This is a genomic window from Streptomyces sp. NPDC002564 (genome assembly GCF_042889645.1).
Lineage (GTDB): Bacteria > Actinomycetota > Actinomycetes > Streptomycetales > Streptomycetaceae > Streptomyces.
Genome location: NZ_JBIARE010000003.1, coordinates 229,951 through 343,495, shown reverse-complemented (window position 1 = coordinate 343,495; position 113,545 = coordinate 229,951). Strand labels below are relative to the sequence as shown.

General features: G+C 72.4%; 95 protein-coding genes, 1 other RNA gene and 2 pseudogenes (2 of these 98 running past the window's edge). 53 read left to right on the top strand and 45 right to left on the bottom strand.

Annotated features, from left to right (window positions below; genetic code table 11):
- Positions 1-1,029, bottom strand: the 5' portion of a protein-coding gene (locus ACFYXE_RS13080) for an MFS transporter (RefSeq protein ID WP_389311902.1). Its footprint begins 720 nt before the window's first position; only the first 1,029 of its 1,749 coding nucleotides appear in the window; it begins with the start codon at positions 1,027-1,029; its stop codon lies off the left edge, out of view.
- Positions 1,030-1,698: 669 nt separating this feature from the next.
- Here ACFYXE_RS13080 and ACFYXE_RS13075 point away from each other — a divergent pair.
- Genes ACFYXE_RS13075 through ACFYXE_RS13065 form a run of 3 tightly spaced genes read left to right on the top strand, consistent with a single transcriptional unit; the run spans position 1,699 to position 5,928 of the window.
- Positions 1,699-2,427 (top strand): SAVMC3_10250 family protein, encoded by a 729-nt coding sequence (locus ACFYXE_RS13075; protein ID WP_389311900.1) that lies wholly within the window; start codon positions 1,699-1,701, stop codon positions 2,425-2,427.
- 41 nt (positions 2,428-2,468) lie between these two features.
- Positions 2,469-4,580, top strand: a complete 2,112-nt coding sequence (locus ACFYXE_RS13070; RefSeq protein WP_389311898.1) for an AIPR family protein — start codon at positions 2,469-2,471, stop codon at positions 4,578-4,580.
- Positions 4,570-5,928 carry a protein kinase gene (locus ACFYXE_RS13065; protein ID WP_389311896.1) on the top strand — a complete coding sequence of 453 codons (1,359 nt, stop codon included), beginning with the start codon at positions 4,570-4,572 and terminating at the stop codon, positions 5,926-5,928. Before ACFYXE_RS13070 ends, ACFYXE_RS13065 begins: the two co-directional genes overlap by 11 nt.
- Before the next feature lie 97 nt (positions 5,929-6,025).
- On the opposite strand, the pseudogene ACFYXE_RS13060 reads toward ACFYXE_RS13065, so the two are convergent.
- Positions 6,026-6,541: pseudogene (locus ACFYXE_RS13060) on the bottom strand (IS3 family transposase); the annotation flags it as partial.
- A gap of 23 nt (positions 6,542-6,564) precedes the next feature.
- Here ACFYXE_RS13060 and ACFYXE_RS13055 point away from each other — a divergent pair.
- Positions 6,565-7,107: an SLATT domain-containing protein gene (locus ACFYXE_RS13055; protein WP_389311894.1), complete on the top strand. Its 543-nt coding sequence runs from the start codon at positions 6,565-6,567 to the stop codon at positions 7,105-7,107.
- Between the two features lie 7 nt (positions 7,108-7,114).
- Entirely contained in the window at positions 7,115-7,987 is an 873-nt protein-coding gene (locus ACFYXE_RS13050; protein ID WP_389311892.1) for a nucleotidyltransferase, read from the top strand.
- A 13-nt stretch (positions 7,988-8,000) separates the two neighbouring features.
- On the opposite strand, the gene ACFYXE_RS13045 is transcribed toward ACFYXE_RS13050, so the two are convergent.
- From ACFYXE_RS13045 to ACFYXE_RS13025, 5 genes are all read right to left on the bottom strand, one after another.
- The gene (locus ACFYXE_RS13045) at positions 8,001-8,174 is read right to left on the bottom strand and encodes a hypothetical protein (RefSeq protein WP_389311890.1); all 174 of its coding nucleotides are present in this window, start codon (positions 8,172-8,174) and stop codon (positions 8,001-8,003) included.
- Between the two features lie 185 nt (positions 8,175-8,359).
- Positions 8,360-9,448, bottom strand: coding sequence for a hypothetical protein (locus ACFYXE_RS13040; protein WP_389311888.1), 1,089 nt, complete (start codon positions 9,446-9,448; stop codon positions 8,360-8,362).
- The gene (locus tag ACFYXE_RS13035; RefSeq protein ID WP_389311886.1) at positions 9,448-10,530 is read right to left on the bottom strand and encodes a TniB family NTP-binding protein; all 1,083 of its coding nucleotides are present in this window, start codon (positions 10,528-10,530) and stop codon (positions 9,448-9,450) included. The genes ACFYXE_RS13040 and ACFYXE_RS13035 overlap by 1 nt, the downstream gene beginning before the upstream one ends.
- Positions 10,531-10,532: 2 nt before the next feature.
- The gene (locus ACFYXE_RS13030) at positions 10,533-12,548 is read right to left on the bottom strand and encodes a Mu transposase C-terminal domain-containing protein (RefSeq protein WP_389311884.1); all 2,016 of its coding nucleotides are present in this window, start codon (positions 12,546-12,548) and stop codon (positions 10,533-10,535) included.
- On the bottom strand, positions 12,548-13,099 hold the full coding sequence (locus tag ACFYXE_RS13025) for a TnsA-like heteromeric transposase endonuclease subunit (protein ID WP_389311882.1): 552 nt from the start codon (positions 13,097-13,099) through the stop codon (positions 12,548-12,550). Before ACFYXE_RS13025 ends, ACFYXE_RS13030 begins: the two co-directional genes overlap by 1 nt.
- 422 nt (positions 13,100-13,521) lie before the next feature.
- Here ACFYXE_RS13025 and ACFYXE_RS13020 point away from each other — a divergent pair, with 422 nt between their 5' ends.
- The 5 genes from ACFYXE_RS13020 (at position 13,522) to ACFYXE_RS13000 (ending at position 20,114) form a co-directional block, all read left to right on the top strand.
- A complete protein-coding gene (locus ACFYXE_RS13020) occupies positions 13,522-15,801 on the top strand; it encodes an acyl-CoA dehydrogenase (protein WP_389311880.1) in 2,280 nt (759 codons plus the stop codon).
- Between the two features lie 40 nt (positions 15,802-15,841).
- Positions 15,842-17,026, top strand: coding sequence for a lipid-transfer protein (locus tag ACFYXE_RS13015; RefSeq protein WP_389311878.1), 1,185 nt, complete (start codon positions 15,842-15,844; stop codon positions 17,024-17,026).
- Positions 17,027-17,271: 245 nt separating this feature from the next.
- A complete protein-coding gene (locus tag ACFYXE_RS13010; protein ID WP_389311876.1) occupies positions 17,272-18,654 on the top strand; it encodes an MFS transporter in 1,383 nt (460 codons plus the stop codon).
- A gap of 126 nt (positions 18,655-18,780) precedes the next feature.
- A complete protein-coding gene (locus tag ACFYXE_RS13005; protein WP_361177918.1) occupies positions 18,781-19,320 on the top strand; it encodes a SigE family RNA polymerase sigma factor in 540 nt (179 codons plus the stop codon).
- Complete coding sequence (locus ACFYXE_RS13000) at positions 19,317-20,114, top strand: hypothetical protein (protein ID WP_389311873.1); 798 nt, start codon at positions 19,317-19,319, stop codon at positions 20,112-20,114. Before ACFYXE_RS13005 ends, ACFYXE_RS13000 begins: the two co-directional genes overlap by 4 nt.
- Before the next feature lie 183 nt (positions 20,115-20,297).
- Here the strand turns inward: ACFYXE_RS13000 and ACFYXE_RS12995 are convergent, their stop codons facing one another.
- From ACFYXE_RS12995 to thpR, 3 genes are all read right to left on the bottom strand, one after another.
- A complete protein-coding gene (locus tag ACFYXE_RS12995; protein ID WP_389311871.1) occupies positions 20,298-20,957 on the bottom strand; it encodes an MSMEG_1061 family FMN-dependent PPOX-type flavoprotein in 660 nt (219 codons plus the stop codon).
- An 82-nt stretch (positions 20,958-21,039) separates the two neighbouring features.
- Positions 21,040-21,867 (bottom strand): DNA-formamidopyrimidine glycosylase family protein, encoded by an 828-nt coding sequence (locus tag ACFYXE_RS12990; RefSeq protein WP_389311869.1) that lies wholly within the window; start codon positions 21,865-21,867, stop codon positions 21,040-21,042.
- A gap of 232 nt (positions 21,868-22,099) precedes the next feature.
- On the bottom strand, positions 22,100-22,741 hold the full coding sequence (thpR, locus tag ACFYXE_RS12985; RefSeq protein ID WP_389311867.1) for an RNA 2',3'-cyclic phosphodiesterase: 642 nt from the start codon (positions 22,739-22,741) through the stop codon (positions 22,100-22,102).
- A 183-nt stretch (positions 22,742-22,924) separates the two neighbouring features.
- Here thpR and ACFYXE_RS12980 point away from each other — a divergent pair, with 183 nt between their 5' ends.
- From ACFYXE_RS12980 to ACFYXE_RS12955, 6 genes are all read left to right on the top strand, one after another.
- Positions 22,925-23,833, top strand: coding sequence for a CPBP family intramembrane glutamic endopeptidase (locus ACFYXE_RS12980; RefSeq protein WP_389311865.1), 909 nt, complete (start codon positions 22,925-22,927; stop codon positions 23,831-23,833).
- Between the two features lie 41 nt (positions 23,834-23,874).
- A complete protein-coding gene (locus tag ACFYXE_RS12975) occupies positions 23,875-25,095 on the top strand; it encodes a sensor histidine kinase (protein WP_389311863.1) in 1,221 nt (406 codons plus the stop codon).
- Positions 25,092-25,775 (top strand): response regulator transcription factor, encoded by a 684-nt coding sequence (locus tag ACFYXE_RS12970; RefSeq protein WP_361177906.1) that lies wholly within the window; start codon positions 25,092-25,094, stop codon positions 25,773-25,775. Before ACFYXE_RS12975 ends, ACFYXE_RS12970 begins: the two co-directional genes overlap by 4 nt.
- 234 nt (positions 25,776-26,009) lie before the next feature.
- The gene (locus ACFYXE_RS12965) at positions 26,010-27,755 is read left to right on the top strand and encodes a prenyltransferase/squalene oxidase repeat-containing protein (protein ID WP_389311860.1); all 1,746 of its coding nucleotides are present in this window, start codon (positions 26,010-26,012) and stop codon (positions 27,753-27,755) included.
- Between the two features lie 11 nt (positions 27,756-27,766).
- Complete coding sequence (locus ACFYXE_RS12960; RefSeq protein ID WP_361177902.1) at positions 27,767-28,570, top strand: inositol monophosphatase; 804 nt, start codon at positions 27,767-27,769, stop codon at positions 28,568-28,570.
- Positions 28,571-28,573: 3 nt separating this feature from the next.
- The gene (locus tag ACFYXE_RS12955; protein ID WP_389311858.1) at positions 28,574-29,479 is read left to right on the top strand and encodes a viperin family antiviral radical SAM protein; all 906 of its coding nucleotides are present in this window, start codon (positions 28,574-28,576) and stop codon (positions 29,477-29,479) included.
- A 10-nt stretch (positions 29,480-29,489) separates the two neighbouring features.
- On the opposite strand, the gene ACFYXE_RS12950 is transcribed toward ACFYXE_RS12955, so the two are convergent.
- Positions 29,490-31,421: a BTAD domain-containing putative transcriptional regulator gene (locus ACFYXE_RS12950; RefSeq protein ID WP_389311856.1), complete on the bottom strand. Its 1,932-nt coding sequence runs from the start codon at positions 31,419-31,421 to the stop codon at positions 29,490-29,492.
- A 115-nt stretch (positions 31,422-31,536) separates the two neighbouring features.
- Here ACFYXE_RS12950 and ACFYXE_RS12945 point away from each other — a divergent pair, with 115 nt between their 5' ends.
- Positions 31,537-32,415 (top strand): alpha/beta fold hydrolase, encoded by an 879-nt coding sequence (locus ACFYXE_RS12945; protein ID WP_389311854.1) that lies wholly within the window; start codon positions 31,537-31,539, stop codon positions 32,413-32,415.
- A 97-nt stretch (positions 32,416-32,512) separates the two neighbouring features.
- Here the strand turns inward: ACFYXE_RS12945 and ACFYXE_RS12940 are convergent, their stop codons facing one another.
- Entirely contained in the window at positions 32,513-33,145 is a 633-nt protein-coding gene (locus ACFYXE_RS12940) for a response regulator transcription factor (RefSeq protein ID WP_361177928.1), read from the bottom strand.
- 73 nt (positions 33,146-33,218) lie between these two features.
- The gene (locus tag ACFYXE_RS12935) at positions 33,219-34,553 is read right to left on the bottom strand and encodes a sensor histidine kinase (RefSeq protein WP_389311852.1); all 1,335 of its coding nucleotides are present in this window, start codon (positions 34,551-34,553) and stop codon (positions 33,219-33,221) included.
- Positions 34,554-34,992: 439 nt separating this feature from the next.
- On the opposite strand from ACFYXE_RS12935, the gene ACFYXE_RS12930 reads away from it, so the two are divergent.
- The 3 genes from ACFYXE_RS12930 (at position 34,993) to ACFYXE_RS12920 (ending at position 38,022) form a co-directional block, all read left to right on the top strand.
- Positions 34,993-35,847 carry a MaoC/PaaZ C-terminal domain-containing protein gene (locus ACFYXE_RS12930; RefSeq protein WP_389311850.1) on the top strand — a complete coding sequence of 285 codons (855 nt, stop codon included), beginning with the start codon at positions 34,993-34,995 and terminating at the stop codon, positions 35,845-35,847.
- A gap of 130 nt (positions 35,848-35,977) precedes the next feature.
- On the top strand, positions 35,978-37,054 hold the full coding sequence (locus ACFYXE_RS12925) for a Zn-dependent alcohol dehydrogenase (protein ID WP_389311848.1): 1,077 nt from the start codon (positions 35,978-35,980) through the stop codon (positions 37,052-37,054).
- A 26-nt stretch (positions 37,055-37,080) separates the two neighbouring features.
- The gene (locus tag ACFYXE_RS12920) at positions 37,081-38,022 is read left to right on the top strand and encodes a 3-oxoacyl-ACP reductase (protein ID WP_361181327.1); all 942 of its coding nucleotides are present in this window, start codon (positions 37,081-37,083) and stop codon (positions 38,020-38,022) included.
- Positions 38,023-38,134: 112 nt separating this feature from the next.
- On the opposite strand, the gene ACFYXE_RS12915 is transcribed toward ACFYXE_RS12920, so the two are convergent.
- A complete protein-coding gene (locus tag ACFYXE_RS12915; protein ID WP_389311846.1) occupies positions 38,135-38,296 on the bottom strand; it encodes a hypothetical protein in 162 nt (53 codons plus the stop codon).
- Between the two features lie 44 nt (positions 38,297-38,340).
- Entirely contained in the window at positions 38,341-39,531 is a 1,191-nt protein-coding gene (locus tag ACFYXE_RS12910; protein ID WP_389311844.1) for a hypothetical protein, read from the bottom strand.
- Positions 39,532-39,854: 323 nt separating this feature from the next.
- On the opposite strand from ACFYXE_RS12910, the gene ACFYXE_RS12905 reads away from it, so the two are divergent.
- The 3 genes from ACFYXE_RS12905 to ACFYXE_RS12895 are packed head-to-tail and all read left to right on the top strand — an operon-like array spanning position 39,855 to position 42,799.
- Complete coding sequence (locus ACFYXE_RS12905; RefSeq protein ID WP_389311842.1) at positions 39,855-40,706, top strand: Nif3-like dinuclear metal center hexameric protein; 852 nt, start codon at positions 39,855-39,857, stop codon at positions 40,704-40,706.
- Positions 40,703-41,446, top strand: coding sequence for a C4-type zinc ribbon domain-containing protein (locus tag ACFYXE_RS12900; protein ID WP_361181171.1), 744 nt, complete (start codon positions 40,703-40,705; stop codon positions 41,444-41,446). Before ACFYXE_RS12905 ends, ACFYXE_RS12900 begins: the two co-directional genes overlap by 4 nt.
- Positions 41,447-41,458: 12 nt before the next feature.
- Positions 41,459-42,799, top strand: a complete 1,341-nt coding sequence (locus ACFYXE_RS12895) for a bifunctional RNase H/acid phosphatase (RefSeq protein WP_389311840.1) — start codon at positions 41,459-41,461, stop codon at positions 42,797-42,799.
- Here ACFYXE_RS12895 and eda read toward each other — a convergent pair.
- Positions 42,796-43,467, bottom strand: coding sequence for a bifunctional 4-hydroxy-2-oxoglutarate aldolase/2-dehydro-3-deoxy-phosphogluconate aldolase (gene eda, locus ACFYXE_RS12890; RefSeq protein WP_361181167.1), 672 nt, complete (start codon positions 43,465-43,467; stop codon positions 42,796-42,798). The genes ACFYXE_RS12895 and eda overlap by 4 nt on opposite strands.
- Positions 43,468-43,548: 81 nt before the next feature.
- Positions 43,549-44,355: a peroxide stress protein YaaA gene (gene yaaA, locus ACFYXE_RS12885; RefSeq protein ID WP_361181166.1), complete on the bottom strand. Its 807-nt coding sequence runs from the start codon at positions 44,353-44,355 to the stop codon at positions 43,549-43,551.
- Between the two features lie 476 nt (positions 44,356-44,831).
- Here yaaA and ACFYXE_RS12880 point away from each other — a divergent pair, with 476 nt between their 5' ends.
- Positions 44,832-46,274, top strand: a complete 1,443-nt coding sequence (locus ACFYXE_RS12880; protein ID WP_389311838.1) for an RNB domain-containing ribonuclease — start codon at positions 44,832-44,834, stop codon at positions 46,272-46,274.
- On the opposite strand, the gene ACFYXE_RS12875 is transcribed toward ACFYXE_RS12880, so the two are convergent.
- Together ACFYXE_RS12875 and ACFYXE_RS12870 are read right to left on the bottom strand one after the other, a co-directional pair.
- Positions 46,256-46,891 carry a hypothetical protein gene (locus ACFYXE_RS12875; RefSeq protein ID WP_389311836.1) on the bottom strand — a complete coding sequence of 212 codons (636 nt, stop codon included), beginning with the start codon at positions 46,889-46,891 and terminating at the stop codon, positions 46,256-46,258. The genes ACFYXE_RS12880 and ACFYXE_RS12875 overlap by 19 nt on opposite strands.
- A complete protein-coding gene (locus ACFYXE_RS12870) occupies positions 46,888-47,733 on the bottom strand; it encodes a MerR family transcriptional regulator (protein ID WP_389311834.1) in 846 nt (281 codons plus the stop codon). The genes ACFYXE_RS12875 and ACFYXE_RS12870 overlap by 4 nt, the downstream gene beginning before the upstream one ends.
- Positions 47,734-47,915: 182 nt before the next feature.
- Here ACFYXE_RS12870 and ACFYXE_RS12865 point away from each other — a divergent pair, with 182 nt between their 5' ends.
- The 6 genes and pseudogenes from ACFYXE_RS12865 (at position 47,916) to ACFYXE_RS12840 (ending at position 53,210) form a co-directional block, all read left to right on the top strand.
- Positions 47,916-48,473, top strand: a complete 558-nt coding sequence (locus ACFYXE_RS12865) for a TetR/AcrR family transcriptional regulator (protein WP_389311832.1) — start codon at positions 47,916-47,918, stop codon at positions 48,471-48,473.
- Between the two features lie 41 nt (positions 48,474-48,514).
- Positions 48,515-49,354, top strand: a complete 840-nt coding sequence (locus ACFYXE_RS12860) for an AraC family transcriptional regulator (protein ID WP_389311830.1) — start codon at positions 48,515-48,517, stop codon at positions 49,352-49,354.
- Between the two features lie 91 nt (positions 49,355-49,445).
- Positions 49,446-50,228: pseudogene (locus ACFYXE_RS12855) on the top strand (DMT family transporter); the annotation flags it as partial.
- 118 nt (positions 50,229-50,346) lie between these two features.
- An RNA gene (gene rnpB / locus ACFYXE_RS12850) (RNase P RNA component class A) lies at positions 50,347-50,769 on the top strand.
- A gap of 164 nt (positions 50,770-50,933) precedes the next feature.
- Positions 50,934-51,584 (top strand): deoxynucleoside kinase, encoded by a 651-nt coding sequence (locus tag ACFYXE_RS12845; protein WP_389311828.1) that lies wholly within the window; start codon positions 50,934-50,936, stop codon positions 51,582-51,584.
- Between the two features lie 216 nt (positions 51,585-51,800).
- Positions 51,801-53,210: a DEAD/DEAH box helicase gene (locus tag ACFYXE_RS12840; RefSeq protein WP_389311826.1), complete on the top strand. Its 1,410-nt coding sequence runs from the start codon at positions 51,801-51,803 to the stop codon at positions 53,208-53,210.
- 65 nt (positions 53,211-53,275) lie between these two features.
- Here the strand turns inward: ACFYXE_RS12840 and ACFYXE_RS12835 are convergent, their stop codons facing one another.
- A complete protein-coding gene (locus tag ACFYXE_RS12835; RefSeq protein WP_389311824.1) occupies positions 53,276-53,437 on the bottom strand; it encodes a LuxR C-terminal-related transcriptional regulator in 162 nt (53 codons plus the stop codon).
- 314 nt (positions 53,438-53,751) lie between these two features.
- Here ACFYXE_RS12835 and ACFYXE_RS12830 point away from each other — a divergent pair, with 314 nt between their 5' ends.
- The 3 genes from ACFYXE_RS12830 to ACFYXE_RS12820 are packed head-to-tail and all read left to right on the top strand — an operon-like array spanning position 53,752 to position 65,998.
- A complete protein-coding gene (locus tag ACFYXE_RS12830; RefSeq protein WP_389311822.1) occupies positions 53,752-55,137 on the top strand; it encodes an MFS transporter in 1,386 nt (461 codons plus the stop codon).
- Positions 55,134-58,529: a type I polyketide synthase gene (locus tag ACFYXE_RS12825; protein WP_389311820.1), complete on the top strand. Its 3,396-nt coding sequence runs from the start codon at positions 55,134-55,136 to the stop codon at positions 58,527-58,529. Before ACFYXE_RS12830 ends, ACFYXE_RS12825 begins: the two co-directional genes overlap by 4 nt.
- Positions 58,526-65,998 carry a MupA/Atu3671 family FMN-dependent luciferase-like monooxygenase gene (locus ACFYXE_RS12820; protein WP_389311818.1) on the top strand — a complete coding sequence of 2,491 codons (7,473 nt, stop codon included), beginning with the start codon at positions 58,526-58,528 and terminating at the stop codon, positions 65,996-65,998. Before ACFYXE_RS12825 ends, ACFYXE_RS12820 begins: the two co-directional genes overlap by 4 nt.
- 289 nt (positions 65,999-66,287) lie before the next feature.
- Here ACFYXE_RS12820 and ACFYXE_RS12815 read toward each other — a convergent pair whose 3' ends face one another.
- Positions 66,288-66,659: a MazG-like family protein gene (locus ACFYXE_RS12815; protein ID WP_389311816.1), complete on the bottom strand. Its 372-nt coding sequence runs from the start codon at positions 66,657-66,659 to the stop codon at positions 66,288-66,290.
- A 22-nt stretch (positions 66,660-66,681) separates the two neighbouring features.
- The gene (locus ACFYXE_RS12810; protein WP_389311814.1) at positions 66,682-67,233 is read right to left on the bottom strand and encodes a DoxX family protein; all 552 of its coding nucleotides are present in this window, start codon (positions 67,231-67,233) and stop codon (positions 66,682-66,684) included.
- A gap of 158 nt (positions 67,234-67,391) precedes the next feature.
- On the opposite strand from ACFYXE_RS12810, the gene ACFYXE_RS12805 reads away from it, so the two are divergent.
- The gene (locus ACFYXE_RS12805; protein WP_361179948.1) at positions 67,392-67,718 is read left to right on the top strand and encodes a nuclear transport factor 2 family protein; all 327 of its coding nucleotides are present in this window, start codon (positions 67,392-67,394) and stop codon (positions 67,716-67,718) included.
- Between the two features lie 259 nt (positions 67,719-67,977).
- On the opposite strand, the gene ACFYXE_RS12800 is transcribed toward ACFYXE_RS12805, so the two are convergent.
- The 3 genes from ACFYXE_RS12800 to ACFYXE_RS12790 form a co-directional block, all read right to left on the bottom strand.
- Positions 67,978-68,892: a PhzF family phenazine biosynthesis protein gene (locus ACFYXE_RS12800; protein ID WP_389311812.1), complete on the bottom strand. Its 915-nt coding sequence runs from the start codon at positions 68,890-68,892 to the stop codon at positions 67,978-67,980.
- 142 nt (positions 68,893-69,034) lie between these two features.
- Entirely contained in the window at positions 69,035-69,505 is a 471-nt protein-coding gene (locus ACFYXE_RS12795; protein WP_361179944.1) for a lamin tail domain-containing protein, read from the bottom strand.
- A 149-nt stretch (positions 69,506-69,654) separates the two neighbouring features.
- On the bottom strand, positions 69,655-70,461 hold the full coding sequence (locus ACFYXE_RS12790; RefSeq protein WP_389311810.1) for an SDR family oxidoreductase: 807 nt from the start codon (positions 70,459-70,461) through the stop codon (positions 69,655-69,657).
- A 132-nt stretch (positions 70,462-70,593) separates the two neighbouring features.
- Between ACFYXE_RS12790 and ACFYXE_RS12785 the strand changes: the two genes are divergently transcribed.
- The 4 genes from ACFYXE_RS12785 (at position 70,594) to ACFYXE_RS12770 (ending at position 75,787) form a co-directional block, all read left to right on the top strand.
- The gene (locus tag ACFYXE_RS12785) at positions 70,594-72,228 is read left to right on the top strand and encodes an alkaline phosphatase D family protein (RefSeq protein ID WP_389311808.1); all 1,635 of its coding nucleotides are present in this window, start codon (positions 70,594-70,596) and stop codon (positions 72,226-72,228) included.
- A gap of 73 nt (positions 72,229-72,301) precedes the next feature.
- On the top strand, positions 72,302-73,591 hold the full coding sequence (locus ACFYXE_RS12780; protein WP_361179936.1) for a multidrug effflux MFS transporter: 1,290 nt from the start codon (positions 72,302-72,304) through the stop codon (positions 73,589-73,591).
- Positions 73,546-74,721, top strand: a complete 1,176-nt coding sequence (locus tag ACFYXE_RS12775) for a serine hydrolase domain-containing protein (protein ID WP_389311805.1) — start codon at positions 73,546-73,548, stop codon at positions 74,719-74,721. The genes ACFYXE_RS12780 and ACFYXE_RS12775 overlap by 46 nt, the downstream gene beginning before the upstream one ends.
- Before the next feature lie 49 nt (positions 74,722-74,770).
- Complete coding sequence (locus ACFYXE_RS12770) at positions 74,771-75,787, top strand: small ribosomal subunit Rsm22 family protein (protein WP_361179932.1); 1,017 nt, start codon at positions 74,771-74,773, stop codon at positions 75,785-75,787.
- Between the two features lie 17 nt (positions 75,788-75,804).
- Here the strand turns inward: ACFYXE_RS12770 and ACFYXE_RS12765 are convergent, their stop codons facing one another.
- Positions 75,805-76,290 carry a hypothetical protein gene (locus ACFYXE_RS12765; RefSeq protein WP_361179930.1) on the bottom strand — a complete coding sequence of 162 codons (486 nt, stop codon included), beginning with the start codon at positions 76,288-76,290 and terminating at the stop codon, positions 75,805-75,807.
- 187 nt (positions 76,291-76,477) lie between these two features.
- Between ACFYXE_RS12765 and ACFYXE_RS12760 the strand changes: the two genes are divergently transcribed.
- The gene (locus ACFYXE_RS12760; RefSeq protein ID WP_389311802.1) at positions 76,478-78,514 is read left to right on the top strand and encodes a glycoside hydrolase; all 2,037 of its coding nucleotides are present in this window, start codon (positions 76,478-76,480) and stop codon (positions 78,512-78,514) included.
- A 7-nt stretch (positions 78,515-78,521) separates the two neighbouring features.
- Here the strand turns inward: ACFYXE_RS12760 and ddaH are convergent, their stop codons facing one another.
- Together ddaH and ACFYXE_RS12750 are read right to left on the bottom strand one after the other, a co-directional pair.
- Positions 78,522-79,355, bottom strand: a complete 834-nt coding sequence (gene ddaH, locus ACFYXE_RS12755; RefSeq protein ID WP_389311800.1) for a dimethylargininase — start codon at positions 79,353-79,355, stop codon at positions 78,522-78,524.
- Positions 79,356-79,495: 140 nt separating this feature from the next.
- A complete protein-coding gene (locus ACFYXE_RS12750; RefSeq protein ID WP_389311798.1) occupies positions 79,496-79,678 on the bottom strand; it encodes a DUF6243 family protein in 183 nt (60 codons plus the stop codon).
- A 125-nt stretch (positions 79,679-79,803) separates the two neighbouring features.
- On the opposite strand from ACFYXE_RS12750, the gene ACFYXE_RS12745 reads away from it, so the two are divergent.
- Entirely contained in the window at positions 79,804-80,457 is a 654-nt protein-coding gene (locus ACFYXE_RS12745; RefSeq protein WP_389311796.1) for a TetR/AcrR family transcriptional regulator, read from the top strand.
- Between the two features lie 45 nt (positions 80,458-80,502).
- On the opposite strand, the gene ACFYXE_RS12740 is transcribed toward ACFYXE_RS12745, so the two are convergent.
- On the bottom strand, positions 80,503-81,402 hold the full coding sequence (locus tag ACFYXE_RS12740; RefSeq protein ID WP_389311794.1) for a glycerophosphodiester phosphodiesterase: 900 nt from the start codon (positions 81,400-81,402) through the stop codon (positions 80,503-80,505).
- A 168-nt stretch (positions 81,403-81,570) separates the two neighbouring features.
- Here ACFYXE_RS12740 and ACFYXE_RS12735 point away from each other — a divergent pair, with 168 nt between their 5' ends.
- Positions 81,571-82,296, top strand: coding sequence for a bifunctional DNA primase/polymerase (locus ACFYXE_RS12735; RefSeq protein ID WP_361178220.1), 726 nt, complete (start codon positions 81,571-81,573; stop codon positions 82,294-82,296).
- 31 nt (positions 82,297-82,327) lie between these two features.
- Here the strand turns inward: ACFYXE_RS12735 and ACFYXE_RS12730 are convergent, their stop codons facing one another.
- The 6 genes from ACFYXE_RS12730 to ACFYXE_RS12705 all read right to left on the bottom strand — a co-directional run bounded on the left by ACFYXE_RS12730 (position 82,328) and on the right by ACFYXE_RS12705 (position 87,748).
- Positions 82,328-83,314 carry a hypothetical protein gene (locus tag ACFYXE_RS12730; protein ID WP_361178218.1) on the bottom strand — a complete coding sequence of 329 codons (987 nt, stop codon included), beginning with the start codon at positions 83,312-83,314 and terminating at the stop codon, positions 82,328-82,330.
- 76 nt (positions 83,315-83,390) lie between these two features.
- Positions 83,391-83,732 carry a hypothetical protein gene (locus tag ACFYXE_RS12725; protein ID WP_389311792.1) on the bottom strand — a complete coding sequence of 114 codons (342 nt, stop codon included), beginning with the start codon at positions 83,730-83,732 and terminating at the stop codon, positions 83,391-83,393.
- A gap of 78 nt (positions 83,733-83,810) precedes the next feature.
- Positions 83,811-84,668, bottom strand: coding sequence for an FTR1 family protein (locus ACFYXE_RS12720; protein ID WP_389311790.1), 858 nt, complete (start codon positions 84,666-84,668; stop codon positions 83,811-83,813).
- 109 nt (positions 84,669-84,777) lie between these two features.
- Positions 84,778-85,638: a heme ABC transporter ATP-binding protein gene (locus ACFYXE_RS12715; protein WP_389311788.1), complete on the bottom strand. Its 861-nt coding sequence runs from the start codon at positions 85,636-85,638 to the stop codon at positions 84,778-84,780.
- Positions 85,635-86,726 (bottom strand): FecCD family ABC transporter permease, encoded by a 1,092-nt coding sequence (locus ACFYXE_RS12710; RefSeq protein WP_389312548.1) that lies wholly within the window; start codon positions 86,724-86,726, stop codon positions 85,635-85,637. The genes ACFYXE_RS12715 and ACFYXE_RS12710 overlap by 4 nt, the downstream gene beginning before the upstream one ends.
- Positions 86,727-86,728: 2 nt before the next feature.
- Entirely contained in the window at positions 86,729-87,748 is a 1,020-nt protein-coding gene (locus ACFYXE_RS12705) for a hemin ABC transporter substrate-binding protein (protein ID WP_389311786.1), read from the bottom strand.
- Between the two features lie 160 nt (positions 87,749-87,908).
- On the opposite strand from ACFYXE_RS12705, the gene ACFYXE_RS12700 reads away from it, so the two are divergent.
- The 3 genes from ACFYXE_RS12700 (at position 87,909) to ACFYXE_RS12690 (ending at position 91,638) form a co-directional block, all read left to right on the top strand.
- On the top strand, positions 87,909-89,390 hold the full coding sequence (locus ACFYXE_RS12700; protein WP_389311784.1) for an HtaA domain-containing protein: 1,482 nt from the start codon (positions 87,909-87,911) through the stop codon (positions 89,388-89,390).
- Positions 89,391-89,451: 61 nt separating this feature from the next.
- Complete coding sequence (locus ACFYXE_RS12695; protein WP_389311782.1) at positions 89,452-90,951, top strand: HtaA domain-containing protein; 1,500 nt, start codon at positions 89,452-89,454, stop codon at positions 90,949-90,951.
- A 15-nt stretch (positions 90,952-90,966) separates the two neighbouring features.
- Positions 90,967-91,638, top strand: coding sequence for a PhzF family phenazine biosynthesis protein (locus tag ACFYXE_RS12690; protein WP_389311780.1), 672 nt, complete (start codon positions 90,967-90,969; stop codon positions 91,636-91,638).
- A 68-nt stretch (positions 91,639-91,706) separates the two neighbouring features.
- Here the strand turns inward: ACFYXE_RS12690 and ACFYXE_RS12685 are convergent, their stop codons facing one another.
- Both ACFYXE_RS12685 and map read right to left on the bottom strand, forming a co-directional pair.
- Complete coding sequence (locus ACFYXE_RS12685) at positions 91,707-92,375, bottom strand: biliverdin-producing heme oxygenase (RefSeq protein WP_361178197.1); 669 nt, start codon at positions 92,373-92,375, stop codon at positions 91,707-91,709.
- A gap of 215 nt (positions 92,376-92,590) precedes the next feature.
- Positions 92,591-93,448, bottom strand: coding sequence for a type I methionyl aminopeptidase (map, locus tag ACFYXE_RS12680; protein ID WP_361178194.1), 858 nt, complete (start codon positions 93,446-93,448; stop codon positions 92,591-92,593).
- 92 nt (positions 93,449-93,540) lie between these two features.
- Here map and ACFYXE_RS12675 point away from each other — a divergent pair, with 92 nt between their 5' ends.
- On the top strand, positions 93,541-93,786 hold the full coding sequence (locus ACFYXE_RS12675; RefSeq protein ID WP_389311778.1) for a hypothetical protein: 246 nt from the start codon (positions 93,541-93,543) through the stop codon (positions 93,784-93,786).
- A 40-nt stretch (positions 93,787-93,826) separates the two neighbouring features.
- On the opposite strand, the gene ACFYXE_RS12670 is transcribed toward ACFYXE_RS12675, so the two are convergent.
- Together ACFYXE_RS12670 and ACFYXE_RS12665 are read right to left on the bottom strand one after the other, a co-directional pair.
- The gene (locus ACFYXE_RS12670) at positions 93,827-95,128 is read right to left on the bottom strand and encodes an MFS transporter (protein WP_389311776.1); all 1,302 of its coding nucleotides are present in this window, start codon (positions 95,126-95,128) and stop codon (positions 93,827-93,829) included.
- 98 nt (positions 95,129-95,226) lie between these two features.
- Positions 95,227-95,829, bottom strand: coding sequence for a hypothetical protein (locus tag ACFYXE_RS12665; RefSeq protein ID WP_389311774.1), 603 nt, complete (start codon positions 95,827-95,829; stop codon positions 95,227-95,229).
- A 79-nt stretch (positions 95,830-95,908) separates the two neighbouring features.
- On the opposite strand from ACFYXE_RS12665, the gene ACFYXE_RS12660 reads away from it, so the two are divergent.
- From ACFYXE_RS12660 to ACFYXE_RS12650, 3 genes are all read left to right on the top strand, one after another.
- The gene (locus ACFYXE_RS12660) at positions 95,909-97,000 is read left to right on the top strand and encodes an exo-alpha-sialidase (RefSeq protein ID WP_389311772.1); all 1,092 of its coding nucleotides are present in this window, start codon (positions 95,909-95,911) and stop codon (positions 96,998-97,000) included.
- A 29-nt stretch (positions 97,001-97,029) separates the two neighbouring features.
- On the top strand, positions 97,030-97,734 hold the full coding sequence (gene npdG, locus ACFYXE_RS12655) for an NADPH-dependent F420 reductase (protein ID WP_389311770.1): 705 nt from the start codon (positions 97,030-97,032) through the stop codon (positions 97,732-97,734).
- Positions 97,735-97,928: 194 nt separating this feature from the next.
- On the top strand, positions 97,929-98,153 hold the full coding sequence (locus ACFYXE_RS12650; protein ID WP_361178179.1) for a hypothetical protein: 225 nt from the start codon (positions 97,929-97,931) through the stop codon (positions 98,151-98,153).
- Between the two features lie 24 nt (positions 98,154-98,177).
- On the opposite strand, the gene ACFYXE_RS12645 is transcribed toward ACFYXE_RS12650, so the two are convergent.
- On the bottom strand, positions 98,178-98,987 hold the full coding sequence (locus ACFYXE_RS12645) for a site-2 protease family protein (RefSeq protein ID WP_361178176.1): 810 nt from the start codon (positions 98,985-98,987) through the stop codon (positions 98,178-98,180).
- A 702-nt stretch (positions 98,988-99,689) separates the two neighbouring features.
- Here ACFYXE_RS12645 and ACFYXE_RS12640 point away from each other — a divergent pair.
- Positions 99,690-102,971: a BTAD domain-containing putative transcriptional regulator gene (locus tag ACFYXE_RS12640; protein ID WP_389311767.1), complete on the top strand. Its 3,282-nt coding sequence runs from the start codon at positions 99,690-99,692 to the stop codon at positions 102,969-102,971.
- 18 nt (positions 102,972-102,989) lie between these two features.
- On the opposite strand, the gene ACFYXE_RS12635 is transcribed toward ACFYXE_RS12640, so the two are convergent.
- The 3 genes from ACFYXE_RS12635 to panB all read right to left on the bottom strand — a co-directional run bounded on the left by ACFYXE_RS12635 (position 102,990) and on the right by panB (position 105,898).
- On the bottom strand, positions 102,990-103,817 hold the full coding sequence (locus tag ACFYXE_RS12635; RefSeq protein WP_389311764.1) for an ABC transporter permease: 828 nt from the start codon (positions 103,815-103,817) through the stop codon (positions 102,990-102,992).
- Positions 103,814-104,842: an ATP-binding cassette domain-containing protein gene (locus tag ACFYXE_RS12630; protein ID WP_389311762.1), complete on the bottom strand. Its 1,029-nt coding sequence runs from the start codon at positions 104,840-104,842 to the stop codon at positions 103,814-103,816. The genes ACFYXE_RS12635 and ACFYXE_RS12630 overlap by 4 nt, the downstream gene beginning before the upstream one ends.
- A 174-nt stretch (positions 104,843-105,016) precedes the next feature.
- Positions 105,017-105,898, bottom strand: a complete 882-nt coding sequence (gene panB, locus ACFYXE_RS12625) for a 3-methyl-2-oxobutanoate hydroxymethyltransferase (RefSeq protein ID WP_361178238.1) — start codon at positions 105,896-105,898, stop codon at positions 105,017-105,019.
- Between the two features lie 244 nt (positions 105,899-106,142).
- Between panB and ACFYXE_RS12620 the strand changes: the two genes are divergently transcribed.
- From ACFYXE_RS12620 to ACFYXE_RS12605, 4 genes are all read left to right on the top strand, one after another.
- Entirely contained in the window at positions 106,143-107,741 is a 1,599-nt protein-coding gene (locus ACFYXE_RS12620) for an MFS transporter (RefSeq protein ID WP_389311759.1), read from the top strand.
- A 101-nt stretch (positions 107,742-107,842) separates the two neighbouring features.
- Complete coding sequence (locus tag ACFYXE_RS12615) at positions 107,843-108,439, top strand: TetR/AcrR family transcriptional regulator (RefSeq protein WP_361178260.1); 597 nt, start codon at positions 107,843-107,845, stop codon at positions 108,437-108,439.
- 203 nt (positions 108,440-108,642) lie between these two features.
- Positions 108,643-109,674 carry an endonuclease/exonuclease/phosphatase family protein gene (locus tag ACFYXE_RS12610; protein WP_389311757.1) on the top strand — a complete coding sequence of 344 codons (1,032 nt, stop codon included), beginning with the start codon at positions 108,643-108,645 and terminating at the stop codon, positions 109,672-109,674.
- Between the two features lie 235 nt (positions 109,675-109,909).
- A complete protein-coding gene (locus ACFYXE_RS12605) occupies positions 109,910-111,124 on the top strand; it encodes an MFS transporter (protein WP_389311755.1) in 1,215 nt (404 codons plus the stop codon).
- A gap of 172 nt (positions 111,125-111,296) precedes the next feature.
- Here the strand turns inward: ACFYXE_RS12605 and ACFYXE_RS12600 are convergent, their stop codons facing one another.
- The gene (locus tag ACFYXE_RS12600) at positions 111,297-113,063 is read right to left on the bottom strand and encodes an NAD+ synthase (protein ID WP_389311753.1); all 1,767 of its coding nucleotides are present in this window, start codon (positions 113,061-113,063) and stop codon (positions 111,297-111,299) included.
- A gap of 83 nt (positions 113,064-113,146) precedes the next feature.
- Positions 113,147-113,545, bottom strand: partial view of a hypothetical protein gene (locus tag ACFYXE_RS12595; protein WP_389311751.1) — the 3' portion only. 456 nt of this gene lie beyond the right edge of the window; 399 of the gene's 855 nt are visible here — the last part of the coding sequence; the start codon falls outside the window, past its right edge; it ends in the stop codon at positions 113,147-113,149.

Here is a 113,545-nt window from a genome sequence, read left to right as displayed (position 1 = left end):
CATGCCGAGGATGAGGGTGACCTTGGGGCCGTACTTCGCCGACAGACGGGCGTAGACGGGGGCGGTGAACATCATCGTCAGGCCGAGCGGCATCACGCACAGGCCGGCCACGACCATCGACTGGCCCAGGCCGTAGCCGGTCGCCTTCGGCAGCTGCAGCAGCTGGGGCAGCACCAGCGAGACGGCGTAGAACGCGACGCCGACCATGATCGAGGCGAGGTTGGTGAAGAGGACCGAGCGGCGGGCCGTGGTGCGCAGGTCCACCAGCGGGGCCTTCATGCGCAGCTCCATCACGCCCCACAGGAGCAGGACGAGCGCGGCGGCGGCGAACAGGCCGAGCGTGAGCGGCGAGCTCCAGCCCCAGTCGCTGCCCTTGGTGATCGGCAGCAGGAAGAGGACCAGGCCCGCGGAGAGGCCGAGGGCGCCGAGCACGTCGAAGGTGCCCTCGGCGCGGACCGGGCTCTCGGGCACGAAGACGAGCGTGAGCAGGATCGAGACGACGCCGAGGCCCGCCGCGCCGAAGAAGAGGGCGTGCCAGTCGGCGTGCTGCGCGGTGAGCGCGGCGACGGGCAGGGCGAGGCCGCCGCCGACGCCGATGGAGGAGCTCATCAGGGCCATCGCGGAGGCCAGCTTCTCGCGGGGCAGCTCGTCGCGCATCAGGCCGATGCCGAGCGGGATGGCGCCCATGGCGAAGCCCTGCAGCGCGCGGCCCACGATCATCACGATCAGGTTGTCGGTGAAGCCGCAGACCAGCGAGCCGACGACCATCACGGCAAGGCTGCTGAGCAGCATCTTCCGCTTGCCGTAGAGGTCGCCGAGCCGACCCATGATCGGGGTGGAGACGGCGCCCGCGAGCAGGGTCGAGGTCATGACCCAGGTGGCGTTCGACGGCGAGGTGCTCAGCAGCTCGGGCAGGTCCTTGATGACCGGGACGAGCAGGGTCTGCATCACCGCGACGACGATGCCGGAGAAGGCGAGTACGGGGACGACTCCGCGTATGTCGCGAGGTTGGGTCGTCGACATCGACATTGCTTGGGGCCTCCGGGGAGGGGGAGAGAGTGCACGGCAGGGGTACGTGTAGCTCGAACCTGTTTCCCCGGGCGACTATTCCGACGGATGTCGTACCAGGGGAAGTCTTGACCTTCTGTTAACCGATTCGTCGATCGGGGTGCGGGGGTGCCGCCCCCTCCGGTCGGCGGTCCGGGGTGCTTCGGCCGGGCGGGCCGGGGTTGTCGTGTCCGACTGAAGATTGCGAGAGGTGAGCCGGCTGACCTGCGATTCGCAATCTTGGGCTGGACTGGCGAGTGCTGGGCTGTCTTGACATAGGTTGCATAATCGGCGGCCCGTTCACTCCGATGCGATGCGAGGCGGCTCTCGCGCTCGGTGCTCTGGCGAGACCGAGTTGCTCTCTGGGAGCCCACGGCAACTCGATACGCTGTGCATGCGTCGACCGCGCGTTCAGCACGGCCTCGATCACCCGCGCCGGAGCAACCTGGCGGTCCCCCGTGATGATGGACAGCTCGACCGACTTCGGGAATCACGCTTGACCAACGCACTCCATAAGAGAGACTGATCAGCTGAAGCGCAGGGCTGGGCGCTCGATCCAGCGCTCCAAGCTCAAGGAAGGTACGCGGCGGGCGAACCACGTGGAGCGTGGTTGCAGGATAGGTGTGTCCGGGATGATATCGGGGGGCAGAATTGCGTGAGTTTTTGTATCTGTCAGATGGAAAGCTGCGTCAGTTCCTTCCGGAGCCGCGGCGTTTCTCCCGGACCGGTGCCATCCGCCTGAACACTCCGGTGGGAGGCGTGGACGTCGAGGCGCCTGCGGCTGATGGCGAACGCGCCCGGCTGCAGCATCTGCAGCAGGTAGACAAGCACTTGGACAAGCAGGCGCTGTGGTTTACACAGCCGAATCTGCGTCCTGGGCAGTGGGTGTGGTTCGAGGCACCGTTGCGCTGCGTCACCCTGCGAGGCGAGTATCAGCACATGGTGCTCTTCGCCGATCCCGTACCGGGGGAAGAGCCAGAGTACGAACGTGCAACAGGCTGTCGGCTGCTGCTCCATGGTTCCGCCCGACATCTGATGGGATACACCCCAGTAACTGTCGAGGGGCTGCCGCTTGAGGGGATCGACGGCGGTTCCAGCATTGGGACAACCTTCCTTACTACTGCTGGACAGGTCGTGAGGGCATTGTCTCTCCAGCATGATTCTACGGAGACTGGCGTTCCCGCGCCGAGCACCGATCTGAGCGGCACAGGTGTCCGGGATTTGATAGCCGCCCTGGATGCCCGGCATGGTCCGGCGGGCAGTGCTGCGTGGATGTGTGGGTACGCACGTATGACGGTCGATCTGCCGGCGACCAGCGCCGTCACGCGATGTGTCGTAGCGAGTCCTCTGACTGTGGAGTACGCATACGAACAGCCGTAACGGGTTGCGGATGAAGGCATTGCTGGAGAGAAAGGGCCTACATGGAGAACGCTGCTGGAGCGATGCCGGTCCAGATGCGGTTCCTGCGTGACTACCTCACGCGTACATTCGCTTCCCTGATCGACATGGGCGACGTTGCACATGTCTCTGCGCACGCGCTGAGTACAGTGCTCCTTTCGCGTGCTCTGGCGGCTCAAGCGGTCGTCATCCTCACCGGCTGCAGTCCTGAGGCGGCTGCAGCCACTGTGACGGACGGCGCCGACGACCACGGAATCGACGCCGTCGCCTTCTCTGCAAACGGCTCCGACATCTGGTTCGTCCAGGCGAAATGGAGTGACAAAGGCAAGGTGATCCTGACAGAGCAGAATGCCCTCCAACTGGTCGCGGCACTAGGACGCCTAGCAGACCACCGTTACAGCGGAGCCAACCCCAGCATCCGTCGTCTGCTCAGCCGGATCGATGACGCCTTGAGCTCACCGCACTGCACGGTGCATCTGGCAGCGGCGTTGGCTGGGGACGGCCATCTCGCCAGGCAGGCTGAAGAGCGCCTGGCCCGGGTAGGGGAGGAGTTTGGCTTCGACGGCCGCACCCGGGTCAAGGTACACACGCTGGGCCTGGCCGACTTCTATTCCGCAGCCCGCCTCCACACCGCCCCGGTCCCGGTGAAGGTCACAGCGACTTTGACGGAAGGTTGGCACGCGATCCACACGCCATATCCGGCGTACATTGGAAGCGTTACTGCAGGTGAAGTCGCCGCATGGTACGAAAGCCACGGCGCTCGCCTTCTGGCTCCGCCTCTACGTCAGCGCGGCGCGGACCAGATCAACCAAGCGGAAATGACGCAACTGGTCACCGCACCTGACCTCTTCTGGTACTTCAACAATGGTGTCACTCTGCTGTGTGACTCAGTTGAAGCGCAGTACTTCGCCCGGCGGATGGAAGGGCAACCCGTTCGACTGGACTTGATCAACGCCCGCGTCATCAACGGAGCACAGACCGTCGCATCCGTAGCTCATGCGGTAACGCAGAACCCCGAAACTGCAAAGGATGCGCTTGTCTCATTGCGCGTCATTTGTGTGGACGACGCTCCAGAAAGCCTGGTCTCCCGGCTCACCCAAGTCTCCGAGGACGAGAAGCAGTCAGACCCGCTGGACAGGGTCGCGCTCGACCGGCAGCAGCGGCTTATTCGGGATGACTTCGCCGTCCAACTGAACAAGAACTACGTCTACAAGAAGGGTGCTGCAGCCCCCGTACCGAGCGTCGGCTGCTCCGTACAGGAAGCGGCCCTTGCTCTCGTCTGCGCCCACCCAGACACCTCGTTGGTTGCGCGGACGAGTGCCGACCCCGAGTACATTTGGCGTCCTTCCCCAGACGGTGCGTATACCCGCCTGTTCGGCAGGCCCCCCAGTGTTCAGCAGATATGGCAATCGGTGCTGCTGCGGCGGCAGGTGCAGAATGTACTCGCCAGTGTCGCCTTCACGGCGTCTGTGTCGCCGTGGGTGCGTGAGGTAGTCGAGCACGGCGACCTTCTGGTCGCCCACCTTGTCTTTCAAACCATAGGCTTGGAGACCCTTGAGGAGTGGGATCCGACTTCGGGCGAGCGCGAGGCGTGGGTCGAGGAATGGACCAAGGAGACCGTTATCCTCCTGGCCTCATCGGTGGAGCAGCTATTCGGACGGCAACTGTTCTTGGCTAGTGTGTTCACGGACGCATACAAGTGCCGAGCCCTCGCGGAATCAGTCACGCGAGCGCTCACCGGCGCACAACACCTGACCATTCGACCCACCCGCTCAAGGCGTCCCAACAGCGTCTCGGTCCTCGTCGAGCACGGCCGTATCGCAGACGGAACTCGCCTCGTCTACCGTCCCGGCAATCCAGTGGAAGAGCAAGCCATTGGTGAATGGCTGAGCGAAGATCCCGCCCGTTACCTCGCTACGTGGATCAACGACCGAAAGCGCCCCCTGATCTGGGAAGTGGACCAACAGGCCTATTCACCCAGCGGACTGGTCATGCATATCTGGCGCGAAGCCGAGTGGACCGATTCCCCCGTCGCGGTCCAAGGCCCCGCCCGTTGGGCTGTGCCTGGTGAGGGGACACTCGCCGACATTGCAGCACGCCTCATGCCCCAAGTAGGACATGACGGTGGCGCCTGACGTGGGGCCCATCGACGACCGCTATGAGCTACGCAACCTCATCGGACAGGGGACCATGGGACAGGTCTACCAAGCCTGGGACCTGCAGCTGAAACGCGCCGTAGCCATAAAGGTGATTAACCCAGAGCGGCTCACCGGGTCCGCCAATGGCCTCAAGCCTGACGACATCGCCGCCCGATTCTGCCGAGAGGCAGAACTGGGCGCCCGCTTCAGCCACCCCAACATCCCTGTACTCCTCGACGCGCAACTGCGCGGTAGCCCGAAAGACCTGTACATGGTCTGGGAACTGGTACTAGGCCAAGACCTGGGCCGGGTCCTGCACGAAGACGGGCGCCTGCCCGTGGCGAGGGCTCATTCGGTAGCGCTTCAGATCGCTGAGGTTTTCGACTGTCTGCACGCGGACCCCGTCATCCACCGAGACCTGAAACCAGCCAACATCATGCTGACCGATGCCTTAAAGGTGAAAGTTCTCGACCTCGGTGTGGCAGCGGTCTTTGGTGCCGCAAACCCTCGCCTAACCCAAGCCGGCCAACTGATGGGAACGGTCGCCTATATGGCACCAGAGCAATTTGGAGGCATCATCGTTCCCCAAACCGATCTCTACGCCCTGGGCTGCGTCCTATATGAAATGCTCACCGGGGAGCCCCCTTTCACGGGTGACTATGCGATCGTCATGGACGGGCACCGCTACCGCAGGCCTGTACCGATCCGGGATTTAAGACCAGACATTCCACTGGAAGTTGCCGAACTGGTCATGAATCTGCTCGCTAAGGACGTTTCCGACCGCCCCGCTACTGCCCGTGTCGTCCTCGACCAACTCGCATCATATTGTCCTTCCCCAGCGGCTGCTACGCAGCCGGAGCCACAGCGGCAACTCCTGGGCGGAGCAACCAGCCAGGGCCCCTCCAATCAAGGGGTGTCGGCGAAGACGCGCATGGGTCAAGCCCTTGCCCTCTTCGATAGCGGATTCTTCGGGCAAGCTCTACCTCTGTACAAGGAGCTCACCTCAGAACTGGCCGCTGCTGGGCCTGAACATGCACACGACGCGGTGGAATGCCGGGCTCAAGCCGCCTATTGCGACATGCGCCTTGGGAACCAGGAACAAGCCATCGCCGCCTACAGGGATCTCGCCTTAGAGCTCGACCAGTACGATTTTTCTGAGGTGTTGCGACTCCAAGTGCACGCGTACCTCGGCCTACTGCAAGAGTCATTGGGGCAAGCGGAAGACGCACTCAATACGCTAGCAAACCTCTATCCGCTTCTCTCGGCACGTCTGGGAAAAGATGCATCACAGACGTGCGATGTGCGCGCGGCACTCAACCGGCTCAGAAGCGTTTCCCACTCCTAGCGGAAGTAGTGACATCGGCCAAGATCGGGCCCATCCGCTCCACAGGTCAAGCCAGTTCAGATGACCTGCCCCACGGTTTGGGTTCCAGCTGCGATGGCTAACTGGCGGCGTGGATGGTGTCTTGTGCGGAGAGTAGTTCGTACTCGATGGGGGTGCGGTAGCCCAGTGCTGAATGTCGTCTATGGCGGTTATAGAAGATCTCGATGAACTCGAAGATCGCGTTGGTCAGTTCGACCCGGGTCTTCCAGCGCTTGCGGTTGAGCAGCTCGGTCTGAATGGAGGACCAGAACGACTCCATCATCGCGTTGTCCAGGCCGTCGCCGACGGTGCCGAACGACGGCAGGAGGCCGGCGGAGCGGATCCGTTCCCCGAAGACCCAGGAGGTGAACTGGGTTCCGTGATCGGCGTGAACGATCCTGCCCGGCTCGGGGCGGCGGTTGTGGATGGCCATGTCCAGCGCGTTGACCACGAGGGGGGAGTCCTGCCGTGAGCCGATAAACCAGCCCACGATCCTGCGGCTGAACGCGTCCAGGACCGCCGCGCAGTAGACTCATCCTTCCCTGGTGCGGTGCTGCGTGATGTCGGTGACCCACAACTCGTCGGGACGCAACCGACCCTTCCGACTAGCGTGTGCCCATGGAAGCGGATGGTGAGACCGACGACACCAGGCGTCGAAAGGCGATCGAGGCTGAGTTCAAGCGACTCGAAGAGAGTGCCATGTACAGCGCCCAGATGCAGTTCGAACAGACAAAGCAGTGGCGGGGTGTCAACCTCGGACTGGGCTTGCCCGCCAGCCTCCTTGCTGCAGTGGCTGGGACGACCGCATTGGTCGAGTCAACTGGCCGTGTAGCTGCTGGCATCCTGGCTCTTGCGTCAGCGGGCTTCGGGACCATCCTGACAACAGTGAACGCGTCCCATCGCATGAATCAAGCTGCAGCAGCGGCGAACGCGTACTTGGAGATCCAAACCGCCGCCCGACAGGCGCGGGAGATCGATCTCCCTACCTGGCCTCTCGACGAGGCTCGCAACGCTCTGGCCGAACTGACTGCGCGGCGAGATGAGCAGAACAAGACGGCCGAACCGCCGAATCGGCGGTCGTACCGGAGGGCAAAAGCCAACATCGACGCCGGTGGTCAGTCATACGTAGCGGACGAGAGCACACCCACGACAGGACAGTAGGCAGCTCATGGCACTTTCCGTAGACGCAGGATTTGACACCTTCTTCACGCGCCTGGTCCCCCTGGCTTCGCAGCGCGAGGCCGCAGCGAAACACAGGGCCAGCGTCGAGACTTCACTTAGCCAAGCGTTCGGTGTTCACCTCTTCCGTGAAATCGGCTCATCCTTCGGCCACGGAACCGGGGTACGTGGCTACTGCGACGTGGACCTACTCGTCAGCATCAAGGGGCCTCGGCCCAACAGTTCTGATACGGCGTTGGGTTGGGTGAAGTCAGCTCTTCAATCCAGCTTCCCGTACACCGAGGTTGTGGTTCGCAGGCCAACTGTGGTGGTCAAGTTCAAGCAAGGGACGGAGACCTGGGAGGTGCTACCTGGATTCATCACGACCCGTGGGGACCAGAAGACACCCGTGTACGACATCCCCGGGGCCGCGAGCGGGTGGATGGACACCGCCCCGACAGCGCACCTTGCTTACGTCAACGAGATCAACAAGTTGGACCATGTCGCGGGAGGTGCGAAGAAGCTGGCCCGATTGGCCAAGGCGTGGAAGTACTACAACAACGTCCCCGTCTCCTCTTTCTACTTGGAGATGCGGGCAGCGCAGTACGTATCGACGTTGTCATCTTTCGTCCCTGTCTGGGATATGTGTGGCTTGCTGGAGTATCTCCACAAGATCCAACTTGCGGCCATGAACGACCCCAGAGGGGCCGCCGGTAGATTCAGCGCCTATTCGACGCCAGCCAACGGGGTGATCGCCCTCTCCAAGCTGAGCACAGGTGCAGTACGCGCCCGTAAAGCCCTCGATGCTCATAAGAACAACGACCCAGCCACGGCCTTCTACTACCTCGATCTTCTTTTTGGCGGCAGGTTCCCGGCTCGCTGACAAGGCCTCGGTCCTACCGTCCAGCCACGATTAGCAGGACCGATGTGCAGTGGGTCTTGACCGACTCGCGGACGTTCCGGATCATGTCGCGGAGGTTCTTGCCCTGCGGGGTGCCGTAGTAGCCCAGGCGGTCCTCCTTCAGGCTCTCCAAGCCGTGCAGGCGCCGGGCTCTTACCAAGTACTCCACTCCCGGTCGGTGACGTTGATCGCAACGCCTTGAGAACCCCGCATCGGGTCCTGTTCCTCCGCTGGATAATCGAGACGACCTGACAGCTGGCGTCGCCGACTCTTCCGCCAAGCCTCCACCACCAGCTGCATGACGGCCAGGACACGGAGCTCCCGGCAGTAGCCGCAGTGTGCTGTGTGCGGAGGTCAGACGCCGAAGTAGTGCGGGTGGGGCGGCCGATGTGGATAGGTGGACACCCGGACGGGGTTCCAAGCGCGCCGGTAAACGGATGCGACATGGCGGTGCATGACGAGTGCGTCGACGGCCCGGCTGGTCGGGTCGAACTCGCGGGCGTGGCGTTGCTGAGTTCGGCGCGTGGCGGCGTGCAGAGATAGCTTGTAGAGGTGTGGGGTGCGGGTCGGTTTCCTGTCGGTGAAGAGACGGATGGGAGCGACGGGCGGGCGGCGGGAATTGGCGTCGGCCCAGTGGCTGATCGGGTCGTGCAGACGGTCCCGCTCGTAGGTGGGGTGGGCCAGGAGCTGCGCGATCTCCATGTCGAACTGGGTGCGGTCGGTCCACGTGCCTTGGGCTTGTAGGCGCCAGTGCGGGGAGGCCAGACGTGTTGCGAGGGAGATGGCCTCGGGATAGACGGCAGCGCAGAGCCTGGCGGTGGAGAAGGACGACTCTGATGTCCCCGGCGGGATGAGGATGTTGGCGCGCCGTACCCACTCATACCAGGCGCCGGAAGGTTCCTTAGAGGGGCGGGACCAGAGTTGCCCGCACATGAGGATCGCGGTGAGGACGGCGTCGTAGGTGACAGCCCAGCCAGCACGCTGGAGCAGCCGCAGGTGACGTCGTTGGGCGTGGGCGACTTCGGGTAGTTCGGTCAGCGACGTGGTGAGGTGGTCGACATCTGGTGGGCCGATCCAGATTTGGTGGCGGACACAGACGTAGCGGTGGTGTGGCAGTAGCTGAAGGACGGGTCCGCCGGGATGGCGCGCTGTGCAGATGTGGCAGGCGGGTTGCGGTTCATGCCGAAAGGCGTGCCAATCGGGTGCTGGTGTCCGAAGCTCGGGAAGGGCGCCAGCGAGCTGATGGAGGGAGCGCCCCGTGAGCATCACGAGCTGTGCTGGGATCAGTCGGCGGACGCTGCTTTGGGGCTTGATCGGTTGCGAGATCTGATCCCACAGCGTCCCGAAATCCATGCCGTGGATCCGTGCCAGCCGGGCGACGTAGGAGCCTGTGATCTCGTGGCGGACGGGCGGGACCGGGTCAGGCAGGCGGCGGATGACCATCAGGCCGCGCGCCTGCGTCGGATTGCGGGTTTGGCCGGTGCAGTGAGCTTCTCGGACTGTTCGGCGGCGTAGTCGATCGGGACGATGTTCAGGAAGTCTTCGGTGATGCGCTCGCTTCCGTCCTCGATGGCGAGGACGGAAGCGCCGCGGATGAGCTGGGAGAGGCTGCCGATCATTCCGCCGGTGCGGTGGAAGAGGTACTTGCTCAGGCTGGGGAGGGTTCCAGGCGGATGGTGGTGCAGCCTGAGCATGGATTCCAAGGTCTGGACCAACGCCTTCCAGGTGTCGCGGTCCTCGTTGGCGGCGTAGGAGAACGGGGACGCTGGGATGACTGTGAAGCGTCCGGCGATCTGTCGTCCTCGGGTGCCGGCGAACAGCCCTTGGGCCTCGACGTCGATGCCTACGTAGATGAAAGTGGCGGGCAGCCGCTCGGCGAAGTACTTGAGCTGGTCGGAGGCTTCGGCGCCGGTCCGACTGGCCAGGTTGAGGTTGTGTAGTTCGTCGATCAACACCAGGTCGACGTGGACGTGGGCGGCGGTCGCGCAGACTGCGTCGACGACGTCGGTGATGTTGGACCGTGCGGGGAAGGATAGGCCGAAGAACCGGGCGAACTCCACCGCGAGCAGTCGCGGGGTGGCCGCCGGCGGGACCGTTGCGTAGAGAACTGGCAGCCGGTTGCGGTCGCGAGGATGACGCCTGCGGACGGCGAGTTCATGGGCCCGCCCCAATTGGGACAGCGCGGTGGTCTTTCCGGTGCCCGAAGCGCCGCTGAGGATGACGCCACGGCGGGCAGAGATCTGCTGGCGGTTGAGCTGCACCAGCAGGCGGGAGGTGACGACGACCTTGCGGATGGTCGGGGTGTTCACCAGCGGGAGGTCGGCATGATACTCGCGGCGCAGGTCGTCCACACGCATCCGTTGCCGCTCGCTCAACGCTGCCCGCTCATCGGCCGATAAGAGAGCAGGAGGTATCGGTTCGTGTTCAACGAACTGTCGCCAGCCCTCCTTGGTAGTCAGCGGGCTGTCCGGCGGCAACCCCTGCTGTGCTTCTTCTCTGACCGGAGTCGTGGGAGGGACAGCCATGCTCAGAGCCACCTTTCGGCTTCCGCATGAGCGTCGAAGACACCGAAAGAGGCCACGGGGGCGAGCGGCTCGATCGTTGGGGGCATGTCGGGCTCAGGCTCGTTGGCAAGTGCGGGGATGGCGACCGCCGCTCGGGTTCGGTCCAACACGCGGACCGCGCGCTTGTCGGGGCCGTGCTCAGCCCGGCTCAGCAGCTCGTCCAGCACGCGGGCGACCACTTCTTCGTTGGTGTCGTCCAATCCGGCTTCGACGGCCAGGCGGCGTGCGTGCTGCCAGGTGAAGTCCGCGAACGGAGCGTTGATTAGCGGTAGTTGGATCCAGGGGGCGGTGATCCATCCGTGCTTGGTGCGTACGAACACTCGGGACAGGTCGTAGGGGTCGTAGTGCACCTCCCAGAGTCCGCGCTTGGCGACAATCCCGGAGGGCTGGCGCCGCCACGGCCCCAGGTCTGCGCAGTCGTAGGTGCGGTGGTCGATTCGGATTCCGTAGTCGTTGACCGCCCGCCAGGCAACCGGCAGCAGTTCCAGGTAGTCCTCACCATGCAAGACCAACGGCAGGTAGCCGCTGGCTGCCACCAGAGACGTATATTTGTCGTTCGGTGACATCGCTGCTTTGGGTCGGTAAGGATCGCGGAGGCTGTCATGAGGCCGCATCTGCCACCCGACGAGAAGCCACTCGTCCAGCAAGTCCTGGAGTTCGGGAATCGTCCAAGCCGCGTGCGCTTCCACCCGCTCGCCCCGGCGGGAGACGTTGGGGCCCGTGTAAGCGGCGACGTGCTGGCAGAACATGGTGTTGATCGCTGAGAAAGTCGCCTCCACGATGGCTTTGTCTGTAGGTGTGCGAGGACGTGCTCTTTGGACTGAGACGCCGAGTCGGTTGCAGGCACGGATGAAGGTTTCCGAGATGAAGACCTTCCCGCCATCGATGACGACAGTGTCCGGCACGATCACCGGTTTCGCGGCGGCCTGTTCCATCCGCGCGTCCACGTCCAGCAAGCGCCGGTGCGGCATCCTCGAAGCCGCCATCCGAAGCGACTTCGACCAGCCCGGCCGCATCGGTTCCGGCACCAGCATCCGGGCCAGCAGCAGCGAGGCGTCCACCGCCTTCGTGCCCATCGGCCGCAGCACGGCGGCGCAGATCGTGCGGGTGGCAACATCGACAGCGATCGTCAAATCCGCGCGGGCCGTCAGCCCAGAATCGAGCACCACCATCACGTCCAGCGGGGTGGAATCGATCTGCATCTGTTCCCCGGGACGGTCCGCGAACGTCGGAGTGAACGGGCCTTCAGGCCGGTTGGCCATCTGGCGGCGGGTGACGGCAGAACCGAAGGTGTGCCGGCCGATGGAAAGGACATCGACAAGCCGGTAGAACGTGCTCCTGCTGGGCAGCGGCACGGTACCTGGCCCGTGCACGTCCTCCAACATTTTGATCACTCGGCGTATCAGCCGTGACCGGGTGCCGGTCGAGGCAGCTGTCTCGTTGTCCATCACGTGGCGGATTGCATCGATCAGTCGTGCATCCGCTCGGCCCGTGGCCTCCCACTCACGAACCGTGCGTTGATCGACCAGCCCCCACAGTCCTTGACGTGCATAGCGAGCCCGCCTGCTCTGGACAGTACGGACGCCGATCCCCAACTCGTCTGCCTTCGCCGCATCACGCTCGGTCAGAGTCCGCTCCGCCGGGTCGTACTCCCGTCGCGGCCTTGTTCCCGGATCGGTCGCGGGCGGCAACCCAGTCTCGACCTCCACGACGTGACGTTCCCATTCCCGCGCGGCCGCCAGCACCGACTCCGGAAGGCTGTCCAACAGGCCGAACGGCTCGACAGCTGCCGGGGGTTCTGTTCCTGTGACCGCGAAGCCGGGGGAGGCCATCAGATACGAGGCCAGAACCACCGACTCCACCCCGTCCTGAGAGCGCAGCCGCACTGAAGTTCCAGCCAAGGCCACCACCTGGTGGTCGCCGTCTGCGTAGATGACCCAGTCACCGGGGCGCAGTACCGAAGCCCTCCCGCCAGCCATCACTGCACCGTTCCTGGTGACACCATCGCCGCGGCATGCAGCGGAGCCCTCACATCCACCGACAGGTCGTGGAGCCACAACAAGTGGAACAGCACCGGCAGCACGGTGATGAGATCTCCCGCCATCATGGCGCCGTCCATCAACGGGCGTGGTGCGGCGAATACCTTCCGCAACCCGGATGCGATCGGCTCCACCAGATGGCGCGGATGCCGATAGCCTGCCAGCCACTTCACATTCCTCACCAGGATCTCGTCCGGCGCCCCCACCAGGCGGAACTCCCACCCCACCTGATCGCAGGCCGCCCGCGTCGCCTCGAACTTCTCCAAGTCTCGAGGCTGGCGTCGCTCTGCCGGGCGGCAGTCGAGCACCACTGCGGAGCCGTCGTCCCGCCGTGCGAAGTAGTCCGGCACGTGCGAGAGGCCCTTGCCGTTTCCCGACATCCAGAACAGCCAGAACGGCTGTGACGACACCCCCACCACGGACGGGTCAAAGTCCAGCAGCATCACGTGATCACGCTCCAGCCAGGACTCGTACCCGATGTGTCCGCCCACCGTCGATGACCACCACAGCCCTGGTAGATGCCGCTGCCCTTTTTATGACTTGAACGCGCGTACCGGCGCGACGCCCTCGAACTGCACTGACCACACATCGGCCAGCGGTCGCTGGAACTCCGACCCGTCCGGCTCGATGTACCCGACCTCGAATCCGCCAGAAGGCGGCCCTTCTGCGCCGTCGGCCAGCACGCGTAACTCAGCTTCCACGGGTGGTCTAACGCCAGGTCCGCTCGCAAGGTAACGCGGGACCTCGCAAGATCCCTCGAAACCTGTGCCCGGACTTCGCAGAGTTCAGCGAGACAAGACAGGGGTGCTCCGCTGAGCCGGACCGGGAGCCCGGCGCGTATCTGACCTTCCGTCAGATTGAAACGTGTTCTACTCTGGCGCCGTCCCGGCAGCTGCTACCGGCAAGGATGCGCATGGGGATCGGAATCACGCGGGAACAGCGGGAGTTGGCGTCGGCGGTGCGCGGCTGGATCGCCCGCGCGGTGCCGCCCGACGAGATACGCGCACTGCTCGACGCCGCCCCGGACCCGGGCGGCGGGGCCCTCCCCGGTGGCCGTCCCGCCCACTGGGACGGGCTCGCCGCACAGGGCCTCCTCGGCGTCCACCTGCCCGAGGAGCACGGCGGCGGGGGCGGCGACCTCCTCGACCTGGCCGTCGTCCTGGAGGAGGCGGCCGCCGCCGCGCTCCCCGGACCGCTCCTGGCGAGCTCCCTGGCCACCCTGGTGCTGCACCGCGCGGGCGCCCACGCCCTGCTCGCCGACCTGGCGTGCGGCACCCGGATCGGTGCGGTCGCCCTGGACCCGGGCACCCTCACCGCCGTCCCCGGGCCCGACGGCTACGTCCTGGACGGCACCGCGCCCCCCGTCCTCTCCGGCGCCGACGCGGACCTGCTCCTCCTCGCCGCCGCCTCCGCGACGGGCCCGGTGTGGCTGGCCGTCGACGCCGCCGCGCTGACCGTGCGCCCGCACGAGAGCGCCGACCCGACCCGGCCCACCGCCGAGGTGAGCGCCCGGTCCGCGCACGTCCCGGCCGACCGGGTGCTCGCCGTCGACGGGGCGGCCGTCCGCGACCTGGCCGCCACCGTGCTGGCCGCCGACGCGTGCGGCACCGCCGCCCGGTCACTGCACATCGCCGCCGAACACGCCAAGGTGCGCGAGCAGTTCGGCCGCCCCATCGGACAGTTCCAGGGCGTCAAGCACCTCTGCGCCGACATGCTGGTCCGCGTCGAGCAGGCCCGCGCCCTGACCTGGGACGCGGCCCGCGCGGCCGACGACCCCGCGCTGCCCGGCGAGGTGCGCGGCCTGGTCGCCGCGCTCGCCGCGGGCACCGCCCTGGACGCCGCCCACACCTGCGCCAAGGACTGCGTGCAGATCCTCGGCGGCATCGGCTTCACCTGGGAACACGACGCCCACCTCTACCTGCGCCGGGCGGTCGTCGCCCGCCAGCTCCTCGGCGCGGGCGACGCGCACCGGCTGCGCGCCGTGCGCCTCGCGGAGGGCGGCGCCCGGCGCGAACTGCGCCTGGAACTCCCGGCCGAGGCCGAGGCCTACCGCGCCGACGCGCGCGCCGCGATCGCCCCGGCCCGAGGTCTCGATCCCGCCGCCGCCCGCAAGGCCCTCGCCCCCACCGGCTACGCGGCCCCGCACCTGCCCGCCCCCTACGGCCTGGGCGCGGGTCCCGTCCAACAACTCGTCGTACAGGAGGAGTTGAAGGAGGCCGGTGTCAAGATCGGCGACCTGGGCATCGCCACCTGGGTGATCCCCTCGCTGCTCGCGTACGGCACCCCGGAGCAGCAGGAGCGCTACCTCGCGCCCACCCTGCGCGGCGAACTCCTCTGGTGCCAGCTCTTCAGCGAACCCGAGGCGGGCTCCGACCTCGCGTCCCTGCGCACCAGGGCCGAGCGCGTCGAGGGCGGCTGGCGCGTCAACGGCCAGAAGGTGTGGACGAGCGCGGCCCAGTGGGCGGACCACGGCATCCTCCTGGCCCGCACGAACCCGGACGCCCCCAAGCACAAGGGGCTCACGTACTTCCTGGTGGACATGAAGGCGGCGGTTTCCGGCGGTGCGGATTCCGCTGTCTCCGGTTCCGGTGGCGCACCGGGCCGCGAGGGGCCTGCAGGCTCTGGCGGCTCCGGCGGCGGGACCGGCATCGACATCCGCCCCCTGAAGGAGATCACCGGCGACTCCCTCTTCAACGAGGTGTACTTCGACGACGTGTTCCTGCCCGAGGACGCCGTCGTCGGACAGGTCGACGACGGCTGGCGGGTGGCACGCGACACGCTCGGCAACGAACGCGTCCACATGGCCGACCAGTTGACGTTCGACACCGGCCTGGAGGCCCTCATCGCGCGCGCGGGCGAGCTCGACGGCGCCGTGCGCGCCCGCATCGGCGCGCTCGCCGCGGAGGCGCACGCCCTCGCCTGCATCGGTCTGCGCACCACGACCCGGCAGGTGGCGGGCGCGGAGCCGGGCGCGGGCGCCTCCGTACGCAAACTCGTCCAGACCCCGCACCAGCAGAAGGTCGCCGAGCTGGCCCTGGAACTCCTCGGCCCGGCGGGCGCCCTGCGCGAGGGGCCGGGCGAGCGGGCGCTGCACGGCTTCCTGATGTCCCGCTGCCTGACGATCGCGGGCGGCACCACCCAGGTCCAGCTCAACGTCGTCGCCGAGCGGCTCCTCGGCCTGCCGCGCGACTGACGTGACGGCGAGCAACGGAATCGGAGAGGAACGGGAGAAGATGAAGGCGTACATCGTCGGTGTCGGGATGACCAGGTTCGAGAAGCCCGAGACGCGCGACTGGCAGTACTGGGACATGGCGAAGGAGGCGGGCGGCAAGGCGCTCGCGGACGCCGGTATCGCGTACGACGAGGTCGAACAGGTCCCCGTCGGCTACTGCTTCCAGGCCTCCACGGCCGGCCAGCGCGCCGTCTACGAACTGGGCCTGACCGGCGTCCCCGTCTACAACGTCAACAACAACTGCGCGACCGCGGCCACCGCGCTGATGATGGCGCGCCAGTTCGTCGAGGGCGGCCTGAACGACTGCGTGCTCGCGCTCGGCTTCGAGAAGATGGCGCGCGGCTCGCTGGGCGGCGGGGGCGAGGGCGACTTCAAGACGTCTCCGGTCGCCCGCCACTACGGGATCATGGCCGAGCGGCACGGCTTCGAGATGACCCCGCCCACCGCGCAGATCTTCGGCAACGCGGCCCGCGAACACATGGAGAGGTACGGCACGACCGAGGCGCAGCTCGCCGCGGTCGGCGCCAAGAACCACCGGCACTCCACGAACAACCCGTACGCGCAGTTCCGGGACGCCTACACCGTCGAAGAGGTGCTCGCCGCCAAGACGATCCACCGCCCGCTGACCCGGCTCCAGTGCTCCCCGACCTCCGACGGCTCGGCGGCGGCGGTCGTCGTCTCCGAGCGGTTCGTGGACCGGCACGGCCTCGCGGACCGCGCGGTCGAGATCGCCGCCCAGGCCATGACCACCGACACCGGCGAGTCCTTCGCGTCCGGCTCGTGCATCGACGCCGTCGGCCTGCCGATGTCACGGGAGGCGGCCCGCCGGGTGTACGAGGAGTCGGGACTCGGCATCGAGGACGTGGACGTCGTCGAGCTGCACGACTGCTTCTCCGTCAACGAGCTCCTGACGTACGAGGCGCTCGGCATGTGCGCGCCCGGCGAGTCCGGGAAGCTCGTCGAGAGCGGCGCGACGACGTACGGCGGCCGGTGGGTGGTGAACCCCTCCGGCGGCCTCATCTCCAAGGGCCACCCGCTCGGCGCGACGGGCCTCGCCCAGGTCGCCGAGCTGACCTGGCAACTGCGCGGCGAGGCGCAGGCCCGTCAGGTCGAGGGCGCGCGGGTGGGCCTCGCGCACAACATCGGCCTGGGCGGGGCGGCGGTGGTGACGGTGTTGCGGAAGTAGAGGGAGGGGCGGGAGTGGGGGAAGGGAGGTCCTAGGCCTGTCGGCCGAGGTCTTGTCCAGCGAATTCCCGATGCATCGCTCGAGTCTCGCTTGAGAGGATGGCTGTCATGGTCCAGACGCCCTCCACCTCTTACCCGGCCGCCCCAGGCTCCGCCCCCGCCACCTCCACCCGCTCTTCCGGTACCGACCCCTCCGGTCCCGGCTCCTCCGGCTCCCCGGCCCCCTCCCGTACGCCGAGGAGATCCGTGCCGGTGTGGGCGGTCCTGCTCACCGCCTGCGCGGGGCAGTTCCTGGTCGTCCTCGACGTGTCCGTGGTGAACACCGCGCTGCCGTCGATGCGGGCCGACCTCGGCATGAGCGCCGTCGGCCTGCAATGGGTGGTCAACGCGTACTCCATAGCCTTCGCGGGGTTCATGCTGCTCGGCGGCCGGGCCGGGGACCTCTTCGGGCGCAAGCGCATGTTCCTCGTCGGGCTCGGCCTCTTCACCGCCGCCTCGCTCGGCGGCGGCTTCGCGCAGGCCGAGTGGCAGCTCCTCGCGGCACGGGCCCTGCAGGGCCTCGGCGCGGCGGTCCTCGCCCCCTCCACCCTGACGCTCCTCACCTCCGCGGTGCCCGAGGGCCCGGCGCGGGCACGGGCGATCGGCGTCTGGTCCGCGGTCGGCGCGGGCGGCGGCGCGGCGGGCGGACTGGTCGGCGGCGTCCTGACCGACCTCCTCTCCTGGCGCTGGGTGCTCCTGATCAACGTGCCGATCGGCGCCCTGGTGATCGTCGCGGGCATGGCCTGGCTGACCGAGAGCAAGGCCGACCGGACGCGCCGCCTGGACGTGCCGGGCGCGGTCCTGGTGACGGCGGGCCTCGCCACCCTCGCGTACGGCATCGTGCAGACCGAGGAGAAGGGCTGGACGGCGGCCGCGACGCTGGTGCCGCTGACGGCGGGCCTCGCGCTCCTCGCGGCCTTCCTTGTCGTCGAGTCGCGCACGAAGATGCCGCTGATGCCGCTGAAGTTGTTCCGGGTGCGCACGGTGTCGGCCGCGAACGCCGCGATGTTCGTGTGCGGGGCCGGCATGTTCGCCATGTGGATGTTCATGACGCTCTACTCCCAGAACGTCCTCGGCTACTCCCCGCTGAAGGCGGGCCTCGCCCTCATGCCGTCCTCGTTCACCGTGGTGCTCGGCTCGATGCTCGCGCCGCGCCTGATGCCGGTGCTCGGCGCGAAGACCGTCTCCGCGCTCGGCATCCTGGTGGCCGCCGCGGGCTTCGGCTGGCAGTCGACGATGACGGTCGACGGCGCCTACGTCACCGCCATCCTGCTGCCCGGCATCGTGATGATGTTCGGCGCGGGCCTCGCCACCACGCCGCTCGCCTCGCTCGCCACGTCGGGCGCCAGGCCGGGCGACGCGGGACTCGTCTCCGGTCTGGTCAACACCTCGCGGACCATGGGCGGCGCGCTCGGCCTCGCGGTGCTGTCCACGGTGGCGGCCGCGCAGATGCACGGCTCGACGTCGCGCCAGGCGCTCACCGACGGGTACGCGATGGCGTTCCGCACGAGCGGGCTGATCCTGCTGGCGGGCGTCGTGGTGCTGCTCGTGTGGATGCCGGGCAGGCGCCGGGCGCCGGCGGACGACTGAGGGAGCGGCTCCGCGGTCGGTTCGGTGACGTGAAGCGGAGGGGAACGGCGGGCAGCGGCCGGGAGAGGTACGGGGAGAGGCAACGGTTCGGGCACCTCATGGACTCCACTGTGCAAGGAGGCATTCATGGGGGAGCCGAAGCAGGCCGTGGACGGAGAGTTCCAGGGTTTCGTCACCAACCGCTGGTCGCAGTTGATGCGCACCGCGTATCTCCTGACGGGGGAACGGCACGCGGCGGAGGACCTGGTGCAGTCGTCCCTGGAGCGGACGTACGTGTCCTGGCGCAGGGTGAGCACCGCGGGTGATCCGGACGCGTATGTGCGCCGGATCATGATCAACACGCATGCGCGCAGACACCGCAAGAAGCTCAAGGAGTTCCTGACACCGCAGGACGCGGCGCCGGTGTTCGACCGACCGGAGCACGGCGACCGCATGGCACAGGCGGACGACCGGGCCGCGCTGCTGCGCGCCCTGGCCCTGCTGCCCGTCCGCCAGCGCGAAGCGGTCGTCCTGCGGTACTGGGAAGACCTGAGCGAGACCCAGACCGCCGAGGCCATGGGCTGTTCCGTCGGCGCCGTGAAGAGCAATGCCGCCAAGGGGATCGCGAAGCTCCGTGCCATACCCGCACTGGCCGAGAAGGTCGGCAGCCGAGGGGAGACGTCATGACCAGGGACCAGGACACGGTGGGGTACGACACGGCGCGGGACGACATCGCCCCGCGGCTCGCGGACGCGGCGGCGGCGATCGAGATCGGCGCCGTGCCGTACGAGGCGGTGCTGCGCGGCGGCCGGCGCAGGAAGGCGCGCCGCTGGGTGATCGGTGCGCTCGCGGCCGTCACGATCGCCGGGTCCACCGGTTCGCTGGCGCTGGCCGTGGTGGACGGCGGGGACGGGGAGACACCCCCGTCGCAGGGCGGCACGGCCCGGGAGCGGCATGTCTACGCCCCGCAGTTCACGCCCCTGACGGAGCTCCGCGACGACACCGGGAAGGTGCTCCGGATCGAGCTGCAGATGTGGGGCGCCCCGCGGGACGACGCGGAGGCACGCGCGCAGAAGAAGGCGATGACGGAGGCGGGCGTCTGGGACGAGCGGACGACGGACCCCGTGCCGGACTTCGACCAGCCCTGGTACGCGATCGTGGTGCGCGGCGACGGCAAGCAGAAGGTGCCGTCCTTCGGCCTCCAGGACGAGGACCCGGGCGGCGACGACGGACTGAGCTTCGCCTCGGTGGAGTTCGAGCTGCAGGGCAGGGAGATCACCGTCGGCCACGTCGGCCCCAGGACGGACCGCGTGGCCTACGAGTACGGCGGCGGCACGACCGAGCCGGACCTCCACAAGGCGGCCGGCTCCGACCACCTCTGGTTCACCCGCACGTCGACGGACCCCGGCCCCTCGGGAGAGCTGCGCTCCATCCGGATCTACGACGGGAAGGGCAAGGTGGAGGTGGTGCAGCAGGACTAGCGTGGCCTTGTGGCCTTGTGGCCTTGTGGCCTTGTGGCCTTGTGGCCTTGTGGCCTTGTGGTCCTGACTGGTGTCTTGGGCAGCGTGTCTGTCCCACGCCTCCTCCGGGCTCGCGGCCGCCACGGGCATGTCGCTGCCGACCGTCGGCCGGCAGCCGACCGTCCTGCGGGACGGCGGACTCCTTTACTCGTACCGGTACTTCAGTGAGTCCGCTTCTGCCTGCTCGATGTCGGCGATCGTGAGGTCCGGCATCCGCAGCTGGGCCAGGGTCACCTCGGCCGACGTCGGCTGGGCGTCGGCCGGCAGCCACTGTTCCGGCTTCCACGCGCCGCTGCGCAGAAGTGACTTGGGGCAGTGCGGGTAGACCTCCTCGATCCCCAGCACGAGCGCACTGGCGGGCGGTTTGCCCACCGCGGTCAGCTGCGCCAGCAACTCCGGGCGGGTGGAGACGCAGGCCCGCCCGTTCACCCTGAGCGTCGTGGTGCGCCCCGGGATGAAGAACAGCAGTCCGGCCCGGCCGGTGGCGATCACGTTCTGCAGGGTGTCCAGGCGCTTGTTGCCGGTCGCGTCCGGTATCGCCACCGTGCGTGCGTCCAGGACGGAGACGAACCCGGCGGGGCCGCCGCGCGGGGACACGTCGCAGTTGCCCTCGGCGTCCGCGCTGGCGACGAAGACCAGTGACGAGCAGCCGATCAACCGCCGTGTCTGGTCGGTCAGTTCGGTCATCTGCTTGCGCAAGGCCGCGTCCTTGGGGAACTCGTAGGCCCGGCGCAACCCCTCCTGGTCGGACACGGCGTCCAGGCGGAGCGAGTCGAAGGCACTGCCCGTATGGAGTGTTGTCATGATCCGGACCCTAATGGGCCGGGGAATGGGCCGGGGCGCACCGGAGCGTGCGGGTGGCGGAGCAGCGTCGTCGACGTATGGGTCAGTCGGGTGGGGGCGGGCCGGTCTGGCACGAGGGGCACCAGTACGAGACGCGGTCCTGTTGTCCCTGCGGTTCGGCCCGTCGGATTCGGTTGCCGCAGCGGGGGCACGGACGCCGCTCCCGCCCGTACACGTACAGCCGTTCCTGGCCCGGTGTGTTCAGGGCGGCTCCGGTCGCGCGTGCCGTGGTGGTGCGGCGGTCCGGACGGTGTTTGTTGGCTTCCAGGAGGCGATGCGCGGTGGATACGAGCCGGAGCGGTACCTCGTCCGGCAGTTCGCCGACGGGGAGCCAGGGGGTGGCACGGGCCAGGAAGCACAGCTCTGCTTTGTACACGTTTCCGATGCCTGCCAGGTTGCGCTGGTCCAGGAGTGCTTCGCCGAGCGGCCGCGACGGGTCGGACGTCAGTCGCCGTACCGCCTCTTGCGGATCCCAGTCAGGGCCCAGGAGGTCGGGGCCCAGGTGGCCCACGACACTCGACTCGTCCGCGGTGCGGATGAGTTCGAGCACCGGGAGGCGGTAGCCGACGGCGGTGTGCTCGCTGTTGCCCAGGATGGCCCGGATCTGGTGATCGGGGCCCCCGGTCCAGCGTTGGCCGGGAGCGAAGATGCGCCAGGATCCCTCCATGCGCAGATGCGAGTGGAGGGTGAGCCCGCCCTCGATCCGCGCCAGGAAGTGCTTGCCTCGCGGGGCGACTTCGAGGACCGTCCGGCCGGTGAGATCCGCGGTGGCGAACCGGGGGACTCGTAGGTCGGACCGGGTCAGCACACGTGCGGCGAGGGCCGCGTGCAAGCGGTGGGCGCTGTGCCAGACCGTGTCTCCTTCGGGCATGCACCCATGGTGCCCGAGCGCGTCCGATACGGGGGGCGCGCCACCCGGCCACGCGCTCGGAGTCCCCGGGCCGGGCCCGGGTGGGTGACCGGCGTACCGGCCCAGACGCTTACGGCGTCCGGACGGGTGGCCGCCCAACCGGATTCAGGGCGCCTGAGGGCTGAGTCGGCATCGTCACGAGCCCGCATCGTCAGGAGCCCGCATCATCACGGAGCCCGCACCGTCCGGGCCCTCATGACCGTCCTTGCGCTCCTGTGCGAGGAGCCCGAGGCGGTAGCGGGTCGCTATGCCTGTGCCCGGTCACCAGGGTCCATGCGTCGACGTCCTGATAGCGCCGCGGGCCCTCGTGGCCGCTCACCGTGCTGCCGACCAGGTGGAGGCGTTCGGTCCGCCAAGGACGTCCGGTGAAGCCGTCGAGGCAGGCGGCCGCCGCCGGCACGGACGTGGTGTCGTACCGGCGAGCGCGGGCCAGCGTGAGGTGGGGGAACAGCGGACGCTCCGCGAAGGCGATGCCGCAGTCCCTGACCTGCGCTCGCACCGCTCCGGCCAGCTCGTGGAGCTGGTCGAGATCGCCCTCGATGCCGCTCCACAGCACTCGCTCGTCGAAGTGTCCGCCACCGAGCAGCGCCAGTTCCAGGGAGGAGTGGGCGGCCGCCAGGTCGGCGAGGGGCGAGCGAAGCCGCTGGACGGTCCGTACTGGCAGTTCGCCCAGGAAAGCCAGGGTGATGTGCCAGTCCTCGATGCGGTTCCAGCGCAGGTCGGGGTAGGCGGTGCAGGCCGGGCTCAGCGCGTGCGCCAGCTCGTTCTTCGCGTCGTCGGGGGGCGCGAGGGCGATGAACGCGTGCTGGGACGCGGTCCGAGGCGTTTCGGTCACGGGTGTCTTCCTACCTCATGGGTCCGCGGGGCCGAGGCCCGAGTGCCGACCCTCGCTCCGGCCGCATCCCCCGTGCGAGCTACACGGGCTGTCCCGTGGAGGGGGATTCGCCTTCGTCGACGCTTTCCTAGCGTGTCCGTCAGGCCGCGGGACGCGGTCACCGCTGCCAGGAAGGTATCAACCATGAGTTCGTCGTCGGCCGATCCGCACGGCACGCCGCCCGGGCCGGCAGAGGCGTCGGCGGAGGCGTCGGCGAAGGCGAAGGGCGGACCGAGAGGCCGACTCGGCCGGATCGCACACGCGCAGTTGGGCTGGGTCGTGTGCGGGCTGCTGGGGATCGGCCTCGTCGCGGGCCTGACCGCCACCGCCCCCGGGCCGGTGCCGGCCCTGGGCGCGATCGGGGCGGTGGCCGTGTACGCGTGGGTGATGCGCCGGCTGGCGCTGCGCGCCACGCCGGAGATCGCCCGGGCCGGTGCCCTCCGGGAGGCCCTGTTCGGTGGCGGAGTCGGGCTGGCGTTCATTCTGATCGTCCTCGGCCTGGTCACCGTCCTCGGCGGCTACTCGTTCAGTTGGGCCGGTCACAGCGTCGTACCGCTGGTGTGGTCGGCGGTCATGACGCAGATCAATGCCGCGGTCTGCGAGGAGCTGATGTTCCGGGGGCTGGCCCTGCAGGCACTGGAACAGCGGTGGGGCAGCGCGGTGGCGATCGCTGTCACCGCGGTCTTCTTCGGCGCCGCCCACCTGGGCGGGGAGGACGCCGGCCTGTGGGGGGCGGTGGCGATCGCCGTGGAGGCAGGGGTGCTGCTGGGCGTCGCGTTCCTGTGGCGGCGCAGCATCTGGTTCGTCGCGGGCCTGCACTTCACCTGGAACACCGTGCAGCAACTGGCCGGAGTGCCGCTGTCGGGGCACACCCCCGACGGCCTCTTCAACGTGCAGACCCACGGCTCCTCGGCGCTGACCGGCGGCGACTTCGGGCTGGAAGCGTCCGCCGTGCCCGTCCTGCTCAGCATCCTGATCATCGTCCCGATGCTCGTCCAGGCCCGCCGACGGGGCACAATATGGCCCCGGCTCACCCGCACCGCCCCCCGCTGAACACCGAGCAGACCGGACGACCGGACGTGCAGGAGTGCGACATGACCACTGCTCGGACCGTGTGGACGGGTATGCCGGGTATGCCGGGTGCGCGGTATCGCTGGACCAGGGGTCACGACGCCCTCGTACGCGACGGCCTGCTCGCGCTGCTCCTCACTCTGACCGCCTTCATCCCCACCCTGTCGACCATCGGCGCACAGATCGGGGACCTGCCCGAACGCCCGGCGGGAGCAACGAGTGTCGCGCTCACCCTGGCGCAGACGCTGCCGCTGGTCGGCCGCCGACACCGTCCCGCGGCCTGCCTCGCCGCCATCGCCGGCGCGTTCGCCGTCCATCAGGCGCTGGGCTACGCGACGACGTTCGGCAGCCTGGGCCTGTACGCGGCGCTGTACTCGGCAGGCGCCCATCAGGCCGACCACCGACGCGTCCTGCCTGCCGCGGCGAGCGCGGGTTACGCCGCGTTGGCCGTACTGCTGCACCACCTGGGATCCCCGCAGGGGGCGATGGACTTCCTCGCCTTCCACCTTGCGCTCGCCGGATTCTGGCTCCTCGGCCGAGCCGTACGAGCGCGCCGGGCGCACGAGGCGGAACGCCGTCGGCTGGTGGCCGAGGTCGCCACCGCGACCGAGCGGGCGCGCATCGCCCGCGAACTCCACGACGTCGTCACCCACCATGTGACCGCCATGGTCATCCAGACGGACGCGGCGCAGTTCCTGATACCCGGCGCGCCCGGCCGAGCGGCGGAGGCGCTCATCGCCGTCAGTGACACCGGCCGCCGCGCGCTGACCGAACTGCGCAGCATGCTGGACGTCCTCGAAGCGACGGGCGACGGGGCGGCGGCGCCGAGGGGAGACGAACGGGCGCCCGCGACGGGGGAGTTGGCCGAACTCGTCGCACAGGCCCGCAGGTCCGGCCAGCCCGTCGAGTTCACCGAGCACGGAGCTTCCTCACCGCACCCGGTCGACATCGAACTGACGGCCTACCGAACCGTCCAAGAGGCGCTCACCAACGCGATGAAGTACGCCCCGGGACAGCCCACTTCGGTATCCGTCCGGCACACCGCCACGCAGATCGAGGTCACCGTGATCACCGATGGCCCGCAGGTCCCTCCCACCGAAGCCCTCCCAGGGGGCGGACGCGGGCTTTCCGGGCTGCGCGCACGCGTACAGGCGCTGCACGGCGAACTGCACGCCGGCCCCCGGCCCACGGGTGGTTTCGAAGTCCGCGCCACCCTCCCCACTCGGCCAGGAGCATCCCTGTGAACCAGGCATCGCAGCCCCTCCACGTCCTCGTCTGCGACGACCAGGCCCTGGTCCGTGCCGGCTACGCCACGATCTTCTCCGCGCAGCCCGACATGGTGGTCGTCGGCGAGGCCGAGAACGGGCACGAAGCCGTCCAGCTCGCGCGGCTGCTGCGGCCCGATGTCGTCGTGATGGACATCCGCATGCCCCTCCTCGACGGCATCGCCGCGACCCGGCAGCTGGCCGGTCCCGAAGCGGACGACCCGCCCAAGATCCTTGTCGTGACGACCTTCAACGTCGACGCGTACGTCTACGAGGCGCTGAAGGCCGGAGCCAGCGGCTTCCTCCTCAAGGACTCCGCGCCCGCCGAACTGGTCAACGGAATCCGGACCGTGGCGGGCGGCGACGCACTCCTCGCGCCCGCCGTCACGCGCCACCTCATCGGCCACCACGCCGACCGTCTCCGGCCCGGCAACGCCGAACGCGACACCGTGATCGAGGCGCTGGCCCCGCGTGAGCTCGAGGTGTTCCGACGGGTCGCGCTCGGTCTGACGAACAACGAGGTCGCCGCCGAACTCTCCCTGTCCCCCGAGACCGTCAAGACCTACGTGTCACGCATCCTCGCGAAACTCGCCCTGCGCGACCGCGTCCAGGCCGTGGTCCTGGCCCACCGCACCGGCCTCGCACCCCCGACTCCCTGACCGAGCCGAGCTGGAACAGTCGCGGTGGCAGCCTTTCTCGCGTTTGGCGCTTATATGGAGCGGCGTTGGGAGACGATGTCTGTGCGGTGGTTTCTTCGGGCTCGACCGAGACGCGAAGCGTTCTGGTGGATGACGTCGGGCCACTGCTGACGTCGATTGACGTCGTCCGAAGTTGCTTCGGCGCACTGCGCTATCCGGGGGGAGAACGCATTGACGCGAACCGACCATGGTCAAGTGCAGCAGGACACCGAAGTCGTCGTATCGCTCCTCCTCATGGACAGCGGCGCAGACGTCTTCTACATACTTGGCGGCAACGACGCGAAACGTTGCCTGGAACTACGCCTCGAGGCACAGAGGATCCATCGCGATGGCTTGGCCGCAACCCTGGTCGCGAGTGCTCAGCACCGCTTCGGCATCGATCTGAGGTACGTCGGGATAATCCGCATCGACGACTCGGATCCCGGCCCCACCGTGCATGTCGCAACGGCCGTGAACAACCTTGAGCACGCCACGACGGGCAGGGAACCGCTCTCCCGATACCAACTGGCGGATCTCAGCCACCTCACCGGCAACCTGCCTCCCCAGGAGGTCTTCGCCTATGCGCTGGAGTACCGGGCGGCGAGTGTCGCCGCACACAGCCTGCAAACGGACATCGACGTCTCTTTCGAGAAGTCGATCGCTTTCCTGAACGACAGAGCGTGCGCCGAAGCCGGGATGCGCGGCTGGAACCAGTACCAGGACGACAGCCGTGTCGGCGTCATATCCACTGCCCAGGCCCTCCTGTGCCACAGCTACGCACGCACCGGCGACCCATTGGTCCAGGGGGCGGCCCAGACCCTCGCCGACCTGCAGAATCCCGACGGCGGCTGGCAGGTGCGACGGGCCCTGGTGGGCGCGCCCAGCAGTGTGTCGATCACAGAGAGCACGGCGCTGTGTCTCACCGCTTTGAAGGCCGCGGGCCGGTCCGCCGCGGACCCCACCGTGCAGAAGGGGCTGGCCTGGCTGGAGGGCCGGCAGACCGAGGACGGCGGATGGAAGACCTCCGCCAGCGTCGAGGTCGCCGGGGTGTTCCCCACCGCATGGGCCACCCGGGTCGCCGTGTCCTTCCAACGCGGCGAATGCGCCCGCAGAGGTGCGGGCTGGTTGCGCGGCACCCAGAACAACGACGGCGGTTGGGGTCCTGTCGGGCAGGGCAGAAATACGAACGACACCGAGAGCAACTCCTCGCCCGCATATACCGCACACGCTGTTCTCGCACTGATCGCTCAAGGAGTGACGGTGACTGATGCGTGCATTGCGAAGGCCGGTGACTATCTGCGTGCCGCTTTCGATTTCACACGCGAAGAACCCTGGGTCCCGACGTCCTTCACCGCGTTGATCGACGCCGACACCCACGCACGTCTCGACTTCCGCCACTTCGCCACCCCATGGGTGCTGGCCGCCCTTGCCGAGGCGGGCCATGACCTGAGCGACCGTATGCTCCGCGACGGAACCCGCAGCCTGCTGCGCATGCAGACCGACCGCGGCGCCTGGCGCAACGGGCTCACCGCACCGGGCGACTATCCGGTCTGGGCCTGCCACGATGCCCTCTTCGCCCTGCGGAACGTCAGCGACGTCGGCGCCCGCCGCATGGACGCTCTGATCGAGACCACTTACGTGCAGAGGGAGAGGCGGGTGTTGGAGGAGTCCTTCTTTCGAGCGATCTCCACAGGCCCCTCCCAGCCGCCGCAACCGCGCAGCAGTTATCTGGCCACGGCCTGGATGTCGCTGCTCACCGTCGCCGTAGCGCTGTTGATCCTTCTTCAGCTCGGCATCCTGGAGCCGCCCTCAGGAGGTTCCAGATTGGTACAAGCTCTCAAATGGCTGGGAGCAGCCGTCGGAGCGGCTCTGGCCGCCCTAGCACCTCCAATTCTGGTAGAGGAATACAAGATGAGGCGACAGAGGCGTGACGCGCATCCTCAGGGGAGTGATCATCAGTGAGGACAGCGGAGGTGATCACGAAGCGTTGGCAGCGTGAGATGGATGTCGCCGTCACCGCAGCCAGAGCCGCCGCATCGGCGATCGAAGGCGACTTCGGCTCCCGGCGCATCACCAAGAAGAAGGGGCCCTACGACATCCAGTTGAGGGCGGACCTGGTGGCCCAGCAGGTGATCGTCGACCACCTTTCGGCGGAGTTCCCCGATCACGCGATCGTCTCCGAGGAAGGCATGCAGCGCGGTTGGGACGATCACCGCCTCACCTGGGTGGTCGACCCCCTCGACGGCACCAACAACTTCGGTTTCGGAATCGCCCACTGTGCCGTGGCCATCACTCTCTTCGAGCGTGATCGGGCCGTGCTCTGCGTCGTGCACGACCCCATTGTCGGACGGGAGTTCACGGCCCATGCGGACACCTTGCGCACCGCGGTGAGCGACTTACGCATTCCTCTGCCCGAAGCCACTGTCTCCCTGGTCACCGACTACTCGGCCGAAGGCCGCGACACCGGGCGGAATATCGAGGTCTCCATCAGCAGGCGATGCAAGCGCGTCACCACCATGTGGGCCCCCGCCCTCGACCTGGCTCTGGTCAGCACGGGAGCGCTGGAAGCGATGGTCAGCCGCAACGCGGCCCTGCTCGACGTGTGCGCCGGGATCCTCTTGGTCCAGGCCGCCGGCGGCTGTGTGCTCGACGCGACCGGACAGCCGCTGCAACTGCGCAAGTCGCAGCACCGCAGCGCCGTCTCTTTCGTCGCCTCCAGCAGCCCCGCGCTGGCCCACGACCTGGTCGCGCTCGCATTCCCCGACGGAGGCAGGTGAGCGATGCAGGACGGTTTATCCCCACGGCCACCCGTTCAATCCGTCAACTTCCACCTCTGGCAGCCGTGCAACATGCACTGCCACTTCTGCTTCGCCCGCTTCAAGGACGTCCGCGCGGACGTCCTGCCCGCCGGACATCTGCCCGAGGCGAAGGCGCTACGGGTAGTCACTCTGCTGGCGGAGGCCGGGTTCCAGAAGCTGACGTTCGCGGGCGGTGAGCCGTTTCTGTGCCCGTGGCTCGACCGCCTCATCGCCCGTGCGCATGAGCACGGCATGGTGACGTCCGTGGTCAGCAACGGCAGCCTCATCGGCGACGTCGGCGTGCTCGCCCCCGTCCTCGACTGGCTCGTGCTGAGCATCGACAGCGTTTCGGCGTCCACTCTGCATGCGGTCGGCCGTACCACCGCCGGGCGACCGCTCTCTGCTCACGACTACCGCTCGTTGTGCCGCACGATCACCGCTTCCGGTATTCAGCTGAAGACCAACACGGTCGTGACGCGTGCGAACAAGGACGAGCACCTCGCGCCCTTCATTCACGAAGTCGGCCCCCGGCGCTGGAAGATCCTGCAGATGCTGCCCATCGCGGGCCAGAACGGAGGCGTCGCGAATCCACTCACCGTAACCAAACGAGAGTTCGACGCCTACGTCGAGAGGAACGCGTGGGTGGAGCGGCACGACATCACCGTCGTGCCGGAGGACAACGCCTCCATGACCGCGAGCTACGCCATGATCGACCCTGCGGGCCGGTTCTTCGACAACATCGGCGGCCGCTACGCGTACAGCACCTCCATCCTCAGCGACGGCGTGCAGGCAGCCCTCGACCAGATCACCATCGACAGCGGCAAGTACCGGGCACGTGGTGGAGAGTACGACTGGGAGCGTGCGCCGCACTCTCCCACGCGATGCTGATCCCGGCGGCTCAGGCCGCGCATGCCTTCGCCTCTGCCAGATAGCGGGCCACCGGGCCCAGGGTCAGCATTCCGCTGGCGGCGCCGGCGTGTTCGGTACGGGCGTCGGACAGCGCGGCCCGTGCGCGTGCGGCGACTGCGCGCTCGCCCAGGCGGACGGCCGCGCGGATGGTCAGGCACCACATGGCCTCCTGCATGTGGTCATGGGGCGGGTCGGGCAGCGCGGCCAGAGCGGTACGGGCCTCCTCGTCCCGTTGTCGGCCGAGGAGGACGAGGGGGCGGGCCCAGGGCCGGTACGGGCCCCAGTCCAGGCGCGGGTCGGTGGGGGCCGGGCGGTCGTGCAGCAGGCGCAGGCCCAGGAGGGCGAGCGGGAACAGGCCGTGGTGCAGCCCCGGCATTCCGGCCGCCTGGAGGGCGTCCTCCGCGGCACGGTAGTGCGCTGCGGCGGTGGCGGCGGCCGGTCCGCCGGGTTCGGCACTGCGGGCGGCCGTGGCCCGGGCCCTGAACCACTGGGTGAGGACGGGGACCAAGGGCGCCTCGGTGGTGGCGGCGAGCCGGTCGGCCGCTCGGGCGTGCGATGCCGCGGCGTCGAGGTCGCCGAGGGCCGAGGCGGACTGCAGGCGGGCGAGTCGGCCCAGTACGGCGAAGTCCGGCAGGCCGTGCCGGGTCGCCAGGTCGAGGATCTCGGCGCCGATCCGGTCCCGTTCCGCCCCGAGCCCGGGCCGGGTGAAGGACTGCAGGAACAGACCGTTGAGGGCGAAGGCCAGCAGGGCGGGGTCGGCGAGCTTCCGTGCCAGCGCCTCGGCCCGCAGCGCCGCCTGCCGCGCGCGCTTCAGCTCGCTCCCGGACAGATCGGCACTGCGGCTTTCGACGGCGACCGTGGACAGAAGGCGGGCGCGCAGGTCGGCGGGGCCGTCCGGGCCGAGCCCGGTGAGCGTGCGCTCGGCGGCGGCGACGACGGCGCGGGACTGTTCGGCGTCGTCGGCACGGCTCCAGAGGGCGGGCACGTCGTAGGCGCCGATGATCCGGGCGGTCAGGAGGAGATCCCCCGTGCGTTCCGCCGCACGAAGGGCGGCGAGGCGGTCGCGCCGGGAGTGGACGAGGGCGTCGCCGCCCGCCAGCGCGAGGGTGCGGGCCAGGTCCACCGTGGTGCGCGGGCCGAGCCGGACGCCGGCGCCCGCCCACATGAGGGAGGATCCCGCGGCGGGAACGGTGCCGTTGAGGATGTCCGTCTCCAGGCGCCGCAGCCCGGCCCCGGGGTCGAGTCCGAGATCGCCGACGAGCATTGCGCGGGCGCGACGCAGCGCGGCCAGCGCATCGGCCTGGCGTCCCGCGCGGTACAGCGCGCGGGCGAGCAGCTCCCAGGCGGGCTCGCGCCACGGGTGTTCGGCGACGTGCGCGTCCAGTGCGGCCACGAGGTCGGCTCCTTGCCCGGAGTCGAGGAGGATCCGGGCGTGCAGTTCCACTCCCTCCAGCCGCAGTTCCTCCAGCCGGGCCCGCTCGCGGCGTGCCCACGCGGCGTCGGGCACGTCGGCGTAGGCGGGCCCGCGCCAGGCCGCGAGGACCGCGCCGAGGTCGGCCACCGCCTCGGGGCCGCGGCGGGCGCGGGCCAGGACGTCCTGGAACCGGTGGGCGTCCACCTCGTCGCGCGCCAGGCGCAGCGCGTACCCGGGGCCCTCGGTGACGAGGACGCGCGGCGGATCGCGCGGCGGCCGCTCGGGTTCGAGGGCGCGCCGCAGCGCGGCGACGAACGTACGCAGGGCGCCCACGGCCCGGGCGGGCGGATCGCTCCACAGGTCGTCGACGAGGGTGTCGGTGGTGACCGTCCGCCCCTCGGCGGCGACGAGCCGGGCGAGGACCTCGCGGTGCCGGGGGCCGCCCAGGTCGATCGGGCAGCCGTCGTCGCGGAGGGCCCGCACCACACCGAGCACGTCGATACGCATGCCCCCATCCTCCGTGCCGGGCGCCGGTCGCGCGCCACCGTACTGATCGGTTGCTGATCGCCGTCACCCACGCTGATCCGGACAAGCCCCCCCCCGACTTCGAAGGACGCTCCTCATGACACTCGCCCTGCCCGGCTTCGAACAGATGCGCCTCCCCGGTGCGGACGGCGTGGAGCTCGCGGCGGCCGTCGGCGGCAGCGGCAGCCCCGTCGTACTGCTGCACGGCTTCCCCCAGACCCACCTGATGTGGCGGCACGTTGCCGAGCGGCTCGCCGACGAGCACACGGTGATCTGCCCCGACCTGCGGGGTTACGGCGCCAGCGACAAGCCGGCGGCCACCGGGCCCGAGGTGTACGCCAAGCGCAGCATGGCCGCCGACATCGTGTCGCTGGCGGCGGCCCTCGGCCATGACCGCTTCGCCCTCATCGGCCACGACCGGGGCGCCCTGGTCGCCTTCCGGGCGGGTCTCGACCACCCGGAGACCATCACCCACCTGGGCATACTCGACATCGTGCCGACGCTCGACATGTGGAACGTCCTCAAGGGCGTCCCGGCGGCGGTCGGCTACCACCTCTACCTGATGGCGCAGCCGCCGGGCCTGCCCGAGGCGATGATCGCGGGCAGCGCGGACGCGTTCTTCGGCTCGTTCCTCGACGCCTGGGCCGGCGACCCGGCCGCCATGCCCGAGACGGTACGAGCCGCATACCTGGCGGCGAGCGCCGCGGCTGTGACGTCCATCGTCGCGGACTACCGCGCCTCGGCGGACATCGACGTCACGCACGACCAGGCGGACCTGGACGCCGGCTCCCAGCTGGCCATGCCCGTCACGGTCGTCCAGCAGGACTGGGGCGCACAGCTGGGCTACGACGCCGCCGCGGTGTGGAAGGCGTGGGCACCGGACCTGGACCACCGGCTGACGCGGGCAGGCCACTTCATGGCGGAGGAGGCCCCCGACGAGATCGCGGCGGCCGTCCGGGATCTGCTGGCCCGCTGAGCCCCTCTTCGGCGGGCCGGGCATCAAGGGGTGCGGGCGTCAAGGGGGGCGGGCGGCAAGGAATGCGGGCGGCAAGAGGTGCGGGGGCGCGGGAGTGTCAGAGCCATCCCTGCTGCCGTGCCTCCCGCACCGCCTCCATGCGGTTGCGCGTCCCGGTCTTGCCGATCGCCGCCGAGAGGTAGTTCCGCACGGTCGACTCCGACAGGTGCAGGCTGCCCGCGATGTCGGCGACCGTCGCGCCGTCCACGGAGGCCTTGAGGACGTCCGCCTCGCGGCCGGTCAGCGGGCTGGGCCCCGCGCTCAGCGCCGCCGCGGCGAGCGCCGGGTCGATGACCGTCTCGCCCCGCAGCGCCCGGCGGATCGCCTCGGCGAGCTCCTCGACCGGGCCGTCCTTGACCAGGAAGCCGACCGCGCCGGCCTCCATGGCCCGGCGCAGATAGCCGGGCCTGCCGAAGGTCGTGAGGATGAGGACCCGGCAGTCCGGGCACTCCTCGCGCAGATCGGCGGCGGCGTCCAGACCGCTGCGGCCCGGCAGTTCGATGTCGAGCAGCGCGACGTCCGGGCGGGCGTTCAGCGCCGCGTCGACGATCTCGTCGCCCGCGCCGACCTGGGCGACGACCTCGATGTCCTCCTCCAGGCCGAGCAGCAGGGCGAGCGCGCCCCGCATCATGCCCTGGTCCTCGGCGAGGAGGACGCGGACGGACTTCGCCGGTCGGTGGTCCTGCGGCATCTCTTCCACGGGAGAAGAGTAAGGCGGGCGAGGACGGGAGCCGCGTCGGCGTTCCTGGGGCCGGTCGGCGTTCCTAGCGCCGGGGGAAGGGAGTGCCCGTCACATCAGGATCGGTGGACGCGGTCGACGCCGCCGACGCCGTCGACGTGTCGGACGGGGCGGGGTCGATCTCGGCGACGGGCAGGACGGCCGTGACCCGGAAGCCGGTGCGGGGCGCCGGGCCGGAGGTGAGGGAGCCGCCCGCCGTCGCGAGACGTTCGGCCAGGCCCTTCAGTCCGCTGCCGGGCGCCGCCGCGCCCTCGCCCCGCCCGTCGTCCGTGACCACCAGACGGGTCTCCCCGGTGGTGCCCGTGACCTCGATCTCGCAGTGTCCCGCGCCGGCGTGGCGGACGACGTTGGTGACGGACTCGCGGACCACCCAGCCGAGCAGTGCCGCGCTCTGCGGGGCGAGCGGCGGCCCGGACTGGCGGACGACGGTCTCGATGCCGGCCGCGTCCAGCAGGTCGCGGGCCCGGTCGAGTTCGGTGGCGAGGCTGCCCTCGCGGTAGCCGGTGACGGCCTCGCGGATCTCGGTGAGCGCCTGCCGGCCGACGGACTCGATGTCGGCGACCTGGCCGAGCGCCGCGTCCAGGTCGCGCGGGGCGAGGCGGCGGGTGGCCTCGGCCTTCACCACGATCACGGACAGCGTGTGGCCGAGCAGGTCGTGCAGGTCGCGGGAGAAGCGGAGGCGTTCCTTCTCGACGGCGGTGCGGGCCAGCTCCTCGCGGGTGTCGCGCAGTTCGCGGACCGCCTCGGACAGGGAGAGGATCGCGGCCGTCACCATCGTCGACAGGAACGTGCCGTAGGCGACGTTCACCGCGCTCCAGCCGTCCTTGAACCCGCCGACCACGCCCGCGAGCACGCTCAGGGCCAGGCCGACCTGTCCGAGGTGGCGGCCCCGCACGATCGCCCCGACGGCCAGGCCGTACAGCGGGAAGAACAGCAGCCAGATGCCGCCGTAGCCCGCGGCGAGCCCCACGGTGAGGAGGCCGAGCGCGACCAGGGCGGCCGTCGTGGCGCGGGACTCGCGGGCGCACTTGTCGAAGGCGCGGAACGCCAGGAAGACGTAGAGGGAGTTGAAGACGAAGATGCCGATGCCGCCGACCCAGGGGTGGGGGGTCCGGCCCTGGATCAGATGGGAGAGGGCGCCCAGACCCATCAGGAGCCAGGGCAGCAGCGCGAAGCCGGTCGGCGGCGGGCCGAACTGGTCGATGATCCCCTTGGCGCCCTCGGCGCTCCCGCCGTTCCTCCCCGCGGCCCGGCGGCCGAGGCGCCACTCGCGCCGGACCCGCCGGTGCTCGGCGAGCCACTGGCCGCGGGCGGCCTGCCGCTCGTACATCCGGCAGCTGACCCTGTTCTTCCTGGACATCTCGGTGTTCCCCGTCCTCCGTGTCGTGCGGCGTGTCGTGCGGTGCGTGCCGCCCGGCGGTACGAGACGACAGCGTACGAACCACAGGGCGGCAGTCAGCGGAGCAGGACCGCGACCGCTGCTTTCGGTACGGCTACGACCGCTGTGTTCGTCATGGTCACGACGCTACGGATCCGGGGCGGGGCGGCGGCAGATGCGCCTGTACGGACCCGGCCGGTACAAATGTCACCGCCCGGGGGCCGGATCCGTATCTGACGTGACGTCAGGAGTCTTCACAAGCACCAGGGGCTGGGCTATACATGGGATCGCCGGACTGGAACGCGTTCTAGAACGGGTCGGTGCGCGGACCGGCTCCGGCCCAGTAGCGACCTCGGTGCGGTCGACGGTGCGGACGGCCGCACCGAGGTCTTCTGCCGTCAGCCCAAGGAGCTGCCACCCCATGCCCATTGACGCAGTGAAGGCCGTGGCCGCCGAGCCCCGGTCCGCCGAGATCGCCTGGGACCACAAGGACATCCAGCTCTACCACCTGGGCCTCGGCGCAGGGCGGCCCGCCACGGACCCCGCCGAGCTGCGCTACACCCTGGAGTCCGGGCTGCACGTCCTGCCCAGCTTCGCCACCGTCGCGGGCGCGGGCATGGGGGTCGTCGGCGGCCTCTCCGCCCCCGGCATCGAGGTCGACCTCGCCGCCGTCCTGCACGGCGGCCAGAGCATCACGCTGCACCGCCCCATCCCCGTCCGGGGACGGGCCGTCACCACCTCACGGGTCGCCGCCGTGTACGACAAGGGGAAGGCGGCGATCCTCGTCCTGCGTTCCGAAGTCGCCGACGACGACGGGCCGTTGTGGACCAGCGACGCGCAGATCTTCGTACGCGGCGAGGGCGGGTTCGGCGGCGACCGCGGCCCCTCCACCCGGCTGCCCGCGCCCGAGGGCGACCCCGACCGGGAGGTGGAGCGCCCGATCCGCGAGGACCAGGCCCTGCTCTACCGCCTCTCGGGGGACTGGAACCCGCTGCACGCCGACCCCGAGTTCGCGGCGCTCGCCGGTTTCGACCGGCCGATCCTGCACGGCCTGTGCACGTACGGGATGACGCTCAAGGCCGTGGTCGACACCCTGCTCGACGGGGACGTGGCCCGGGTGCGCGGCTACGGCACCCGTTTCGCGGGCGTCGTCTTCCCCGGCGAGACCCTGCGGATCCGTATGTGGCGCACCGACGGCAGCGTCCGGGCCGAGGTCACGGCGGTCGAACGGGACGACGCGTCCGTCCTCGCCGACACCGTCGTCACCCACACCTGAGCCGGCCGCCCGGCCGCCAGAACTCCGTTCACTGCACCCCGCACCCCGCAGCCCGCATCCCATCGCCCACCGCCCTCCGCCCTCCGCCCCCTTCCCCGTTCTCCGTTCTCCGCACGAGAGGAGCCGCGCCATGCGCGCAGCCGTACTGCACGAGACAGGCCAGGAGAAGCTCGAGATCCTCGACGACATCGAGACGGTGGGCTTCGGCCCCGGCAAGGTCAGGATCAGGGTGCGGGCCACCGGCCTGTGCCACTCCGACCTCTCGGCGATGAACGGCGTGCTGCCGCAGCCCGCCCCCTTCATCCCCGGCCACGAGGGCGCGGGCGAGATCGTCGACGTCGGCGACGGGGTGACCGGTCTCGCCCAGGGCGACCGGGTCCTGCTGTGCTGGCTGCCCGCCTGCGGTGCCTGCCCCGCCTGCAAGCGCGGCCAGACCCAGCTGTGTCTCGCCGGGTTCATGAACGCGGGCACCCCCAACTTCAAGCGCCCCGGCGGGGACGTGTTCGGCTTCGCGGGCACCGGCACCTTCGCCGAGGAGGTCGTCGTCGACGCCGGGTGCGCCGTGCCGATCCCCGACGACGTGCCCTTCGACATCGCGGCGCTGATCGGCTGCGGCGTGACGACCGGGCTGGGCGCGGCCATCAACACCGCGGACGTGGCGGCCGGTTCGTCGGTCGCCGTCATCGGCTGCGGCGGCGTCGGCATCTCCGCGATCCAGGGCGCCCGGCTCAAGGGCGCGGCGCAGATCGTCGCGGTCGACCCGGTCGCCTCCCGCCGCGAGGCGGCCCTGACGTTCGGCGCCACCGAAGCGGTCGCACCCGACGAACTGGCCGACGCCACACAGCGGATCACCGCGGGCGAGGGCTTCGACTACGTCTTCGAGGTCGTCGGCAAGTCGGCCACCGCCCGCATCGCGTACGAGACGACACGGCGCGGCGGCACCCTGTGCGTCGTCGGCGCGGGCGCCATGGACGACCACCTCCAGCTCAACATGTTCGAGCTGTTCTTCGACGAGAAGCGCATCCTGCCCTCGATGTACGGGGGAGGGGACGTCCTCACCTCGTACGAGCGGGCCATCGCGCTCTGGCGGGCCGGCCGCATCGACCTGGCGGGCCTGATCACGCACCGCGTGCAGCTCGCCGAGGTCAACGAGGCCCTGGACCAGATGCGCACGGGTGTCGCGCTGCGCACCTGCATCGAGATCTGACCCCGCCCGGCTGCGAAGGGACTGCGATGTCACTGCCACTTGAGGGCCTGTCCGCGATCGTCACCGGGGCGGGCCGCGGACTCGGCCGCGCCGAGGCACTGGAACTGGCCCGCCTCGGCGCGAGCGTCGTCGTCAACGACTTCGGGCAGCCGGGGCGCGACGGCTCGGGCGAGGCGTCGGCGGCGCCCGCCGAGGAGGTCGCCGCGCAGATCCGGGCGGACGGCGGGCAGGCCGTCGCCCACACCGGCGACGTCGCGGACCACGAACAGGCCCGCGCGCTCGTGCAGTCGGCGATCGACACCTACGGGAAGCTCGACATCCTGGTCAACAACGCGGGCATCCTGCGGGACCGGATGATCTTCTCGATGAGCGAGGCCGAGTGGGACTCGGTCCTCCACGTCCATCTCAAGGGCCACTTCAACACGACCCACTTCGCGGCGGCCCACTGGCGCGAGCGCTCCAAGGCGGCGGGCGGCCCGGTCTACGGGCGGATCGTCAACACCTCGTCCGAGGCCTTCCTCGCCGGTTCGGCGGGCCAGCCCAACTACGCGGCGGCCAAGGGCGGCATCGTCGGCCTCACGACGTCGACGGCGCTGGCCCTCGGCAAGTACGGCGTGACCGCCAACGCGATCTGCCCCCGGGCCCGTACGCGGATGACCGAGGACGTCTTCGCCGGGTTCCAGGAGCCGTCGCAGGGCCGGCTCGACCCGCTGGCGCCCGAGCACGTCTCACCGCTCGTCGGATATCTGGCCTCGCCCGCCGCGGGCCGGGTCAACGGGCAGCTCCTCGTGGTCCACGGCGGGATGGTGGCGGTCGTGGAGCGGCCCAGAGTGGCGGCGAAGTTCGACTCGGCGAAGGAGACGTTCACCTTCGACGAGCTGGACGAGGCGCTCACCCCGTACTACGCGGACCGGCCGGCGAACGAGACGTTCGCCGCGGCGGAGGTGCTCGGCCTCAAGCGGGGCTAGCGGACGCCGCCCGCGAGGCAGGAAAAAAGGTCTCGCCTCCCGTGCCGTTCGTGACGGCACGGGAGGCGAGACCTTTCTGCAATGAGCGGTACGCGCTGCGCGACGGGCTCGGTCAGGACTCCTGGTCCTGCCTGCGGTGCCGCCCCCGCGGCGCCGTCGACCCGTCCTGCTCGGACACCGGACCCCGGTGCCTGCCGGCGCCGGCCGTGTCGCCCGTCCGGGCCTGTGGCGCGGTGTTCTGCTGTGTCTCCGTGACGGTCTCGGTCGTAGTCAAGCCATTCACCCCGTAAAGAAGATCGTTCGTACAGCCGGGCGAGTCTAACCGTCCGCCGTTCGACCGCCGAGGGGCGCCTGCTGCAGGGGGACCGGCCGTGCGGCGGCGGGCTTCGGGGGCTCCTCCGGAGGCGGTGGCGGGGGCGGCGCCGACGCGGGTTCCGCGTCGTCCCCGGGCGCCCCGGCCGCGCCCCGCGGCACGGGTGCGGGCACCCGGGCGACCCCGCACGGCGTGGCCCCCGTCGCGTACGGCAGACACAGCTCCCCGTCCCGCGTCCACCACCCCGATCCGGTCAACCACCCCTCCGGTGCGGCGAGTTGGCGCAGCCCCCGCCCCGCCGGGTGCCACAGTCCCAGCCAGCTGCCGCCGCCACCGCCGGGCGGCCCGTCGATCCGCAGCGCCACCGAACAGGCCTCCGGCGTCAGGACCTGCCCCGGCTGGATCGCGAACGGCGTCACCGTGAGGTCGGGCAGCCGCAGGCTCTCGGGGAACCGCACCGGCCGCGTACCGCCGAGGACGCCCCAGCCGAGCCGGTCCTCGCCCGGGGCGTCCGAGCGGATCAGGAGCAGGCCGCTGTCGGCGTCCGCGAGCAGCAGCCGGTCGTCGCTGTCCTCGGCGATCTGCAGCAGCGGGGAGACCTCGCCGCCGCGCTCCAGGTCCACCGCGACCGTCTTGGTGCGCCCGGCCAGCTCCTGGTCCAGGGCGAGCAGCCGGTCCGAGCCGTCCAACCAGACACCGCCCGAGCAGCGTCCCGGCACCTCGGCGAGATGCTCGGGCCCGAAGGCGCCGCCCGCCACCAGCCAGACGTCGGAGGAGTGCGCGCCGGGTGCGACGGCGTACGCGCGGGTGCCGCCCGGCGCGGGCGGCAGCAGGCGCAGCTCGGCGCACTCCACGGCGCCCAGCGGCACCTCGCCGGTGTCCGGGCCCGTCGGGTAGAGCAGGGCGAAGAGGTGCCGCTCGGCCGCGACGCGGTGGATCAGGACCCGGCCGTCGGCCAGCGGGAGCACCTCGGCGGTCGGCTCCTCGGGCTGGTGGCCGGGCAGCGGCACCGCGTAGGGCTCGGGGGAGTCGAGGGCCCAGCGTTCGGGGTACCAGGAGTCCGGTGCGCCCGCGGCGCGGGCCAGGCGTGCCGCGTACGAACCGTCCGCCGTGATCGTGCACCCGGTGGGGCGGGTGGGTACCCGGAGACGGATGGGGGCCTGGGTCGGTGGTGGCGGCGCTGGTGGCGCTGTCATCGTGGGTGTCACCTCCGGCCCCGAAGCTAGTTTTCGCACGCACCGGCATGGCAGCGACGGGAATCCCTTCACACAGAAGGGTGGCGAAGTGTCGATTCGCCTGAGGGGGGCGGCGAAAGTGTGCTGGTCGGTGGTTGGTGGTTGGTGGTTGGTGGTTGGTGGTTGGTGGTTGGTGGTTGGTGGTTGGTGGTCGCCGGGCGCCTTCGCGGCTTTCGCGTGCTGAGCGTGCGGTTCCCCGCCCCCTCGCAGGGCACTCCGTAGCGCTCCGACAGCGGTAAGTAACACGCGGTCGGCCGGGCGCGGCGGGAAGGTAGCCTTTCTCCGTGCCCCGTCTGTCTGAAGTCATCGCCGCGCTCGACGCCCTGTGGCCCGCCGGTCTGGCCGAGAGCTGGGACGCGGTCGGCACGGTGTGCGGCGACCCCGACGCGGAGGTCTCCCGGGTCCTCTTCGCCGTCGACCCCGTCCAGGAGATCGCCGACGAGGCGGTCGCCCTCGGCGCCCAGCTCCTGGTCACCCACCACCCCCTCTATCTGCGCGGCACCACGACGGTCGCGGCGTCCACCTTCAAGGGCCGGGTCGTCCACGACCTGATCAAGCACGACGTCGCGCTCCACGTCGCGCACACCAACGCCGACCGTGCCGACCCGGGCGTCTCCGACGCGCTCGCGGGCGCCCTCGACCTGCGGGTCGTACGCCCCCTCGTGCCGGACCCCGCCGACCCGCACGGCCGCCGCGGCCTCGGCCGGATCTGCGAGCTCGACCACCCGCTGACCCTGGCCGAGCTGGCCGAGCGCGCCGCGAAGCGGCTGCCCGCCACCGCGCAGGGCATCCGCGTCGCCGGCGACCCGGACCGCACGATCCGCACGATCGCGGTCAGCGGCGGCTCCGGCGACAGCCTCTTCGACGACGTGCGCGCCGCCGGCGTCGACGCCTTCCTCACCGCGGACCTGCGCCACCACCCGGCGTCCGAGGCCCGCGAACGCACGCCTCTCGCGCTGCTCGACGCGGCGCACTGGGCCACCGAGTGGCCCTGGTGCGAGCTGGCCGCAGCCCAGCTCGACGAGATCTCCGACCGCAACGGATGGGGCCTTCGCGTCCACGTCTCGAAGACGGTCACCGACCCCTGGACCGCCCACGCGGCCTCACCCACCGACACCTCTGGAGCCCCCAACTGAACGCCGCGCCCGCCGACCAGATCCGACTGCTGGACGTCCAGTCCCTGGACACCCGTCTGCAGCAGCTCGCGCACAAGAAGAAGTCGCTGCCCGAGCACGCCGAGATCGAGTCGCTGAACAAGGACCTCACGCAGCTGCGCGACCTCCTGGTCGCCGCGACGACCGAGGAGAGCGACTGCGCCCGCGAGCAGACCAAGGCGGAGCAGGACGTCGACCAGGTCCGCCAGCGCGCGGCCCGCGACCAGCAGCGCCTCGACTCCGGTGCCGTCACCTCGCCCAAGGACCTGGAGAACCTCCAGAAGGAGATCGCCTCGCTGGCCAAGCGCCAGGGCGACCTGGAGGACGTCGTCCTGGAGGTCATGGAGCGCCGCGAGTCCGCCCAGGAGCGCGTCGGTGAGCTCACCGAGCGCGTCTCCTCCGTCCAGTCGAAGATCGACGACGCGACGGCCCGCCGTGACACCGCGTTCGGCGAGATCGACGGCGAGGCCGGCACGGTCGGCAAGGAGCGCGAGGTCGTCGCGGGCTCGGTCCCGGCCGACCTGCTCAAGCTCTACGACAAGCTCCGCGAGAAGGAGGGCGGCGTCGGTGCCGCCAAGCTCTACCAGCGGCGCTGCGAGGGCTGCCGCCTGGAGCTCAACATCACCGAGGTCAACGAGGTGAAGGCGGCGTCCCCGGACACCGTGCTGCGGTGCGAGAACTGCCGCCGCATCCTGGTCCGCACGTCCGAGTCCGGCCTGTAAGGACCCCTGGCCATGCGCGCGTTCATCGTCGAGGCCGACGGCGGCTCCCGGGGCAACCCGGGGCCCGCGGGGTACGGATCCGTGGTCATCGACGCGGCCACCGGGGAGACCCTGGCGGAGGCCGCCGAGTACATCGGCGTCGCGACGAACAACGTCGCCGAGTACAAGGGGCTCGTCGCGGGCCTCAAGGCGGCCCACGCGCTCGACCCGGCCGCCTCGGTGCACGTCCGCATGGACTCCAAGCTCGTCGTGGAGCAGATGTCGGGCCGCTGGAAGATCAAGCACCCCGACATGAAGCCGCTCGCCGCCGAGGCGGCGCGGGTCTTCCCCGCGTCCCGGGTGACGTACGAGTGGATCCCCCGGGAGAAGAACAAGCACGCGGACCGGCTCGCCAACGAGGCGATGGACGCGGGCAAGCGGGGCGAACAGTGGTCGCCGTCCGCGTCGACCGCGGAGCTCGACGCGCGGGCCGCCCGCGCCGCCGCCGATCCCGCGTCCTCGGGGCCGCCGGGTGACGCGGCGGCGGGCGCGGCGAAGGCGCGGGCCGCTCTGACGGCGCGGGGTGGCGCGGGTTCGAGTACGGGTTCCGGTTCGGGTTCGAGTACGGGTTCGGGTTCGAGTACGACTGTGAGCGCTGGCGCCGGTGCCGGTGCGGGCAGCTCCGGGGCCGACGCGCGTGCCGCGCGCAACGTCGCCGCGCCCACCGTCGGTTGGGCCGCGCCCGCCGACCTCGGGGCCCCCGCGACCTTCGTCCTGCTGCGGCACGGCGAGACCGCGCTCACGCCCCAGAAGCGGTTCTCCGGCAGCGGCGGCACCGACCCCGCCCTGTCGGACGTCGGGCGCGGACAGGCCGAGCGGGCCGCGGCCGCCTTCGCCGCGCGCGGCACGATCCAGGCCGTCCTCTCCTCGCCGCTCCGGCGCTGCCAGGAGACCGCGCGGACCGTCGCGGCCCGCCTCGGGCTCGACGTCCAGCTCGAAGAGGGCCTGCGCGAAACGGACTTCGGGGCCTGGGAGGGCCTGACCTTCGGCGAGGTGCGGGAGCGCCGGCCGGAGGAGCTGAACGCCTGGCTGGCCTCACCGGACGCGGCGCCGCCGGGCGGCGAGTCGTTCGCCGAGGTCGCCCACCGCGTCGCGGCGGCGCGCGACCGGCTGACCGAGGCCCACGCGGGCCGCACGGTCCTCCTCGTCACGCACGTCACGCCCATCAAGACGCTGGTGCGGCTCGCGCTCGGCGCGCCGCCGGAGTCCCTGTTCAGGATGGAACTCTCGGCGGCCTCCGTGTCGGCCGTGGCGTACTACGCCGACGGCAACGCCTCGGTACGCCTCCTCAACGACACCTCCCACCTGCGCTAGCGCAGGGCCGCCGCCTCGCGGGCCAGCGACTCGACCCGCGCCCAGTCCCTGGCCGCGACGGCGTCGGCGGGCAGCATCCAACTGCCGCCCACGCAGCCGACGTTCTTCAGCGCCAGGTACGAGGGCGCGGAGGCCGGCGTGATCCCGCCGGTCGGGCAGAACCGGGCCTGCGGCAGCGGGGCGCCCAGCGACTTCAGGTAGGCGGTGCCGCCCGCGGCCTCCGCCGGGAAGAACTTCATCTCCCGCACGCCGCGTTCGAGCAGCGCCACGACCTCCGACGTCGTCGAGACGCCCGGCAGGAACGGCACGCCGGAGCCCTGCATGGCGTCCAGCAGCGACTCCGTCCAGCCCGGGCTGACGAGGAAGCGGGCGCCGGCCTCCACGGAGTCCGAGACGTTCCGCGCCGAGATGACGGTGCCCGCGCCGACCACCGCGTCCGGGACCTCGGCGGCGATCGCCGAGATCGCGTCGAGCGCGACCGGCGTCCGCAGGGTTACCTCGATGGCGGGCAGTCCGCCCGCGACCAGGGCGCGGGCCATCGGCACGGCGTCGGCGAGGTCGTCGACGACGACCACGGGGACGACGGGGGCGAGGTCCAGGACGGAGTCCGGTGCGGAGTCCTGTGCGAAGTCCTGTGCGGGGGTGGGGGAGGGCGCGGAGGAGGTCATGAGGGCATCCTGCCTCGGCGTACGCAGCATGCGCAAAGGTCGTTGCGCATGCTGCAACCGGGGCGGTCTCCCGATCTCCGCTCAGTGGATCTCGCGGACCACCACGTCCAGCGCCCACGGCCTGCCCGCCTTCGCCGGGGCCTGGGCCTCCACCACGTGTCCCAGGTCCCGCAGCGCCTCGACCAGCTCCGCGGGGTCCTTCGGCCGGGTGCCGGTGGTCAGCAGCGAGCGGACGATGCGGCCCTTCGTCGCCTTGTTGAAGTGCGACACGACGGACCGCTTCTCCGTGCCCGTGCGCTCGTCGGTCTGCGCGTGCAGCACGCGGACCGTCGCGGTGCGGCCCGCGACCTCGCCCTTCGGCTTCCACGCGGCGGTGTACGCGGACGAGCGCAGGTCGAGGACGAGGCCGTCGCCCGCGGCCTCGGGCATCACGTCCGCCATCGGCGTACGCCAGTACGCGCCCAGCGCGCCGAGGCCCGGCAGCTTCACGCCCATCGAGCAGCGGTAGGAGGGGATCCTGTCGGTCACGCCGACGGCGCCCCACAGGCCGGAGAAGACCAGCAGCGAGCGGGCGGCGCGGCGCTTGGCGGCGGCGTCGAGGGAGGCGAGGTCGAGGGCGTCGTACAGGACGCCCGTGTAGATCTCGCCGGCCGGGCGGGCGCCCGCGGTGCGCAGCTCGGTGTTCTTCGCGACCTCGCCGCGCAGGCCCTCGCTGAGGCCGAGCACGTCGCGGGCCTTGTCCTCGTCGGCGGCGCACAGCTCGACGAGCTCGTCGAGGACGGCCTGCCGTGCGGGGGCGAGGCCCGGCAGGGACAGGGACTCGGGCTTGAGCGGGGTGCCTCGGCCGGAGGGGGCCTTGCCTTCGGACGGCGGCAGCAGCACGAGCACGATCGGACTCCTTAAGCGGTACGGGGGAGGGGTGCGGCCCCTGCGAAAGGGTACGGGGGAGCTGGCCCCTGGGCCTTGTACGGGGTTCGCCCCGGCTCGGTTCGTGGGGCGGGGCCGCGGGGGTATGTGCGTACTCGCTATCCCTGCGCCCCGCTGCACGAACAAAGGCGTCATTGTTTCCTCGGTGCTCCGTGCGCACATACCCCCACGTCCCCTCCGGCCGGTTGGGCGGGTGCGGGCCGGTGGGGCGTCCGTCTCGGGTGCGGCTCTGTGGAGCGTCCGCTACGGGTGCGGCCCGGTGGGGGGTGGTCCGTGAGTCCCCTCCGGGTGGTTGGGCGTGTGCGGGGTGGTGGTGGATTGGGTGCGGGGCCGTGGGGTGGGCCGGCAGGTTTTTCCGGAGGGGGCCGTGGGTCTGTTTGTTCGTGGTGGGGTTGCCAGCGGGTGCTGAGGTGGGGCGTCCGCCATACGCTCGGGTCATGCCCCGCCGCCACCTCCGTGTGACCGCCGCAGCCGAGGCACCGCTGCGGGCCGCGCTGCGTGATCTGCGTACGAAGCTCGACGTGCCCGGTGAGTTCCCCGCCGACGTTCTCGCGGAGGCCGCCCGCGCCGCCGCCGCGCCCCGGGTGCCGGAGCACGACGCCACGGACCTGCCGCTGTTCACCGTCGACCCGCCCACCTCCGTCGACCTCGACCAGGCCATGCACCTGGCGCGCCGCGACGGCGGCGGCTTCCGCGTGTCGTACGCGATCGCGGACGTCGCCGCGTACGTGACGCCGGGCGGCCCCCTGGACGCGGAGGCGCACCGGCGGGTGACCACCCTGTACTTCCCCGACGAGAAGGTGCCGCTGCACCCGACCGTGCTGAGCGAGGGCGCCGCGAGCCTGCTGCCGGGGCAGACCTGCCCGGCCGTCCTGTGGACCGTCGACCTGGACGCGGACGGCCGTACCGAACGCACCGACGTGCGCCGCGCCCTCGTCCGCAGCCGTGCCAAGCTGGACTACGCGGGCGTGCAGCGGGCCATCGACGACGGCACCGCCGAGGAGCCCGTCGCGCTGCTCCGGGACATCGGACTGCTGCGCGAGCAGCGCGAGGTGGACCGGGGCGGCATCTCCCTCGACGTGCCCGAGCAGGAGATCGTCGAGCGCGACGGCGCCTACGAACCCGCCTTCCGCGCCCCGCTCCCCGCCGACGGCTGGAACGCCCAGATCTCCCTGCTGACCGGCATGGCCGCCGCCGAGCTCATGATCGCCTCGGGCACCGGCATCCTGCGGACCCTGCCCACCGCCCCGGACGGCGCCGTGGGCCGCCTGCGCCGCACGGCCGACGCCCTGCACATCGACTGGCCGCACCACATGCCGTACGCCCGTCTCGTGCGCTCCCTCGACCCCCGGCTCCCGCGCCACGCCGCCTTCCTCCAGGAGTGCACGACGCTGCTGCGCGGGGCCGGCTACACGGCGTTCAGCGGCGGCGCGGTCCCCGGGCTCACCACGCACGCCGCGGTCGCCGCCCCCTACGCCCACTGCACGGCCCCGCTGCGCCGCCTCGTCGACCGTTACGCCTCCGAGCTGTGCGTCGCGGCCTGCGCGGGCGCGGGCGTACCGCAGTGGGTGCTCGCCGCCCTGGACGGGCTCCCCCAGGAGATGGCCGAGGGCACCCGGCGCGCCAACACCGTGGAGCGGGAGTGCGTGGACCTCGTCGAGGCCGCACTGCTCGAGGCGCGGGTCGGGGAGATCTTCGACGCGGTGGTCGTGGACGTGAAGGACGGCGAACCGGCCGTCGGGACCGTGCAGTTGACCGACCCGGCGATCGTGGCCCGGATCGAGGGCGGCGTCTCCAGGCTGCCGCTCGGCGAGCGCCTCCGGGTCCGGCTCACACAGGCCGACCCGGGCACGGCGCGGGTTCAGTTCGCGCCCGCGTGAGGGCGTTCGGGGCGGGCGGCCAGGCGCTCCCTGAGCGCCGACAGGAGCCCGTCGGGCTCGTCCGCGTGCAGGCGGACCGTGGTCACCTCGCGCCGTCCGCCCAGGAAACCGACGGCGGTGACGGGCCCGGCCAGCTCCAGGGTGAGGGACGTCGTCGAGGCGACCGGCAGGTCGAGCACGCCGTCGGCGGCCTCGTGGGTGAACCGGCGCTCGGCGCGCACGGCGTCGATCAGCGCGAGCGGTATCCGCAGGTCCCGGTGGGCGCCCTGGCGCACCCGCAGCGCGTCCGCCGACAGCACGTGCGGGCGGGTCACGGAGGCGGCGTGCAGGCCGATCATCAGGACCACGCCGTAGACGTCGACCACCAGCATCACCCGGTGCGCGGTCGGCCAGTCGCGCAGCAGCACCGCCATCCCGAACGCCTCGACCACGCAGACGAAGGTGAGGCCGTACATGATCGCGGCCTGGTCCCGGGCGTGCCCGAAGGGCAGGTCGGCCGGGCCCCGCACGCCGTGCCGCCGCCCGGTCGCCCACCGCGCGAGTCCGGCCAGGACGCGCAGTTCGTGCCCGACGAGCCGCCGCAGCGCCGTCGGCACCCGTGCCGTGAGCCCGTTCATCGAGTTCCCCTTCCGTCGGGTCCTTCCGTACGACCGGCCAGCAGCGCCATCGCGCGGCGCACCGCCTCGGCCTGGGCGGGCGCGAAGTCGGCGAAGAAGGCGTCGAGGAAGACGTCGTCGCGGACCGTGCGGCCCTCGGCGAAGGCCTGCGCGCCCGCCGACCCGAGGTCCGTCAGGAGCGTGTCCGGCAGGGCGTCCGCGAGGGCCCGCGCCGCCGCGGCCACGGCGGCCTCCGCCCCCGGGTCCGCGAGGTCGGCCTCGGCCAGGGCGTCGAGGCGCTCGTACACCGCGTGGGCCCGTTCCGCCGCGCCCGGCGCGGCGAGCGCGGGGCCGAGCGCGGTGAGGAAGGCCTCCCGGTCCTCCGGCGACGCGGTCGTGTCGAACAGGGCGAGGAACTCGCGGTCCTTGGCGGCCATCGCCGACTCCGGGCCCTCGCGGCCCGCCGTCGCCCGCGCCATCTCGCCGAAGAAGCCGGCCAGTGCCGGTGAGACGGGCCCCTCGGGCGACAGCCGCCCGTGTTCGGCGTCGTCCAGCAGGGTCCGCAGCCGCCGCCTGCGCTCCCGGAGCGCGGCCTCCTGCCGGGCGAGGTCCTCGTCCAGTTCGGCGAGGACCTCGGCGAGCTCGCGGCCCGCGTCGTCCGCCAGCACGTCCCGCACCTCGGCGAGGCCGAGCCCGAGCTCGGTCAGCCGCCGCACGCGGGCCAGCGCGACGGCGTGCCGCAGGCCGTAGGCGCGGTAGCCGTTGGGCCGCCGCTCGGGCTCCGGAAGCAGGCCCAGGTGGTGGTAATGCCTGATGGCGCGTGTGGTGACGCCGACGATGCCGGCGAGCTCTCCGATCCGCATGCGCTCAGTAGAAACGTTGACGCTGCGGCAAGGTCAAGCGCATCGCCGGCCGCCGGGAGCGCCCGGCCCCCGTACCGCTTTGACGGCCGACATCCGCCCGCCCTACGGTGGCTAACGATGTTAGCCGGGGTCCTCCGACCGCGTCCTCGGCCGTGGACCCCGTACGAGAGAAGGCTTCCGGCGTGACCGACCAGCAGCGGGCGGACCCGCTCCCCGAGTGGGGCGAGCACCTCACCCCCCGTGCCCGGGAGATCGTCGCCGCCGCCCGGCAGCTCCTGGAGGAGTCCGGCGCCGACAAGCTCACCATGCGCGCGCTCGCCGACCGGCTCGGCATCAAGGCACCCTCCCTCTACAAGCACTTCCCCGACAAGTCCGCCGTCGAGGTCGAGCTCATCGCGCAGCTGCTCGACGAGTCCGCGGCGGTCTGCGAGGTCGCCGAGGCGCGCAACCCCGGCTCCCTCGACGCCCTGACCGACGCCCACCGTCGCTACGCCCTGCGCCACCCGCACCTCTACCGCCTCGCCACCGAGCGCCCCCTGCCGCGGCACGCCCTGCCCCGCGGCCTGGCGGAGCGGGCCGCGGCCCCCCTCGTCCGGGCCTGCGGCGGCGACGCCGACCTGGCCCGCGCCGCCTGGGCCTTCGCGCACGGCATGGTCGTCCTGGAGATCCACGGACGCTTCCCCGACGGCGCGGACCTCGACGCGGCATGGAAGACGGGCGCGCGGGCGTTGCAGCGGTGAGAGGGCCCGGACGGCGGGCCACCGGGGGAGCGGGCGGACGCATGGACGACGAGACGAAACCGCGCGCGGCCCGCGAGCAGGCGGTGTGGACCCGCACCCCGCTCGGCCCCCACGGCGAGACCCTCGACCTGCTGACCGCACGCTTCGACCGGCACCGCTACGCCCCGCACTACCACGAGGAGTACACCGTCGGCGTCAGCGTCGGCGGCTGCGAGGTCATCGACTACCGCGGCGGGCGCCTGCACACGGGGTACGGATCCATCGTCGTCCTGGCCCCCGGCGAGGTGCACACCGGCGGCCCCGGCTCGTCCGGCGGCTACGCCTACCGCGCCATGTACCCGGCCCCGGCTCTGCTCGCCGAGGGCGCCACCGCCCCGCCGCACTTCCGCGAGCCGGTGATGGACGACCCCGAGCTGGCCGCCGCGCTGCGCGCCGCGCACATCGAACTGAGCGCCCACGCCGACCCGCTGGAGGCCGAGTCCCGCATCCCGTGGCTGCTCACCGCCCTCGCCCACCGGCACGGCACCGCCCGCCCGCGCACCGACCGCGTGGCCGGCGCCGACCACATCGCCCGCGCCGTCCGCGACCGGCTCGCCGACGAACTCCTCGCCCCGCCCACCCTCGCCGAACTCGCCGCGCCCCTGGGCCTCTCCCGCTACCAGCTCCTGCGCGCCTTCCGTACGTCGGCGGGCCTGCCGCCCTACGCCTGGCTCGCCCAGTACCGCGTGACGCGCGCCCGCGCCCACCTGGAGGCGGGCCACCGCCCCGCCGAGGCCGCCGCCCTGGTGGGTTTCGCCGACCAGGCGCACCTCACGCGCTGGTTCCGCAGGGTCCTCGGGGTGACCCCGGCGGCCTACCGCGACAGCGTCGCCCGCCGCTAGGGGGCGTCCGCGCACCGGACCTCGCCGGCGGGCGGGGCGTACCGCAACAGCGTTCAAGACGCCCGGCGCGGGCGCGGCCGACACTGCCCCCATGACGGCACGCGCCTGGTTCCTCTTCTCGCTCATGGGTGTCCTGTGGGGCATCCCGTACTTCATGATCAAAGTGGCGGTGGACAGCGGTCTCCCGCCCTCGGCCGTGGTCTTCGCGCGCTGTGCGCTGGGCGCGGCCCTCCTGCTCCCCTTCGCCCTGCGGCAGGGCGGCCTGCCCCGCGTCGTACGGACCCACTGGCGGCCCATGCTGGCCTTCGCCTGTGTGGAGATCATCGGCCCGTGGTGGACGCTGACCGACGCCGAGCGCCACCTCTCCAGCTCCACCGCCGGGCTCCTCATCGCCGCCGTCCCGATCATCGGCGCGCTCCTGGCCCGCTTCTTCGGCGACACCGAACGCCTCGGCGCGCGCCGTCTCACCGGCCTCGGCCTGGGCCTCGCGGGCGTCGCCGTGCTGACCGTGCCCCATCTGACCGGCGGCGACGCCTGGTCGCTGACGGAGGTCATGCTCACCGCCCTCGGCTATGCCGTCGCCCCGCTGATCGTGGCCCGCCACCTGCGCGACGTCCCCACCCTCCAGCTGATCGCGCCCTGCCTCACCCTGGCCGCCCTGGTCTACGCCCCCGCGGCCGCCGTCTCCTGGCCCGCGGCGGTGCCCGACGCCGGGACCCTGGCCTCGCTCGCCGGGCTCGGCGTCGTCTGCACGGCCCTGGCCTTCGTGGTCTTCCTCGAACTGATCAGGGAGGCGGGCCCGACCCGCGCGGTCGTCTTCACCTACGTCAACCCGGCCGTGGCGGTCGCGGCGGGCGTCGCCTTCCTCGGCGAGTCGCTGACGGCGGGCGTCGCGTCGGCCTTCGCACTGATCCTCGCCGGTTCCTTCCTGGCGACCGCCGCCGCGGCGCCGACCCCGGGAACCCGGCGGGTAACATGGTCGGCACGGCAGACGAGCCGGGCGGGCGGCCGCGTGAAGACCCCTTCGGGGGCCCTTCCCGAGGAACGTCCGGGCTCCACAGGGCAAGGTGGTGGCTAACGGCCACCCGGGGTGACCCGCGGGACAGTGCCACAGAGAACAGACCGCCGGGACCGTATCCGTACGGCCCCCGGTAAGGGTGAAACGGTGGTGTAAGAGACCACCAGCGCCTGAGGTGACTCAGGCGGCTAGGTAAACCCCACCTGGAGCAAGGTCAAAAGGAGACGCCGCTTCGCAAGAAGGGGCGGCTCTGCGCGGACGTTCGAGGGCTGCCCGCCCGAGTCCGCGGGTAGACCGCACGAGGCCGGCAGCAATGCCGGCCCTAGATGGATGGCCGTCACCGCGACGTCCGTGAGGACCCGCGGCACAGAACCCGGCGTACAGCCCGGCTCGTTCTGCCCGAAGGGCTCCTGGTCAGCGTTTCAGCTGGTCAGGAGCTCTTCTTCGTGGTGGCTCCGGAAGGGGTGTCCCGGTCTGCCGCGGTGTCCTCTAGGCTTCACGACGGCTCGTGGGGCGGCAGGTCCGAGCGGGCGGGAGAGTCCACGGGGGAGAAGCGAGGTAATGCCGGTGATCTGCGTCGGAGGCATGATCGGAATCGGCAAGACGAGCGTCGCCGAGCTGATCGCCAAGGATCTGGGCAGTGACGTCTTCTACGAGAGCGTCGACGACAACCCGATCCTGCCGCTCTTCTACACGGCGACCCCCGAGGAGATACAGGCCAAGCGCTACCCCTTCCTCCTCCAGCTCTACTTCCTGCAGACCCGGTTCGCCTCGATCAAGGAGGCGTACAAGCAGGGCGACAACGTCCTCGACCGGTCCATCTACGAGGACTGGTACTTCGCCAAGGTCAACCACGACCTCGGCCGCATCAGCTCCCTGGAGATGCGGGTGTACGAGGGTCTGCTCGACGAGATGATGCGCGAGATCGACGGCCTGCCGTACCGCAAGGCCCCGGACCTGATGGTCTACCTCAAGGCGGACTTCGGGACGGTGCTGCACCGCATCGGGCTGCGCGGCCGCGACTTCGAGCAGGACGAGAGCCTCGTCGCCTACTACCGCACCCTGTGGTCCGGCTACGACGACTGGGTCGACCAGCACTACTCGGCCAGTGACGTCCTGGTGATCGACATGAACCACACGGACGTGGTGAACGACCCCGGCGACGCGGACCGGGTGCTCCGCGAGGTCAGGGCCGCCCTCCGGCGCCATTAAAATAGCCATGAGGGCGGTCTCCGCGGGTGTCCGCGCAGGTCCTTGCGACCCGGTGACCATTCTCCGGTCTGCGCCCGGCCCGTCCGCCCCCTCGTTCCGGCCCCGGCCGGGGCGGATGCCGACCCCGGCCCGCGCCCGTGGGGCCGGCCCCGACGCGACACCCCGATACCTGCCGGGCCTTCCTCGGTACGTAACCCCTGCGGAAGGCTCACCCTCATGACCCACCAGGACCGTCCCGGCACCGGACCCGCCCCCGATCTGCCCCCGGTCGCCTCCTTCGCCGACCTGGACCTGCCCGCCCCCGTGCTGCGCACGCTCGACGCGCTCGGGGTGCGCGAGCCCTTCCCGATCCAGGCCGCCACACTGCCCAGCGCGCTCGCGGGCCGCGACGTGCTGGGGCGCGGACGCACCGGCTCCGGCAAGACCCTCGCGTTCGGTCTGCCGCTGCTCGCCGGGACGGCCGGGCGGCGCGCCGAGCCCAAGCAGCCCCTCGCACTGGTCCTCGTGCCCACCCGCGAGCTGGCCCAGCAGGTCACCGAGGCCCTCACGCCGTACGCGGACGCGCTGCGGCTGCGGCTGGCCGCGGTCGTCGGCGGCATCTCGATCGGCCGCCAGATCGCCGCGCTGCGCGAGGGCGCCGAGGTCGTCGTCGCCACCCCCGGGCGGCTGCACGACCTGATCGAGCGCAAGGCCTGCCGCCTGGGGCGCGTGCGGATCACCGTCCTCGACGAGGCCGACCAGATGTGCGACATGGGCTTCCTGCCGCAGGTCACGGAGGCGCTCGACCAGGTGCACCCCGAGGGCCAGCGGATGCTGTTCTCGGCCACCCTGGACCGCGACGTCGACCTCCTGGTCGGCCGCTACCTCACGGACCCCGTCGTCCACTCCGTCGACACGGCCGCGGGCGCGGTCACGACCCTGGACCACCACGTCCTGGTCGTGCACGCCCCCGACCGGTACGCCGTCGCCACGGAGATCGCCGCCCGCGACGGCCGCGTGCTGCTCTTCCTCGACACCAAGCACGCCGTCGACCAGCTCACCCGGCACCTGCGGGCCAGCGGGGTGCACGCGGCGGCGCTGCACAGCGGCAAGTCCCAGCCGCAGCGCACCCGTACGCTCGCCCAGTTCAAGTCCGGCGCGGTCACCGCGCTCGTCGCGACGAACGTCGCGGCCCGCGGCCTGCACGTCGACGACCTCGACCTCGTGGTGAACGTCGACCCGCCGGCCGACCCCAAGGACTACGTGCACCGCGCGGGCCGCACGGCGCGGGCCGGGGAGAGCGGCCGGGTCGTCACCCTCGTCCTGAGCGGCCAGCGCCGCGACATGAGCGCTCTGCTGGCCGACGCGGGCATCGGTGCGACGACCACGAAGGTGCGCTCGGGCGAGGCGGAGCTGAGCCGGATCACCGGTGCGAAGGCCCCCTCCGGCACCCCGCTCGACGGCGGACCCGCCGCGCCCGCGACCAAGAACGTGAACACGCCCTTCCGCGGCCTGGGCAGCAGCAAGGACGCCTCGCGGGGCGGCCAGGGCGGGTCCGGTGGCGCGGGCGGTAGGTCCCGCAAGTCCGCCGAGGCCCGCAAGCTCGCGGAGGCCCGCAAGGCGGCCCGGGTGCGCCGGGGGCGCTGACACCCGGGGACGCTGACAGCCGGGACGCGCCGACACCGGGGCGCCCAGGGGCCGTTCCCGGCCCGCTAGCAGTTCTCGGTCCGGCTCAGATGGATCAGATGGGCCACGGTCGGCGCGGTCCGCTTGCTGCGGATGCGGCGCAGGTACGTGCTCACGGTGTGCACGCTGATGCCCAGACGTCTGGCCACCTGCTTGTGGGAGAGGCCTGCCGCGATGTGGGCCAACACCTGACGCTCCCTGTGGGACAACGCCGGTGCGTTCTGCGGGCGGCTGTCTACTGGCATCTTCCCTCCAGGAGGGACTGTCAACACGTACGGCGGCTGTGGCCGCCAGGTGATCTAACCACGGTCGTGAAGAAACAGAAAGGAAACCCCGCATACCCAGGGGAGATGCGTAGCTACTGAGCGCGACCGGCCGTGTCAAGTCCCCAATTCGGGGGACTGTGGGCGCGCTTCGGGGCGGGTGAGTGTGAAGGCGGTCTCGGCTGAGCACAGCCGTGCACGATCCGAATGGCAGCCCGGCCCGGACCAGGGGGGAACGCTTGCGGCACTTTCGCCTGCTCGTCGTGGGGAACGGCGTCTCGGCGTACGGCAGTTACCTGAACATGGTCGCGCTGAACGTCTTCATCTACGACGTCACCGACAGCGCCCTCGCCGCCGGACTCTTCATGGCCGTACGGTTGTTGACCAGTGTCGTATCCGGCTTTGTGAGCGGACGGCTGGTCTCGGCGTACGACCGCAAGCGGTTGATGGTCGGAGCCGATCTGACGCAGTGCGTGGCCATGATAGCGCTGCTGATCGCTCCCGACGGGGGACGGGCCGGGCTTCTCTACGTACTGGCCGTCGTGACCGGATTCTGCTCGACCCTCTCGGGCGTGGCGCTGCGCAGCAGCATCCCGGAGATCGTCGGCGGCGAGCTGCGTATGCGCGCCAACTCCCTCCTCGCCACCGGGCGTTCGCTCGCGATGATCGCCGGGTTCGCCTCCGCGGGCGTGCTCGTCGCGGAACTGGGCTACGTCGCCGCCATCTCCCTGGACGCCGTCACCTTCGCGGTCTCCGCGTGCGTCCTGCTCTCGCTGCCCATCCGGACGCGGGCGCAGGACGAGAAGACGGGCGAGAAGGGGGAGGCTCCGTCCGTAGCGGAGGGGGAGAGCGGGAAGGCCGGGAAGACCGGGAAGGGGGGTGGTGCGGGGCGTGGTGCCGGGGCGCTGCTCCTGCTGCGCGCCGCTCCCGTCCTCGCCGTCATGATCGCCCTGCGGGCCGCCGACGGCCTCGGCTCGTCCTCCCACAACGTGGCGCTGCCGGTCTACTCCAGCGACCTCGACCCGTCCCATCCGGCCACGTTCGTCAGCCAGTTCTGGGCCACCTGGGCGATCGGCAACATCGTCATGCAGCAGGTCTGCGGGCGGTGGGCCGGGCGCGGCGGGCGGCAGGGGCCGGGCGAGCGGGCGTTCGCGATCGGGGCCTGCGTGATGTCGGCCGCGTTCATCGTGGTCTTCGCCGGGCTGCCCACGGGCGTCGCCGTGGTCGCCGCGCTGGTGGCCGGCATGGCCGACGGACTCACCGAGATCGCCTACGTGACCCGCCTCCAGGCGGCCCCCGACGAGCAGCGCGGCCGGCTGTTCGGCCTGTCCGCCTCGGTCGAGAACACCGGATTCGGCCTGGGCATGCTGGTCAGCGGCGCGCTCCTGGACCACTTCTCGCCCCTCCAGGTGGTCGGCCTGCTGCACGGGTCGGCGATCGTCCTGTGCTGCGGGATGTTCGTGGTGCTGGTGCGGCAGGGGCGGGAGGCCGGGCGCGAGCACGCGGAGCACCGGGAGCGCGCGGAGGACGCGGAGCACCGGCCAGAGGCCCGGGAACGTACCGGCGAGGGTTCCGTCGGGCGTACGGGCGAGAGTTCCGCCGAGCGGGAGAGTGAGGCCCGATGACCGCCGCCGACCGATCCGCCGTGGCCGTCGTCGGCCTGTCCTTCCGGCTGCCCGGCGCGGACACCCCGGAGGAGTTCTGGCGCACGATCCACGACGGCGCCGACCGCATCCGCCGCTTCACCGACGCGGAACTCGACGCGGCGGGCATCCCCGAGGAGCAGTACCGCGCCGAGGAGTTCGTCGGCGCGAGCGGGGTCCTGGACGGCATCGCGGGCTTCGACGCGGGGTTCTTCGGGATGAGCGCGCACGAGGCCCGGATCACCGACCCGCAGCACCGGCTGTTCCTGGAGTGCGTCCACCACGCGCTGGAGAACGCCGGGTACGCGGGGCACGGGGGGCACACGGGTGACCGGACGGCCGACCACGCGGACGCGGGGGACGACCCCGGCGGGCGGGGCGGGCACGAGGTCGGGGTGTACGCCAGCACCGGCTACCACCTCTACTCCCTCCAGACGTATCTGCAGAACAACGTCCTGAAGGGCGAGATCGCCGACTGGGTCGCCGGACTGCAGGTCACCGTCGGCAACTTCACCGACTTCACCGCCAACCGCGCCGCCTACCGGCTCGGCCTGACCGGGCCCGCCGTCAACGTCCAGACGGCGTGCTCCAGTTCGCTGTCGGCCGTGTATCTCGCCGCGCAGTCCGTCGTCTCCGGCGAGTGCGACCTCGCCGTCGCCGGGGCCACCGCGCTGCACGTCCCGCAGGTCATCGGCTACCAGTACGTCAAGGGGTCCATCCTCTCCAAGAGCGGCCGCCTGCGGCCCTTCGACGCCGACGCGGACGGCACGGTCGGCGGCACCGGCGTGGTGGCCGTGGTGCTCAAGCGCCTGGACCGGGCCGTCGCCGACGGCGACCACATCCACGGTGTCCTGCGGGGCTGGGGCATGAACAACGACGGCGCGGACAAGAAGGCGTTCTCCGCGCCCAGCGCGGCGGGCCAGCAGGGGGCGATCCGCCGGGCACTGCGCCGGGCGGGCGTCGACGCGGGCAGCATCGGCTACCTGGAGACGCACGGCACCGGCACCTTCAAGGGCGACCCCATCGAGTTCGCGGGCGCGACCGCCGCGTTCCGCGCCGACACCGACCGCACCGGCTACTGCGCGCTCGGCTCGGTCAAGGCCAACATCGGCCATCTCGACGTGTGTTCGGGACTGGCGAGCCTGGTCAAGGCCCTCCTCGTGCTGCGGCACGGCGTCATCCCGCCGATGGCCAACTTCCGCCGCCCCAACCCCGCACTCGACCTCGCGGCCAGCCCCTTCTACATCCCGGACACCGCCCGCCCGTGGCCCTTGGGCGCCGGGCCGCGACGGGCCTGCGTCAGCTCCTTCGGCGTGGGCGGCACCAACGTGCACGTCGTCCTGGAACAGGCCCCCGAGCCCGCGCCCCGCCCCGCGGGCACCCCGCCGCCCCCGGGCGTCCTCGTGCTCTCCGGCCACACGGAGGCGGCGCTCACCGACAACGCCACGGCCCTGCGCGACCATCTGCGCGCCCACCCCGGCACGCACCCCGCCGACCTGGTGACCACGCTGGCGCTCGGCCGCGCCCACCGCAGGCACCGGCTCGCCCTGCGCGGCGACACCGTGGCCGCGCTGACCGGCGCCCTGGACGACTGGCTGGCCTCCGCGCGACCGGGCGGCCCGAACCGCCCCGGGGCCGGATTCCTCTTCACCGGGCAGGGCAGCCTGCACCGCGGCGCGGCCCGCGTCCTGTACGAGCGCTTCGCCGTCGTACGGGAGACCCTGGACGCCTGCGAGGCGCAGTACGCGGCACTCACCGGCGGCGAAGGCCTCCTCGGCGCGCTGCTCGGCACGGCGGACGGCGCCGGGGACGAGCAGGTGCGCGACACCGACGTGGCGCAGCCCGCGCTCTTCGCGCTGCAGTGCGCGCTCGTCCGCCTGTGGCGACAGGCGGGCATCGCGCCGGGCGTGGTGGCCGGACACAGCGTGGGGGAGTACGGCGCGCTGTACGCGGCGGGCGCGCTGTCCGCCGAGGACGGGCTGCGCCTGACGGCGGGCCGCGGGCGGCTCATGCGGGACCGGTGCGCGCCCGGCGCGATGGTCGCGGTCCCGGTGGACGAGGCGACGGCGCGCGAGCTGGCCGCCCGGGTGCCCGGTGTGGAGCTCGCGGTCACCAACGGCGCCGACAGCCAGGTCCTCGCGGGCCCGGCGGACGCCATGGCCCGTCTCACGGAGCTGCTCGCCGGGCAGGGCACGCCGGCCGGGGAACTCCCGGTGCGGCAGGCCTTCCACACCGCCCTCATGGACCCGGTCCTCGACGGCCTGCGCGCGCTGGTCGCCGAGGTGACGCCACGGCCGTGCCGGGTGCCGTTCGTCAGCGGTCTCGACGGTCGCACCCGGCCCGCGGGCTGGGTGCCGGACGCCGACTACCTCGTACGGCAGGCGCGGGAACCGGTGCGGTTCGCCGACGTGCTGCGCGAGGTGGGGGCGGCGCACGACGACGTGGGCGTGCTGGTGGAGATCGGGCCGCACACGACGCTCGGCGGACTGGCGCGCCGGGCGCTGCCGGACCGGGCGGCGCACCCGACGCTGCGCCGCGGGGCGGGGCTCGCCCCGCTGTGGGACGCGGCCGCGGGCCTCCACCGGGCCGGTGCGCCGGTCGACTGGCGGGTCTTCGCGGACGGGGCGGGGCGCAGGATCCCCCTGCCCGGCTACCGATTCCAGCACAAGGACTACTGGACAGGGCCGGAGAACCACCTTCCCCGGCCCGCACAACCCGTACAAGCGGCAAGGGATGGGGCGGAAGTGGCACAGGACGAGGCAGCGGTCGAGCGCGTGCTCCAGCACATCATCAAGGTCACCGCGAAGCACCTCAGCTACGACACGAGCGAGATAGCCGAGGACGCTTCCTTCTTCGACCTCGGCGCGGACTCCCTGCAGATGATCGGCGTACTGCGGGAGCTGGAGGAGGAACACCAGGTCAAGGTGTCGATGCGGGAGCTCTTCGAGGAGGCGGGCACGGCGAAGGGGCTCGCCCTGATCATCGCCGGGAAGATGACGGCGACGGCCCCTGCCCCGGCCGGGGTCACGGCCACGGCTCCTCCCGAGCCGGTGGCCCCTCCGGTCGCTCCGCAGGCGGCTCCGCCGGTCGTTCCGCAGGCGGCCCCTCCGGTCGTTCCGCCGCTCGCGCAGGTGCCGGTCCAGGCCTCGGCGCCCGCTCCGGTCGTCCGCGAGCCCGCACCCGTGGTCCCCGCGCCCGCACCGGCCGCGGCCCCCGTCGAGTACGCCACCCGCCGCGAGGTCGACGACCTCGTGCGCCAAGTGCACCAGCTCTCCCAGATGCAGCTCCAACTGATGGGGCAGCTCTCGCAGTTGCTCGCCGCCCAGACCGCCCAGACCGCCCAGGCGGTCACCGACGGGAAGGCGGGCCGGTGACCGGGACCGACTCCGCCGACCGTACGGCCGACCGCTCCGTCTCCGCCGCGGTCGACCAGGACCTCGCCGCGATGGCCGAGCTCTCGCAGCGCATCGCCCGGCAGTTGGGCGCCGAGGAACCCGGGGCCGGGGAGCCCGCGGCCGCGCGTCCCGCCCAGCACGGTCCGCGCCCGGAGGTCGCCCGCGGTTCCGGCATGCTCCGCGGCAACGCCTCCGACACCCAGCGGGCCCACCTCGACGACCTGGTGCGCCGCTACACCGCCAGGACGCCCACGTCGAAGAGCATCGCGCAGCGCTACCGCCGCGTGCTCGCCGACAGCAGGGCAGCCGTCGGCTTCCGCAGCAGCACCAAGGAGATGCTGTACCCCATCGCCGGGCGCCGGGCACGCGGTTCCTGGCTGGAGGACATCGACGGCAACCGGTACGTCGACATCACCATGGGCTTCGGCGTCCTGCTCTTCGGCCACGAGCCCGCCTTCGTCACCGAGGCCGTCCGCGAGCACCTCGCGCGCGGCATCCAGCTCGGCCCGCGCACCGTGGAGACCGGCGAGGCCGCCGAGCTGCTCGCCGAACTGACCGGCATGGAGCGCGTCGCCTTCGCCAACTCCGGTACGGAGGCCAACTCCGCGGCCATCCGGCTGGCCCGCGCCGCCACCGGCCGCTCCCGCATCATCACCTTCGAGGGCGCCTACCACGGCCACAACGACAACGTCCTCGGGCGTTCGCCGCGGACCGGCGGCGAGGGCCTGACCACCGTCCCGATGTCCGCGGGCGTCCCGCAGAACGCCGTCGCCGACCTGCTCGTCCTGCCCTACGGCAGCGAGGAGAGCCTCGCCGTCATCGAGCAGCAGGCCGGCGAGATCGCGGCGGTCGTCGTGGAGCCGGTGCAGAGCCGCCACCCGTCGCTGCAGCCCGCCGCGTTCGTGCGGCGGCTGCGCGAACTGACCCGGCGGCACGGCATCGTGCTGCTCTTCGACGAGATGCTGACCGGCTTCCGGCCCGCACTGCGCGGCGCCCAGGAGCTGTACGGCGTCACGCCGGACCTCGCCACCTACGGCAAGCTGCTCGGCGGCGGCTTCCCGATCGGGGCCATCGCGGGCCGCGCCGACATCATGGACGGCATCGACGGCGGCCACTGGAGCTACGGGGACGACAGCTACCCGGCGGCCGACACCACCTTCTTCGGCGGCACCTACATCCAGCACCCCGTGTCGATGGTCGCCACCCGCGCCGTCCTCACCCACCTCAAGGAGCACAGCCCGCTCCTCCAGGACCGCCTGAACGCCCGCACCGACGAGCTCGCCACCACCCTCAACGCCTTCTTCGAGGCCGAGGGGTTCGCGCTGAGCCTGAGCCACTTCGGCTCGATGTTCCGCTTCGAGCACCGGGCGGACATGGAGCTGCTCTACCACCACCTCATGGTGCGGGGCGTGCACGTGTGGGAGTGGCGCAACTTCTTCCTGTCCACCGAACACACCGATGGAGACGTCGAGTTCATCGTCGACGCGGTGAAGGACTCGCTGCGGGAGCTGCGCGGCGCGGGCTTCTCGCTGGGCAGCCCGCGCGCCGGGTCCGCCCGTACGCCGTCCCGTGGACCGGTCCGTGAACCGGCCCGTACGCCCGCCGTGCCCGCCATGGCCTGGAACAGCGCGGCGGCCACGGCGCGGGCGCGGCAGGAGCCCGCCCCGAAACCCGCCGCCGAGCCCGCCCCGGCCCCCGCCGCCGAGCACGTCCCGGCCCCCGCCGCCGAGCACGTCCCGGCCTCCGCCGCCGAGCGCACCCCGGCAGCTGCTCCCGCCCGCCCCCTCGACTTCGGCGTCTACTTCTTCGGCGACTACCCGCAGGACGAGGCCGGGCCCCGGCACGGCAAGTACGACCACCTCCTGGAGACGGCCCGGTTCGCCGACCGCAACGGCTTCCACTCCCTGTGGATCCCCGAGCGGCACTTCCACTCCTTCGGCGGCCTGTTCCCCAACCCCGTCGTGCTGGCCGCCGCGCTCGCCCGCGAGACCGACCGCATCCGCATCAACGCGGGCTCGGTGGTCCTGCCGCTGCACGACCCGATCCGTGTCGCCGAAGAGTGGTCGATGGTCGACAACCTCTCCGGCGGCCGCATCGGCATCGGCTGCGCCAGCGGCTGGCACGCCAACGACTTCGTCTTCTTCCCCGAGCGCTTCGGCTCCCACAAGGAGCTGATGTACGAACAGGTCGCACAGGTACGGCAGTTGTGGCGGGGCGAACCCGTGCGCCGCACCACCGGGCAGGGCGAGAGCGACCTGCGCCTGTTCCCCCGGCCCGTGCAGGACGCGCCGCCCATGTACACGGCCGTCGTCGGCAACCCCGCGTCGTACGAACTGGCCGCACGCCACGACCTGGGCATCGTCACCAACCTCATGACCCAGACCGTCGAGCAGCTGCGCGACAACGTCGCGCTGTACCGGCGCACACGCGCCGCCCACGGCCTCGACCCGGACGCCGGGCACGTGGCCGTGCTGCTGCACACCTACCTCGCCGAGCGGCACGACGCCGCGCGCGAGGAGGCGCGCGAGCCGCTGTCGCGGTACATGCGGTCCTCGCTGTCGCTGTTCGGCGGCGTCGCCAACAGCCTGGGCCACCAGGTCGACCTGTCCGCGATGACCGAGGACGACCTGGACGTCGTCTTCCGCCGCGCCTACGACCGGTACTGCGACCAGCGGGCCCTCATCGGCAGCCCCGAGAGCGTGCGGTCCGTGGTGGACGCCGTGCGGGCCGCGGGCGCCGACGAGATCGTCGGCCTCGTCGACTTCGGCGTCGGCACCGACGCGCTGCGCGACGGCCTGACGCACTTCGACGGACTGCGCCGCGCGTACGAGGCGCCCGCGGCCCCGGCGACGACGCTTCCCGTGCCGGCGGCGGCTCCCGCCCCGGAGACCGACCGCGGGGCGCCCCTGTCGCCCGGGCAGCAGCGCGTCTGGTTCCTGGAGCGGATGCTGCCGGGCCGCACCGCGTACAACGAGACCAAGGCCATCGACCTGGAGGGCCCGCTCGACGTCCCCGCCCTGCGGGCCGCCCTGCGCGCGCTCGCCGCCCGGCACGAGCAACTGCGCACCGTCTTCCGCGAAGTGGCGGGGGAGCCGAGGCAGTTCACGCTGCCCGCGGGTGACGTGGACTTCGCGGTCGTGGACGGCACGGGCGGCGGCGACGCCGTCGCCGACACGCTCGCGGCCGAGAGCGGGCGGCGCTTCGACCTCGCGGACGGTCCGCTGTTCGTCACCCGGCTGGTCCGGCTCGGCGAGCGGCGGCACGTCCTCGTCCTGTCCCTGCACCACATCGTGATGGACGCGGCCTCCGCCGCCGTGCTCGCCCGCGACGTGTCCGCCCTCTACCGGGCCGGGCTGCCCGGCGCCCCGGCCGCCGACCTCCCCGCCCTCACCCGCACCTACGCCGACCACGCCCGCGGACAGCTCGACGCGCTCGGCGGGCCCAAGGCGGCCGAGGACCTCGCCTACTGGCGCAAGGCGCTCGACGGCGACCTGCCCGTCCTCGACCTGCCCACCGACCGGCCCCGGCCCGCCGTGATGACCTCCCACGGACGCGCCCTGTTCCGCACCCTGGACCCCGAACTGTCCGCACGTATACGGAAGTTCAGCAAGGAGCGGCGCAGCACCCTCTTCATGACCCTGCTGGCGGGCCACGCCTGCGCGCTGCGCCGCGCCACCGGCCAGGACGAGCTCGTCATCGGCACCCCGATGTCCGACCGCACGCCGGAGTACGAGAACGTGGTCGGGTTCTTCGTCAACACGCTGGCGCTGCGCCTCGACCTCTCCGGGGACCCGGACTTCACCACGGTCCTCGACCGGGTGCGCGGGGTCGCCCTGGACGCGTACGACCACGCCGACGTGCCCTTCGAGGCCGTCGTACGGGAGCTGGCGCCGCCGCGCGGCCTCGACCGCACGCCCGTCTTCCAGACGCTCGCCGAGTTCGAGGGCGGCGACCCCTTCCGCTTCGACCTGCCAGGGGTGCGGGCGACGCCGCTCGACGCGGGCCCGGACAAGGCGCTGACGGACCTCAGCGTGTACTTCACCGACCAGCCGGACGGCATCCGCTGCCATCTGGAGTACCACACCGACCTCTTCGACGAGGCGACCGTCGACGCGCTGTTCAGCACGTTCCGCGACGTCCTCGCCGAGGCGGTCGGGGCGCGGGAGCCGGCCGCCGTGCCCCGCGCGTGGCGGCACGGGCCCGTCCGCGGGCGCGCGCACAGCACCGTCGACGCCCTGGCGTCCCGGTGGGCCGAGGTCGCCCCGGACCGCACCGCCGTGATCAGCGGTGACGTGACGCTGACCTACGGCGCGCTGGACGAGCGGGCGGCGCGGCTCGCCGCGGCGCTGCACGCCGCCGACGACGGGGACGGGCCGGTCGCGCTGTGGCTGCCGCGCGGCGCCGACCTGATCGTCGCCATGCTCGCCGCGCTCAAGGCGGGCCGCGGCTACGTGCCGCTGGACCCGGCACAGGGCAGGGCGCGGGCCGAGGCCGTCCTCGCGGAGAGCGGCGCCCGGATCCTCGTCGTGGACGGCGGGACCGGCGCCGGAGCGCCGCCGCGGACCCCGGCGGGGACGAGGGCGGTCGACGTGACCGCGACCGCCGACCCCTCCGCGGAGCCCTTCGCGCGCCCGCCCGGGGGACCCGAGTCCCTCTGCTTCGCGATCTACACCTCCGGCAGCACCGGCACCCCCAAGGGCGTCGCCGTCCCGCACCGCGCCGTCGTGGACCTGTGCCAGTGGCACCACGAACGGTTCGGGTTCAGTGCGGACGACCGCAGCGCCGCCGTCTGCAGCCAGGGCTTCGACGCCGCGGCGCTGGAGATCTGGCCCGCGCTGACCGCGGGCGCCACGGTCGTCGTCGCCGACGGGACGGTCCGCAAGGACCCGGCCGCGCTGGCCCGCTGGTTCACGGACCGGCGGATCACCTTCTCCATCCTGCCGACGGCACTCGGCGAGGCCGTCCTCACCCTCCCCGACGCGCAACAGCCGCCGCTGCGCCACCTGTTGCTGGGCGGTGACGTGCTGCGCACCCGCCCGCGCCCCGGCGCCCCCTACGAGACGCTGAACGTCTACGGGCCCACCGAGGTGACGGTGCTCTGCACCGCCGGGACGGTCGAGCCGCGCACCCCCGGCGGCCCCGACGTGCCGATCCCGATCGGCCGCCCCGCGCACAACGTCACGCTCCGGGTGCTCGACGCCCACGGGCGCGAGGTGCCCGCGGGCGAGGTGGGCGAGCTGTACGTCGGCGGCCCCGGAGTGGCCACCGGATACCTGGGCCGCCCCGACCTGACGGCGGAGCGGTTCGTGGACGACCCCCTGGGCACCGAGGGTCGGCTGTACCGCACCGGCGACCTGGTGTGCTGGACCGGCTCCGGGGCGCTGGAGTTCCGCGGCCGGGCCGACGACCAGGTGAAGATCCGGGGCTTCCGGGTCGAGCCCGAGGAGGTCTCCCACGTGCTCAACGGGCTGACCGGGGTGGGCGACGCGGTCGTCCTGGCCCGGCGCGACCGGCGCGGCGAGGCCCGCCTCGCGGCCTACGTCGTACCGGCGGCGCCCGGACGGCCCGACGGGGACGCGGCGGAGCGGGCGTTCGCCGACCGGCTCGCGGCGGAGCTCGCCGGGCTGCTGCCGGACCACCTGGTGCCCGGCGCCTGGTCGGTGCTGCCCGTGCTGCCGCTGTCCGCCAACGGCAAGCTGGACCGCGCGGCCCTGCCCGAGCCCGCCCACACCACCGCCACCGGGCCCGCCCGCACATCGCGGACCGCCCCGGTCGCCGCCCGCCGCGCCCCCGCCTCCGACGTGGCGGCACGTCTGAAGCGGCTCTGGGCCAAGGAGTTCGACGTCGACGTGTCGGCGATCGCCGCCGACGCCTCCTTCTTCGAGCTCGGCGGCCACTCCCTCACGGCGATCCGCCTGGCGAACGGCGTACGGGAGGAGTTCGGCACGGAGTACCCGGTGGCGCGCTTCTACGACGAGCCCACGCTGCGGGCCATGGCGGAGTACCTGGCGGGATCGGCGCCGGACGCGAGCGCGGCCGACCCGACCGGGGAGGCGGGAGAGGCCGCCGATGCCGGGGAGGCCGGAGGAGCCGGATGGACCGGACGAGCCGGAGGAGCCGGGGCCGGGGACGCGGTCGTCGTCGGCCGGGCCCCCGTCACCGCCCAGCAGTCCGCCTTCATCACCCGCCACCGCACCCACCCCCGCCCGCAGATCTACAACGTGGCGATGCGGCTCACGCTGACGGGAGCCCTCGACGTACCCGCCCTGCGCACCGCGCTGAGCGAACTCGTCGCCCGGCACGAGGCGTTGCGGACCCGGTTCGTCCAGGACGGCGGGGAGTGGTGGCAGGAGGCACTGCGCGCCCGGCCCCTCGCCCTGCCGGAGGAGGACCTCCTGGCCCGCCACGGCTCGCCGGACGCCGCGGGCAGGGAGGCCGAGCGCGTCGCGGCGGAGGTGGCCGCCGACCCCTTCGACATCGAGGCCGAACTCGCCCCGAAGCTGCGCCTGTTGCGCACGGACCGGGACCGCTGGGTGCTCCTGTTCGTGCTGCACCACGCGGCCTGCGACGGCTGGTCGGTGAGCGTGCTGCTGCGCGAACTGGCCGCGCTGTACCGGGCGGCGTCCACCGGCGAGCCGCACGGCCTCGCCGCCGAGGTGCCGCAGCCGGGTGAGTACGCGCGCTGGCAGCGGGAGCAGAACCGCACGCAGGACAAGGGGCGGCTCGTCGACTACTGGGCGCGCGAGCTGAAGGACGCCCCCTTCGCCCTGCCGCTGCCGGTGGACAGGCCCCGGCCCGACGAGCTCAGCGGCGCGGGCGACGTGGTCCTCTTCACGGTGGACCGCGCGGCGCGCGCCGACGTGGAGACGCTGGCGCGGCGGCACCGCACGACGCCGTTCGTGGTGACGGCGGCGGCGTTCGCCCGGCTGGTCGCCGAGGCGGGCGGCGAGCCGGACGTGGTGCTCGGCATCTCCTACGCCAACCGCGAGCGGCGCGAGTTCGAGGCGCTCGCGGCCTGCACGGTGTCGTCCTTCACGCTGCGCGTACGCGGTGGCGCGGCCGCTTCGTTCGGGGCGCTGGTGGACCAGGTGGCGCGCAGCTCGGTCGGGGCCATCGACCACGCGGCGCCGATCCGCGCGGTGGCCGCCGAGGTCGGCGCCGCGCTCGGCACCGAGGTGCCGGACCGGCTGCCGCTGGGCTTCCAGTACCAGAGCTCCCTGGAGACGGAGGTCGAACTGCCGGGCCTGACCACGGCGGTGGAGGACCTGGCGGTGCCGGGCGCGCGCTCGGAGTTCAACTTCGGCCTGATCCCCACGGGCGACGTGCTCTCCGGCTACCTGGAGTACTCGACCGACCTGTGGGACCGCGCGACGGTCGAGGCGTGGACCACCGCGTACGTCGACCTCCTGGCGCGGGAGGCGGGGGAGGCGTTGCGGGACGGGGAGTGAGGTCGTACGACCGGTACGAGGGGCGGCACCCCGAGCTGTGCGGGGTGCCGCCCGCGTACGTCCCGCCCCCGGAAAACCCGTTCATCCCCCCCCGAAACCCCGCTCGTCCCCACCCCGAAATCCCGTTCGTCCTCCCGTCGAAAACCGTTCGTCCTCCCGCCCCGCCCCGCCGCGCCTAGCCTGCCGATCATGCTGCCCGAGGTGACCTCGGACGAGGAGTGGGACCGCGTCGTCCCCGACGAGCGGATCATGCGGTGGTTCGGGCGGTAGGTCCCGGGCGTCCCGTCCGTCAGTGCGCGGGCGGGGCCGTGCCCGTCGACCGGGCGTCGACCCGGCGCAGGTGCGCGGCCAGGACCGCCGCCGCGTCCGGGGTGAGCGTGCGCAGGGCGACCATGGCCGTGACGATCACGTCGCAGAGCTCGCCGCGCACGTCGTCCCAGGTGTGGGTGGTGCCCTTGCGGGGGTTCTGGCCGGTGGCGCCGATGACCGCCTGCGCGACCTCGCCGACCTCCTCGGAGAGCTTCAGCATCCGCAGGAGCAGCGCCTCCCGGGGCGCGTGTGCGTTGTGCGCGTCCAGCCACGCGTAGAGCCGGTCGACGGTGTCCCAGGGGTCCTGCCGGGCGGCCTGCGCGCCCGGTTGCTCGTGCTGCTGCTCGTCCATGGGCCGCAGCCTGCCACGGCGGCTACGCGTCGTGCGAGGTGCCCTCCCCGGCCTCCTGCGCGCGGACGTTCCGGCGCCGGGCGCCCAGCGTCACGAGCACCCCGATCGCCGTGCCCGCGAGCGCGGCGGGCACCATCCAGGCGCGGTTGAGGGAGTGGCCGAGCGCGTGGTCGGCGGAGTAGCGGCCGGGGCCCGTGACGGCGAGGGCGGCGGAGGCCAGGCCGAGGAACGCCGGGTACTCGTAGCCGCCGCCCTGGCTGAAGAAGCCGTTCGGGGTGTGCAGGGCGGTGGCGCCCGCCATCGCGCCCGCCGCCGCCGAGCCCGCCGCCGGGGTCGCGAGGCCCAGCGCGAGGAGCACCCCGCCGCCGGCCTCGGCGAGCCCCGCCACGACGGCGTTGAGCCTGCCCGGCGCGTAGCCGACGGACTCCATGAAGGCGCCGGTGCCCTCGATGCCCCCGCCGCCGAACCAGCCGAGCAGCTTCTGGGCGCCGTGCGCGGCGAGCACCCCGCCGGTGCCCGCCCGGAGTAGCAGCAGCCCGAGGTCGCGTCGGTCCAGGCAGGAACACGTGGTCATGGGGAACTCCCGGTTCGGCCCCGCGGCGGGGGTGACGGATGCGTCCGTCTCCACCGTCCACCGCCCCGGCACGGCCCACCCGGCCCACGGGTCCGTCCGGGTGACCGGAGGGTGCGGCAGCGGTGGCGGGGCGGGCCGCCCGGTGTGACCGTGGGCGCATGAGCATTCAGGTAAACCGGCTCGCCGACCCCACGGTCCGGGCCTTCGTCACCGCGGTGAACGCCCAGGACAAGGCGGCCTTCGACGCCCTGCTCGCGCCCGGCGCGACCATGTCGGACGACGGCACCGACCGGGACATCGCCGACTGGACGGACCGCGAGGTCTTCTCCTGCCACGGCCACATGGACGTCGAGTCCGAGTCGGACGGCGGCCGCACGCTGCTCGTCACGTACCGGAACGACACCTGGGGCGAGATGCGCACGAAGTGGCGGTTCGTCGTCGAGGACGACGGCAAGGTCTCCCGCTTCGAGACCGGCCAGGCGTGACCGCCAGGCTTGACCGCCAAGCCTGACCGCGCCAAGCCTGACCGCCGGGCGTGACCGCCGGGCGTGACCGCCGGGCGTGACCGCCGGGCGTGACCGCCGGGCGTGACCGCCGGGCGTGACCGCCGGGCGTGACCGCCAGGCCTGACCGCCAGGCCTGACCGCCAGGCCTGATCGGCAAGGGCTGACCCGGCCGCCACCGCTTCCGGACCACCCCGGCCAGGGACCAGTCCGGGACCACCCCGGACCACCCCGCCCCGGTCTACTCCGGCAGCCGCACCGCCGCCCCGCTCACCCGCACCCGCGGGTCCCCGTCCCGCAGCGTCACCGTCAGGACGCCCGGCCTGCCCATGTCCTCGCCCTGGTGCAGGGTGAGGACGGACGCGGCGGGCACCAGGCCCTGTTCGCGTGCGTAGGCGCCGAAGGCCGCGGCGGCGGCGCCCGTCGCCGGGTCCTCCACGACCCCGCCCACCGGGAACGGGTCGCGGACGTGGAAGACGGTGTCCGAGGCCCGCCACACCAGCTGGACGGTGGTCAGGTCCAGGCGGCGCATCAGCGCGAGCAGGCGCTCGAAGTCGTAGGCGAGGTCGGCGAGGCGGGCCCGGGTCGCGGCGGCGAGCACCAGGTGGCGGGCGCCCGCGTAGGCGACGCGCGGCGGCAGCTCCGGGTCCAGTTCGTCCGCGCCCCAGCCGAGTGCGGCGAGGGCCTCGTCGAGGTCGCCGGCCGCGATGTCCTCGACGTGCGGCTCGACGCTGGTGAGCGTCGCGCGCAGGGTGGCGCCGTCCGCCGTGACGGTGACCGGCACGGTGCCGGCCCGCGTCGCGAAGACGTAGTCGCCGGGGCCGTCGGCGCCCTCGGCCCCGCCCCGCTCGGCGAGCGCCACCGCGGCCGCCACGGTGGCGTGGCCGCAGAACGGCACCTCGGCCCGCGGGCTGAAGTAGCGCACGGTGTAGGCGCGCTCGGCGTCCGCGGGGTCCCGGGTGAGGAAGGCGGTCTCGCTGTAGCCGAGGCGGGCGGCGACGGCGAGCATGGCCGCGTCGTCGAGCCCGGCCGCGTCCGGCACGACCCCCGCGGGGTTGCCGCCGCCCGGCTCGGTCGTGAAGGCGGCGTAGCGCAGCACGCCGGTGCCGTCGGGGCCGCCGGCGCCGTCCGCGGGAGGGGTCGTGTTCGTCGTCATGTCGCAGGGCAACCGCCGCGCGGCGCGGCACATTCCCGCGGCCCCGACCGCGGGCGCGCACGGCACGGCGGCTGCCCTGCCCCTTCCCCCTGATATTGGTCGGTGTTATCCGGTGTTGTCCGGTGATATCCGGTGGTATCGGTCAGTGGCAGTTCTTGTGGCCGGAGTCGGCGCGCGTCCATGCGCAGGAGTCCTGCTGCGCGCCGCTCGGCTTGAGGAGGCGGGCCTTGTCGCTCGTGTTGTTCCACACGTAGCTGCCGCGGCCCCAGTAGCGGACGCCGGAGGCGTTGCTGCCCTTGCCGGTGCGGACCTTGACCGTCTTGCCCGCGCCGATCTTGTAGCTGCCGAAGGTGTACGTGTAGCCCGTGTCGTCCTTCAGCTTGTAGCCCTTGAGCTGGATCGGGGAGCGGGTGCTGTTGTGGATGTTGACCCACTCCGCGTTCAGCGAGGAGTTCGAGCGGGTGTCGCTGCCCGGGCTGTCGTACTGGATGTAGCCGAGGTGCAGGCCGCCCTGGTGGCGCGCCGACGCCGCCGACGCCGGGGAGGCGGCGAGGAGGGACACCGACAGGGCGGTGGCGGCGAGGACGGCGGGGGCCATGGTGCGTATGCGCAAGGAGTGCTCCAAGTGTGAAGTTCTCGTGGAGAGAAGCCGAGCATAAAGGGAGCACTGGCCCCGATTGATGCGGTAGCTGCTATTCCACTTGTGGAGATATGCGCCGCGACGACACGCCACCCCACGCCACCCCGGCCCCCGCGGGTGCCTCAACCCCGCCCGATGTAGGGCATGTTCGTCGCGAGCACGGTCGCGAACTGGACGTTCGCCTCCAGCGGCAGTTCCGCCATGTGCCGGACCGTGCGGGCCACGTCGGCCACGTCCATCACCGGCTCGCTCGCCAACGCGCCGTTGGCCTGCAGGATCCCGGACTGCATGCGCTCGGTCATGTCCGTCGCCGCGTTGCCGATGTCGATCTGGCCGACGGCGATCCGGTACGGCCTGCCGTCCAGGGAGAGCGACTTGGTCAGGCCGGTCAGCGCGTGCTTGGTCGTCGTGTACGCCACCGAGTTCGGCCGCGGGGCGTGCGCCGAGATGGAGCCGTTGTTGATGATCCGGCCGCCCTGCGGGTCCTGCTCCTTCATCTGCCGGAAGGCCGCCTGGGCGCACAGGAACGCGCCGTTCAGGTTGGTGTCGACCACGTGCCGCCAGGCGTCGTAGGGCAGCTCCTCGACGGGCACGCCGCCGGGGCCGAAGGTGCCCGCGTTGTTGAAGAGGAGGTCCAGGCGCCCGAAGTCCTCGCGTACGCGCGCGAAGAGGGCTGCCACGTCCTCGGGCCGCGACACGTCGGTGCGGACGCGCAGGGTGGCGGCGTCCTTCACCCCGTGCCCGGCGGCGGCCAGGGCGGCCGTCTCCTCCAGCGTCTCCACCCGGCGCCCGGCCAGCGCCACCGACCACCCGGCGGCGAGCAGTTCGAGGGCGACGGAGCGGCCGATTCCGGAGCCCGCGCCGGTCACCACGGCGGTCCTCGGCGCGGTCCCCGACGGGTTCGTTGCGGCAGTTCGCTCAGCGTTCATGGCCCCGCAGCGTACGGGAGGGGCGGTCACGCGGACATCATCCGACCGCCATGCGGCTGTTGTGTACGCGACAGGCGCCCGTCGTCCCCCGCCACTTGCATGCCCGTGACACCCGTCGTCAGGGGAGGGCACATGACACCCGCAGGCCAGCAGCACACAGCCGAACTCCGCGCCGCCGCCCGGCACGTGGGGCGCCGCCGGTTCCTCACGGTCACCGGCGCCGCCGCCGCGCTCGCCTTCGCCACCAACCTGCCCACCGCGGGCGTCGCGGCCGCCGCCGAGCTCGACACCCGCCGCATCAAGGAGAACCCCTTCACCCTCGGCGTCGCCTCCGGCGACCCGCTGCCCTCCTCCGTCCTGCTCTGGACCCGGCTGGCCCCCGCCCCCTACGAGCCCGGCGGCGGCCTGCCCCAGGAGCGCGTCACCGTCCAGTGGGAGCTCGCCCACGACGCCCGCTTCCGGCGCGTCGCCAGACGGGGCACGGCCACCGCGCACCCCGAGTTCAGCCACACCGTGCACGTCGAGGCCGACCACCTGGAGGCGGGCCGCACCTACTACTTCCGCTTCCGGGCGGGCAGCTGGGTGAGCGAGACCGGCCGCACCCGCACCGCGCCGCCCGCGGGCAGCCGCCCCGGCGCCCTCACCCTCGCCGCCGTCTCCTGCCAGGCCTACCACGACGGCTACTTCACCGCGTACAAGCACCTCGCCCAGGACGACGTCGACGTCGTCTTCCACCTCGGCGACTACCTCTACGAGTACGCCGTCAACGCGGTCGGCGGCGCCCGCAACTACACCGACCGCACGCTGCCCGCCCACTTCAACAAGGAGACCCAGAACCTGGCGGACTACCGCCTGCGGTACGCCCTCTACAAGTCCGACCCCGACCTGCGCGCCGCGCACGCCGCGCACCCCTTCGTCGTCACCTGGGACGACCACGAGGCCGAGAACAACTACGCGGGCGACATCTCCGAGAACGACGACCCGCCCGCCGAGTTCCTGCTGCGCAGGGCCGCCGCCTACCGCGCGTACTGGGAGAACCAGCCGCTGCGCCGCCCCCAGCTGCCCAAGGGCCCCGACGCGCAGCTCTACCGCCGCCTGGTCTGGGGACGCCTCGCCCAGTTCGACATCCTCGACACCCGCCAGTACCGCTCCGACCAGGCGTACGGCGACACCGCCCACGTACCGGGACCCGAGTCCGACGACCCGGCGCGGACCATCACCGGCGCCACCCAGGAGCGCTGGCTCATCGACGGCTGGCGCCGCTCGCGCGCCCAGTGGAACGTCGTCCCCCAGCAGGTCACCTTCTCCGAGCGCAGGCTCGACCTGAACGAGCGGGCGAAGCTCTCCATGGACGCCTGGGACGGCTACCGCGCCTCCCGCGGGCGCGTCCTCGCCGGCGCGCGCTCGACCGGCATCGAGAACCTGATGGTCCTCACCGGCGACGTGCACGTCGGCTACGCCTTCGACATCAAGGCCGACTTCGACGACCCGTCCTCGAAGACCGTCGGCACCGAGATCGTCGCCACCTCCGTCGCGAGCGGCAAGGACGGCGCCGAGAAGCCCGCCAACTGGGACACCTACACCAGGGCCAACCCGCACCTGAAGTTCTACAACGGCCGCCGCGGCTACGTGACGGTCGGCCTCGGCCGCGAGTCGGCCCGCGCCGACTTCAAGACCGTCGACGCCGTCACCCGGCCCGGCGCCCCGATCAGGACCGCCGCGTCCTTCGTCACGGAGGCGGGCGACCCCGGGCTGCACCCGGCGTAACGGAACCGGTCCGTACCACCCGCCGGTAGCTGCGACCATGGAGGGCGACCACGCAGCGACTGGGAGGGGCGCGATGCCTGAGACCGGGCAGGCCACACAGGACCACGCGATACCGAAGGCGGCGGAGCCACAGGGCCCCGCCGCCCTCCGTCGTACCGGAGCCCTGGTCACCCTCGTGCTCGGCGGCCTCACCGCCGTCCCCGCGCTCTCCATGGACATGTACCTGCCGGCCCTGCCGGAGGTCACCGACGCGCTGCACGCCCCGGCCGCCACCGTCCAGCTCACCCTGACCGCCTGCCTGATGGGCATGGCCCTCGGTCAGCTCGTCGTCGGCCCGATGAGTGACAAGTGGGGCCGCCGCCGCCCGCTCCTCATCGGCCTGCTCGTCTACGTCGTCGCCACCGCGACCTGCGCCTTCGCCCCCACCGCCGAGCTCCTGATCGGCTTCCGGCTGCTGCAGGGCCTCGCCGGCGCCGCGGGCATCGTCATCGCCCGCGCCATCGTCCGCGACCTGTACGACGGCGTGGAGATGGCCCGCTTCTTCTCCACCCTGATGCTGATCTCCGGCGTCGCCCCCGTCGCCGCCCCCCTCATCGGCGGCCAGGTCCTGCGCTTCACCGACTGGCGCGGCATCTTCGTCGTCCTCACCGTCGTCGGCACCGCCCTGACCCTGCTGGTCTGGCGCCGCCTGCCCGAGACCCTCGCCCCCGCGAAGCGGCACGGCGGCGGCACCGTCCAGGCCCTGCGCACCATGCGCGCGCTCCTCGCCGACCGCGTCTTCGCCGGGTACATGATCGCGGGCGGCTTCGCCTTCGCCGCGCTCTTCGCCTACATCTCCGCCTCGCCCTTCGTGATCCAGGAGATCTACGGCGCCTCCCCGCAGACCTTCAGCCTCCTCTTCGGCGTGAACTCCGTCGGACTGATCGCCGCGGGCCAGATCAACGGCAAGATCCTGGTCGGCCGCGCACGGCTCGACAAGGTCCTCGCCGTCGGCCTCGCGATGATCACCACCGCCGCGACGGCACTGCTGCTCATGACGCTCGGCGTCTTCGGCGACGTCGGCCTCTTCCCGGTCGCCGCCGGGCTCTTCGTCCTCATGTCCTCGATGGGCCTCACCCTGCCCAACACGCAGTCCCTCGCCCTGCTCCGCACCCCGCACGCCGCCGGTTCCGCATCCGCGCTGCTCGGCACCTCCTCCTTCCTCATCGGCGCCGTCGCCTCCCCGCTGGTCGGCATCGCGGGCGAGGACACGGCCGTCCCGATGGCCGTCGTCCAACTGGTCTGCGCGCTGGCGGCCATCGCCTGCTTCGTGGGACTGTGCCGCCCCTGGCAGCACGAGCCGACGCAGGAGGCGGACCACTGAGCGCACCGAGACTCCTGCGCCCCGGCACACCGGACCGCGCGGGCCTTGACCCCGACGAGATCGACGGCCTCGTCGCCGACGTCCGCGACCTGACGCGCGGACCCCGCCCCTGGGCCGCGGGCACCGTGCTCGTCGTGGGCCGCGGCCCGGTGATCGCCGCGGAGGAGGCGGCCGGCTGGGCGGTGCGCCACGCCTCGTACGACCCGGAGTCCGACACGGGGGTCGAGCTGCCCCACGAGTGGCGGGTGCCGATGCGCACCACCACCCCCTTCGACCTGGCCTCGCTCACCAAGCTCTTCACCACCGTGGCCGCCGTCCAGCAGCTGGAGCGCGGCACGCTCGGCATCGACGCGCTCGTCGGGGCGTACATACCCGAGTTCACGGCCGCCGCCGCGCACGGCATCACCGTCCGCCAGCTGCTCACCCACACCTCGGGGTTGCGGCCGGAACTGCCGCTGTACGCCTGCCCGGACGACGCCGCCCGCCTCGCCGCCCTGCGCGCCGAGGCCCCGGCCACCCCGCCCGGCGAGTACGTCTACTCCGACCTGAACATGCTGCTGCTCCAGCACGTCCTGGAGCGCCTCACCCACCGCTCCCTCGACGCCCTGGTCCGCGAGGGCATCACCCGGCCGCTCGGGATGACCGCCACCGGCTTCGGACCGCGCCCCGACGCCGCCGCCACCGAGGACCAGCGCCGCCCCTGGGCCAAGGCCGACCGGGGGATGCTGCGCGGCACGGTCCACGACGAGAACGCCTGGGCACTGGGCGGCGTCGCCGGACACGCCGGGCTCTTCTCCACCGGCCGCGACCTGGCGGTGTTCTGCCGCACCCTGCTGTGCGGCGGCTCCTACGGCAGGGCCCGCATCCTCGGCCCCGACTTCGTGGAGCTGATGCTGGCCGGGTCCGGCCTCGGCTTCGGCATCGACCAGGGCTGGTTCATGGGGGAGCTCGCGGGGCGCGGCGCCGCCGGGCACACCGGCTTCACCGGCACGTCCCTGGTCATCGACCCGGCGACGGACACCTTCCTGGTGCTGCTCGCCAACACGGTGCACCCGCGGCGCAGGCCCGCCGACAGCGGGCCCCGCGCGGCGGCGGGCACCCGGCTGGCGCGGGCCGCGCGGGGGCGGTGACGGGGCCGCGCGGGGACGGCGTCCCGCGGGCGCGCCGTAGACTCGCCGGGTGAACGCCCCGATTTCCCCGGCATCCCCAGCCGCCCCGGCCGAGACCCTGCGCACCGCCCTCGCCGGGCTCCTGGACGGCCTCCCGCCGAAGCAGGCCACCCAGGCCGTCGACCGGCTGATCGCCAACTACCGGGGCCGCACGCCGACCGACGCCCCGATCCTGCGCGACCGCGCGGACGTCGTCGCCTACGCGGCGTACCGCATGCCCGCGACCTTCGAGGCGGTGCGCGCCGCGCTGGCGGGCCTCGCCGATGCGGCGCCCGCGGGCTGGGCGCCCGGCAGCCACGTGGACGTGGGCGGCGGGACCGGCGCGGCCACCTGGGCGGTCGCGGCGACCTGGGAGGGGCGGCGCCCGGTGACGGTCCTCGACTGGGCCGAGCCCGCGCTCGACCTCGGGCGGGAACTGGCGGGCGCGGAGTCCCGGTTGGACGCCACCCGGTGGCAGCGCTCTCGGATCGGAGCATCGCTCGCCATCGAGAGCACCGATCTCGTCACGGTGTCGTACGTCCTCGGGGAGCTGACGGAGGCCGACCGGACATCCGTCGTCGACGCGGCGGCGGACGCGGCCGCCCAGGCCGTCGTCATCATCGAACCGGGCACCCCGGACGGCTACGCGCGCGTCATGGCGGCCCGCGACCGGCTGATCGCGGCGGGCCTCAGGATCGCCGCGCCCTGCCCGCACGGCGCGGCCTGCCCCATCGAGCCCGGCAAGGACTGGTGCCACTTCTCGGCACGGGTCAGCAGGTCCTCCCTGCACCGCAAGGTCAAGGGCGGATCCCTGGCGTACGAGGACGAGAAGTTCAGCTACGTCGCGGCGGTCCGCTTCGACCCGGACCCGGCGCCCGCCCGTGTGGTGCGCCGCCCGCAGATCCGCAAGGGCCAGGTCCTCCTCGACCTGTGCGGGGCCGAGGAGGAGCTGCGCAGGGAGACCGTGACCAAGCGCCACGGTCCCCTCTACCGCGCCGCGCGCGACGCGGACTGGGGCGACGCCTGGCCGCCCCCGCCCGCGGACTGACGCGGGCGCGCGGCGGCTCAGGCGCCCCAGGTGCCCTGGTTCACGGCGCAGTTCCAGCCGGTGCCGCGCACGGAGAACTTCACCTTGTACGAACGGGTGTTGAGCAGGTGCGTGCGGATCTTGACGCCCAGCTTCGCCTTGCCCGCGAAGCTCTTGTCGTAGACCGACACGGTCTTCGTCGTCCGCCGGGTGACCTTGCCGCCGGTGGGCGTGGCCTTGCCGAAGCGGACGTTCTTCACGTTGGTCACCGTGAAGGTGACCTTCTTGAAGCTCTGCGAGCTCTTGTTCTTGATGCCGAAGTACAGTCCGCCGTTGGTCACCCAGCCGTTCCGGTCGATCTGGAACCGGGACGTGTAGATGATGTCGATCGGGCAGCCGGAGACGGCCCGCGGCGACGCCTTCGGCGCGGCCGGACCGGTCGCCGCGGACGCGGATGCGGCGAGACCGAGCTGAGCGGCGGTGAGCGCCCCCGCGGTGGCCAGAACTGCGGCGGACGTGCGCATGCGATTCACAGCGCTGATACCTCTTCCCCCAGGGCCCCCGTGGGCCCGACTTTTTGGTTGTGGTGGTGTGCTCGCACAGGACGGTCGGTGCACCCGTGCGACCGTATTGTTAGCACGTCCTCGGCCATCTGGCTGAACTGCCCCTCTTCTTAAGAGGTTCTTAGCCGCGGCGACTATCCACGTCTGCATGCCATCCAAGATCAGTTCTCCCGCCCACGCCCGCAGGCGGTCGGAGACCCGTTTCCTCGCCCTGTCCGTCGCGCTGGCCCTCACCGCCGCCGGCGCCACCGCCTACGCCTTCACCGCGGACGCCGGGCAGCCGCACGGCCGGCAGGTCGAACTCGCCGTCCACGGCGGCACCGCACGCGTCGACACCGCCTCGCTCGCCGTCCGCGCGCACACCCGCGACGGCCGCGACCTCACCCTCTCCGACGCCGCCGCCACCGACCTCGGCGCGCCCGGACCCGTCACCCGCACCGGCCGGAGCCGGGCCCGCTGGAGCTACCCCGAGCGCGGCATCGACGTCACCGCCCGTACCGACCACGGCCGCCTCTCCCTGAGCCTGAAGGCGCACCGCGACACCTCCGTCAGCTGGCCCGTCACCGGCACCGACGCCGCCGCGTCCGCCCTCCGACTCCCGCGCGGCGAGGGCCTGGACATCCCCGTCGACGACCCGTTCTGGACCACCGGCAAGGGCGCGCTCGCGGGCAGCACCGTCGACGTGAGCGAGGGCCTGACGCTGCCGCTGTGGGGCTACTCCCTCGGCAGGAGGACCGGCGTCAGCTACCTCACCCCCACCGACATCGGCACCAGCCTCGGCTTCACCGCGCCCCACGGCCGGCTGCGCACCACCGCCGAGCACGCCTTCGACGGCGGCGAGGGCACCCGCGCCTACACGGTCACCTTCGCCCTGACCGACGGCGCCGCGACCGCGCCCGGCACCGACTACCGCTCCTACCTCGCCGAGCGCGGCCGACTCGGCAGCCTCAAAAGGAAGATCGCCGACAACCCGGCCACCGGCAGGCTCCTCGGCGCCTTCCACGCCTACACCTGGGGCGAGGCCCGCACCGCGCAGGGCATCGAGCGGCTGCGCGCGCTGGGCGTGGACCGGATGTGGCTCGGGTACGACGGGAAGCCCTACCCGGACAAGGCGGCGGTGCGCGCCGCGAAGAGGGCGGGTTACCTCATCGGCCCCTACGACTCCTTCGCCAACGGCCAGGACCCGAAGACGGCCGACGCCCCCAACTCCGCCTGGCCCGGCACCGTCTACCCCGACTTCTGCGTCCGCGACGCCGCCGGCGAGCCGGTGACCGGCTTCGGCGGCCGCGGCTGCTACCTCAGCTCCCAGGCCTTCGAGCGGGCCGAGCCGGCCCGCCACCTCCTCGCCGACCGCACCCGCGCCATGGTGGCCAACGGCGCCGACAGCTACTTCCTCGACGTGGACGCCACCGGCGAACTCTTCCGCGACCACGCGGGGAGCCACCGCATGACCAAGGGCCAGGACCGCCGGAACCGGCTGGCGCGCATGCGGCGCATCGCCTCGCACGGGAAGGACGGCCTCGTCCTCGGCTCCGAGAGCGCCCAGGCCTGGGCCAACCGGGTGCTCGCCTTCGACCACGGCGCGGGCACCCCCGTCGCCGACGGCCTGTGGGCGCTGCAGAAGGACCGCGAGAAGTGGGGCGGCTACTACCCGGAGAACGCCCCCGGCGTCTTCTTCAAGCCCGTCGACCTGCCCGCCGACCTCGCCACGGCGATGTACGACCCGCGCTACCGCGTCCCCCTCTACGAGACGGCGCTGCACGGCTCGCTCGTCAACACCGAGCGCTGGGAGCTCGGTTACGAGAAGCTGCCGCGCCAGAAGAAGGACCGCGCCCTCCTCGCGATGCTCTACAACACGCCCCTCAACTACGCCCTGGACGGGCCGTCCCTGAAGCGGCACGGCGCCGAACTCGCCGCCCTGCAGCAGTACTTCGCCCCGCTGCACAAGGCCGCGGGCACCGAGCCCCTCACCTCCTTCCGGCGGCTGACCGCCGACCGCACGGTCCAGCGGACGGTGTTCGGCGGGGGCACGCTGACCGTCACGGCCAACTTCGGCACCACGGCGTACCGCGGACTGCCGGGCGGCTGTGCCGACGCCCGCCTCAAGGGCGACGACGAGCCGCGCCGGCTCTGCCCGGCGGACCTCGGCCCGCGGGCAGGGGGAGGGCGCGGAGACACCCCCTAGGGCTGCCCTAGTCCCGCAGCTCCTGCGTGCAGCACTTCACGCTGCCGCCGCCCTTGAGCAGTTCGCCCAGGTCCATCCCGACGGGTTCGTAGCCGCGGTCGCGCAGCGGCCCGAAGAGCCCGACCGCGGCCTGCGGGAGCAGGACGTGCAGCCCGTCGGAGACGGCGTTGAGCCCGAGCGCCCCGGCGTCGGGCTCCTCGGCGATCAGCGCGTCGGGGAAGAGGCTGCGCAGCACGGCCCGGCTGCCCGGCGAGAAGGCGGGCGGGTAGTACATGACCTCGTCCGCCGCGTCGTCCAGGACGGCGAGGGCGGTGTCCAGGTGGTAGTAGCGCGGGTCGATCAGGTCGAGGCCGATCACCGGGCGGCCCAGGAACTCCTGCGCCTCGCCGTGCGAGAGCGGGCTGGCCCGGAAGCCGCGCCCGGCCAGGACGTAGGAGGAGGTGACGGCGAAGTCGCCCTCGCCCTCGTTGATGTGGGTCGGTTCGTGGATCTCGGTGAAGCCGTGCGCGCGGAACCACTCCAGGTGGGCCGCGGCCTCCTCCTCGCGCTCGCGGTGGGCGAAGCGGGCGCCGAGCACCCGTCCGCCGACGACGGTGGCGCCGTTCGCCGCGAACACCATGTCCGGCAGGCCGGGCCGGGGGGTGAGCTGCTCGACGGTGTGGCCGAGGGCGCGGTACCGGTCGCGCAGGTCCTCCCACTGGGCGAGGGCCAGGGGGACGTCGACGGGCTTGGCCGGGTCCATCCAGGGGTTGATGGAGTAGGTGACCTTGAAGTGTGCCGGTGGGCACATCAGATAGCGCCGGGGTGTGGCGCGCCGAGGAGAGCGAGGAAAACGGGACAAAGAAGGCTCCTCACGTACCGCAGGGTCAGTTGCTGCCCGGGGTGGGGCAGTTGATGCCCATAGTGCGGTGTGAGGAGCCTTCGCGCTGTGAACCGAACGGGTGGTTACAGAGATGGTCGTCACACCACCCCGCCCCCGGCTCACCGCCCGCCGTGCGTCTCGCGTCCCTCCCGCAGCTTCCGCAGCAGCTCGCGCTTCTGCTCCTGGGGGGTGGGCGTGCCGTCCGGCCGTCCGCCGCCGCCGCTGCCGCGCAGGGCCGCGCGGGAGAGGTTGCTGCGGGTGCCGCCGACGCCCAGCATGCTGCCGGATCCGCTTCGGGTCATGGCGATCGCCTCCGATCCGTCGAATCAACGAGACGGTGCGTCTCGTTGATGACTTCAGCTTGGGCGAGACGTCGCGTCTTGTCAAGACGGTACGTCTCGGCTCGGTCGCTGCTACATTCGACGGCATGGCCCAGAAGACCGCCCCCGACTCCACGCGCCGCAGCGAACGCTCGCGCCGCGCGATCTACGACGCCGCCCTCGCCCTCGTCGGCGAGGTGGGCTACGCCAAGCTGACGATCGAGGCCATCGCGGCCCGCGCCGGCGTCGGCAAGCAGACGATCTACCGCTGGTGGTCGTCCAAGGGCGCCGTCCTCCTCGACGCCTTCCTCGACCTCGCCGAACAGGCCTCCCGGGCCGCGGAAGAGGGACGGGACGGGGTCGACGGGACCGAGGGGGCCGAGGGGGCCGAGGCCGGGATCCCGAACTCCGGAGACCTGGAGGCCGACCTCAAGTACGTGCTGCGGGCCACCGTCGACGAGTTCAACGACCCCAAGTACGACGCGCCCTACCGCGCGCTCGCCGCCGAGGGGCTCCTCAACCCCGAGCTCGGCGCCGAGTTCGTCGAGAAGCTCCTGGAGCCGCAGCTCCAGCTCTACGTCAAGCGCGTCGAGCAGGCCAGGGAGGCGGGCCACGTCGCCCCCGACATCGACGCCCGCATCGCCCTCGAACTGTGGGCGAGCCCGCTCGCCCAGCGCTGGCTGATGCGCTCGGGCCCGCTCACCCACGAGTACGCCGACCGGCTCGTCGAGTACGCGCTCCACGGCATCATGCCGCGCTAGGGGGCGTCTCCGGGATCGCGGAGACACTCCCGGGGCCGGGCGCCCTCACCGCGCGATCACACCGGCCGCCTGGGCCATTCGGGTCGGTGCGGGCCCCTGCAGCGCCTTGATCGGCCGCTGCTTCTTGACCGGCGTGCGCGACAGGAGGCCGGGGGCGTCCGTGATCACCCCGTTGCAGCCGAGCCAGAGCACCCGGTCCCGCTGCTTCGGCGTCGTCACCGTGTGGGCCCACACCCGCGGGACGCCCGAGTTCACCGCGCGCAGCAGGTCGCCGTCCCGCGCCTTGTAGTCCACGTCAAGGACGTCCACGAAGGGCGCCCAGTCCTCGGGCCGGTCCGTGCGCATCTGCGTCTTGGAGCGCCACAGCTGCGCCAGCAGCCCCAGCTGGTGGGCGCGGTGGGCGACCGCCGGGCTGTTGGTGTTCACGAAGACCGAACGGGTCAGGCCCCGGCCGCGGATCAGCCCGGCGAGCGACTTCAGGCTCTGCGGGTCCTTGGCCTCCAGCATCAGCATGATCCGCCCGCCGAACCGGTCCAGGACCTCCGCGACCGTCGGCGGCCGCTCCGTGCGCCACCGCCCCGGCACCGCGCTCCCCGGGCGCAGCCGCACGCCCAGCCAGTCCCACCGGTCGAGGCGCCGCACCGGGCCCGACATGTACGTGGTGCGGTCCAGGGTGTCGTCGTGCATGACCACCAGGGTGCCGTCGCGCAGTATCCGGGTGTCGAAGTCGATGACCTGCGCGGTGCCGCGCTCGAAGGCGGCCAGCAGGCCCGACATGCTGTTCTCCGGGACCTCCAGGGCTCCGCCGCGGTGCGCGGTGTAGACGACGCGGGGGAGCGCCTCCACGGTCAGGGGGCCGCCGCCCCACTCGATCGGGGCGAGGAAGCCGTTCGGTGCCGTGAGGGTCAGCGCCGTGAGGCCCGTCAGCACAGTCCTAATGACCATGTCGACCACGGTAGGCGGGTAAATCCCTTCTTGGACCGGAATGACGCGCTATGTCGTGCGCGGGAGGGCGTCGCCCCGGCCCCCCGGTTGTGGGCTCCGGCCCCCCGAGGCGCAGGATGGTGGGACCATGGGTCATGCTTTCGGCACAACGGCGAGGTGAGGGGCTAGATGGGCGCGGAGTTCGGCAGCCGGTCCGGCGGGCAGGGCAGGATTTCCCAGTGGCTGCGCCGGCGCCCCAAGGACACGGCGGGGGATGACCGGGCCCGCGAGGACCTGCTGCTCGCCGCCGCGGCGGCCGGGCTGCCCCTCGCACCGGCCGCGTATCCGTCGGGATACCGATGTTCGTGCGACCGCATCGGCTGTCCCACACCCGCCCGGCACCCCGTCTCCTTCGCCTGGCAGACGCAGTCCACGACCGACCGCGGCCAGATCGAGCGGTGGGCCCGCCACCAGCCGCAGGCGAACTTCATCACCGCCACCGGCATGATCCACGACGTCCTCGACGTGCCGCTGGCCGCGGGCCGCGAGGCCCTGCAGCGGCTGCTCGCCGCGGGCATCGAGGTCGGCCCGGTGGCCGAGTCCGACGACGGCCGGATGCTCTTCCACACCGCGACCCGGGGCACCCCCGAGGACGAGGACGAGTGGTGGCCGTGCGAGCTGGACTGCCACCCCGAGACGATGGACGAGCACCCCGGCCTGCGCTGGCACTGCCGCGGCTCGTACGTCCTGGTGCCGCCCGCCCGGCTCCCCGGTGACCTCGCGGTGCGCTGGGTGCGCGGCCCCGAGCATCCGCTTCCGGACCCGCTGACGCTCCTGGAGACGCTCACCGACGAGTGCGCCCGGGTCGCGGGGGAGCCCCAGCAGGACGTCGCCGCCTGGCCGCTGCGCGGCTGAGCCCGCCGGGCGCCCGGGCCCCGCGTGCCGGCTATTCGCCCTTCGCGCCCGTGAGCCCCTGGATGCGGCCGAGGAAGGCGACCTTGCCGCCGTCCCGCTTCCTCGGGTCGACGACGACCTGGTTGGAGACCCGGTCCAGCATCAGGGACTGCCGTACCTCGCCCTTGAGCAGCGCCTTGGCGTCCGGGGCCACCTTCGGGCTCAGGCCCTTGAACGCGGTCTGCTTCTCGTAGTGGCGCGTGGAGAAGAACACCAGCGCGCCGCCGTCCGCGGTGCGCAGCCCCAGCGGCGCGAAGCTGCCGCCGTTCTGCGGCTGGTCGATGTACTGCACCGCGAGACCGGCCCGCCGGGAGTTCCGGTCGCGGAAGGCCTTCCAGCCCGTCGTGTGGTCACCCGGCGCGAAGGCGTCGCCGCCGGACTTCAGGAACGACGTGTACTCCTTGCCGAGGTGCGAAGGGGTCATCGCGAGGTCGTCGGCGGCCACGTCCACCGGCACGGCGAAGCCGTCCTCGTCCTTCTTGAGCTCCGGCAGCTTCCTGGGCGACACCAGGTTCAGATAGGTGGCCCGCCACACCTGGTCGGGGCCGGTCTTCGTGAAGACCCACAGCCAGCGCAGGTCCGAACGGCGGTTGGCCTTCGTGTCCGCGAGGAAGTAGCGCGGCCAGCCGGCCTTCTTCGGGATCGCGTACGAGACGTCGGAGAGCTCCAGCGGCACGTGACCGGTGTTGCCGTCCGGGTGCTGGACGTGCCGGGACCGCAGGCCGCCCTGGTTGATGGCGCCCAGCGGGCCGGTGATGCGGGCGGCGTCCAGGGCCGGGTCGTAGGCCTCGTCCGCCTTGTTGTACGCGGTGAGGAAGTCCTTCAGGGCCTTGGCGGCCTCGGGCTTGGTGGCCGCCGGCACGATCTCCCGCTCGCCGTGCACGGTCACGCATCCGCTCGCCGCCAGCGCCAGCGCGGTCACCGCCGCGGACATCACGACGGGCCGACCGGGACCGCGTCCCCTGCGCACGTTGCTCATCGGATCACCCTCACCTACCCCTTCCCGGGGCCGAACCCTACCGGGCCCGGGAAGGGGGTCCGTCAGGCGGTCCGGATCAGGGGGTGAAGACGTTCCCGGCGTAGACCCAGGCGCGGTAGCTGCGGCCGTTCGGGTCGCCGTAGTACCAGCGGTTGCCGTGGCTGTTGGTGGTGTAGCAGCGGGCGTAGAAGCCCTCGAAGGACTGCAGGTAGGCCTTCTTGGTGTACTTGCTGCCCGGACCGCTCCAGGTCTGGGCGCCGAACGAACCGGCGGCCATCTGGCGGTTCTTGATGTTCACCTTGCAGGCGGAGCCGTCGACGGCGGCCGCGCCGGTCGCCGTCATGAGCGTGCCGCCGAGCGCCATCGCGGTGGCGGCCGTCAGGGTGGCCAGTGTCTTCCCGAGTCGGGAACTGCGCATGGATATGTTCCTCATGGCTGGTGATCGACTGATGAACGGCGATCATAGGCACCCGAGTTCGCGCGGTGAACGGGCAGGTCAGTCCTGGTCCGGAACCGTTGCTTTGTCCGGAAACGGCGACGGGTCCGACACGGAGTCCGCCGTCGCGCGGGGCGTGGGCGGCGTCGGTGCGCGGAGGACGTACAGGAGCGCCGGTACGAGGTGGAGCAGCCAGAGCGCGACCTGGAGGACCGTCGGGGCGGGCCGGAAGCCGAAGGCGCCCTCCAGGGCCGCGCCGTACCAGCTGTCCGGCGGGACGAGCGCGCCGACGTCGAACGCCGCGCGCCGCGGGCCGCCGGCCAACTCCGCCTCGGTCAGCGCCTGTACGCCGTCGACGAGGTATCCCGCGGCCACCAGGAGCAGCAGCACGCCGGCCGCGCGGAAGAAGCGCGCGGGCGCGGGGCGGGCCGCGGCCAGGCGCAGCGCCACGACCACGACGAGCGCGGTGAGCAGCCCGAGGAGGACGACGGCCAGCGGCCCGTGCGCTCCGTCGCCGAAGGCCCGTACCGTCGCCCAGAGGAACAGGGCGGTGTCCGGGCCCTCCCGGGCCACCGCGAGGAACGCCGCGGCCGCCAGGACGGCCGTGCCGGTGCGCAGGCCCGCCGCCGGGTGCCGCACCGTGTGCCGGTTGCGCAGGACCACCCAGGTCAGCAGTGCCACGGCGGCGAGCGAGAGGATGCCGCCGAGTGCCTCGCGTGCCCGGGGGGTGAGCTCCTGCGGGCCGAAGGTCAGCGCGTGGCCGAGCCCCAGCGCGAGCGCCGCCGCGACACCGGCGCCGGCCCGCACGGCCACCCGTGCCGTACGCCGCCCGCCCCGCCCGGCGTACGCGAGCAGGAGGCAGACCGCGAGACCGGCCGCGAGGCCCCCGCGCAACCCCGCCACATAGTTGTCGAACACCGCCCGCCCTCCCCCCGGTCGACTCGCCCCTACCCACCCCTGCCCCACGGAAGAGGAGGGGACGAGCACGGAGGTTCCCCTTCCGGGGAGGGGGAGTTGGCGGTCGGGGTCAGGGGGACGGGTGGGGGGTGTTGCGGAGTGGGGTGATCAGGGGGGTGCCGGTGCGGGGGTGGGCGAAGACCTCGACGGGCTGCCGGTAGACCTCGGAGAGCAGCGCCGCCTCGAACACGTCGCCGGGGGCGCCCTCCGCCGCGACGGTCCCGCCGCGCAGCACCGCCACCCGGTCCGCGTACGCCGCCGCCAGGCCCAGGTCGTGCAGCACCACCACGACCGCGTCACCGGCGGCGGCCCGCTCGCGGCAGATCCGCAGCACCAGTTCCTGGTGGCGCAGGTCGAGTGCGGCGGTCGGCTCGTCGAGCAGGAGGAGCGGGGCGCGCTGGGCGAGGACGCGGGCCAGGGCCACCCGGGCCCGTTCGCCGCCGCTCAGCGCGGAGAAAGGGCGCGCAGCGAACGCGTCGACCTCCGTGGCCGCCATCGCCTCCCGCACGATCCGCTCGTCGTCGTCCGCGGGGCGCGTCCCGGCCCAGGGCGCCCGGCCCATCCGGACGACCTCCGCCACGGCGAAGGGGAAGGACAGCGCGGCGGCCTGCGGCAGCACGGCGCGCCGCAGGGCGAGTTCAGGAGCGGGCCAGTCGGCGGCCGGGCGCCCGCAGACGCGGACGGCGCCCGCGTCGGCGGTCAGGTCCGCGGCGAGCGCGGCCAACAGGGTCGACTTCCCGGCCCCGTTGGGACCGACCAGGGCGAGCACCTCGCCCGCGCGGGCGGCGACGTCGACCCCGGCGAGCACCTCGCGCCCGCCGAGCCGCACCCGCAGCCCGACCGCCTCGGCGAGCACGTCCCCGCGGGCCACCGGGGCGGGCAGGACCCGCTCACGCCCCGCGAACAGGCGTCTGCTCCACCGGCCGATCATGCCCAGCCTCCCTGCCTGCGACGGGTCCTGCGCAGCAGCCAGAAGAAGAACGGGCTGCCGAAGAGCGCGGTGAGCACGCCCAGCGGAAGTTCGGCGGGCGCCGCCACCGTGCGCGCGGCCAGGTCGGCCGCGACGAGGACCAGCGCACCGCCCAGCGCGCTGCCGGGCACGAGGAAGCGGTGTCCGGGGCCCGCGGCCATCCGCAGCAGGTGCGGCACCAGGAGCCCGACGAACGTGATGATCCCGGCGACGGCCACGGCCGCCGCGGTCAGCAGGGCCACCACCAGGACGAGGACGAGCCGCAGCCGCTCGACGTCCACGCCCAGGTGCCGCGCGGGCCGCTCGCCGAGCGCGAGCAGGTCCAGCTTGCGGGCGTAGCAGGGCGCGACGAGGAGTCCGGCCAGCGCGCACGGCAGGACGGCGAGGACCTTCGGCCAGGTCGCCTGGGCGAGCGAGCCGAGCTGCCAGAAGGTGATCTGGCTGATCTGCGCGTTGTCCGCGAAGAACACGCACAGGCCGATCAGGGCGCCCGCGAAGGCGTTCACGGCGATGCCGGTGAGGATGAGCGTCACGACCTCGGTGCGGCCGCCCTCGCGCGACATCGCGTACACGAGCAGGACGGTGCCGAGACCGGCGACGAACGCGCAGACGGTGATGGTCCAGTTGCCGAAGAAGCTCAGGCCGAGCGCGATGGAGGCGACCGCGCCGACCGCCGCGCCCGCCGAGATGCCGATCACGCCGGGCTCGGCGAGCGGATTGCCGAACACGCCCTGCATCAGCGCGCCCGCGCAGCCCAGCGAGGCGCCGACGAGGAGCGCGAGGACGACGCGCGGCAGCCGCACGTTCCACAGCACGCTCTCGCCGACCCGGTCGAGCGCGGTGCCGCCGAGCCCCAGGCGGTGCTGGACGGAGGAGAGGACGTCGCCGAGCGGGATGTCGTACGCGCCGACCCCGGCGGACAGCAGGCAGACCACGGCCAGGGCGGCGGTGAGGCCCACGGCCAGCGGGACGGCCGCGCCGCGGCGGGTGCGCGGGGCCTCCCGGGGAGGCGCGGGGGTGGTGGTGCGGCGCCCGGGTCCGGCGAGCAGGCTCACGCGGCATCCCCGTACAACTGCGTGACCAGGGACTTGAGCACCTGGTCGGTGCGCGGCCCGTAGTTGAGGAGCACGCCGTCGTCGACGGAGACGATGCGGCGGTCCAGGCCCGCGGGGGTCTCGGCGACGCCCGGCACCTTCAGGAGCCCGTCGACGCCGTCCACCGATTCCAGGCCCTTGGTCATGACGAGGATCGCGTCGGGCGCGGCCTTCGCGAGCGCCTCGCTGGTGATCGCCGTGAAGTCCTTCCGCAGGCCGGAGGCCTTGCCCGCGTCGACGGCACCGGCGGCCTCCAGGAGCGAACCCGCCCCGGAGTCGCGGCCGCCGAGCAGGTAGACGGAGGCCGAGCCGCGCAGGTAGAGGAAGGCGACGCGCGGCTTCTTCTTCCGGGCCCCGGCGGGGATGTCGGCGCGGACGGCGCCGAGCCGCCGCTCGGTGCGCGCGGTCAGCTCGGTGCCCGCCGCGCGGACCCCGAGTGCCTTCGCCACGGCCTCGATGCGCGGGCTCACGTCGTCCAGGCTCTTGGCGGGGTCGAACACGACGAGCGGGATGCCCGCGTCGCGGATCCGGTCGATGGCCTCGGCGGGCCCGGTCGTGGTGTCGGCGAGGACGACGGTCGGCTTCAGGGAGAGCACGCTCTCCGCGGAGACGTCGTGCGCACGGGTCACCACCGGCAGCTTCTTCGCCTGCGCGAAGGTGGCGGTGATGTCGCGGGCGACGACGTGCTCGCCGAGCCCGAGGGTGAAGACGATCTCGTTGAGGCTGCCGGTGAGCGGCACGATGCGGCGGGTGTCCTCGACCTTCACCCGGTGGCCGTCGGCGGAGGCGACGGTGGCGGGGAGCCTGCCCGGCGGCGGGTCCTTCAGCGGCTCGACCCGGTCCGGCGCGTGGGCGGCCGTCCTCGTGCCCGCCCTCGCCGACGGGCCGGCGTCGCCGGAGGCTCCGCACCCGGCGAGCGTGAGGGCGAGCACGGCGGTCCACGCGCCGGCGATACGGAGTGAGCGCGAAGTGCGCACCGAAGTCCACCGTCCTGTCGTGCTGTTGAGGTCTGCCCGGCGCTTCCCGGCCCGGGGGACCGGGGCCCGGGGGGCCGGGTTCCGGTGGGGGGCTTCCAGTCCGGAGTGATCGTAGTTTAGGTTAGCCTTACCTAATTAGCCAGACCTGGAGGGGTCCCCCATGCCGTCGTCCAGAAAGGCGCGCGCCACCGGCCGCGCCGGAGCCGTGGCCGTGCTCACCGCGCTCGTCGGGGCGCTGCTCCCGGCGGTCGCCGCGCACGCCGAGGACCGCACGGTGCGGGGCGGGCGGCTGGACTGGGGCATCAAGTCCTCCTTCCAGAGCTACGTCACCGGGCCCATCGCCCAGGGCAGTTCGACCCTGCGGGGCGGGGCCGCCACGGTCGGCGGCAGCCAGTTCCGCTTCCACTCCGCGAAGGGTTCGTACGACCCGGACACCGGGGCGTTCGGCGCGGCCTTCCTCGGCGGCGTGCGCTTCACCGGACACAAGAAGGGCGGCGGGTACGAGCTCGACCTCACCATCAGCCGCCCCACGGTGAAGGTCTCCGGCGGCTCCGGCACGCTCTACGCCGACATGGTCAGCAAGGCGAAGGGCAGCGGCACGGTCACCTCGACCCCGCAGGTGCCGCTCGCCTCGCTCGACGTCTCCGGCATCGACATGAAGGGCGGCGGCGGGCCGATCGCCCTGAACAACCTGCCCGCCAGGCTCACTTCCCAGGGCGCCAAGGCCTTCGCCGGGTACTACACGGCGGGCACCGCACTGGACCCGGTGAGCCTGTCGGCGGACCTCGTCGCACCGTCGGCCGCCGCCCGGCCCGACACCGAGAGGGGCCGGGACGAGGGCGGCGGGAGCGGCAAGGACCGCGACAAGGACGGCAAGGACAAGAAGTCCGCGGCACGGGGCCGGGTGGCGGGCCGCATCGAGGACGCCGCCGTCGACTGGGGCGTGCGCCGCACCTTCCGCGAGTACGTCACCGGGTCCGTCGCCCGGGGCAAGTGGACCCTGTCCGCCGGCGCCCAGGACGGCGGCGCGCTGTTCCGCTTCCCCCGGGGCAAGGGCACGTACGACCGGAAGAAGCAGACCCTCGGCGCGGACTTCGCCGGCGCGGTCCGCTTCACCGGCGCGCACGGCCTCGACCTGACGCTCAGCAAGGTCTCCGTCCAGGTGAAGGACGGCAAGGGCACCCTCGCCGCGGACGTCGACAGCAAGGGCGACCGGGGCGCCGCCCTGCGGAACGCCCCGCTGGTCACCTTCGCCGCCGGGGACCTCCGGCCCGAGGACGGCCTGGTCGCCCTCACCGAGGTGCCCGCGAAGCTCACCGCCGACGGCGCCAAGGCCTTCGGCGGCATGTACGAGGCGGGCTCCGCGATGGACCCGCTCTCCCTCGCCGTCGCCCTCGACGCCGACGCGGAACTGCCCGCGCTGCCCGACCTCGGCTCGTCCGCGAAGCCCGCCCCGAAGCCGTCGGAGCCCGCGCGGCCGCGGACCGGGAACGCCGCGACGTCCGACTCCTCGTCCCCCGCCGTGCCCCTCGGCATCGGCGCGGGCGTCGCGGTGCTGCTCGCCGCGGCGGTCGCCCTCGGCGTCGTCCGCAAGAAGCGTGCGACCGCCGACACCTCGGCCTCCACCCCCGGCGATTCCTGACCACCCCCCCGGTCACCGCCACCCCCTCAACACCCCCTCCCTCCCTAGGAGAAGCCTGACCATGGCCGCCATCCGACGCCCCCTCACCCGCGCGGCAGCCGTCGCGACCGCCGTCACCCTCGGGGCGGGCGCCCTCACGCTGCCGGCGCTCGCCGCCGACGGCGAGAAGGCCGCCCCGCCGAAGCTGGAGCTCAAGAACGGCACCCTGGACTGGGGCCTGAAGCAGTCCTTCCGCGCGTACGTGCTGGGCATCGCGCACGGCAGGATCGAGGCAAAGAATGGCGCCAAGCAGGCCGCGGACAACGGCGTGTTCACGTTCGGCGGCGGCAAGGGGACGTACGACACCGGCACCCACGCCACCGACACCGCTTTCCGGGGCGGCCTCCGCTTCATCTCCACCGCCCACCGCTTCGACATCGGCATCGCCGACGTGAAGGTGCGCACGAAGGGCACGACCGGAGCCATCCGGGCCGACGTCACCCTCAACGGCACCGTCCAGAACGACATCGACCTCGCCGAGCTCGACCTGAGCGCGGTCCGGCCCGGCGAGGGCGCGGGCGGCGCGATGGTCTTCAAGGACATCCCCGCGACGCTCACCAAGAACGGCGCCAAGGCCTTCAACGGCATGTACGCGGAGGGCGAGAAGCTCGACCCGGCCACCCTCACGGTGACCGCGGGCGGCCCGGTGACGCCGCCCGAGCCGACGCCGACCACGCCCGGCAGGCCCACCGGCACCCCGAAGCCCCCCACCGGCACCACCAAGCCGACGGCCAGGCCGACCGGCACCGCGAAGCCCTCGGCCGGCATCGTCGACGGCAGCCTCTCCTGGGGCCTGAAGAAGTCCTTCCGCTCGTACATCACCTCCGGCGGCAAGGCGACCGTCGCGGGCGGCGCGAAGAAGATCCCCACCGGCTACCGCTTCCCGCACGCCGAGGCCGAGGTGCGGTCCGCCGCGAAGAAGGCCGACGCCACCTTCAGGGGCAGCGTCCGCTTCACCTACGCGGCGCACGGCATCGACATGAAGTTCAGCGACATCAAGGTGCGGGCCCGCGGCACCGAGGGCACCCTGCTCGTCGACGTCACCACGCCGCGGCGCACCAGCAACGACGTGAAGTTCGCGACGCTCGACCTCGCCAAGGCCTCGTACAAGCCCAAGAACGGCGTCGTCGTGCTCGACAAGCTCCCGGCGACCCTCACGGCCGCGGGCGCCCGGCAGTTCGCCAACGACACGACCGGCTCCCCCTACCGGCCGGGCGAGAAGCTCGACCCGGTGACCGTGGCCCTCTCCGCCAGGGCGGGCGCGGCCCTCCCGGCCGCGGGCGCCGACGACGGCGGCCAGGCGGGCGGCACCTCCGCGCAGGGCTCCGCCGGATCCGGTTCGGTCGGGTCCGGTGCGGTCGGGTCGGGGTCGGTGGGCCCGGCCGGCGGCGCGGGCGAACTGGCGGAGACCGGCGCGTCCGTCCCGTCGGGCGCCCTGCTCGGCGCGGCGGGCGTGGCCCTCGCGGCGGGCGCGGGCGCGGTCGTCGTGGCACGCCGCCGCCGGGGCGCCGAAGCGGTGTGATGCTTCAATGCCCGGGTGACTGAACCACTCGACGTAGTACGTGTCTTCTGCGGGCCCGACGGTCGGCACGGCAACGAACTCGGTGTCGTGCGCGACGGGGCCCGCATACCGCTGCCCGCGGACCGCCAGGAACGCGCGGCGAAACTCGGCTTCAGCGAGACCGTGTTCGTCGACGACGACGAGCGCGGCATCATCGACATCTACACGCCGACCCTGCGCCTGCCGTTCGCCGGTCACCCCTGCGTCGGCACGTCCTGGCTCCTGGACGTGCCCGAACTGGTCACGCGGGCGGGCGTGGTCGAGGCCCGCCAGGACGGCGAGTTCACCTGGATCACGGCCCGCGCCGCGTGGGCGCCGCCCAGGACGCTGCGGCGGTACGCGACGGCGGCGGAGGTCGACGCGCTCGACGTGCCGCCGCCGGGGGAGTGGGTGTACGCCTGGGCGTGGGAGGACGAGGCCGCGGGCCGGGTGCGGGCGAGGGGTTTCCCCGGCCGGAACGACGGCATCGACGAGGACGAGGCGACGGGCGCGGCGGCCCTCCTGCTCACCCACGCACTGGGCCGCGCCCTCAACATCACGCAAGGACGCGGCTCACAGATCCTGACGGCCCCGGGCCCGGGAGACGTGATCGAGGTGGGCGGCAGAGTGACCCTGGCAGAGTCTCCGAGCCGCGCTCTCAGCTTCTAGGGAGTCCCAGCCTCTCCGGCGATCGAGGAGCGGGGGCCCGGGGGCAGCGCCCCCGCGACGGCCCCCCGTCAGGCGCTCAACGGAAACTCTTCCCCGAGCTCACGGAACACCGCCGTATTCAAGGCGAACGCGCGCTTGCACTCGTCGACGATCCGCTTCCGCTCCAGCTCGTCCGTGACCACCGCGTCGATCCCGTCGAGCAGCTCCCGGTACCCCCGCTTGAACGCGGCCGGGTTGGAGATGCCCTCGAAGACGTAGAACCGCACGCCGTCGCCCTTGCGGTCGAAGCCCCAGGTCTGCTCGGCCCTGCCGCGGATGATCTGGCCGCCGGAGAGGTCGCCCAGGTAGCGCGTGTAGTGGTGGGCGACATAGCCGCCGGGCCAGGTGCGCGCGCACTCGGCGACCCGGGCGGCGTACGCCTCGGTGGCGGGCAGCGCGGTGGCCCGCGCACGCCAGTCCGCGCCGCGCAGATGGGCCAGGTCGCGCTCCAGCTCTCCCACGCGCGCCAGTTCGGGCCGGATGAAGGGCCCGGCGACGGGGTCCTCCCGCAGCGACTGCGCGCCGTCCTCCAGGGCGCGGTACACGAACCACAGCTGCTCGGTGTAGCGCGCGTACGCGTCGACGCCGAGCCTGCCGCCGAGCAGGTCGCTCATGAAGGTCGAGGTCTCGGCCTCGGTGTGCTGCTCGTGCGACGCGGTCCTGATGACCGTCGAGAAGGGCGTGAGCGCCGTGTCCATGCGGGGGCCTCCAAGGGGAGCCGAGGGCTGACGGGATGGCGGGAACCGGTGCGACCCCTGCGGATCATGTCAACTTAGGCTTACCTAAGTCAACTGGTTCCCGACGTCCTGTCGGTAAAAAAGTACCCGCCGTCGCCCCCGGAAACCACAGAGATCCGGATCCTCGGCGGATCCGGATCTCCGACGGGCTCCCGGTCTCGACGGGTCCCGGACGCTCAGGGCAGCGTGAGGATCTCCGTGCCCGTGTCGGTGACCACCAGCGTGTGCTCGAACTGGGCGGTCCGCTTGCGGTCCTTGGTGACGACGGTCCAGCCGTCCTCCCACATGTCGTACTCGTACGTCCCGAGCGTCAGCATCGGTTCGATCGTGAACGTCATGCCGGGCTGGATGACGGTCGTCGCGTGCGGGCTGTCGTAGTGCGGGACGATCAGGCCGGAGTGGAAGGACGAGTTGATGCCGTGACCGGTGAAGTCGCGCACCACGCCGTAACCGAACCGCTTGGCGTACGACTCGATGACGCGCCCGATGATGTTGATCTGCCGGCCCGGCCTGACCGCCTTGATGGCGCGGGCGAGGGACTCCCGGGTCCGCTCGACGAGCAGCCTCGACTCCTCGTCGACGTCGCCCACCAGGTACGTGGCGTTGTTGTCGCCGTGCACGCCGCCGATGTACGCCGTGACGTCCAGATTGACGATGTCGCCGTCGTTCAGGACCGTCGAGTCCGGGATGCCGTGGCAGATGACCTCGTTGACCGAGGTGCACAGCGACTTGGGGAAGCCGCGGTAGCCCAGCGTCGAGGGATAGGCGCCGTGGTCGCACATGTACTCGTGCGCGACGCGGTCCAGCTCGTCGGTGGTCACGCCCGGCGCGATGTGCTTCGCGGCCTCTTCCATGGCGCGGGCGGCGATGCGGCCCGCGGTGCGCATCAGCTCGATGGTCTCGGGGGTCTGCACCTCGGGCCCCGTGTACGGGGTCGGCGCGGGTTTACCCACGTACTCCGGGCGCTTGATCCTGCCGGGTACGGAACGGATGGGAGAGAGCTCCCCTGGGACGAGCAGTGACTGGCCAGACATGCCAGCGAGTCTAGCCAGCGATGCTGGGGCAGCATGGCCTGAGAGAACGTGATCCGACCGGGTAGGCGGTCGGGGACGGAAAGGAGCGGGGCATGGCGCTGTTCAAGAAGAAGACGGTGGGCAAGCCGGGCGAGTGGTTCTACTGCCTGGAGCACGGCAAGGTCGAGGAGGGCCCGGACTGTCCGGGCCAGGACCGGATGGGCCCCTACGCGTCCCGCGAGGAGGCCCAGCACGCGATGCAGACGGCCCAGGAGCGCAATCTCCAGTGGGAGAACGACCCCCGCTGGCACGACAAGGTCACCGGGGACGCCGCGGACGCCGGGGAGCAGGACAAGTGACCCCGGGCCGCCCCGCGCCGGCCGGCCCGGACCGCGGCGCCTACGGCGCGGTCGGCTCGGGCTCCCGGTCCGTCCGGGGCGGCTGCTGGGACCGCGCGCGGCGCCGCGCCGCGTCGGGGTCGGTCCGCGCGTCGTAGGAGATGAGCCGCGGCAGCGCCGCCGCGAGCACGCCGACCGAGGCCACGCAGGCCAGGCCGCCCGACCAGACGGCGGTCCGGGTGCCGGTCCAGCCGGCCGCCGCGCCCGCGCGGACCTGGCCGAGCTGCGGCCCCACGCTGTACGAGAGGACCTCGATCCCGGCGAGCCGCCCCCGCAGCTCGTCCGGGATGGTCTGGTTCCAGATGGTGGAGCGGCCCAGGCCGCTCGCCATGTCGCCCGCGCCCGCGAGCGCGAGGCAGCCGAGCACGACCCAGATGTTCGCGACCCGCCCGGCCGCGGTGATCGCCAGGCCCCAGCCCGCCGCGCCGCACACCACGAGCAGCCCGTGCCGCCGGATCCGCGACGTCCACCCGCTGGTGAGGCTGAACAGCAGCGAGCCGACCGCGCCCGCCGCGTACATCAGGCCGAGGGCCCACTCCGCGTCCAGGTCGTCCGCGAGGAACGGGAAGATCGTGTTCGGGAAGGCGAAGAACATCGCCGCCATGTCGATCGCGTACGTGCCGAGCAGCACCGGCCGCGACCAGGCGTACCGCGCGCCCTCCGCCAGCCCCTTCAGCGAGGGCTTCTCCGCGTCGTGCGCGGCGGGGGCGGGGGACAGCCGGGTGCACAGCAGCACGGACACCGCGAAGCCGACGATGGTGATCGCGTACGCGGCCGCGTGCCCGGCGTACGCCACGACCAGGCCGGCGAGCGAAGGACCGGCGATGGCGCCCACGTTCCAGCGCAGGGAGTTCAGCGCGGCGGCGGCCGTCAGCTGGTCGTGCGGCACGATCCGCGCCATCAGCGAGTCGAGGGCGGGGCGCTGCAGGCCGGCGAGCGCGGAGACGCCCGCCGCGACCACGTACAGCGGCCACAGCAGCGGGTCCGGCAGCAGGGCGTTCACCAGCAGGACGACGGCCAGCACGCCCAGCGCGGCCTCGGTCAGCAGGATCACCTTGCGCCGGTCCACGGCGTCCGCGAGCGCGCCGCCGTAGAGCCCGAAGACGATCAGCGGCACCAGCTCGACCGCGCCCATCGCACCGACCGCGACCGGCGAGTCCGTGAGGTCCTTGATCTGCAGCGGCAGGGCGACCATCGCCATGAAGCTGCCGAAGTACGTGACGAGGCCCTGGATCCACAGCAACCGGAAGTCGCGGGTGGAACGCCAGGGGGAGAGGTCGGGCAGGATCGCGGAGAGAGGCACGAGACACCATGTTCAGCGGCGACGGGCGCACCGGGCAACTCAATATCCGGATCCGGGGACGCCCCCGCGCCCCCGCGCGCCAGCGACTCCCCGGCTCCTCACCAGCGCGTCGGCGGCGGGGCGGTCAGCTGGTCGGCGAGGCGGGAGAGGCGGTCGCGCAGCCGGCCGCGGCCCCGCGCCTCGGGCAGCGCGTTCTCCCCGGCCGCCGCGCTCACCAGGTGCTGGACCGTGTCGAGGTCCAAGTCGGGCGACTCGGGCACGGCGAGCGCCTCGTGCGACAGGGCGCCCAGATCGCGGTCCCCCGCGCCCAGCGAGAGCACCGTCGCCCCGGCCCGCCGCGCGTCGTGCACCCGGGTCAGCAGCTCCGGGTCCGGCGCGTCCGGCGCCACCACCAGCAGCGTCTCGCCGCGCCGCGCCGCCTCGATCCGGCCGAGCCCGGTCGACAGATGCGCCGGATCCGTGGCGAGCACCTCGTGCCGCACCAGCGTCGGGGTCAGCTCCGGCGTGCCCGACCAGGCCGCCTCGTCGACCAGGTGCGCGGCCAGATGCCACGGCTCGTACCGTGTGGTGCCCACCAGCAGCAGGCCGCCGCCGTGCGGCACGACGGACGAGCGCAGCGTCCCCGCGAACCGGCGCGTGGCACCGAGCCACTCGGTCCCGGCGAGCACCTCGCGCAGCAGCGCGACCCGTACGGCGTCCATGGGATCGCATCCTGCACCAACCCGCCACTCGTCACCGGGAGTTCACGGGGAATTCCGCCGGACTGGGGAAGGGCGGGGGATGACTGCCGAGACATCTGTTCCCTTCCGCGCGGGCGCCGAGGGGTACGCGAGCTTCCGCATCCCCGCCGTCGTGACCGGCGCCACCGGCACCGTCCTCGCCTTCTGCGAGGGCCGCGTCGGCTCCCAGGACGACTTCGGCACCATCGACGTCGTCCTCAAACGCTCCGCCGACGGCGGCCGCACCTGGGGCCCGCTGCAGGTCGTCGGCAAGAACGGCGCCGACCTCGCGGGCAACCCCGCCCCCGTCGTCCTCGACACCGGACGCATCCTGCTCGTCCAGGTCAGGAACGCCGCCGCGGCCACCGAGGACGCCATCCGCCGCGGCAAGGTCGCCGCCGCCGCGGGCCGCCGCGTCTGGGTGCAGCACAGCGACGACGACGGCCTCACCTGGAGCACGCCGCGCGAGATCACCGGCCAGGTGAAGAAGGCGAACTGGCGCTGGTACGCGACCACGCCCGGCCACGCCGTGCAGCTGACCACCGGCCGGGTGGTGGTCCCCGCCAACCACTCCCTGCCGCCCGCGGGCACCGACATCGGCACCGAGGGCAAGTACAACGGCGGCCACAGCCTGCTCAGCGACGACGCGGGCGCGACCTGGCGCATCGGCTACATCGACGACAACACCGACGGCTACGTCAACGTGAACGAGACCACCGCGGCCGAACTCCCCGACGGACGGCTCTACTTCAACACCCGCAACGACTCCCCGGCCCCCGGCAACCGCGCCGACGCCCACTCGGCCGACGGCGGCCAGCGGCTGGTCAAGCCCTTCCGGCCGCAGGCCGGCCTGACCGGCCCCGTCGTCGAGGGCAGCGTCCTGCAGCTGCGCGACCCCGACCTGCTCCTCTTCTCGGGCCCCGCCGACCCCGGCTTCCGCGCCCTGATGACCGTGCGCCGCTCCACCGACGGCGGCACGACCTGGCACGTCGCCCACACCGTCGACGGGCTCCCGGCCGCGTACTCCGACCTCACGCGCGTCGACGCGGAGACCGTCGGACTCCTCTACGAGACGGGCGACTTCAGCGCCTACGAGACGATCACCTTCCGGCGTGTCGCGGTGGCCGACCTGGCGGGGCCGACCGGCGCGTAGCCGTCGACGGGGATGAGTAAGGTCGCCCCATGACCTCTACAGACAGTGCGCAGAACGCTCCCGCCAAGGACCCCTGGGAGCTCCCCGACGTCTCCGGGCTCGTCGTCGGCGTCCTCGGCGGCACCGGCGACCAGGGGCGCGGGCTCGCCTACCGGCTGGCCCGCGCGGGCCAGAAGGTGATCATCGGCTCCCGCGCGGCCGAGCGGGCCCGGGCCGCCGCCGACGAGCTGGGCCTCGGCGTCGAGGGCGCCGACAACGCGGAGTGCGCGCGGCGCAGCGACATCGTGATCGTCGCCGTGCCGTGGGACGGCCACGGCAAGACCCTGGAGGCGCTGCGCGAGGAACTGGCGGGCAAGCTCGTCGTCGACTGCGTGAACCCGCTCGGCTTCGACAAGAAGGGCGCGTACGCCCTCAAGCCCGAGGAGGGCAGCGCCGCCGAGCAGGCCGCCGCGCTGCTGCCGGACTCCCGGGTCACGGCCGCCTTCCACCACCTGTCGGCCGTCCTGCTGCAGGACGCGGCCGTCGAGGAGATCGACACGGACGTCATGGTGCTCGGCGAGAGCCGCGCCGACACGGACCAGGTCCAGGCGCTCGCCGCCCGCATCCCCGGCATGCGGGGCGTCTTCGCCGGACGGCTGCGCAACGCCCACCAGGTCGAGTCGCTGGTCGCCAACCTGATCTCCGTCAACCGCCGCTACAAGGCGCACGCGGGACTGCGGGTCACCGACGTGTAGCAGCGCGGGCCGGTGTCCTGCCGGGCCCCGCGCCGGTCGGGCGCGGGGCCCCGGGGCAGGATCCCACGGGGTGGGGCGGGGTGTGGCCGGGTGCGGGGAGCGCATGGGGGACACTGGGAGGCGTCCGTAGCGACGCTTCACCCGTACCGACGCTCACCCCGAGCCGACGCTTCACCCGACAGGAGCCGACCCCCATGCCCCGCCTCGCCGTGTACGCCCTCGTCGTCTGCGCCCTCGCCGTCGCAGCTGCCGTGATCTCCTTCGTGCAGGGCAGCTGGCTCGGCATCGTGTGGGTGCTGCTCGCGGGGCTCTCCTCGAACATGGCGTGGTTCTACCTGCGGCGCGCCAAGGTCGAGCGGGACGCGCTGCGTGCCGCGGCGGCGGGCGGCCCCGACGGCTCCGCGTCCGCCGCGGGCTGACCGTCCGCGGCCCGCGCCGCCCGGTCAGGCGCCGTAGCCCGTCGCGGGCGGCACGTCCTGCGAGCCCTCCCAGAAGCGGTACAGCTTCTGGCCCCAGTAGCTGTCCCATTCGCTGACGCCCAGTCCGCGCAGGATCGCGTCGATCGCGTCGAAGAACGCGTGGTTGACCTCCGGGATCCACAGCACGGCGAACACCGCGATGAGTCCGAACGGCGCGAACGGCTCCACCTGGCGGCGGATCCGGTACGAGAGCCACGGCTCCAGCACGCCGTAGCCGTCCAGGCCCGGGATCGGCAGCGAGTTCAGGATCGCGGCGGTCACCTGGAGGAGCGCGAGGAACGCGAGCGCGTAGCGGAACGCGTCCGGGACGCCGTCCAGGGCGTCCAGCCAGAACGGCGCCGTGCAGACCACCGCGAACAGCACGTTGGTCAGCGGCCCCGCGGCCGAGATCAGGCTGTGCTTCCAGCGCCCCTGGATCCGGCCCCGCTCGATGAAGACGGCGCCGCCGGGCAGGCCGATCCCGCCCATGATCACGAACAGTACGGGCAGCACGATGCTGAGCAGGGCGTGCGTGTACTTGAGCGGGTTGAGCGTCAGATAGCCCTTCGCGCCGATCGAGATGTCGCCGCTGTGCAGGGCGGTGCGGGCGTGGGCGTACTCGTGCAGGCACAGCGAGACGATCCAGCCGGACGTCACGAAGAGGAAGACGGCGAGGCCGGGGTTGTCGGCGAAACCGGTCCAGGCGGCCCAGCCGGAGACCGCCGTGACGGCGGCGATCCCCAGGAAGACGGGGCTGATCCGCCGGTCGCTGCGGCGGATGGGGGCGGTGGTCATGGGGCGGGGCTCCTGGCGTCCGGGTCCTGCGGCCTTGCGGGGGAGTCGACCGTACCGTTTCCGGGCCCCTGGGCCTTGAACACTCCCACCCACGAGGCCCGGCCCTGCCCTGCCCGGCTCGGCCCGGCTCGGCCCGGCCCTGCCCGGCCCTGCCCGGCCCCGGGCTCCGGGCCTGGCCCCGCGCCCGCCCCGGCCTTGGCCCCTGGCCTGGCCCTGGTCCCGGCCCGGACCCTTGCCCTTGGCCCCGGCCTGGATCCCTGGTCCTTGACCCCGGCCCCTGGCCTTGTCCTTGGCCCGGCCCGGCCCGGCCCGGCCCGGCCCCTGGCCCCCGGCCTCTGGCCCCTGGCCCCCGGCCTCTGGCCCCTGGCCCCCGGCCTCTGGCCCCTGGCCCCCGGCCTCTGGCCCCTGGCCCCCGGCCTCTGGCCCCCGGCCTCTGGCCCCCGGCCTCTGGCCCCCGGCCTCTGGCCTCTGGCCTCTGGCCCCCGGCCTCCGGCCTCCGGCCCGGGGCCCCTGGCCTCCGGCCCCCGGCCCGGGGCCCCGGGCCTTGACCCCGAGCCAGGCATCGGCCCCCCGCCCCCGGGCCAGGCCTCAGCGCCCCCCGCCCCCGGCACCCCCGCCCCGCCCATCCCTGAGGAACCTCCCCCTCCGCCAGAGGGGAGGAGCCACGCGTACGTCGTGTCGGTGAGCGGGGACAATGGGGCGGTGCGATATCGCGTTCTGGGGTCGACCCGAGCCGTCCGCCCCGACGGAACCCCCGTTTCCGTCGGCGGCGCACGCCTCCGTGCCCTTCTGACGGCCCTCGCCCTGCACCCGGACCGCCCCGTCCCCGCCGCGTCCCTCGTCGACGAGGTGTGGGCCGGTGATGCCCCCGCCGACGCGACCGGCGCGCTGCAGGCGCTCGTGGGCCGCCTGCGCAGGGCCATCGGCGCGGACGCCGTCGCCTCGGCGGACGGCGGCTACCGGCTGCGCGCCCGCCCCGACGACGTCGACGTCTTCCGGTTCGACCGGCTCGTCACCGAGGCCACCCGCGCGCTGTCCGACGGCGACGCCGCGAAGGCCGCCGCCGTCCTGGACGACGCCCTCGTCCTGTGGACCGGCGAGCCCCTCGCCGACCTGCCGGAGCGCACCGCGGAGGCGGCCCGCTGGCAGGCCCGGCACCTCGACGCCCGCCGAGCCAGGATGACCGCGGCCCTGGCCCTCGGCCGGGCGGAACAGGCACTGCCCGAGCTCGCCGCGCTCTGCGCGGACCACCCCCTCGACGAGCCGCTGCAGGCCCTGCGGCTGCGCGCGCTGCGCGACACCGGCCGCCCCGCGCAGGCGCTCGCCGCCTACGACGCCGTACGGCACGCCATCGCCGACCGGCTCGGCGCCGACCCGGGCCCCGAACTGCGCGCCCTGCACGAGGAGTTGCTGCACGAGCCGCCGCCCACCCCGGCCAGGACCCGGGTGCCGGGCAACCTCCGGGCCCGGCTGACGTCCTTCGTCGGGCGCGAGGCCGACATCGACGCGCTGCGCGCCGACCTCGCCGGGTCGCGTCTCGTCACCCTGCTCGGCCCCGGCGGCGCGGGCAAGACCCGGCTCTCCCAGGAGGCCGCCGAGGCCGTCGCCGCGGACCTGCCGGACGGCGCGTGGTTCGCCGAGCTCGCCCCGGTGGAGGACCCCGCCGACGTGCCCGCCGCCGTCCTCACCGCCCTCGGCGCCCGCGAGACGGTGCTGCGCGGCGCGGGCGCCGAGGAGCTGCGGGCCATCTCCGACCGGCACGGCGAGGATCCCCTCGCCCGGCTCGTCGAGCACTGCGCCGCCCGCCGCATGCTGATCGTCCTGGACAACTGCGAGCACGTGATCGAGGCCGCCGCCCGCCTCGCCGAGGAACTCCTCGCCCGCTGCCCCGGCCTCACCGTCCTCGCCACCAGCCGCGAACCCCTCGGCGTGCCGGGCGAGTCGCTGCGTCCCGTGGAGCCGCTGCCCGAGCCGGTCGCGCTGCGCCTGTTCGCCGAGCGCGGCGCCGCGGCCAGGGCCGGGTTCTCGGCGGCGGACGACCCCGGGGCCGCCGCGGAGATCTGCCGCCGTCTGGACGGTCTGCCGCTGGCCATCGAACTGGCCGCGGCCCGCCTGCGGTTGCTCTCGCCGCGCCAGATCGCCGACCGCCTGGACGACCGCTTCAAGCTGCTCACCAGCGGCGCCCGCACGGTCCTGCCCCGCCAGCAGACCCTGCGCGCCGTCGTCGACTGGTCCTGGGACCTGCTCGACGAGGCCGAACGGGCCGTCCTGCGCCGCCTGTCCGTGTTCGCGGGCGGCTGCGACCTGACCGCGGCGGAAGAGGTCTGCGCGGACGACGCCGGCGCGCACGACGTCGCCGGACTGCTCGGCTCCCTCGTCGACAAGTCCCTCGTCGTCGCCGCCCCCGCCCCGACGGGCGACACCATGCGCTACCGCCTCCTGGAGACCGTCGCGGAGTACGCGGGCGAACGCCTCGACGAGGCGGGCGACCGCCCCGCCGCCGAACGCGCCCACCTCGTCCACTACCGCGAGGTCGCCCGCACCGCCGACCCCCGGCTGCGCGGCCCGGACCAGCAGGCCGCCGTGGAGCTTCTGGAGCTGGAGTACGAGAACCTGCGCACCGCCCTGCGCCACGCGGTCGCCGCCGAGGACGAGCAGGAAGTGCTCTGCCTGGTCCTGTCCCTGTCCTGGTACTGGCAGATCCGCGGCCTGCGCCTGGAGACCCGCAACTGGTCCCGCGACGCCATGGCCCTGGGCCCCGACCCCTTCGCCCCGCCCGCCGCCCCCGCGCCCCCGCTGTACGAGCCGTGCACGGCCGCCCCGCCGCCGATGACCCCCGAGGTCCTCGTGGAGGCCCGCAGGGGAGCGCACCTGCTCCATCTGTCCTGCATGGACATGGACATGGGGGAGTGGCAGTCGCACGCGGCGGACGAGAAGCTGCGCGGCATCCGCGAGGCCTACCGCCCGGGCCTCCCGCAGACCTGCCGCACCCCCGGCAACCTCTGGTTCTTCGCCGTCCTGCTCGGCGGCGACATGGACCTGCTGCGCGTCACCGTCGACGAGACCGTCAACACCTGCCGCGCGCTCGGCTACGACTGGGAGCTCGCCGCCGCCCTGCAGATGCGCGCCAACATGCTGGCCAACCGCGTCGACTGGACGGGCGACGCCCTGCGGGACGCGGACGAGGCGCTGCGCCTGTTCCGCGGACTCGACGACGTGTGGGGCATCGCCGAGGCGCTCTCCGCGCGGGGCGAGGCGCGCGAGCGGCGCGGTGAACTGGCCACGGCCGCCGAGGACTTCGAGGCGGCGATCGCGTACGCCGCACGGCTCGGCGCGCTCGCCCAGGTGGCCCTGCTGCGGGCCCGGCTGGGCGCCCTGCTCGCGGACGACCCGGCGCGGACGGACGACTTCGCGCGGGGCGAGGCGATGCTGCGGGAGGTCATCGACAACCCGGGCCGCCACCCCACGGACGAGGCGAGACCCGCCTCCCGGATATTCCTCGTCTGCGCGCTCGCCCGCACCGGCCGCACCGCCGAGGCGCGCGAGCACCTGCGCCTGCTGCGCCAGGAGTTCAGCGCCATCGGCTACGCGGTCTTCGACAGCTCCGTGCTCGGCCTCGCGGCCTGGCTCGAAGCGCTGGACGGCCGGTACGGCGCGTGCCTGGAGAAGCTGCACGGCACCTTCGCGAAGGCGCTCGACCCGCTGTCGCGGATGGTGGCCCCGCAGATGATCTCCGTACACCTGGGGATCGCCGCGTATGCGCTGGCCGGCGAGGGCGCGCGGGTGGACGACGCGGCGCGGCTCCTCGGTGCCGCCGACCGGGAGCTGCCGCCGGGGCACGTGATGAACTCGATGGAGCGGGAGATCCGCGCGGACGCCGAGCGGCTCGCCCGCGCCGCGCTCGGCGACGCCGCGTACGGGACGGCGTACGCACAGGGCGGTGACCTCACTCTCGACGAGGCCACCGCCCTGTGCGCCCGGTGACCCGGGGTACCGCCGTGCTCAGTTCTTCGTGCGGAACTTGTGGATCGCGATCGGCGCCATCACCAGCGTGAGGCCCACCGACCAGCCGACCGTCACCCACAGGTCGTGCGCCACGGGGCCGCCGACCATCAGGCCGCGCGCGGAGTCCGCGAGCGAGGAGAGCGGGTTGTAGTCGGTGAAGCCCTGCAGCCAGCCCGGCATCGACTGGGTCGGCGCGAAGATCGACGAGCCGAACTGCAGCGGCATCAGGACCAGGAAGCCCATCGCCTGCACGGACTGGGCGCTCTTCATCGAGACGCCGAGGACCAGGAAGATCCACATGATGGACGTGCCGAACAGGGCGGCCAGGCCCACCGAGGCGAACAGGCCGCCCCAGTTCGTGATGTCGAAGCCCACCAGGACACCGACGATCATCATGATCGTCGTCGCGATGAGCAGCCGCATCAGCTCCACCACGATCTTGGCGAAGAGCACCGAACCCTGGCCGATCGGCAGGGTGCGGAAGCGGTCCATGATGCCGTTCTGGAAGTCCTGGTTGAAGCCGGTGCCGACCGCCATGGCGATGTTCATGCTCATCATCGCCATCATGCCGGGCACCACGTACTGCACGTACTGGTCCTGACCGCCGCCGAGCGCCTGCCCGATGGAACCGCCGAAGACGTACACGAACAGCAGGGTGAAGACGATCGGCATCAGGACCGCGTCGAACATCGACTCCGGGTCCTGGCGGATCCACAGCAGATTGCGGCGGACCAGCGCGCCGGTGTGCCGGACGTGACCGCGCAGACCGATGCGCGCGTCGTCCTGGCCCGCCTTGAGGGGGGCCGAGAGTGTGGTGGCGCTCATACGGCGACCTCCTCGAGTTCGTTCTCGCTGGGGCGGGCGTCCTGCGGGGCACTGGCCTTCTGGCCGGTGATGGAGAGGAACACCTCGTCCAGGCTGGGCAGTTCGGTGGCGATGGAGCCGATGGTGATGCCGCGCGCGGTGACCGCGCCGACCACGGCGGTCAGCTGCTCGTCGCTGAGGATCGGGACGAGGACCGTGCCGGACTCGACGTCGACCGTGGAGGTGGCGAGGCCGGTCAGGCCCAGGTCGTCCAGCGCGTTCGCCAGCGGGCGCAGCTCCAGCGGGTCGGCCGGGCGCACGCGCAGGGTGCGGCCGCCGACCTTCGCCTTCAGCTCGTCGATCCCGCCGTTGGCGATGACCCTGCCGCGGTCGATGACCGTCAGCTCGGAGGCCAGCTGCTCGGCCTCCTCCATGTACTGGGTGGTGAGCAGGACGGTCACGCCGTCGCCGACCATCCGCTTGACCTCGCTCCACACCTCGTTGCGGGTGCGGGGGTCGAGGCCGGTCGTCGGCTCGTCCAGGTAGAGCACGGCCGGGCTGCCGATCATCGACGCCGCGAGGTCGAGGCGGCGCCGCATGCCGCCGGAGTAGGTGCTCGCCGGGCGCTTGGCGGCCTCGGTGAGCGAGAACCGCTCCAGCAGGCCGTCGGCACGGGACCGGGCGTCCTTGCGGGACAGGTCGAGCAGACGCCCGATCATGTAGAGGTTCTCGCGGCCGGAGAGCTTCTCGTCCACCGCCGCGTACTGGCCGGTCAGGCCTATCACGCGGCGCAGTTGGCGGGGCTGGCGCGCCACGTCGTACCCGGCGACGACGGCGGTGCCCGCGTCCGGGGTGATGAGGGTGGAGAGGCAGCGGACCAGGGTCGTCTTGCCGGCGCCGTTGGGTCCGAGCACGCCGAGGACGGTGCCTTCGCGCACGTCGAGGTCCACGCCGTCCAGTGCCTTGGTCTCGCCGTAGTGCTTGACCAGTCCCCTTACGGTGACCGCGCTCCCTGCGCCGCCGGGGTTCATGTCGATTCGCGTCATGAGCACAAGGTGTCAGACGCCACCGACAAAGCGCCGACATCCCACCGACAGCCCGCCGCCACGGGCCGGCACCGGGAACGGCGGCAGCCCGCCGACGGGGGAAGATCGACGGGCTGCCGTGGTGCCGTGATGGTCTCGGTCGGCCGGCCGGGCGCCGGTCCGCCGTGCGGGCGGTCAGTGCACCGCGTGCTCCGCGGCGGGGAACGCCCCGCCCACGACGTCCTCCGCGAACGCCCTGGCCGCACCGGCCATGACGGTCCGCAGCTCGGCGTACTGCTTGACGAAGCGCGGCATCTTCCCGCCGGTCAGGCCCATCATGTCCGTCCAGACCAGGACCTGCGCGTCGCACTCGGCGCCCGCCCCGATCCCGACGGTCGGGATCTGCAGGGAGCGGGTGACCTCGGCGGCCAGCTCCGCGGGCACCAGTTCCAGGACGACCGCGAACGCACCGGCGTCCTGCGCGGCCTTGGCGTCGCGGAGCAGCCGGTGGGCCGCCTCGTCGCCGCGGCCCTGCACGCGGTAGCCCATGGTGTTCACGGACTGCGGGGTCAGCCCCAGGTGGGACATGACGGGGATGCCGGACTGGACGAGCAGTTCGGTCTGGGCCAGCGAGCGCTCGCCGCCCTCCAGCTTGACCGCGCCGACGCCCGCCTCCTTGACCAGCCGGGTCGCCGAGCGGAGCGCCTGGACGGGCCCCTCCTGGTACGAGCCGAACGGCAGGTCGCCGACGATCAGGGCGCGGCTGGTGCCCCGTACGACGGCCGAGGACAGCATCGTCATCTCGTCGAGGGTGACGGGCACGGTGGTCTCGTACCCGAGGTGGCAGTTGCCCGCCGAGTCGCCGACGAGCATGACGGGGATGCCCGCCTCGTCGAAGACGGACGCGGTCATCGCGTCGTAGGCGGTGAGCATGGGCCACTTCTCGCCGCGCTCCTTGGCGGCGGTGATGTCGCGCACAGTGATGCGCCGGGTGCCCTTGCCGCCGTACAGCGCCTTGCTGCTGTCGGGGCTGCGGGGGGCGTCGGCGCTCTTCTGGGCAGCCGAAAGCTGCGTCATCGCAACGGCTCCTTCTGTCATCTCGAGGCGCCCTGACGGCGTCCCCGGATCTCCTCCATGGTGGCACCACGGACCACTCCGGGGCTAGTGCGCCGCCCGGGAGGACCGCGGCACCGCCCGATCGCCGCCCCGGGCGCCCCGGCCGGGGCGGCGGAGCCGTCGTCGGCAAAGTCTTCCCCTGCCGTTCCCCAAGGCCTTTCCAATACGAGACGGTCTCGTATCGAAATGGGTCTACGCTGAGATCATGTCCTCCCCTGTCATATCCACCCCGTCCGGCGTCCCGGAGGCCGTGCACCGGCGCCGCTGGGCGATCCTCGGGGCGCTCATGCTCAGCCTGCTGATCGTGGTGCTCGACAACTCGATCCTGAACGTCGCCATCAAGACGATCTCCACCCCCGAGCCGACCGGCCTCGGCGCCACCCAGAGCGAGCTGGAGTGGGCGATCAACGCCTACACGCTCGTCTTCGCGGGCCTGCTCTTCACCGCGGGCCTGCTCGGCGACCGGCTCGGCCGCAAGAAGGTCCTGCTCGCCGGCCTCGTCGTCTTCGGCCTCGGCTCCGCACTCGCCGCCCACTCCGGCTCACCGGTCCAGCTCATCGCGTTCCGCGCGGTCATGGGCCTCGGCGCCGCCTTCGTCATGCCCGCCACCCTCGCCGTCCTGATGAACGTCTTCGAGCGCGACGAGCAGCCCAAGGCCATCGGCATCTGGGCCGGCGGCGTCGGCCTCGCCATCGCCATCGGCCCCATCACCGGCGGCATCCTGCTCGACCACTTCTGGTGGGGCTCGGTCTTCCTGGTCAACGTGCCGATCGTGATCATCGCGCTGGCCCTGATGATCTGGCTGGTGCCCGACTCCCGCGACCCGAAGCCCGGCCGCATCGACCTCTTCGGCGTCGCGCTGTCCGTCGTCGGCCTGGTGCTGCTCGTCTACGGCATCATCAAGGGCGGCCAGCTCGCCGACTTCACCGACCCGGCCGTCCTCGGCACCGTCGCCGCCGGCCTGCTCGTCCTCGCCGGCTTCGTGCTCCACGAGAAGCGCAGCGACCACCCCTCGATCGACATCGCGTACTTCAAGAACAAGGTGTTCTCCGCCGCGATCTGCGCCATCGCGCTCGTCTTCTTCGCGCTCATGGGCGTGACCTTCTTCGCGGTCTTCTACACCCAGAGCGTGCGCGGCTACTCGCCGCTGGAGACCGGCCTGCTGATGCTGCCGCTCGCCGTCGCCCAGCTCATCTTCGCGCCGCGCGCCCGCCTGGTCGTCGACCGCTTCGGCGTACGCGCCGTGTGCACCGGCGGACTCCTCCTCGTCGCGCTCACCCTGACCGCCTTCACGCTCTTCGAGGCCGATACGCCGATCTGGCTCCTGGAAGTCGTCTTCTTCCTCATGGGCACCGGCATGGCGCACATCATGACGCCCACCAGCGTCGTCATCATGCAGGCCCTGCCCCGCGAGAAGGCCGGCTCCGCCTCCGCGCTCAGCAACACCTTCCGCCAGGTCGGCGGCGCCCTCGGCATCGCCGTCCTCGGCTCCGTGCTCTCCACGGCCTACCGCAACGGCGTCGAGGACAAGCTGTCCCTGCTGCCCCCGGGCGTGCGGCACACCGCGGGCGAGTCCATCGAGGCGACCCTCGGCGTCGCCGCGAAGCTCGGACCCGAGGGCCGACCCCTGGTGTCCGCGGCCAACGACTCCTTCCTGCACGCCATGCACGTCACGGCGCTGTGCGGCGCGGGCGTCGCCGTCCTCGGCGCCCTGGTCGTCTTCCTCTTCCTGCCCGGACGCACCCCCGGGCCGGGCGGACCGCGGGAAAACGAGGCGGAGCCGGTGGGCGCCACCGGACACTGAGGCAGAATCGGCCCCGCAGACGGTGAGCGGGGGAGCGAAGGAGAGGCGACGTGATCCACGAGGGCGCGACGGTCACGGGCGACCCGGGCACCGCCAAGGCGATGCCCCGCGCCAGGGCCGCCCGGGGACGGCCCAGGAGCGAGGCCGTGGAACAGGCCATCATCGAGGGCGTCGTACGGCTCCTGGAGGACGGCGTCTCCCTCACCGACCTGTCCATCGAGCGGATCGCCCGCACGGCGGGCGTCGGCAAGGCCACCATCTACCGCCGCTGGGACGGCAAGGAGGCCCTCTTCGTCGACGTCATGCGCGCCTTCGAGGAGCCCGACCCCGCACTGCCGGGCACCTCGATGCGCGACGACCTCGTCTGCATCCTGGAGACGCTGCGCCGCCGCGGCCTGACCATGCGCTCCTCGGCGCTGGTGCACAACGTGTTCGCGCAGATGAAGGCGCTGCCCAAACTGTGGGAGGCCTACCAGGCCACCGTCGTCGCGCCGCGCCGCCGCATGATGTTCGAGGTGCTGCGGCGCGGCGTCGCCGAGGGCGAACTGCGCGCCGACGTCGACGTGGAGCTCGCCAACGACCTGTTCGTGGGGCCCATGCTGCTGCGCACGGTCATGCGCCAGGACGCCCCGCTGGACGACGACCTCGCGGAGCGGATCGTCGACACCGTCCTCGCCGGGCTGCGACCCGCCGTGTGACACGGCCGACGGCAGGCCCGGGGTTGTGCGCATTTCGTCACAGAGGGCGCTCTCCCCCGCAGTTCAGGAACCCGCCGCGGCGCCCCGATCGTCATGGTGCCTGTACGGCCGTCGTGGACGGCAGGGACGACACCCGATCATCGCCTAGGGTTTCAGGGGGCGGGACAGACGGTGTGCACGGCAGGCAGTGAGGCGACGACAGCATGGCGCAGCAGGCGTATATGACGGAGACCGGCAACGACGGCTCGGGCCCCGAGCGTCCGGGGTCCCGGTTCCGCCGCCTGCTCGACGGCTGGCGGGGCGACCGGGACATCTGGCGGCGCGGCCTGGTCACCGCGGGAGCGGCGCTCCTGATCGCGCTGGTGATGCTCTTCCACGCGCAGATCCCCAACAACGTGGGCAACCTCGGCAGCCTGACCGAGACCTTCCTGCCGTGGCTCGGCGTCTTCATCCCGGTGCTGCTGGTCGTCGCCGTGGTCCGCAAGTCCGCCACCGCGCTGATCACCCTGCTGCTGCCGGTCATCATCTGGGTCAACTCCTTCGGCGGCCTGATCACCGGCAAGTCCGGCACCGGCGGCGACCTCACCGTCGCCACGCACAACGTGAACGCGGACAACCCCGACCCGACCGGCACCGCCCGGGACGTCGCGGCCTCCGGCGCGGACGTGATCGCCCTCGAGGAGCTCACCGCCGACGCCGTGCCCACGTACGAGAAGGCGCTGGACGGCACGTACAAGTACCACGCGGTGAAGGGCACCGTCGGCCTCTGGAGCAAGTACCCGCTGTCCGACACCCGGCCCGTCGACATCAAGCTGGGCTGGGTCCGGGCCATGCGCACGACCGTGACCACGCCCAAGGGCGAGGTCGCCGTGCACGTCGCCCACCTGCCGTCGGTCCGCGTGAAGCTCAACGCGGGCTTCACCGCCAACCAGCGCGACAACAGCGCCGACGCCCTCGGCGAGGCCATCTCCCGCGAGAAGATCGGCAAGGTCATCCTGCTCGGCGACCTCAACGGCACGATGAACGACCGCGCGCTGAACGGCGTCACCTCGCAGATGCGCTCCACGCAGGGCGCGGCGGGCGACGGCTTCGGCTTCAGCTGGCCCGCGTCGTTCCCGATGGCCCGCATCGACCAGATCATGGTCAAGGGCGTCGAGCCGGTCGCCTCCTGGACGCTGCCGGAGACGGGCAGCGACCACCTGCCGATCGCGGCGCGCGTCGACCTCTCCTCCTGACGCCCGCGCGTCCCGTCACCTCGTGACGCCCGCCTCCCGTCACGCCCGCGTCGCCCGCTCTTGACCCCACGGACGCGACCGCTCGGAATACTCGGTGCGCGCGGCTTTGTTCCGTACGTAAACTTATGGGTTCCGCCCTCGTCCGACCCGGACCGGCCGACACCGTCGACGGCCGCCGTCCGGCACCGGCCGGCCCCGCGCCGCATCCCCCCGCTTCCGTGGAAGGTACTTCTTCATGCCCCTGGCCCTGCTCGCCCTCGCCGTGGGCGCCTTCGGCATCGGCACCACCGAGTTCGTGATGATGGGCCTGCTGCCCAACGTCGCCGACGACCTGCACATATCCATCCCCACCGCGGGCCACCTCGTCTCCGCGTACGCGCTGGGCGTGGTCATCGGCGCGCCGCTGCTCGCCGCCCTCACCGCGCGGCTGCCGCGCCGCCGCGTCCTGATCGGCCTGATGGTGCTCTTCGTCGTCGGCAACGCGCTGTCGGCCGCCGCCCCCGACTACCACCTGCTGATGGCCGCCCGCTTCCTCAGCGGACTGCCGCACGGCGCCTTCTTCGGCGTCGGCGCGGTCGTCGCCACCGGCCTGGTCGCCCCCGAGCGCAAGGCCCGGTCGGTCTCCCTGATGTTCCTCGGCCTGACCGTCGCCAACATCATCGGCGTCCCGGTGGCCACCGCCATGGGGCAGCAGCTCGGCTGGCGCGCCACGTTCCTCGCGGTCAGCGCGATCGGGCTCGCCGCCATCGCCGCGCTCGCCCTCCTGGTCCCCGCCGACCACGGCCACGGCGACGCCGTCGGCCTGCGCGGCGAGCTCCGGGCGCTGCGCAGCCTCCCGGTCTGGCTGGCGCTCGGCACCACCGTCGCCGGCTTCGGCGCGCTGTTCTCCGCGTACAGCTACATCACGCCGATACTGACCGACGCGGCCGGCTACGCCGAGTCCAGCGTCACCCTGCTGCTCGCGCTGTTCGGCGTGGGCGCCACCGCGGGCAACCTCCTCGGCGGGCGGCTCGCCGACCACTCCCTGCGCGGCACGCTCTTCGGCGGGCTGATCTCGCTCGCCGTGGTGCTCGCCTTCTTCCCGCTGCTCATGAGCGCCGGGTGGAGCGCCGCGGTCGGCGTGGTCCTGCTGGGCATGGCGGCGTTCGCGACGGGCTCGCCGCTGCAGCTCATGGTCATGGAGAAGGCGTCGGCGGCCCCCTCGCTCGCCTCGTCCGCGAACCAGGGCGCGTTCAACCTCGCCAACGCGGGCGGCGCCTGGATCGGCGGCCTCGCGCTCGCCGCGGGCTTCGGCGTGACGTCCCCCGCGGTCGCGGGCGCGGTGCTCGCGGTGCTCGGCCTCGCGGTGGCGGGACTGGCGTACGCGGTCGACGCGCGCCGGGGCCCGGTGGCGGGCGCGGAGCGGATCGTGGCGGCGGGGACGCCGGCGCGGGAGCCGTCGCACCACTGAGGGGGCGCGGGCCCTGAACGCAGGCGCTGAAGGAAGGCCCTGAAGGAAGTCCCTGAACGAAGACCGCCCCGTCCGGACCTGGCGTCCGGGCGGGGCGGTCTTCATGGCCGGTGACGGCCGCGGCGGGCGGCTGCCGACGTCCTCCGGTCCCTCGGCCTCCTGTTGCTCGGCCCTACTGCTGCTCGGCGGCGGACTCGCGCCAGCGGTTGGTGATGGGCAGGCGGCGGTCCTTGCCGAAGCCCTTCGCGGAGATCTTCGTGCCCGGCGGGTACTGCCGCCGCTTGTACTCCGCGGTGTCCACCATCCGCAGCGTCTTGGTGACCAGCTCCCGGTCGTAGCCCGCGGCCACGATCGTGTCGGCGCCCTGGTCACGGTCGACGTAGAGCTCCAGGATCGCGTCGAGCACCGGGTAGTCGGGCAGCGAGTCCGTGTCGACCTGGTCCGGGCGCAGCTCGGCGCTCGGCGGCTTGCTGATGGAGTTCTCCGGGATCGGCGGCGTCTGCCCGCGCTCCTCGGCCGCGCGGTTGCGCCAGCGCGCGAGCCGGAAGATCGACGTCTTGTAGACGTCCTTGATGGGGCCGTACGCGCCGACGGAGTCGCCGTAGAGCGTCGAGTAGCCGACCGCGAGCTCGGACTTGTTGCCCGGCGCGAGCACGATGTGGCCCTCCTGATTGGAGATCGCCATCAGCATCGTGCCGCGCAGCCGCGACTGGAGGTTCTCCTCGGCGAGGCCGGTGAGCCCGAGCGAGCCCATGTACGCGTCGAACATCGGCGCGATCGGCACGGTGCGGAAGTTGAGTCCGGTGCGCCGCGCCAGCTCCTCCGCGTCGCCGATGGAGTGGTCGGACGAGTAGCGGGACGGCATGGCCACGCCGTACACGTTCTGCGCGCCGAGCGCGTCGCAGGCGATGGCGGCGGTGATCGCCGAGTCGATGCCTCCGGAGAGGCCGATCAGGACGCTGCTGAAGCCGTTCTTCGCGGCGTACGCGCGCAGGCCCACGACGAGCGCCGAGTACACCTCCTCGTCGTCGTCGAGCCGCTCGGCGTACCCGCCGGTGAGCTCGGCCTCGTACGCGGGAAGGGGCTCCTCCGACAGGGTGACGTGCTCGATGCGCAGGCCGTCGTCCACGATCCCGGACGGCGGGACGGGTGCGGCGGCCGGCAGCTCCAGGTCGAGCACGACGCAGCCCTCGGAGAACTGCGGGGCGCGCGCGACGACTTCGCCGTCCTTGTCGACGACGATCGAGTCGCCGTCGAAGACCAGCTCGTCCTGGCCGCCGATCATCGCGAGGTACGCGGTGGTGCAGCCGGCCTCCTGCGCGCGCTTGCGCACGAGCTCCAGACGGTCGTCGTCCTTGTTCTGCTCGTACGGCGAGGCGTTGATGGAGAGCAGCAGGCCCGCCCCCGCGCTGCGGGTCGCCGGGACGCGGCCGCCGTCCTGCCAGAGGTCCTCGCAGATGGCGAGCGCCACGTCGACGCCGTGCACGCGCACGACCGGCAGCGTCTCGCCCGGCACGAAGTAGCGGAACTCGTCGAAGACGCCGTAGTTGGGCAGGTGGTGCTTGGAGTAGGTCAGGACGGCCTCGCCGCGGTACAGCACCGCGCCCGCGTTGCGCGGGGCGCCGGCGGGCTGGCCGAACTTCGGCTTGGCCTCCTCGGTGCGGTCGAGATAGCCGACGACGACCGGCAGCTCCCCGAACCCTTCCTCCCGCAGCCGCACGGCGAGCGCGCGCAGCGCGTCCCGCGAGGCCTGCACGAAGGACGACCGCAGGGCGAGGTCCTCGACGGGGTAGCCGGTCAGCACCATCTCGGGGAACGCGACGAGATGCGCCCCCTGCTCGGCGGAGTGCCGGGTCCAGTGGACGATCGCCTCGGCGTTCCCGGCGAGATCGCCGACGGTCGAGTCGATCTGATTCAGAGCGAGGCGTAGTTGAGGCACGCCCCCCAGTGTAATCGTCAATCCGACGCGATGCCCTCCGGGACAATGTGGGGCGCCCCACGTGGGTGCGCCGACGGGGGAGGTCAGCGGGTGTTGCCGGACCAGACGGAGCTGTCGTAGTGGAGGAAGCCGGGCTCGACCTGGACCTCCAGCGTGCCGGCCGCGTCGGCGGGGAGGCTGACGGCGTAGGTGGCCACGGCCTGCTTGCCTGGCTGCACCGTGCCGGCGAACTCCCTCGGCAGACTGCCGTCGAAGACCTTCTCCGCCTCGGCGCCGTCGGCGTCCTTGAACGTGACGGTGGTCAGATCCAGGTCGACCGCCCCGTCCGAGCCGTTGGCGACGGTGATCCTGACCGTCACGGCCTTGTCGCCCTCGGTGTGTCCGGCCGCGTTCGGGCCCGGTCGGTACGGCTCGGGCCCCGCGACGGTCACCTTCACGCCGTCGTCGTACGCGAAGGTCTCGCCGAACCCGAGCGGATCGGA

Excerpts from the sequence above, each read along its gene's own strand:
- ACFYXE_RS13070 (WP_389311898.1), top strand. The coding sequence starts at position 2,469 with ATGGAGAACGCTGCTGGAGCGATGCCGGTCCAGATGCGGTTCCTGCGT.
- ACFYXE_RS13055 (WP_389311894.1), top strand. The coding sequence starts at position 6,565 with ATGGAAGCGGATGGTGAGACCGACGACACCAGGCGTCGAAAGGCGATC.
- ACFYXE_RS13050 (WP_389311892.1), top strand. The coding sequence starts at position 7,115 with ATGGCACTTTCCGTAGACGCAGGATTTGACACCTTCTTCACGCGCCTG.
- ACFYXE_RS13040 (WP_389311888.1), bottom strand. The coding sequence starts at position 9,448 with ATGGTCATCCGCCGCCTGCCTGACCCGGTCCCGCCCGTCCGCCACGAG.
- ACFYXE_RS13035 (WP_389311886.1), bottom strand. The coding sequence starts at position 10,530 with ATGGCTGTCCCTCCCACGACTCCGGTCAGAGAAGAAGCACAGCAGGGG.
- ACFYXE_RS13030 (WP_389311884.1), bottom strand. The coding sequence starts at position 12,548 with ATGGCTGGCGGGAGGGCTTCGGTACTGCGCCCCGGTGACTGGGTCATC.
- ACFYXE_RS13020 (WP_389311880.1), top strand. The coding sequence starts at position 13,522 with ATGGGGATCGGAATCACGCGGGAACAGCGGGAGTTGGCGTCGGCGGTG.
- ACFYXE_RS13015 (WP_389311878.1), top strand. The coding sequence starts at position 15,842 with ATGAAGGCGTACATCGTCGGTGTCGGGATGACCAGGTTCGAGAAGCCC.
- ACFYXE_RS13005 (WP_361177918.1), top strand. The coding sequence starts at position 18,781 with ATGGGGGAGCCGAAGCAGGCCGTGGACGGAGAGTTCCAGGGTTTCGTC.
- ACFYXE_RS13000 (WP_389311873.1), top strand. The coding sequence starts at position 19,317 with ATGACCAGGGACCAGGACACGGTGGGGTACGACACGGCGCGGGACGAC.
- ACFYXE_RS12995 (WP_389311871.1), bottom strand. The coding sequence starts at position 20,957 with ATGACAACACTCCATACGGGCAGTGCCTTCGACTCGCTCCGCCTGGAC.
- ACFYXE_RS12990 (WP_389311869.1), bottom strand. The coding sequence starts at position 21,867 with ATGCCCGAAGGAGACACGGTCTGGCACAGCGCCCACCGCTTGCACGCG.
- ACFYXE_RS12980 (WP_389311865.1), top strand. The coding sequence starts at position 22,925 with ATGAGTTCGTCGTCGGCCGATCCGCACGGCACGCCGCCCGGGCCGGCA.
- ACFYXE_RS12975 (WP_389311863.1), top strand. The coding sequence starts at position 23,875 with ATGACCACTGCTCGGACCGTGTGGACGGGTATGCCGGGTATGCCGGGT.
- ACFYXE_RS12955 (WP_389311858.1), top strand. The coding sequence starts at position 28,574 with ATGCAGGACGGTTTATCCCCACGGCCACCCGTTCAATCCGTCAACTTC.
- ACFYXE_RS12950 (WP_389311856.1), bottom strand. The coding sequence starts at position 31,421 with ATGCGTATCGACGTGCTCGGTGTGGTGCGGGCCCTCCGCGACGACGGC.
- ACFYXE_RS12945 (WP_389311854.1), top strand. The coding sequence starts at position 31,537 with ATGACACTCGCCCTGCCCGGCTTCGAACAGATGCGCCTCCCCGGTGCG.
- ACFYXE_RS12940 (WP_361177928.1), bottom strand. The coding sequence starts at position 33,145 with ATGCCGCAGGACCACCGACCGGCGAAGTCCGTCCGCGTCCTCCTCGCC.
- ACFYXE_RS12935 (WP_389311852.1), bottom strand. The coding sequence starts at position 34,553 with ATGTCCAGGAAGAACAGGGTCAGCTGCCGGATGTACGAGCGGCAGGCC.
- ACFYXE_RS12930 (WP_389311850.1), top strand. The coding sequence starts at position 34,993 with ATGCCCATTGACGCAGTGAAGGCCGTGGCCGCCGAGCCCCGGTCCGCC.
- ACFYXE_RS12925 (WP_389311848.1), top strand. The coding sequence starts at position 35,978 with ATGCGCGCAGCCGTACTGCACGAGACAGGCCAGGAGAAGCTCGAGATC.
- ACFYXE_RS12920 (WP_361181327.1), top strand. The coding sequence starts at position 37,081 with ATGTCACTGCCACTTGAGGGCCTGTCCGCGATCGTCACCGGGGCGGGC.
- ACFYXE_RS12910 (WP_389311844.1), bottom strand. The coding sequence starts at position 39,531 with ATGACAGCGCCACCAGCGCCGCCACCACCGACCCAGGCCCCCATCCGT.
- ACFYXE_RS12895 (WP_389311840.1), top strand. The coding sequence starts at position 41,459 with ATGCGCGCGTTCATCGTCGAGGCCGACGGCGGCTCCCGGGGCAACCCG.
- eda (WP_361181167.1), bottom strand. The coding sequence starts at position 43,467 with ATGACCTCCTCCGCGCCCTCCCCCACCCCCGCACAGGACTTCGCACAG.
- ACFYXE_RS12880 (WP_389311838.1), top strand. The coding sequence starts at position 44,832 with ATGCCCCGCCGCCACCTCCGTGTGACCGCCGCAGCCGAGGCACCGCTG.
- ACFYXE_RS12875 (WP_389311836.1), bottom strand. The coding sequence starts at position 46,891 with ATGAACGGGCTCACGGCACGGGTGCCGACGGCGCTGCGGCGGCTCGTC.
- ACFYXE_RS12870 (WP_389311834.1), bottom strand. The coding sequence starts at position 47,733 with ATGCGGATCGGAGAGCTCGCCGGCATCGTCGGCGTCACCACACGCGCC.
- ACFYXE_RS12860 (WP_389311830.1), top strand. The coding sequence starts at position 48,515 with ATGGACGACGAGACGAAACCGCGCGCGGCCCGCGAGCAGGCGGTGTGG.
- ACFYXE_RS12845 (WP_389311828.1), top strand. The coding sequence starts at position 50,934 with ATGCCGGTGATCTGCGTCGGAGGCATGATCGGAATCGGCAAGACGAGC.
- ACFYXE_RS12840 (WP_389311826.1), top strand. The coding sequence starts at position 51,801 with ATGACCCACCAGGACCGTCCCGGCACCGGACCCGCCCCCGATCTGCCC.
- ACFYXE_RS12825 (WP_389311820.1), top strand. The coding sequence starts at position 55,134 with ATGACCGCCGCCGACCGATCCGCCGTGGCCGTCGTCGGCCTGTCCTTC.
- ACFYXE_RS12815 (WP_389311816.1), bottom strand. The coding sequence starts at position 66,659 with ATGGACGAGCAGCAGCACGAGCAACCGGGCGCGCAGGCCGCCCGGCAG.
- ACFYXE_RS12810 (WP_389311814.1), bottom strand. The coding sequence starts at position 67,233 with ATGACCACGTGTTCCTGCCTGGACCGACGCGACCTCGGGCTGCTGCTA.
- ACFYXE_RS12805 (WP_361179948.1), top strand. The coding sequence starts at position 67,392 with ATGAGCATTCAGGTAAACCGGCTCGCCGACCCCACGGTCCGGGCCTTC.
- ACFYXE_RS12800 (WP_389311812.1), bottom strand. The coding sequence starts at position 68,892 with ATGACGACGAACACGACCCCTCCCGCGGACGGCGCCGGCGGCCCCGAC.
- ACFYXE_RS12790 (WP_389311810.1), bottom strand. The coding sequence starts at position 70,461 with ATGAACGCTGAGCGAACTGCCGCAACGAACCCGTCGGGGACCGCGCCG.
- ACFYXE_RS12785 (WP_389311808.1), top strand. The coding sequence starts at position 70,594 with ATGACACCCGCAGGCCAGCAGCACACAGCCGAACTCCGCGCCGCCGCC.
- ACFYXE_RS12780 (WP_361179936.1), top strand. The coding sequence starts at position 72,302 with ATGCCTGAGACCGGGCAGGCCACACAGGACCACGCGATACCGAAGGCG.
- ACFYXE_RS12765 (WP_361179930.1), bottom strand. The coding sequence starts at position 76,290 with ATGCGCACGTCCGCCGCAGTTCTGGCCACCGCGGGGGCGCTCACCGCC.
- ACFYXE_RS12760 (WP_389311802.1), top strand. The coding sequence starts at position 76,478 with ATGCCATCCAAGATCAGTTCTCCCGCCCACGCCCGCAGGCGGTCGGAG.
- ACFYXE_RS12750 (WP_389311798.1), bottom strand. The coding sequence starts at position 79,678 with ATGACCCGAAGCGGATCCGGCAGCATGCTGGGCGTCGGCGGCACCCGC.
- ACFYXE_RS12745 (WP_389311796.1), top strand. The coding sequence starts at position 79,804 with ATGGCCCAGAAGACCGCCCCCGACTCCACGCGCCGCAGCGAACGCTCG.
- ACFYXE_RS12740 (WP_389311794.1), bottom strand. The coding sequence starts at position 81,402 with ATGGTCATTAGGACTGTGCTGACGGGCCTCACGGCGCTGACCCTCACG.
- ACFYXE_RS12735 (WP_361178220.1), top strand. The coding sequence starts at position 81,571 with ATGGGCGCGGAGTTCGGCAGCCGGTCCGGCGGGCAGGGCAGGATTTCC.
- ACFYXE_RS12730 (WP_361178218.1), bottom strand. The coding sequence starts at position 83,314 with ATGAGCAACGTGCGCAGGGGACGCGGTCCCGGTCGGCCCGTCGTGATG.
- ACFYXE_RS12725 (WP_389311792.1), bottom strand. The coding sequence starts at position 83,732 with ATGCGCAGTTCCCGACTCGGGAAGACACTGGCCACCCTGACGGCCGCC.
- ACFYXE_RS12715 (WP_389311788.1), bottom strand. The coding sequence starts at position 85,638 with ATGATCGGCCGGTGGAGCAGACGCCTGTTCGCGGGGCGTGAGCGGGTC.
- ACFYXE_RS12700 (WP_389311784.1), top strand. The coding sequence starts at position 87,909 with ATGCCGTCGTCCAGAAAGGCGCGCGCCACCGGCCGCGCCGGAGCCGTG.
- ACFYXE_RS12695 (WP_389311782.1), top strand. The coding sequence starts at position 89,452 with ATGGCCGCCATCCGACGCCCCCTCACCCGCGCGGCAGCCGTCGCGACC.
- ACFYXE_RS12685 (WP_361178197.1), bottom strand. The coding sequence starts at position 92,375 with ATGGACACGGCGCTCACGCCCTTCTCGACGGTCATCAGGACCGCGTCG.
- map (WP_361178194.1), bottom strand. The coding sequence starts at position 93,448 with ATGTCTGGCCAGTCACTGCTCGTCCCAGGGGAGCTCTCTCCCATCCGT.
- ACFYXE_RS12675 (WP_389311778.1), top strand. The coding sequence starts at position 93,541 with ATGGCGCTGTTCAAGAAGAAGACGGTGGGCAAGCCGGGCGAGTGGTTC.
- ACFYXE_RS12665 (WP_389311774.1), bottom strand. The coding sequence starts at position 95,829 with ATGGACGCCGTACGGGTCGCGCTGCTGCGCGAGGTGCTCGCCGGGACC.
- ACFYXE_RS12660 (WP_389311772.1), top strand. The coding sequence starts at position 95,909 with ATGACTGCCGAGACATCTGTTCCCTTCCGCGCGGGCGCCGAGGGGTAC.
- npdG (WP_389311770.1), top strand. The coding sequence starts at position 97,030 with ATGACCTCTACAGACAGTGCGCAGAACGCTCCCGCCAAGGACCCCTGG.
- ACFYXE_RS12650 (WP_361178179.1), top strand. The coding sequence starts at position 97,929 with ATGCCCCGCCTCGCCGTGTACGCCCTCGTCGTCTGCGCCCTCGCCGTC.
- ACFYXE_RS12645 (WP_361178176.1), bottom strand. The coding sequence starts at position 98,987 with ATGACCACCGCCCCCATCCGCCGCAGCGACCGGCGGATCAGCCCCGTC.
- ACFYXE_RS12635 (WP_389311764.1), bottom strand. The coding sequence starts at position 103,817 with ATGAGCGCCACCACACTCTCGGCCCCCCTCAAGGCGGGCCAGGACGAC.
- ACFYXE_RS12630 (WP_389311762.1), bottom strand. The coding sequence starts at position 104,842 with ATGACGCGAATCGACATGAACCCCGGCGGCGCAGGGAGCGCGGTCACC.
- panB (WP_361178238.1), bottom strand. The coding sequence starts at position 105,898 with ATGACGCAGCTTTCGGCTGCCCAGAAGAGCGCCGACGCCCCCCGCAGC.
- ACFYXE_RS12620 (WP_389311759.1), top strand. The coding sequence starts at position 106,143 with ATGTCCTCCCCTGTCATATCCACCCCGTCCGGCGTCCCGGAGGCCGTG.
- ACFYXE_RS12615 (WP_361178260.1), top strand. The coding sequence starts at position 107,843 with ATGCCCCGCGCCAGGGCCGCCCGGGGACGGCCCAGGAGCGAGGCCGTG.
- ACFYXE_RS12610 (WP_389311757.1), top strand. The coding sequence starts at position 108,643 with ATGGCGCAGCAGGCGTATATGACGGAGACCGGCAACGACGGCTCGGGC.
- ACFYXE_RS12605 (WP_389311755.1), top strand. The coding sequence starts at position 109,910 with ATGCCCCTGGCCCTGCTCGCCCTCGCCGTGGGCGCCTTCGGCATCGGC.